The organism is Pseudomonas fluorescens, assembly GCF_003732425.1.
Classification (GTDB): domain Bacteria; phylum Pseudomonadota; class Gammaproteobacteria; order Pseudomonadales; family Pseudomonadaceae; genus Aquipseudomonas; species Aquipseudomonas fluorescens_BE.
In genome coordinates this window covers 1-115,343 of sequence record NZ_MOBX01000003.1, presented here as the reverse complement: position 1 = coordinate 115,343, position 115,343 = coordinate 1, and the positions used below count along the sequence as shown (strand labels likewise).

Sequence of the window (115,343 nt, the reverse complement as noted above, 5' to 3'; positions counted from 1 at the left end):
CCTCTATCCGGAGTTTCGCGGCAATGGCTGAGCATCACCTGGAACGACAAAGCCCGATCGACGCCCACGGCATCATCGGCGACATGCGCAGTGCGGCACTGGTCAATGATCGCGGCAGTGTGGATTTTTTCTGCTGGCCGGAGTTCGACAGCCCGTCGATTTTCTGTTCGTTGCTGGACTCGCCGGACGCCGGGATTTTTCAACTGACGCCGGACTTGCCCGATGCGCGACGCGAGCAGATTTACCTGCCCGACACCAACGTCCTGCAAACCCGCTGGCTCAGTGAATATGCCGTGGTGGAAATCACCGACATGTTGCCCGTGGGCGACAGCGAGGATGATCTGCCGTTGCTGATGCGCCGGGTGCGGGTAGTCAGCGGCGAAGCGACCTTCCACATGCGCTGCGCCGTGCGGCACGACTATGCCCGTGCCGACACCCGCGCGCAGTTGGAGCAAAAGGACGTAGTGTTCAGCGCCAGCGCGCAACCGACGTTGCGCCTGGCCTCGGATCAACCGATGCAGGTTGACGCCCAAGCCGCCGTTGCGCACTTCACGCTGAAACAGAATCAGACCGCAGGCTTCATGCTCGGCGCCACGGACGATCCGCGCTTCGCTGAAGGGGCTGGTGAGTTCTGCATGGAACGCACACTGAAGTTCTGGCGCGACTGGATCGGTCAGTCGATTTACCGCGGGCGCTGGCGCGAAATGGTCAACCGCTCGGCACTGGCGTTAAAACTCCTGACCTCGCGCAAACACGGCGCGATTCTCGCCGCTGCTACTTTCGGCCTGCCGGAAACGCCGGGCGGCGAACGCAACTGGGACTACCGCTACACCTGGATCCGCGATGCCTCGTTCACGGTCTACGCGTTCATGCGCCTGGGTTTTGTCAGCGAAGCCAACGATTACATGCGCTGGCTGCGCGGGCGGGTCAGCGACTGCCACGGGCAACCGATGAAACTGAACATTCTTTATGCCATCGACGGCCGTCAGGAACTGCCGGAAACCGAACTTGCCAACTTATCCGGCCACGGCGGCGCAAAACCGGTGCGCATCGGCAATGGCGCCTACGAGCAGATCCAGCTGGATATCTTCGGCGAACTGATGGACGCGGTGTATCTGGTCAACAAGTATGGTGACGCGATTTCCCACGAAGGCTGGAAACACGTGCGCGAAGTGGTCGATCAAGTCTGTGAGACGTGGCAGACCAAAGACGTAGGCATTTGGGAAATGCGTGGTGAGCAGCACCACTTTCTGCATTCGCGGCTGATGTGCTGGGTCGCGCTGGACCGGGCCATTCGGCTGGCCTCAAAACGCTCGCTGCCCGCGCCATTCGCGCAGTGGGACCAAACCCGCCAGGCGATCTATGCCGACATCTGGGACAACTTCTGGAACGAAGAACGCGGACACTTCGTCCAGTACAAGGGCGGCACCGCGCTGGACGGTTCGATGTTACTGATGCCTCTGGTGCGCTTCGTCAGCGCCAAGGACCCGCGCTGGTTGTCGACCCTTGAGGCCATCGAAAAGACCCTGGTGCGCGACGGCATGGTTTATCGCTATCGCAACGACGACGCCAACATTGATGGTTTGGCCGGCACCGAAGGCGCATTTGCCGCCTGTTCGTTCTGGTACGTCGAATGCCTGGCCCGCGCCGGGCAAGTGGAGAAAGCTCATCTGGAATTCGAACAACTGCTGCGCTACGCCAATCCGCTGGGCCTTTACGCCGAAGAGTTCGACGCCCATGGCCGGCATCTGGGCAACACCCCGCAGGCCTTGACGCATCTGGCGTTGATCAGCGCGGCAAGTTTTCTCGACCGCAAGTTGAGTGGGGAAAAGAGTTACTGGCAGCCGTAATCGTCGCCAAGATCTGTAGGAAATAGTCCGTATCAACAGCCAATTGTAGGACTGATACCTACGCAAAAGCAGGCTCACTCCCACCCCCTGTGGCGAGGGAGCTTGCTCCCGCCGGGTCGCGAAGCGGCCCTGAAACCTGCCTCCCCAATCCCACTGAAGCACCGAGTTGCCTGACTTTGCGTCTGCTGCGCAGCCGAGCGGGAGCAAGCTCCCTCGCCACAGTTCGAACACACCTGCGGACTACAGCGGCTCAACGTCCCCCACCACATCCCTCCCCCGCAACTCGCAGTCACACCCGGAAATACCCTGTTGCCAGCTGTTACATCCGCCCCTACCATCCATCGCAACGGGCACAGCGGAGCTGTCCAACAAAACCCGAATTCAAGGAACCAGAATGAGCCAACGCATCCACCGCCAGATCGACACCCCACTGCGCACGGGCCTCAAGCGCGACGAACTGTGGGAAGCCGCCGACAAAGGCCTGATCAAATGCTGGGAAATCGGCCGCCAGCGCGCCGCCCGCTTCCCCGACCTCGCTCAACGCTGCAGCGCCGATGAACTGCCGGTGCTGGGCTGGAAAGGTGGCGTCAGCCGTAGCCTGAAGAAGAATGAAAAATACGGATCGCTGAAATACCTCGCCCAGTGGCAGGGGTTGCGTGGGGAGGATCTGGATATTGATCTGGGTGCCGAACGGGTCATGACCTGCTCGCGGACGAAAATGGTGGTGACGTTTACGCCGGATCGCAGCAAGTATTTCAATCAGGTGGGCGAAGCGGAAGGTATAGCTTCATAAAGAAAAAGCACGAGAACATAGAAGGTTTTTTCCTGCAATGCACATATGTGCTTTTGCAACTCAATCCATAAATCACAAGGCACAGACATTGAAGCTCACAGAAAAAATACTTGATGAGATTTCAAATCAAGGATCAGAAATCGCTAAAAAATACTCAGTGCCTCTATTGGTTTTTGACGCCGAGAAAACTAAACCGCAGACAGCAACCGGACTACTGCTGGAAACTCAAAGAGGCACCGTTCTTGTTACCTCAGCCCACGTTTTCGAAGGCTACTTAGAACTAAAGGATGCTGGTCGTTTTCAGGCGGGAATGAGAGGCAAAGTCATAAAGAACCTGAAAGATAGAATTCGACTTTCAAAAACTCAGGACGTCGGCTTTGCATTACTGACCGATGACGAGGTTGCAGGCACTGGTTTCCCTGTCTACCCAAAGTCCGGTGTATCGCAAGAGCCACCGCAGAAGCTGGATCTCGTTGCCTATTCCGGCTTTCCCGGTTGCTGGAAAGAAGTGCTGGCCAATATAGGTATGAGACTTACCGCATTAACTTGCCTTGCAGCCGTAGAAACAGTCGAAGATGATCAATTCTCTGTCCGAATGGACGAGGAACGATACGAGCTTGCGCAAAACTCAATCCGTCATTTGGAGGATGCAGGTGGGATAAGCGGCGCGCCCGTATTCAGCCTGTTTGACTTCTGGAAGTCCAAACGTCGTCAGCCACTCTTGATTGGCTTCATTTTTGAAGGTTACGTTTGGTCTGAGACAGACCATAAACATTACGCTGTGCCTTTGAAGGCGCTACAGGAAATAGCTGACTTTGAGTTCTAAACTGTTTATTGCCTTCCGATAGGAGGTCGCTTTGGATCGCTTTTTCCGGCTCGATATCGTTCAAACAAGCAGTCTGCACATAGCCTATGAGCATCACGGCCCTGAAAACGGTGCGCCGGTCATCCTCCTTCACGGTTTCCCCTACTCCCCCCGCGCCTTCGACGAAATCGCCCCGCCCCTCGCCGCCAAGGGTTATCGGGTAATCGTGCCGTATCTGCGTGGTTACGGCCCGACCTGTTTCAACAGCCCGGGCATGCTGCGTTCCGGCCAGCAAGCGGCGCTGGCTCAGGATCTGCTGGAGCTGATGGATGCGCTGGGTATCGAGCAAGCGACGTTGTGCGGTTATGACTGGGGTGGTCGGGCGGCGTGCATTGTGGCGGCGCTGTTTCCTGAGCGGGTGCGCGGGTTGGTGACGGGCGATGGCTACAACCTGCAGGACATTCCGAATTCGATCCACCCGCTGGATCCTGCGAGCGAGCATCGCTACTGGTATCAGTACTACTTCCACACGCCTCGTGGCGTTGAAGGGCTGACGCAGAATCGTCGGGTGCTTTGCGAGTTGCTGTGGCAGTTGTGGTCGCCGACCTGGGCGCGGAACGCCGAGCGTTATCCGTTGAGTGCGCCGGCGTTCGATAACCCGGATTTCGTCGAGGTGGTGATTCACTCTTATCGCCATCGCTTCATGTATGCGCCGGGCGATCCGGCGCTGGAGGGGATGGAGCAGGCGCTCGAGAAACAACCAGCGATCAGCGTTCCGACGATTTCGCTGTGCGGTGCTGATGATGGTGTGGGCCCGGCGTCGGATGACGACGAAGATGCGCACCACTTCACCGGGCCTTATGAGCGGCGAGTTCTGGCGGGCGTCGGGCATAACATTCCCGAGGAAGCTCCTGAACAAACCCTCAAGGCATTACTGGATCTGTTGCAGCGCTGACCGAAAACCGCTCCCGATAAGCCTGCGGCGTCACGCCAATCGCCCGCAGGAAACTGCGCCGCAACGTTTCTTCACTGCCAAACCCGCAATTGGCGGCGATGCGTTTCACCGGCAGGCCAGTATCACTGAGCAAGCGCCGGGCGGTTTCGACGCGGATCAGCTCAATCGCCCGCGCCGGGGTCTGGCCGGTGTCGGCGCGATAATGGCGGACAAAACTGCGTTCGCTCATCCCAGCCTGCTCGGCGAGGGTCGGCACGCCAAGATCGCAGGTCAGGTTTTCGGCGATCCACGCATGCAGTTCATCAAACCGGTTGCCCTGATTCTGCAGTGACAGGGTCACGCTGAATTGCGATTGCCCACCCGGGCGTTTGAGGAACACCACGAGATGGCGGGCGACGTCCAGAGCGATGTCGCTGCCCAGGTCCTCTTCAACCATGGCCAAGGCCAGATCGATGCCGGCCGTAACCCCCGCCGAGGTCCACACCGGGCCGTCATTGATGAAAATCGGATTGGCCTCGACGTGCAAATTCGGATGCTGCTGCGCCAGTTGCTCGCAGCGGGTCCAGTGAGTAACCACGCGCCGGCCGTCGAGCCAGCCACTGGCCGCCAGCAGAAACGCGCCGGTGCAGACCGAGGCCACGCGCCGACATTTGCCGGCATGCTCGCGCACCCAATCCACCAACAGCACATCTTCGGCCGCCGGATAAATGCCCCAGCCGCCAGCGATGATCAATGTATCGCTGGGCGCTTCGGGCAACGGTTCGGCCAACACCGCCAGCCCCGCCGACGACATCACCGCCCCGCCGCCGCTGGCGATCACGCTCGGCGCATAAGGCATCGGCAAACCGCGCTGGCGGGCGATGTCGTTGGCCGAGGCGAACACCTGCAACGGGCCAGTAACGTCGAGGATCTGCATGTTGGCGAACGCGAGTACGTGGATGGCTTTGGGCATTTGGCGTAATTCGTGGGGTGATTGGCGTATGCGCCAGAACCTACGCGCCTACAGTGAAGCCGTCCACCCCTTTTCATGGAGTAAGAACGATGACGTTGCAGATCGGTTTTCTGTTGTTTCCGCAGGTTCAGCAACTCGACCTGACCGGGCCGTACGACGTGCTCGCCTCGTTGCCGGGCGTGCAGGTGCATCTGATCTGGAAGGATCTGATGCCAGTCACCGCCAGCACTGGTCTGTTGTTGAAACCGACTACGACGTTCGAGGATTGCCCGGATCTGGATGTGATCTGCGTGCCCGGCGGTGGTGGCGTCGGGGCGTTGATGGAAGACGAGGTGACGCTGGACTTCATCAAGCGTCAGGCCGCGCAGGCGCGGTATGTGACATCGGTGTGCACCGGCTCGCTGGTGCTCGGCGCAGCGGGTTTGCTGAAGGGCAAACGAGCGACCACGCACTGGTCCTATCACGATCTGTTGCCGACACTGGGAGCGATCGCGGTGAAGGATCGGGTGGTGCGTGACGGCAATCTGTTTACCGGCGGCGGGATCACCGCGGGGATTGATTTTGCCTTGGTGTTGGCTGAAGAGTTGGTGGGTGTCGACGCGGCGCAACTGATCCAGTTGCAATTGGAATATGCCCCGGCGCCGCCATTCAATTCGGGCAGCCCGGAGACTGCGCCGGGTGCGATTGTCGATGAAGCTCGTCTGCGGGCGGCGCCATCGCTGAAGTTGCGCACGGAAATTACCGAGCGCGCGGCAGCGAAACTCAACTTGCACTAGATCCAATCCCTACACAAATCCCCTGTGGGAGCGAGCCTGCTCGCGAAGACGGCGGATCAGTCGACATCAATGTTGTCTGACCGACCGCTTTCGCGAGCAGGCTCGCTCCCACAATGGGTTTTGTGTGAGGCCTCGGGCTTGTGTGCCGTCCCCACATCCCGCCTCACCCTCACTTGTCCCCACGCCCCCACCCGTGTAGAAAGCCCTTCCACAAATTTTGCACAGGGACTTTCAATGAAGGCTTTGCCATGGCTCTATCTGGCACTTCTCACCTTCGGTTACGGATGGGCGCTCAGTTACGGCCAACTCGGCTGGCTCGCGCTGATTTCCGTCGGGCTTTTATTGATCGCCGGTTTCGCCGTACGTCAGCAACAAGTGCCGTTTGCGCGCTATCTGGGTCACGGTCTGTTCATCGTTTTGGCCGTGGCTCTTGCCCTGCACTGGCTGCCGGGTTTCTACAACGGTCGGGGCATTGATCCGCAGCGTTTCACCGACAACGCTGTGCCGTTCTCGATGTACCTGAATCAGGACAAACCCCTGATTGGTTTCTGGCTGTTGCTGATCTGTCCGTGGATCGTCGCGCGGCGTTCGTTACGGCTGACGGTTTACGCCACCGCCATTGCCCTGACCTTGAGCGTGATCCTCGCCCTCGGCGGCGCGATGTTGCTGGGCATGATTGCCTGGGCGCCAAAATGGCCGGATCAGGCATGGCTGTGGGTGCTGAACAATCTGCTGCTGGTGACCTTGGTCGAGGAAGCGCTGTTTCGCGGCTACATACAAGGTGGCCTGAGCCGGCGTTTCAAGCACCTGCCCTATGGCGAAAATCTTGCTCTGCTGCTGGCCTCATCATTGTTTGGGCTGGCGCATCTCGGTGCAGGCTGGACGTGGGTGTTGCTGGCAGGTCTGGCGGGCGTCGGCTATGGTCTGGCCTACCGTTTTGGCGGGCTCGGCGCGGCGATCGCCACGCATTTCGGGCTGAACCTGCTGCATTTCGGCTTGTTCACTTATCCGATGCTCGCCGGCTGAAGCAAGCGCCGTTTTGCGACGCTGTGCTGATTATTGAAAAAAAATTTCAATAAAAAGCTGTCACCGCCGACAACCTTTCAAAGCCTTGCGGATTGAAAAACCATGCGTAACAACCAGCCCATTACACAACGCGAACGGACTTTCCCGGCTCAGCAGCGGTTGATTTCCACAACCGACGCCAAGGGCGTGATCACCTACTGCAACGACGCTTTCGTTGAAATCAGCGGGTTTTCGCGTGAGGAACTGATCCGTGCGCCGCACAACCTGGTCCGTCACCCCGACGTCCCGGCAGCGGTGTTTTCGCACATGTGGGGCACACTGAAACAAGGCTTGCCATGGATGGGCATTGTCAAGAATCGCTGCAAGACCGGTGATCATTACTGGGTTAACGCCTATGTAACACCGGTATTTGAAGGCAATCAGGTAGTCGGTTACGAGTCGGTGCGGATCAAACCCACCGCCGAACAGATCCGCCGTGCCGAAGCGCTCTACCAACGCATCAACCAAGGCAAGTCGGCGATCCCTTCCAGCGATAAATGGCTGCCGGTGTTGCAAGACTGGCTGCCGTTCATTCTGGTGAGCCAGTTGAGCTTCGTGATCGGCGCGACCCTGAACTCACAGTGGGGCTTTGCCCTGGCGGCCGGTTTGTCGGTGCCACTGGGCCTGCTGGGCCTGCAATGGCAGCAACGCGGGCTCAAGCGCCTGCTGCGCCTGGCCGAACAGACCACGTCCGATCCGTTGATCGCGCAGATGTACACCGACAGCCGTGGCGCCCAGGCGCGTCTGGAAATGTCGATCCTCAGCCAGGAAGCACGCCTGAAAACCTGCCTGACCCGTCTGCAGGACACTGCTGAACACTTGACCGATCAGGCCAAGCAGTCCGACCGACTGGCACACAGCAGCTCGACCGGCCTGGAACGTCAGCGGGTGGAAACCGAACAGGTCGCCACCGCCGTCAACCAGATGGCCGCGACCACCCAGGAAGTCGCCAGCCACGTGCAGCGCACCGCCGACGCGACTCAGGAAGCCAATCGCCTGACCGGTCGCGGTCGTGACATCGCTGGGGAAACCCGCGAAGCCATTCAGCGTCTGTCCGTCGTCGTGGGTGAAACCGGCCTGACCGTCACTCAACTGGCCAAGGACAGCGACGAAATCGGCGGCGTGGTTGACGTGATCAAAGGCATCGCCGACCAGACCAACCTGCTCGCTCTGAACGCTGCGATCGAAGCCGCGCGTGCCGGCGAGATGGGCCGTGGCTTTGCCGTGGTGGCTGACGAAGTGCGTCAACTGGCGCAACGCACCAGCGAATCGACCGGGCAGATTCACGCCCTGATCGCCAAGTTGCAGCAGACAGCTTCGAGTGCCGTGCAGACCATGGAAGCCGGGCATCGCCAGGCCGAAGAAGGTGTGGCGCGGGTGCTGGAAGCGGATCAGGCGTTGGTCGGCATCAGTGAAGCGGTGGCCAACATCACCGACATGACCACGCAGATTGCTGCGGCGACGGAAGAGCAAAGTGCGGTGGCTGAAGAGATCAGCCGCAACATCAGCAATATTTCGGAACTGGCGGATCAGACGTCGGAACAGGCGCATAACTCGGCGTTGCTGAGTGAAGAGCTGACCAAGACTGCCAATACACAGTACTCGTTGGTGGAGCGGTTTAACCGCTAAAAGCAAAAGATCGCAGCCTTCGGCAGCTCCTACAGGAACATGCATTCCAATGTAGGAGTTGCCGAAGGCTGCGATCTTTTGATCTTCAAAGCCCGGACGGCGAAAGCTTCCGGGTTTTTTGTTGCTTGTCTGAAAGTGATGGTGCTTGGCAGACCGCTTTCGCGAGCAGGCTCACTCCTACATTGGATCTGTGGTGATCACAGATTATGTGTCCGACGGCAATCCCCTGTGGGAGTGAGCCTGCTCGCGATGAGGACTTCTCTGCCAACGACGATCTCACTCAAGCAATGCAGACACTGCCTACAACTGCGCAAGAATGCGCCGACTGGTGCTTGATGAAGCCAGGCTCTATCGTTTGCCGGTCGCTACTCAACCACGCAGACCGGCCAGCATGAATACAACCCCCGCCCGAAAACCCGCAAAACAGAAAGTTCGTGATGAGCTGACATTCCATGATGTTCGACAAGCTGCGCGTGATGGTCAGAAAGTGTTCGATAAATTTGTGATCACTGGCAGGCTAACCATTACCTAGTAAATCAAAAAGATCGCAGCCTTCGGCAGCTCCTACAGGAACATGCATTCCAATGTAGGAGCTGCCGAAGGCTGCGATCTTTTGATCTTCAAAGCCCGGACGGCGAAAGCTTCCGGGTTTTTTGTTGCTTGTCTGAAGGTGATGGTGCTTGGCAGACCGCTTTCGCGAGCTGGCTCGCTCCTACATTGGATATGCGGTGGTCACAGATTATGTGTCCGACGACAATCCCTTGTGGGAGTGAGCCTGCTCGCGATGAGGCAATAACAGCCAGCGAAATTACTGAGGCAGCTTCAGTTTATCCAGCAACCGATTGACCAACAGTTCGTTGAGCATGATCACCTGTTGCAGCGCCAGCAGCGGTTTGCGCTCCGGGCCGCCGATTGAGTTGGCGATGTTACCGGCCATGGCGTGGGCGTATGAAAGCGACTAGCTCGCCTCGACCAGCAGGGTTTCGTCATCCAGCGTGGGATCAACGAGATAGACCGGGCGAAACTTGGGTGAGTTTGGCGGGGCCGCCAGGTCTTCGGGTTTGAGGTAGTAGTCGAGGGCGCGGTCGGTTGCTTCTTTGATCTTTTGCGGGCTGAGCGCGGGGTCGTGTGGGATTGGATCAGTGGCTGGAGGGTTTGGCGTGATTTTGAACATGGATGAAACTCCTATCGCAGTTTAAGGAGCCATCACTCTCGCTACCAAACGAGTGGGTGGTGGCCATACGCGGGTTGGTAGACCGGCTGCAATAGGAACCCGGCGCTCACGAGTGAGCCCCACGCATGACCACCATAAAGCGGAGCCTCTATAAGAGCCTCTACAAGGTGTTGCCACACAACTATTACAGACGGGCTACCAAACCCGATCACTGATTTGCAGTGACAGGCAAACGATATAGCCCGGCCCATAGCCGCGTAAGCCGGCGGATTCTGGCGTACGCGTAGGTAACGGCGCAAGGTGTTGTAGGTCCGGTGGCGTAACGGGTTGTGTGATTTAAACGTGATCGCGAGAAAGCGTTTACGGGCAGAAAACGCGGGCAGCTACCTTTTGTTTTGATGTTGTTCGTCAGACCGCTTTCGCGAGCAGGCTCACTCCTACATTGGATCTGTGGTGATCACAGATTTATGTGCCCGACCACAGTCCCCTGTAGGAGTGAGCCTGCTCGCGAAGAGGCCATAACAGCCAGCGAAATTACTGAGGCAGCTTCAGTTTATCCAGCAACCGATTGACCAACAGTTCGTTGAGCATGATCACCTGTTGCAGCGCCAGCAGCGGTTTGCGCTCCGGGCCGCCGATTGAGTTGGCGATGTTGCCGGCCATGGCATGGGCGTAAGAAAGCGACTCGCTCGCCTCGACCAGCAGGGTTTCTTCATCCAGCGTGGGGTCGACGAGATAGACCGGGCGAAACTTGGGCGAGTTTGGCGGGGCCGCCAGGTGTTCGGGTTTGAGGTAGTAGTCGAGGGCGCGGTCGGTTGCTTCTTTGACCTTTGTCGGGCTGAGCGCGGGGTCGTGTGGGATTGGGTCTGTGGGTGGTGGATTTGGTGTGATTTTGAACATAGATAAAGCTCCAATTTGAAAAAACGGGAGCCATCACCCTCGCTACCAAACGGCGGGTGGCGGCCATGCGCGGGTTGGTAGACCGGTCAAATTGGGTAACCCGGCGCTCACAGAGGAGCCCCACGCATGCCCACCATACAAAGCCATATCTCAAAAAAGGAGACAGCATCGACGGTGTCGCAACAACGACAATTTAAGGCGGGCTACCAAACCCGATCACTGATTTGCAGTGACAGGTAAACGATATAGCCCGACCTATAGCCGCGTAAGCCGGCGGATTCTGGCGTAGGCGTAGGTAACGGCGCAAGGTGTTGTAGGCTCGATGGCGTAACGGGTTGTGTGATTTAAACGTGCTTGCAGGATTGCGTTTACTGACAGAAAAATCCGCAAATGCCCTGTTCTTTTGATGGTGTCTGTCAGAACGCTTTCGCGAGCAGGCTCGCTCCCACATTTGGACCGGGTGCATCAGTAAGGGATTGGTCGGCTGTCAGGGCGCCATCGCTGGCAGGCCAGCTCCCACAATGGGTTGAGTACATTCTTTTAGGGATTGGTTGGATGTCAGGACGCCATCGCGAGCAGGCTCACTCCTACAGTTGGATCGGGTGCATTCAGTTGGGAATTGGCCGGGTGTCAGGGCGCCATCGCGAGCAGGCTCACTCCTACAGTTGGATCGGGTGCATTCAGTTGGGAATTGGCCGGCTGTCAGGCCGCCATCGCGAGCAGGCTCACTCCTACAGTTGGATTGGGTGCATTCAGTTGGGAATTGGTCGGCTGTCAGGCCGCCATCGCGAGCAGGCTCACTCCTACAGTTGGATCGGGTGCATTCAGTTGGGAATTGGTTGGATGTCAGGACGCCATCGCGAGCAGGCTCACTCCTACAGTTGGGTTGGGTGCATTCAGTTGGGAATTGGTCGGCTGTCAGGGCGCCATCGCGAGCAGGCTCACGCCTACAAGTGGATCGCGTGCGATCTGCAAGAGATTGGTCGGCTGTCAGGCCGCCATCGCTGGCAGGCCAGCTCCCACAGAAAAGCAAAAGCAGGAGCAGCGCCCACCTAACATCGCTTCTGCTCCTCACCACTCAACAGGATGAGCGTTAGCTCGGCTGCAGCTTTTGATCTTGATCCACGGGCGACGTCGGAAGGCTGAGTGGAGGGATTGATCCGGGGGTGGGAGCGCAGCGACCGTTTGGCGCAGCCAAACACAGCGAGAGGAGGTGCAGCGAAGCAAACCGTAGGCGCTGCGCCCGGATCGATACCGGAGCGAAGGGACCCCGAGCCCCAGCGAGCGGGCCGCACGTAGGAGCAAGCCTTTTTGGTTACTTTTTCGGCGTCTGGAAAAAGTGACCCGCCGTAAGGGCGGAACCCTAAGTGGCCGTTACCGCAGCAATGGATATGTACCCAAAACGAAGAACTGCAGCGCATCCAAGATCCATCCCCCTCACCCCAGCCCCCTCCCCCATAGGGGCGAGGGGAAAGGGAGACGATCTTTATGCAGTTCGGAGTCTCGGTGAATCCTTGAGAAACGCGGCCACCTGCTGCGCAGCGCTAGCCAAATGCTGCTCATGCGTAAACCCGGAAACCTTCAACGGCTTCAAATCATGATCCCCGGCCACCAGCCAAAACATCTTGATACTCGGCGATAACGCATACGCCTCAACCGCCTCACGATTACCCAGCGCATCCCGCTCCCCCTGCACAATCAAAGTCCGCGCCTGCAAAGAAGCCAAATGCTCAACCCGCGGCTTCTCCGGCTTCCCCACCGCATAAAACGGATACCCCAGACACACCAACGCATCAGCCCCCAACTCATCAGCCAGCAGACTCGCCATCCGCCCGCCCATCGACTTCCCGCCAATGGCCAAAACCCCAGTGACATGACGCCGCACCTCGGCATACACCTCACGCCAACATTCCTGCAATTTCGCTGCAGGATTCGGCGGACGCTTCACCCCATCCACCCGCCGCTGCGCCATATAAGGAAACTCAAACCGCAACACATTCACCCCAAGCCCGGCAAGGCGCCCAGCCATATCAGTCATCCACTCGCTATCCATCGGCGCACCAGCACCGTGGGCGAGGATCAACGTCGCGGAAGCGTCACCACTGGCGGCGTCCCAAAGCCATCCATGATCGAGCACACACTGCGCCCATTGATCCCCGTCAATACTGGCCTTGTGCTGTTTGTCCATGCTTGCCTCGCTTTTAGTCTGCCTATAACTCCAGACGAAGGATTCGCGGCGTTCTCGCGCGCGCTCACTTCGGCTGAACCGTGGATGGGGAACCATGAACACTTCTATCAGTACCGCCTACAACTACAAGGTGGTCCGCCAATTCGCCATTATGACGGTGGTGTGGGGCATCGTCGGCATGGGCCTCGGGGTTTTTCTCGCGGCTCAATTGGTCTGGCCCGAACTCAACTTCAATTTGCCCTGGACCAGTTTCGGCCGTCTGCGCCCGCTGCACACCAACGCGGTGATCTTCGCGTTTGGTGGCTGTGCGCTGTTCGCCAGTTCGTTCTACTCGGTGCAACGCACCTGCCAGACTCAGCTGTTTGCGCCGAAAATCGCCGCATTCTGCTTCTGGGGCTGGCAACTGGTGATCCTGTTGGCGGCCATCAGCCTGCCACTGGGTTACACCAGTTCCAAGGAATACGCCGAGCTGGAATGGCCGATCGACATCCTGATCACCATCGTCTGGGTCGCGTACGCCATCGTGTTCTTCGGCACGATCATGCAGCGCAAGACCAAGCACATTTATGTCGGTAACTGGTTCTTCGGCGCGTTCATCATCACCGTGGCGATTCTGCACATCGTCAACAACCTTGAGTTGCCGGTGAGTTTCACCAAGTCCTACTCGGTGTATGCCGGTGCGACCGACGCGATGGTGCAATGGTGGTACGGACACAACGCCGTAGGCTTTTTCCTCACCGCCGGTTTCCTCGGGATGATGTACTACTTCGTGCCGAAACAGGCCGAGCGTCCGGTGTATTCGTATCGCTTGTCGATCGTGCACTTCTGGGCCTTGATCACCCTGTACATCTGGGCCGGCCCGCACCACTTGCACTACACCGCGCTGCCGGACTGGGCACAGTCGCTGGGCATGGTGATGTCGCTGATTCTGCTGGCACCGAGCTGGGGCGGCATGATCAACGGCATGATGACCCTCTCGGGCGCGTGGCATAAGTTGCGCAGCGACCCGATCCTGCGTTTCCTCGTGGTGTCGCTGGCGTTCTACGGCATGTCGACCTTCGAAGGTCCGATGATGGCGATCAAGACCGTCAACGCCCTCTCCCACTACACCGACTGGACCATTGGCCACGTACACGCCGGCGCCCTCGGCTGGGTGGCGATGATTTCCATCGGCGCGCTGTACCACATGATCCCGAAAGTCTTCGGCAAAGCGCAGATGCACAGCGTCGGCTTGATCAACGCGCACTTCTGGCTCGCCACCATCGGCACCGTGCTCTACATCGCCTCGATGTGGGTCAACGGCATCGCCCAGGGCCTGATGTGGCGCGCGGTCAACGAGGACGGCACGCTGACCTACTCCTTCGTCGAAACCCTGGTGGCCAGCCACCCAGGCTTCGTCGTGCGGCTGATTGGTGGGGCGATCTTCCTCAGCGGCATGTTCCTGATGGCTTACAACACCTGGCGCACCGTACGGGCCTCGCAGCCTGCTGACGTCGTTGCTGCCGCGCAGATGGCCTGAGGAGTCCGCCATGAAACACGAAACGATTGAAAAGAACGTCGGCCTGTTGATGTTGCTCATGGTGTTCGCCGTGAGCATCGGCGGCCTGACCCAGATCGTCCCGCTGTTCTTCCAGGACGTCACCAACAAACCGGTGGAAGGCATGAAGCCCTACACCGCGCTGCAACTGGAAGGCCGCGACATTTACATCCGCGAAGGCTGCGTCGGTTGCCACTCGCAGATGATCCGGCCGTTCCGTGCCGAAACCGAGCGCTACGGGCACTACTCGGTGGCCGGCGAAAGCGTCTGGGATCACCCGTTCCTGTGGGGTTCGAAGCGTACCGGTCCGGACCTCGCCCGGGTCGGCGCACGCTACTCGGATGACTGGCACCGCGCGCATTTGTACAACCCGCGCAACGTCGTACCGGAGTCGAAAATGCCGGCCTATCCGTGGCTGGTCACGCAAGCGGTCGACAGCAGCCACACCGAAACCAAGCTCAAGACCATGCGCACCCTCGGCGTGCCGTACACCGACGACGACATCAGCGGCGCGGTGGCCAGCCTCAAGGGTAAGACCGAAATGGACGCCCTCGTTTCTTACCTGCAAGTGCTCGGCACTGCGATCAAGAGCAAGAGGTGAGCACGATGATCATTGAAATGAGTGCAGGCCTGATTCGCGGCCTCGGTACGGTCGTGGTGTTCGTCGCCTTCGTCGGTTTGACCTTGTGGGTTTTCAATCGCAAGCGCACCCCGGAGTTTGCCGAAGCGCGTCTGCTGCCGTTCGCCGACGAGCCGCAACCCGACACTACCCCCGCAACTGAAACAAGGAGTACCCGGCCATGACCACCTTCTGGAGTACGTGGATCTGCGTACTGACCATCGGCAGCCTGATCGGCCTGACCTGGCTGCTGATCGGCACGCGTCGGGGCGAGACCAAGGGCAGCGTCGACCAGACCATGGGACACAGCTTCGATGGCATCGAGGAGTACGACAACCCGTTGCCGCAGTGGTGGTTCATGCTGTTCGCCGGCACGCTGGTGTTTTCCGTGGGCTATCTGATCCTGTATCCGGGGCTGGGCAACTGGAAAGGTGTCCTGCCGGGTTACGAGGACGGCTGGACCGGCGTTCACGAGTGGGAAAAGGAGATGAACAAGGCGGATGCCAGGTTCGGGCCGATCTTCGCCAAATTCGCCGCCATGCCGGTGGAAGAAGTGGCGAAGGATCCGCAGGCGCTGAAAATGGGTGGTCGGCTGTTCGCGTCCAACTGCTCGGTGTGCCACGGCTCCGACGCCAAAGGCGCGTTCGGCTTCCCTAACCTGGCCGACAGCGACTGGCGCTGGGGCGGCGACGCCAACACCATCAAGACCACCATCATGGGTGGCCGGATGGCGGCGATGCCGGCGTGGGGCGAAGTGCTTGGTGAAGCCGGGGTGAAGAACGTCGCGGCGTACGTGCGTCACGAACTGGCCGGCCTGCCGCTGCCGGCCGACAGCAAGGCTGACCTGCAAGCAGGACAGCAAGCGTTCAGCACCACTTGCGTAGCCTGTCATGGGGCAACCGGCCACGGCACTGAAGCCATGGGTGCGCCGAATCTGACGCACCCGGCCGGGTTTATCTATGGCACCAGCCTGACTCAGCTTGAACAGACTATCCGCCATGGTCGCCAGGGTCACATGCCGGCGCAGAACGAGCTGTTGGGTAACGATAAAGTGCAATTGCTGGCAGCTTATGTGTACAGCCTGAGCAATGGATTGAATACAGAAAAACTGATTACTGAAGACAACAAAAAGTAATTATTGCGTACACCTCTGCCGCACCATTCTCGGTGCGGCAGATCCCCGCCCCTTTGCGACGCATTGTCGCACCCCTTTACACCCTCTCCTTTCGGTTCCTCGGATTCGGGTCTACGCTTGGTCGATGCGGACTGGCTCGTGCCGGTTCCAGGTCAACGCTAACCGCTGTGTTCTTCGAACCGGCTGACTGACGTGGCCGAAAAGGCCGGTAGATACCGGCTGTCGTGCCATTTGCCGTCCGTCACCCGAACAGGCCGTTTGAACACACCCCGTTACGCACGATCTGAACCCCTCGCTTTTTTCGTCCGCTGCGACATTTTGTCCGAGGCCAATTTTGACCTTACGCGGCGCATGGAAAGGCCGCAGAATCAGCGTTGGAAAGCATTGACCCAGGTCATGGCGCGTTGCAATGACCCCCTGCTCTCTGCATACTTGCGGCCGATTTTAATCCTAATAAAACACCCAAACCGTGGAACCTTAGAATGAGCACAGCAATCAGTCCGACTGCTTATAACTATAAGGTAGTCCGCCAGTTCGCCATCATGACGGTGGTCTGGGGGATCCTTGGCATGGGGCTCGGTGTCTTCATCGCCTCGCAACTGGTTTGGCCGGAGTTGAACTTCGGTCTGCCGTGGACGAGCTTTGGACGCCTGCGCCCGTTGCACACAAACCTGGTGATTTTCGCCTTCGGTGGTTGTGCACTGTTTGCCACTTCCTACTATGTCGTGCAGCGAACCTGCCAGACGCGACTGATTTCCGACAGCCTCGCGGCCTTCACCTTCTGGGGCTGGCAAGCGGTGATCGTCGGCGCGATCATTACCTTGCCGCTGGGTTACACGACCACCAAGGAGTACGCGGAACTGGAATGGCCGATCGCAATTTTGCTGGCCATTGTCTGGGTCACCTACGGTCTGGTGTTCTTCGGCACCATCACCAAGCGCAAAACCAAGCACATCTATGTCGGTAACTGGTTCTACGGCGCGTTCATTGTCGTGACCGCGATGCTGCACATCGTCAACCACATGTCGCTGCCGGTGAACCTGTTCAAGTCTTACTCCGCCTACTCGGGTGCGACCGACGCGATGATCCAGTGGTGGTACGGCCACAACGCCGTGGGCTTCTTCCTGACCACCGGTTTCCTCGGGATGATGTACTACTTCGTGCCGAAACAGGCCGAACGTCCGATCTACTCTTATCGTCTGTCGATCGTGCACTTCTGGGCGCTGATCACCCTGTACATCTGGGCCGGCCCGCACCACCTGCACTACACCGCACTGCCGGATTGGGCACAGTCGCTGGGCATGGCGATGTCGATCATCCTCCTGGCGCCAAGCTGGGGCGGCATGATCAACGGCATGATGACCCTGTCGGGCGCCTGGCATAAGCTGCGCACCGACCCGATCCTGCGTTTCCTCGTGGTTTCGCTGGCGTTCTACGGCATGTCGACCTTCGAAGGTCCGATGATGGCGATCAAGACCGTCAACTCGCTCTCGCACTACACCGACTGGACCATCGGCCACGTACACGCCGGCGCTCTCGGCTGGGTGGCGATGATCTCGATCGGCGCGATCTACCACATGATCCCGAAACTGTTCGGCCGTGCGCAGATGCACAGCGTTGGCCTGATCAACGCGCACTTCTGGCTGGCGACCATCGGCACCGTGCTGTACATCGCTTCGATGTGGGTCAACGGCATCACTCAGGGCCTGATGTGGCGTGCAATCAACGACGACGGCACCCTCACCTACTCGTTCGTTGAAGCGCTGCAGGCCAGCCACCCGGGCTACATCGTCCGTGCGCTGGGCGGTGCTTTCTTCGCCAGCGGCATGTTCCTGATGGCTTACAACGTCTGGCGCACCGTGCGCGCCTCAAACCCGGCTGAAGCCGAAGCCGCTGCCCAGATCGCTGTCGTTGGAGCTCACTGATGAAGCATGAAGCTGTCGAGAAGAATATTGGCCTGCTGGCCTTCTTCATGGTCATCGCCGTCAGCGTTGGCGGCCTGACCCAAATCGTTCCGCTGTTTTTCCAGGACGTCACCAACAAGCCGGTCGAAGGCATGAAGCCGCGTTCGGCGCTGGAACTGGAAGGCCGCGACGTCTACATCGCCAACGGTTGTGTCGGCTGCCACTCGCAGATGATCCGTCCGTTCCGCGCCGAAACCGAACGCTATGGGCACTACTCGGTGGCCGGTGAAAGCGTCTGGGATCACCCGTTCCTGTGGGGCTCCAAACGCACCGGGCCGGACCTGGCCCGTGTCGGCGGTCGTTACTCCGATGACTGGCAACGTGCGCACTTGTACAACCCGCGCAACGTGGTGCCTGAGTCGAAAATGCCGGCTTACCCGTTCCTCGTGGAAAACAAGCTCGACGGCAAGGAAACCGCCAAGAAAATGGAGGTTTTGCGCACCCTCGGCGTCCCTTACACCGACGAAGACATCGCCGGTGCACAGGATGCCGTGAAGGGCAAAACCGAAATGGACGCGCTGGTGGCCTATCTGCAAGGCCTGGGCACCATCATCAAAAGCAAACGGTGATCTAGATGGATATCGGGATGATTCGTGGCCTGGGCACCGTTGTCGTGATGGTGGCCTTCATCGGTCTGGCGCTGTGGGTGTTCAGCCCCAAGCGCAAGTCGGAGTTTGAAGACGCGACCTTGTTGCCTTTTGCGGATGATCCCGAAGCCATCAAGCACGTCGAGCAAGCTTCTAGGAGTAACAAAGAATGACTACATTCTGGAGTCTGTACGTCACAGTCCTCAGTCTCGGTACGATCTTTTCCCTGACCTGGCTGCTGCTGTCGACCCGCAAGGGCCAGCGCAGCGAACAGACGGACGAGACGGTCGGGCACTCCTTCGACGGGATCGAGGAGTACGACAACCCACTGCCGAAATGGTGGTTCATGCTGTTCGTCGGCACCATCGTTTTTGCCTTGGGTTACCTGGTGCTGTACCCGGGCCTGGGCAACTGGAAAGGCCTGCTGCCGGGCTACAACTACCTCGATAACGACAAGCAGACCGCGTTCGCCAACGGCCAGACCGGCTGGACCGGCGTGCACGAGTGGGAAAAGGAAATGGCTCGCTCGGACGCCAGGTTCGGTCCGATCTTCGCCAAGTTCGCCGCGATGCCAATCGAAGAAGTCGCCAAGGATCCGCAAGCACTGAAAATGGGTGGCCGTCTGTTCGCCTCCAACTGCTCGGTGTGCCACGGTTCCGACGCCAAGGGTGCCTACGGCTTCCCGAACCTGACCGACGCCGACTGGCGCTGGGGCGGCGAGCCGGAAACCATCAAGACCACCATCATGGGCGGTCGCCACGCGGTGATGCCAGCGTGGGCTGAAGTGATTGGCGAGCAAGGCGTTGCCGATGTGGCAGCCTTCGTGGTGACCAATCTTGATGGGCGCAAATTGCCCGAAGGCACCAAGGCAGACCCGGCCAACGGCGGCAAACTGTTTGCTGCCAACTGCGTGGCCTGCCACGGTCCGGCCGGCAAAGGCACCCCCGCCATGGGCGCACCTGACCTGACCCACCCGGGTGCTTTCATCTACGGTTCGAGCTTCGCGCAACTGCAGCAGACTATCCGTTACGGCCGTCAGGGCCAGATGCCTGCCCAGGAACAACTGCAAGGCAACGACAAGGTGCACCTGCTGGCGGCGTATGTTTACAGCCTGTCCCACGGTGAAAAAGCACCAGAAGCGAACGCCGAATAAGGCCAACGATTGAAGCACTGAAAAGGCCCCGCCAATGCACATTGGCGGGGCCTTTTTTTCAGGGTTGGCTTGCCCAGATCGACTTCACCGGGATCGTATCGATCAGTGTCCGGTTCTGCCATTGGTTGTTTTTCACCAAATAGATCTGCAACTGTTTGCGGTCCTCGGTAAAACTGGTGATCAGGTAGGTCTGCTGCGAAGTAGCGCCGCTCAGGTACATCGGCACGCTCCCCTTCCAGTATGAATCGCCGCCGTCCTTATGCAGGTGACCGGCGAATATAGCGGTGACCTGATATTTGTCGATCATCTCGATAAAGCGCTTCTGCTGGCGGGCATCGCCCTGCATTTCAAACGGTTTGTGCATGTTGATGATGATGGCATAACCCCCCACCCTCGCCAGCCTGAGATCCCTCTCAAGCCAGTCCAGTGTACTGGTGATATCAAAGGTGGTCGGGTTCAAAAAGTGGGAAATCCTGGTTGCGTAAGTAGGCTCGTTATTGAGTTGCACCATATGCACATCGCCAATGGTCTTGGAATAAGCAAGGCTCCCTGAATAAAGTCTATTCAACGCGCCGCCAGTAATCGTCAGATCGAAACTGTCTACTTTGCCTTCATGATGCTCTTTGAATTCAACAATGCTGCCGGCCGCGCAATTATTACTGAAACAGTCATCAACGTTATTCTCATAATCATGATTACCCAGGCCATACAAGTAATCCGAACCGAAGTGTTTCTTCAATGCCGCCGCCATGTAATCACGCTGCCCGCTGTGGCCGAAGGCAGTGATATCGCCATTGATCATCAAAGGGATCTTTGCCGCCGATCCATTGCGGGCGCGGAAGTCAGCGATACTTGCCAGCTGAGTTTCCACCAGCCATTTCGAACGCTTTGCGAACTCATCATCGGGCTCGGGTATTCTACTGTCGGTCTTGTCTGTCCAGGGGTATTGCGTGTCCGATGCAAACACCATGTACTTCGGTGAATCGAACGCGGCATGGGCCATAAAAGCCGAAAACAACAAACACACACCCACAAACAAGCTTGCAACTTTATCATTAGCCATTACATAACACTTCCATTTAATCAAAAAAATTGACGCGCTTATGCCGTCGACTTTCAAGTTATTCAAAAACATTCAAATACTCAAACATGCAGCGCAAAACAATTAAGTACTTTTATTTCAAAGCACTCAACTACGCTGTTTTAAAAATAACAATACAAGCAACTACCACTGTCCTTTACACAGACGCTCATGAAATGAGACGAATGCCCGCTAGATTTGATTTTCAGCGGTCTGTAATGTTTGCAGGCGCCTGATGAGCCTCGTCCGGCGCCCAATAGAGCGCTGGATTTCAAGGAAGATAGCCATGCGAGAATCCGATCATGATTGTGTTCACCCCCAAGACGATTTCACTTTTGTCATCCCTGATGTCGAATCCTCGAATACGCCGCCCACTGCTAAGGATGACGCCTTAACCACCGGCGTCATGAAAAAGAATCCCGCCAGCGGTCTCGACGGACTCGGCGGCGGAAGGCTGGACGGGCACTCGACCGACTGAATTGCCGACGCAAGACTGTGGCTCGCTCGCCAGAGCGAGTCTCATGTATCGTCTATAGTCAATTGATCTGCATCATGACTTGTTACATCAGCTACACCATTTACACCCTTCCCCCAACGCGACCAAAGGTCGCACCCGTTCATCGGCGTGACAGGCGTATCATTGCGCCACTGCAACGCCCTTTTTGACCTTGGTTGGCACGTATCGACCGAGGCATTTTTCCACTGCCGTGGGATGCAATGATGAGCAACCAGATTCCGGTACACGACGTCACGCCACCGAGCAAAAACGCGAACAACAGCGTTGATCTTTACGCCTCTCGAGAAAAAATCTACACCCGTGCTTTCACCGGCCTGTTCCGCAATCTGCGGATGATGGGCGGCGCTGCCCTGTTCCTGCTGTACTTCGGGACGGTGTGGTTGAACTGGGGCGGCCATCAAGCCGTGTGGTGGAACCTGCCGGAGCGCAAGTTCTTCATCTTCGGCGCGACCTTCTGGCCACAGGACTTCATCCTGCTCTCTGGCCTGTTGATCATTGCCGCGTTCGGGCTGTTCTTCATTACCGTCTACGCCGGGCGCGTCTGGTGCGGTTACACCTGTCCGCAAAGTGTGTGGACGTGGATCTTCATGTGGTGCGAGAAGGTCACAGAAGGCGACCGCAACCAGCGCATCAAGCTCGACAAGGCGCCGATGAGCGGCAACAAGTTTCTGCGCAAATTCGCCAAGCACGCGCTGTGGCTGTTGATCGGTTTCGTCACCGGCATGACCTTCGTCGGCTACTTCTCACCGATCCGCGAACTGGTCTTCGAGTTCTTCACCGGCCAGGCCGATGGCTGGTCGTATTTCTGGGTCGGCTTCTTCACCCTCGCCACCTACGGCAATGCCGGTTGGCTGCGTGAGCAAGTGTGCATTTACATGTGCCCGTACGCACGCTTCCAGAGCGTGATGTTCGACAAAGACACGCTGATCGTTTCCTACGACCCGCGTCGCGGTGAAAGCCGTGGTCCACGCAAGAAAGGCATCGATTACAAGGCCCAGGGCCTGGGCGATTGCATCGATTGCACCATGTGCGTTCAGGTCTGCCCGACCGGCATCGACATCCGCGACGGCCTGCAGATCGAGTGCATTGGCTGCGCGGCCTGCATCGACGCCTGCGACAGCATCATGGACAAGATGGATTACCCGCGCGGGCTGATCAGCTACACCACCGAACACAACCTGTCCGGGCAGAAAACCCATAAACTGCGGCCACGTCTGATCGGCTATGCCGTGGTGTTACTGGCGATGATCAGTCTGTTGGTGACGGCGTTCTTCATGCGCTCGCTGGTCGGCTTCGACGTCAGCAAGGACCGCGTGCTGTACCGCGAGAACGCCGAAGGCAGGATCGAAAACGTCTACAGCCTGAAGATCATGAACAAGGACCAGCGCGACCACACTTACGTGCTGGAAGCCGCCGGTCTGCCGGACCTGCGCCTGCAAGGCAAGCGCGAGATCAAGGTCGCGGCCGGTGACATCGTCAGCATGCCGGTCGAGTTGTCGAGCGCGCCGGAACAACTGCCCTCGAGCACCAACGAGGTGAAATTCATCCTCAAGGATGCCGACGACGACAGCGCCCACGTTGAAGCCAAGAGCCGATTCATCGGCCCACAAATCCGTTGAGAGAACTGAACATGCCCGCAGCAAACGCCGCAAGTCCCTGGTACAAGCACCTCTGGCCATGGATCATCATCGGGATTCTGGCCTGTTCGGTGACCCTGACCCTGTCCATGGTGACCATTGCGGTGAACAACCCGGACAACCTGGTCAACGACAACTACTACGAGGCTGGCAAAGGCATCAACCGTTCGCTGGACCGTGAGCTGTTGGCGCAGAATCTGAAGATGCGTGCGGCTGTGCGTCTGGATGACGTGACCGGTGAAGTTGATCTGCGTTTGAGCGGTGACAGTCAACCGAAAACGCTGGAGTTGAACCTGATTTCGCCGACGCAGCCGGAGAAGGATCGCAAGATTGTCCTGACCCGCAGCGAGACCGAAACCGGGCGTTACATCGGTCAGTTGAACGACAAGGTTGAAGGTCGCCGGTTTGTCGAATTGCTGGGCAGTCAGGATGATCACGTCTGGCGGATGTTCGAGGAAGAGCTGGTCAACCATGACAAGGATCTGTTGCTGGGTGACGAACCCTTGCAAGGCGCCGACGACCTGAAGAAGTAAAAACCTGCGCTTCGCGCATTCGCGAGCAGGCGCGCTCCCACAGTGGAACACCAGTGTCCTCAAAACCTGTGGGAGCGAGCCTGCTCGCGAAGAGGCCCTTGCGGACGATAAAGATTTCCTCTGATGACCACCCCACTCCCCTGCTACCACTGCGCCCTGCCCGTCCCGTCCGGCAGCCGCTTCACAGCTATCGTACTCGGGCAATCCCGCGAATTCTGCTGCCCGGGTTGTCAGGCCGTGGCCGAAGCCATCGTCGCCGGCGGTCTGGAAAGCTATTACCAACATCGCAGCGAAGCCTCGGCCAACCCCGAAGCATTGCCGGTGCAATTGGTCGATGAACTGGCGCTGTACGACCGCGCCGATGTCCAGCAACCCTTCGTTCGTCACGAAGGCGATCTGGCCGAAACCACCCTGTTGATGGAAGGCATCAGTTGTGCCGCCTGCGGCTGGCTGATCGAAAAACACCTGCGCACGCTGCCCGCCGTGGCCGAGGCGCGGCTGAACCTGTCCAACCATCGCCTGCATGTGCGCTGGGCCGACGCGCAATTACCGCTGAGCCAAGTGCTCGCCGAACTGCGCCACATCGGTTACGCCGCCCACCCGTATCAGGCCGATCGCGCCAGCGAACAACTGGCCAGCGAAAACCGCCTGGCCCTGCGCCAGCTCGGCGTGGCCGGGCTGCTGTGGTTTCAGGCAATGATGGCGACCATGGCCACCTGGCCGGAATTCAATATCGACCTCAGCCCCGAACTGCACACGATCCTGCGCTGGGTCGCGCTGTTCCTGACCACGCCGATCGTGTTCTACAGCTGCGCGCCGTTTTTCAAAGGGGCGATGCGCGATCTGCGCACACGCCACCTGACCATGGATGTCTCGGTGTCACTGGCGATCGGCAGTGCGTACGTTGCCGGGATCTGGACCTCGATCACCGGGGTCGGCGAGTTGTATTTCGACGCGGTGGGGATGTTTGCACTGTTCCTGCTCGCCGGCCGCTATCTCGAACGCCGCGCCCGCGAGCGCACCGCTGCCGCCACCGCGCAATTAGTCAATCTGTTGCCTGCCTCTTGCCTGCGCCTTGATGCAGCCGGCCACAGCGAACGCATCCTGCTCAGCGAACTGCGCCTCGGCGAGCGGATTCTGGTGCAACCCGGCTCGATCCTGCCGGCGGACGGCAAGATCATCGACGGCCAATCGAGCATCGACGAATCGCTGCTCACCGGCGAATACCTGCCGCAACCACGCAGCCTCGGCGACAGCGTCACCGCCGGCACGCTCAATGTCGAAGGCGCGTTGACCGTGGAAGTTCAGGCGCTGGGCCAAGACACGCGCCTGTCGGCCATTGTCCGTCTGCTCGACCGCGCCCAGGCGGAAAAACCGCGACTGGCGGAAATCGCTGACCGCGCCGCGCAATGGTTTCTGCTGCTGTCGCTGATTGCCGCAGCAGCGATCGGCTTGCTCTGGTGGGAGCTGGATTCGTCGCGGGCGTTCTGGATTGTCCTCGCCATGCTGGTTGCGACCTGCCCCTGCGCGCTGTCACTGGCAACACCGACCGCGCTCACCGCCGCCACCGGCACCCTGCACAAACTCGGTTTGCTGCTGACGCGCGGGCATGTGCTGGAAGGCTTGAATCAGATCGACACGGTGATCTTCGACAAGACCGGCACCCTCACCGAGGGCCGACTGGTGCTGCGTTCGATTCGCCCACTCGGCACGCGCGACAGCGATGAATGCCTGAGCCTTGCCGCCGCGCTGGAAAACCGTTCGGAACACCCGATCGCCCGCGCTTTCGGCCGTGCGCCGCTGGCCGCTGAAGAAGTCCACAGCACGCCAGGGCTTGGCCTTGAAGGCTTGGTCAATGGACAGCGTTTGCGCATCGGCCAGGCAGAGTTTGTCTGCGCCCTCAGCGCTGCGAACGTGCCCGACATGCCGAACGAGGCCGGCCAATGGTTGCTGCTCGGTGACGCTCAGGGGCCGCTGGCATGGTTCGTTCTCGATGATCGCCTGCGGGACGATGCCCCCGCCCTGCTCGCCGCGTGCAAGGCGCGTGGCTGGCGCACATTGCTGTTGTCGGGCGACAGCTCGCCGATGGTCGCCAGCGTGGCGGCAGAACTCGGCATTGATGAGGCCCGAGGTGGTTTGCGCCCGGACGACAAACTGCAAGTCCTGCAACAGTTGCACAAGGAAGGTCGCAAAGTGCTGATGCTCGGCGACGGCGTCAACGATGTGCCAGTGCTCGCGGCAGCCGACATCAGCGTGGCCATGGGTTCGGCCACCGATCTGGCGAAAACCAGTGCCGATGCGGTGTTGCTGTCCAACCGCCTCGACGCCTTGGTGCAGGCGTTCACCCTCGCACGGCGGACCCGTCGGGTAATCATCGAGAACCTGCTGTGGGCGGCGCTGTACAATGGCCTCATGTTGCCGTTCGCCGCCCTCGGCTGGATCACCCCGGTATGGGCCGCCGTCGGCATGTCGATCAGTTCGTTGACCGTGGTGCTTAATGCCCTGCGCCTGACTCGCCTGCCGAGTCCGCCGCCCGCCAGCACCCGATCGCACACCCGTCCGCTGCCGGCCTGAGCCGCGCGGGCGCCTGGAGTACAGATGCCAGCTCTCTACGTGATGATCCCGGCCGCCCTGCTGATCGTGGCCATCGCCGTTTACATTTTCTTCTGGGCGGTGGACAGCGGTCAGTACGACGACCTCGACGGCCCGGCGCACAGCATCCTCTTCGATGATCAGGATCCTAACCACACCGCGGCGGTCGACGAAGCCAATCCCAAGAAACCGGACGACAAGGCCCCACCCCATGCTTGAACTGGCGCCACTGCTGGTATCGGCATTGATCCTCGGCCTGCTCGGTGGCGGTCATTGCCTGGGCATGTGCGGCGGCTTGATGGGCGCGTTGACCCTGGCGATTCCCAAGGAGCAGCGCAGCCGGCGCTTTCGCTTGTTGCTGGCGTATAACCTTGGGCGAATTCTCAGTTATGCCACGGCGGGCTTGCTGATCGGATTGGCCGGGTGGGCGGTGGCGAACAGTCCGGCCGCGCTGTTCATGCGCGTGCTGGCCGGGTTGTTGCTGATCGCCATGGGTTTGTATCTGGCCGGTTGGTGGAGCGGGCTGACGCGCATTGAGCGCCTTGGACGCGGTCTGTGGCGCTACATTCAACCGCTCGCCAACCGCCTGCTGCCGGTGTCGAGCCTGCCCCGTGCGCTACTGCTTGGCGCGTTGTGGGGCTGGCTGCCCTGTGGACTGGTTTACAGCACATTGCTGTGGTCGGCGAGTCAGGGCAATGCACTGGACAGTGCGTTGTTGATGCTCGCGTTTGGCCTCGGCACCTGGCCGGTGCTGCTCGCCACAGGCCTTGCGGCAGAGCGCGTCACTGCCATTTTGCGCAAACGCAGCGTGCGCATGGCCGGAGGGTTGCTGGTAATCCTGTTCGGGATATGGACATTGCCCGGGCCGCATCAACATTGGCTCATGGGTCACTGATTAACACTGTGGCGAGGGAGCTTGCTCCCGCTGGGGTGCGGAGCGCCCCTCGCATTTGCCCTCAAAAGCATTGGGCCTGCTGCGCAGTCCAGCGGGAGCAAGCTCCCTCGCCACAAAAGCAGTCACTACCAATCCACCGTTGATGCAAATCAAGATGCCCCCGCGCGCCCTCCCATAGACTCGCCACACTGCCAGCCTATCCGGGGGAATGCCCGCATGCTCGACGCCATTCGTTGGGACACCGATTTGATCCGCCGCTACGACCTGGCGGGGCCGCGCTACACCTCTTATCCGACGGCCGTGCAATTTCACAGTCAGGTCGGCACGTTCGACCTGTTCCACGCCCTGCGTGACAGCCGCAAGGCCTTGCGCCCGTTGTCGCTGTACGTGCACGTGCCGTTCTGCGCGAACATCTGCTACTACTGCGCCTGTAACAAGGTCATCACCAAGGATCGTGGTCGTGCCCTGCCCTACCTGCAGCGGCTGGAGCAGGAAATCCAGTTGATCGCCTGCCATCTCGACCCCGCCCAGAAAGTCGAGCAACTGCACTTTGGTGGCGGCACGCCGACTTTTCTCAGTCATGACGAACTGCGCCAGTTGATGGCGCACCTGCGCAAGCATTTCAATCTGCTGGATGACGACTCCGGCGACTACGGCATTGAGATCGACCCGCGCGAAGCCGACTGGTCGACCATGGGCCTGCTGCGCGAACTCGGTTTCAACCGGGTCAGCATCGGCCTGCAAGACCTCGATCCGGCGGTGCAGCGCGCAGTCAATCGCTTGCAAAGTCTGGAAGAAACCCGCGCGGTGATCGATGCCGCGCGCACCCTGCAATTTCGCTCGATCAATATCGACTTGATCTACGGCTTGCCCAAGCAGACCCCGGAAAACTTCGCCCGCACCGTTGAAGAGGTCATCAGCCTGCAACCGGACCGGCTCTCCGTGTTCAACTATGCGCACCTGCCGGAGCGGTTCATGCCGCAGCGGCGGATCAATGGCAATGAATTACCCGCGCCGGCGCAGAAACTGGAGATGCTCGAGCGCACCATCGAACAACTCACTGCCGCCGGCTATCGCTACATCGGCATGGATCATTTCGCCCTGCCCGATGACGAATTGGCGATTGCTCAGGAAGAGCAAACCCTGCAACGCAACTTCCAGGGTTACACCACTCACGGCCATTGCGACTTGATCGGGTTGGGCGTGTCGGCCATCAGCCAGATCGGCGATCTGTACTGCCAGAACAGCAGCGACCTCAACGAGTACCAGAACACCCTCGCCGCCGCGCAACTGGCGACCAGCCGGGGCCTGGTGTGCAACGCCGATGATCGCTTGCGCCGAGCGGTGATCCAGCAGCTGATCTGCAATTTCAGCCTGGTGTTCGCCGACATCGAGCAGCAGTTCAACATCGATTTTCAGGGTTATTTCGGCGCGCTGTGGCCACAGCTGCAAGGCATGGCCAGCGATGGCCTGATTGAACTCGATCGCGAGCGGATCGTCGTGTTACCGGCGGGTCGCCTGCTGGTGCGCTCGGTGTGCATGGTGTTCGATGCGTACCTGGAACAACAGAACCGTCAGCGTTTTTCGCGGGTGATCTAGTTTTTCGTCAGCAACGAACCGACGTTCAGGTTCTGATCCGCGGTCAGCCCGGACTGCCCGATCACTTTGGACAAAGCCAGATTGGCCGTGATCAGACCTGTATTCAACGCGGCGATGGCGCCTCGCAGAGCGGCAGCCTTGATGATCTTTTCTTCGTTGGAAAGGCGCTTGTCGGCCATGACTGCTTCGATGAGTGCCTTTTTCTCGGCAATCTGTTTTTGCAATTTGCGGATCATCTTCAGCAATTGCTGGATGTTCTCGGGGAGGCCGCTGTTCTCGATGTCGCTGTTTTCGCCCCCGGCACTGGCGGATTTTTCGATCGATGCACCGGACAGCGACACCTTGACGCCCTCGACCAAGGTCGGGGTTGCCTCTTCGGTCGAACCTGGATCGCGTGCATTGCCGGACGCAACTCTAAACGCTTCCGGCGTTGCCGCAACATCGCTGCTACCGGGGCCCAGCGTGCCAATGACGGCCATCGAATCGTTCCTTGTATGCACTTTGATACCTGTTTATCGGCTGCTGGCTCTGCGGCTTTACGCCTGTAGGGCAAAGTCGCCCCAGACTGGCCTGAATGTCCTCCCGTGAGTTACCCTTACGGCTTATGTGTGTTTTCCCACAAGGATTAAAGAAATGTCCGAGCCAGTTAAACTGCGCGCTCACAACCAGGCCCATTGCAAGGATTGCAGCCTGGCCCCTCTCTGCCTGCCACTTTCTCTGAATCTGGAAGACATGGATGCGCTGGACGAAATCGTTAAACGCGGCCGCCCGCTGAAAAAGGGCGAGTTCCTGTTCCGCCAGGGCGACACGTTCGATTCCGTTTATGCAGTACGCTCCGGCGCCCTGAAGACCTTCAGCCTGAGCGACGGCGGCGAAGAACAGCTCACCGGTTTCCACCTGCCGAGCGAACTGGTCGGTCTGTCGGGCATGGACACCGAGAAACACCCGGTGTCGGCCCAGGCGCTGGAAACCACCTCGGTCTGCGAAATCCCTTTTGAACGCCTCGACGAACTGGCCCTGCAACTGCCGCAGCTGCGCCGCCAGTTGATGCGCGTGATGAGCCGCGAAATCCGCGACGACCAACAGATGATGTTGCTGCTGTCGAAGAAAACCGCCGATGAGCGCATCGCCACGTTTCTGGTCAACCTGTCCGCACGCTTCCGCGCTCGCGGTTTTTCCGCCAACCAGTTCCGCCTGAGCATGTCGCGCAATGAAATCGGTAACTACCTCGGTCTGGCCGTGGAAACCGTGTCCCGGGTCTTCACCCGTTTCCAGCAGAACGAACTGATCGCCGCCGAGGGCAAGGAGATTCACATCCTCGACCCGATCCAGCTCTGCGCGCTGGCCGGTGGCTCGATCGAAGGCTGATCTCGATCCGCGGTTGAGCGAAGCGTTTCAGCCGCGGGTATACTGCGCCGTTTGCAGCCCTGCCAGGACACCTCGACGATGGTCTTCGACTCCTTCGACATCAAATCGCTTATCCGCCCAGTGATCGACTTCCCGAAACCGGGCGTGATCTTTCGCGACATCACCCCGCTGTTTCAATCGCCGACGGCTCTGCGCCTGGTGATGGACAGCTTCGCCCACCGCTACGTCGAAGCCGACTTCACCCACATCGGCGCAATGGATGCCCGTGGCTTCCTGATCGGCTCGGTGCTGGCTTATCAGTTGAACAAGCCGCTGGTGCTGTTCCGCAAACAAGGCAAACTGCCAGCGGACGTGCTGGCCGAAGGTTACGCGACCGAGTACGGCGAAGCGTTCCTGGAAGTGCACGCCGACAGCCTGTGTGAAGGCGACTCGGTGGTGATGTTCGATGATTTGATTGCCACCGGCGGGACGTTGATTGCAGCGGCCAACCTGATTCGTCGCATGGGCGCGCGGGTGCATGAGGCGGCGGCGATTATCGATTTGCCGGAGTTGGGCGGGTCGCAGCGCTTGGAAGACATGGGTATCCCTACTTTCTGCCTGACGCAGTTTGCGTTGACCGATAAATAATCAAGATCAAAAGATCGCAGCCTTCGGCAGCTCCTACATTGGAATGTGCGTTTCCCTGTAGGAGCTGCCGAAGGCTGCGATCTTTTGCCTTTAAAGCCCCATCTGCTTGCTGATGATCTCGTTCATCACCTCTCGCGTCCCGCCGCCAATCGACAGAATACGGTTATCCCGATACAGCCGCTCCACCAGACTTTCGCGCATATAACCCAGGCCACCAAGAATCTGCACCGCCTCCGTGGTGATCCGGTCCGAGGTGTCCGTGGCAAAATTCTTCGCCATGGAAATTTCCTTGATCACACTCTGCCCCGCCGCCATCTTCGCCGCTTGCCGGTAAGTGAATTCCCGCGAGACCTCCAGCGCGGTCGCCATCTCGGCGAGGCGATGCTTGATCACCTGAAATTTGCCGATCGGCTTGCCAAACGCTTCGCGCTCGCGCGCCCACTTCAGACTCTCTTCCAGCGCAAGTTGTGAGGTCATGTTCGCCATCAGCGCCAACGCCAGCCGTTCGCTCTGAAAGTTGCCCATGATGCAGGCGAAGCCCATATTCTCGGCGCCGATCAGGTTTCCTGCAGGCACGCGGCAATCGTCGAAGAACAACTCAGCCGTGTCCGACGCCCACCAGCCCATTTTTTTCAACTGGCGGCCAACGGTGAAGCCCGGCGTGCCCTTCTCGATCAGCAGCAGACTGATGCCGGCAAACCCCGGCGCACCGGTGCGCACCGCGACGGTGTAGAAATCCGCGCGCACGCCACTGGTGATAAAGGTTTTGCTGCCACTGACGCGATAGACGTCACCTTCGCGCACGGCGCGGGTCTGCAGGTTGGCGACGTCGGAGCCGCCGCCGGGTTCGGTGACCGCCAGCGCGCTGATCTTTTCGCCGCTGAGCACCTGTGGCACGACGCGATCACGCACTTCGGGGCTGGCCCATTTGACGATGGGCGGCAGGCCGATATCCAGCGAGCCAAGCCCTGCTACCACGCCGCCAGAGCCACAGCGCATCAGCTCTTCACTGGCGGCGACCTTCGCGAACAGATCGCCTTCATGGCTGCCTCCCAGCGCTTGCGGGTAACCGATGCCGAGGATGCCTGCCGCGCCAGCCTTCAGATACAGCTCACGGGGAAAGCTTTCGGCTTCTTCCCACTGGTCGATGTCCGGCAGGATCTCGCGCTCGACGAAACGTCTGACGCTGTCGCGGACCAATTGGTGGCTGGGGTCGAAGTTTTCCTGAAAGGCAGGCATGGGCGAGCTCCACGGAAGGGTCCGCCGAACTTAACCGAGCGCTTGCTTGGTTTACAACAAGATTGTGTGAATCAGATATACCGAGGTGCACCATTCGCGAGCAGGCTCGCTCCCACAGGGGATTTGTGAATGACACAAAACCAATGTGGGAGCGAGCCTGCTCGCGAAGGCGCCAGTTCAGACGCCGCAAATTCAGAGGGAAATCGGTTTACGCCCGGCAAACGAATGCGCCAGCGTGCCGCCATCGACCAGTTCCAGCTCACCACCCAACGGCACGCCGTGGGCAATCCGCGAGGCGATCAGGCCTTTGTTGCTCAACAGCTGAGCGATGTAATGCGCCGTCGCCTCACCTTCCACGGTCGGGTTGGTCGCGAGGATGACTTCGGTAAACGTGCCCGCCTCTTCGATCCGCGTCATCAACTGTGGAATGCCGATCGCCTCAGGCCCGAGACCATCGAGCGGCGACAAATGCCCCTTGAGCACAAAGTAGCGGCCACGGAAACCGGTCTGTTCAACCGCATACACATCCATTGGCCCTTCCACCACGCACAGCAACGTATCGTCACGGCGGGTATCAGCGCATTGCGGACAGAGATCGTCTTCAGTCAGCGTGCGGCACTGACGGCAGTGACCGACGCCTTCCATGGCCTGGCTGAGGGCCTGGGCCAGGCGCAAGCCGCCACTGCGGTCACGCTCGAGCATCTGCAACGCCATGCGCTGAGCGGTTTTCTGACCCACGCCCGGCAAAGTGCGCAAGGCGTCGATCAGTTGGCGAATCAAAGGGCTGAAGCTCATGGGTAAAAAGTCCGACAAAACAACGAGACGCGGTTTATACCCGCGCCTCTGGCCAGCGTCAAATACTCAGTCCTGGGCGACCTTCACCACCAGTTTGCCGAAGTTGCGCCCTTCCAGCAGGCCGATAAACGCCTCGGGCGCCTGCTCCAGGCCTTCCACCACGTCTTCGCGGAATTTCACTTTGCCATCGCGCACCCACGGCACCATGTGGCTGATGAATTCCGGCTGACGATCACCGTAATCATCGAACACGATGAAGCCCTGAATGCGCACGCGCTTGGTCAACAGTGTGCGTTGCAGCATTGGCAGGCGATCCGGGCCTTTTGGCGCTTCGGCGGCGTTGTACCCGGCGATCAGACCGCACAACGGAATGCGCGCCTTGGGGTTGAGCAACGGCACCACGGCATCGAACACATGACCACCGACATTCTCGTAATAGATGTCGATGCCATTGGGGCAGGCCTTGGCCAGTTGCTCGGCGAAGTCGGCGGCTTTGTGATCGATGCAGGCATCGAAACCCAGCTCTTCAACCACGTACTTGCACTTCTCGGCACCGCCGGCCACACCGACCGCGCGCAGGCCTTTGATCTTGGCTACTTGCCCGACCACCGAGCCGACCGCGCCGGACGCAGCCGCCACCACCAGCGTTTCGCCTTCTTTCGGCTGACCGATGTCCATCAGCCCCATGTACGCGGTCATGCCGGGCATGCCCAATACACCCAGTGCCATCGACGGACTCGGCAGCCCGGCAGGGATCGGGATGATGTCCCGGCCGTCGCTGATGCTGTGGCTCTGCCAACCGGTCGCGCCGACCACCAGATCGCCTTTATGGAATTTCGGATGACGCGAATCCTCGACACGGCTGACTGCGCCGCCGGTCATCACTTCGCCGATTTGCACCGGTGCGGCGTAGGACGGTGCGTCGCTCATGCGTCCGCGCATGTAGGGATCAAGGGACAGGTACAGGGTTTTCAGCAGCACCTGGCCATCCTGCAGATCCGGCAAGGCTTCGCGTTCGAGGCGGAAGTTCTCCGGGGTCGGCGCGCCAACCGGGCGCGAGGCGAGGACGAAGCGTTGATTGAGCGTAAGAGAGTCGGACATGTCAGCGTCTCCTGTGAGGGTGAATTCAGTGGGTATAGGGAGCAGACCGTTGAGGCTTTTGCGCGTTCGATGTTTCTACTGTGAACCTGTGGCGAGTGAGCTTGCTCCCGCTCGGCTGCGCAGCAGTCGCAAAACCTGTCAGCGCGATATTCCTGAAAGAATGCAGGGGAGCGCTTCGCACTCCAGCGGGAGCAAGCTCCCTCGCCACAGAGATCACGAGATGCACATTCAGGATGCGTCAGAAACAAAAATGCCAGGCGCAATGCCTGGCATTTTGTGTAGCTCATCTGCCGCCGAATGGCGAATCAGAATGGCAGTTTCATACCGGCTGGCAGGTTCATGCCGGCGGTCATGTTGCCCATTTTGTCCTGGCTGTTCTTTTCGATCTTGCGCACAGCGTCGTTGACGGCGGAGGCAATGACCGCTTCCAGCATCTCTTTGTCGTCTTCGCTCATGCCTTCGACCAGGCTTGGGTCGATGCTCACGCTTTTGACGTCGTGACGACCGGTCATCACCACGGTGACCATATCGCCGCCGGCCTTACCGGTGACTTCGGCGTTGGCCAGTTCTTCCTGCATCTTGGCCATTTTTTCCTGCATCTGCTGCGCCTGCTTCATCAGGCCGGCCATGCCACCTTTCATCATGGGAATCACCTCAAAAGTACTTGGATCAAAACAGCGCCCGGCCAGCGAGGCCGGGCACCTTCAGTTATTAGCCTTGGGCGACCAAGGCGTCGACAGGTTCAATAGTATCGTGTCGCACCACCGCGCCGAACTGCTGAACCATTTGCTGGATGAACGGATCGCCGTGGATCGACTCTTCCGCCTCGCGCTGACGGTTGGCGCGTCGGCGGGATGCGGCTTGCGCCGGGGTTTCCTGCTCGGGCTTGATCAGCTCGATGGTCAGGCTCAGCGTGCGACCGTGGAACTGGTTCAACGCATCATTCAAACGGCGCTGCTGCGTGGCATTGAACAGTGCACTGTGCGCCGGGTCGAGGTGCATCAGCCAATGGTCGCCATCGACGGCGATCAGCGTGCAGTTGGCGGCGATACTGCCGGTCATACCGGAGATTGGCAGTTTCGGGAACAGCTCCAGCCATTGCAACGCCAGGCCTGTGGCCGGTGCCGCAGCCGGTTCTGGCTCAGGTTCCGGTGCCGGCTCGGCGGCGTGTTCGCTGGCCAGTTCATCGAGGTAGCTGTAAGCCGAATCCATGTCCGGTTCGATGTAATCCTCGTCCAGCGGCGGCTCGTCGTCCAGGTCCATGCCCGGCGTAGCGGCATCGACATCGGCAACCGACGGCTCGGGGATCGGCGCAGCAGCCCACTCAGGCGCCTCCGGGACGACGCTGTCCGGGGTCGGCAGCGGCATCGGCGGCAACTCGGGTTGCTCGGCGGTGGTTTCCAGCACCGGCTCGACCGCGGGTTGCTGCGCAGGCCCGGCTTCAGCCTCGGGTTCTACCGGGTCATTCCACGGCAGGTCGACGACCTCTTCAGCGACGACCGGCGCGGGTTCAGGTTCTGGCGCGGCAACGGGCGCAACCGGCGCAGGCTCGGGTGCCGGTGCCGGGGTTGCAACAGGCGCCGGCGCTGGAGCCGGCGCGACCGCCGCAGCGACTACCGGCGCAGGTTTAGGCGCGGCAGCCACGGAGTTTGCGGAATCAACTGTGGCCTGGCTGATCCCCACTGGCTTTAGCGGTTGCCTTGGGGCGTCCGCGGTGTCGGCGGGCCGGAAGGCCAGCATCCGCAGCAAGACCATTTCGAAGCCACCGCGCGGATCCGGCGCCAGCGGCAAATCGCGGCGGCCGATCAGGCCCATCTGGTAATAGAACTGCACGTCTTCGGCCGGCAAGGCCTGAGCCAGTGCCAACACGCGATCGCGATCGCCGTGCCCGTTGTCGACACCTTCCGGCAACGCCTGAGCGATGGCCACGCGGTGCAGCACATTAAGAATTTCCGAGAGCACGCCGTTCCAGTCCGGGCCTTGTTCGGCCAGGTGGCGTACAGCTTCGAGCAGCGCCTTGGCGTCGCCTTCGATCAACGAATGCAGGACGTCATAGACCTGACCGTGATCCAGCGTGCCGAGCATCGCCCGCACGTCGGTGGCCAGAACCTTGCCTTCACCGAAAGCAATCGCCTGATCGGTGAGGCTCATGGCGTCCCGCATCGAACCGTCAGCAGCGCGACCAAGCAGCCACAGTGCATCGTCTTCGAACGGCACGTTTTCGGCAGTCAGTACGTGGGTCAAATGCTCGACCACGCGCTCCGGTGTCATGTTCTTCAGGGAGAACTGCAGGCAACGCGACAAAATCGTTGCCGGAAGTTTCTGCGGATCCGTGGTCGCCAGGATGAACTTGACGTACGGCGGCGGCTCTTCGAGGGTTTTCAGCAGCGCATTGAAGGAATGGCTGGAGAGCATGTGCACTTCGTCGATCAGGTAGACCTTGAAGCGCCCACGGCTTGGGGCGTACTGCACGTTGTCGAGCAGTTCGCGGGTGTCTTCGACCTTGGTGCGGCTGGCGGCGTCGATCTCGATCAGGTCGACGAAGCGCCCCTCATCGATCTCACGGCATACCGAGCACTCGCCACACGGGCTGGAGGTGATACCTGTTTCACAGTTCAGGCATTTGGCAATGATCCGCGCAATCGTGGTTTTACCCACCCCGCGCGTACCGGTGAACAGGTACGCGTGGTGCAGCCGCTGGCTGTCCAAGGCATTGATCAGAGCCTTGAGCACATGGGTCTGGCCGACCATTTCGCGGAACGAGCGCGGACGCCATTTACGTGCAAGAACCTGATAACTCATCGAAAACCGTCGCAACGAAGGAAGCTGAAGCGGCTAATGCTAGCGGAGCAAGGGCAAAATTGCATCCGGTGTCCTCGTCTAATATGGCTAAGCTGCATGAGCAGAGGCTTTTATCGGCTCGGGATCGGGAATTACCGGAGCGTTTATGCGGTGGGCCGTGGGGGCGTTGCTGGGAATCAGCCTGAACGTGACGGCAGCGCAAACCCCGCTGCGCTTCGCCATGCCCGACAGCTGGGCGATGCCGATGGCGCAATACGAACGCGGCCGCCCGACCCAAGGCATCCTCTACGACCTGATGCTCAGCCTGGCCACGCAGGTCGGCGTACCGGCCGAATTTAGCGTCCTGCCCCGCACCCGCGTGCAGACGTCTATGGAGCACGGCGAGATTGATGTGCGCTGCTATGCCGCACAGTCGTGGCTGCCGAATCAGTCGGGGGATTACATCTGGAGCCTTCCACTGTTCTTTCAGCGCGATCTATTGATCAGCCGCAAGGATCAGCCGGCCAGCACCGACCCTGCACACCTGCCCCGCCAGTCCATCGGCACTGTTCTTGGCTACACCTACCCCACCCTGCAACCGCTGTTCGATGCAGACCGACTGCAACGCGAAGATGCGCGCAATCAGGAGCAGGTGCTGGAAAAACTGCTGGCCGGGCGTTATCGCTATGCGGTGAGCAATCAGTGGACGCTGGACTGGTTCAATCAGCGCTTGATGCCTGAGCAGCAACTGCAAGGTGTCGCCGTATTGCAGGAGCAGAAGGTGGGTTGCTATGTGAGGAATGATCCGAAGGTGCCGGTGCAACGGATATTACGCACGTTGCTGCGGATGAAAATGTCGGGGGAGATTGATGAGATTATCCGGCTCTATACGGGCAGCTCGGAACCAGGTTCCTAACCCACTAAATGAAAAAAGGGACTCATGAATGAGTCCCTTGTTCAAACCAACCGGCAATTAAAGCAGGGCACAAGAACCAGACATCGGGATCTTCGCTACATCACCCTTACCAACGCACAATAGTGTGACTTTCGCTCCCTTCTTAAGCGAAGCCAGTGAATCGGCATCACTCTTTTCGAAAGAAAACTGCGGCTCCATGAACTGATTCACACCACCACGCAATGTGAGGTATGGATTACCCATGAAGTCAGTGTTGATATCTGTGACAGTGCCCGATACCTTGAATTTTTTACCTTTAAACTTCTGATCGGCAGCGACCGTGTTCTCGTTGTAAGCAACAGCGATATCACGTGCAGTCACAGCCGGTGTGGCAGCCAGTTCCTGCTTTGATTTTTCAAGCTCTGCTTCTGCACGTACTTTTTTCGCGTCGGCGAGCGCCACTGCTTCCGCTTGTTTCTCCTCCGGAGACTTCATCGCATTGCTGATGAAGCCGATAACAAAAAGTACACCTATGACAATGCCGACCCATTTAAACAGTTTTTTCACGCCTTTCTTCCTCTGATAGTTGAGTTTTCCGTTACCGCGTCATACCCGATTGCCGGTGCTGCCTGACGATTTCAAACGAACCGATTCTCTAGAATAGGTTCGCTTGATGCAAGGCCAGTCGCCATCATTGATACCAGGGTTATTGAGCCGGGCTAAGGCTTGGCCAAATCCCACTGGCACCTCTTCAGCCGATCTACATCGGTACCACTCTCTTTTCGCATATCAATGTTGCCGTTCGCGTCAAGATAGATATCCGTGTTAGGCCATTTGGGCGTGATGCTGATGCAATGATTACGTCCTCCTTCTTTACTCCACCACGAAAACTCCATGAAGAATTCGTCGTCTGGAAGGAAGAAACCATTGTCCATCGCCCCGCCACCAGGTCGCATGCCGCCTTTGTAAATACGATCTTGCACATTCCAGATATACCGGAACTCATCTTGTCCTGCTTTAGAGTAATGAACATTCACAGTCGGCAAAGCGATGTCCCAGTGAGCGATAGCCAAATACACAACAGGTATCCACAGCACTCGTATGAACCAAGCCCGACGCTTACTGACAGTTGTGGACACGGATTCCATCTCCCCAACTCTCCGGTGGTACTGCAACAACTTCATCCATGATCATCTTCGCGGTCACTCCGCCTGCGGGATACTGTTCGGCGAGCTTAATCCCGATTTGAATCGATACCCTATCGGCAACGTCATCCCATGATCCCGGCGCATACCATGGGCTTGCCGTAGTGTGTGGGCCGGGATGCACTCTCATCTCTTCAGGCTTGTTCAGCTCGCCAGCTTTGGTGGCTGCGTCGGACAAAAGCTGCGCAACGCCAGCTCCGTCCAATAGCTGGCTCTCGGACATGCCTGCTATGACTCCGACATACCCATAATGGATGTTCGACCAGATATCGTAGAAGTAATCGTAGGCCCCCTGCTTGTGGTAAACACCTACAAATAGCTTGCGAAGCTTAGGCTTATGATCCCAGTCCATTCTCGGGCCGACTTTTTTGGCCCAGATTGCCCACGCCGCGGCGATGTCCATGTAATTGCCAAGGAGCCGGCTAGCTGGCCCGCCCACCCCCTTTAACAGTGAAGGCTTCCTGTCTGGCGAAGCAGGATCATAGCGGTAGAGCTTTTGCATCGATGAAACTTCCGGACTCAGGATATTTAGATTCATCTCACCTGCAATGTAGTCAGCCAGAGGCTCCATTTGGTCAGGATGGTTGCACGCGGCAGGTTGTACTTTATCCGCATTCTGTTCTGCTTTCGGAGTGCCAGGATCTACGAGAGCGTTGGCGGCAACAGCCTTTTCTTTCAGTTGCGGATCAGCAAGAAGCGTGGCCATCTTCTCTTCGTCAACCGTCCCATTGGGGCGAATCGCCCCAAGCGCCATGAAGTTGATGATGATTGCCCCACCAGCATCCCCCATGACAAAACCACCACCAACATCACCTGATCCGCTAATGATCGTTCCTCCATGACTTGTAGGACTTCCTAAATGAGCCATGGGGCGGCCATTGACCAGAATCGAGGGAAAACCCGTGGTGATGACGGCGCCGCATCCGCAGGTGTCACCAACACGGGCAGACCCCATGAAGTTGATATTGGTATCAGAAGAAGCAGATGCAATTGGGGTTACACCATGCCCCGGTAGTGGGCAGACATGCTTGTCTCCCAATCGAGCCGAGGAAATCATTCGTCGTCCTTGTGTCGAGCATAGGCCTCCGTCAATGGAGGCAAAAACGTTATTGCGAATGTTGTGAGAGTAGCGCTTGCCTCGCTGGATGGTCTTTAGGAGGGATCTGGAAATTGAATCAGAAATTTCCTCAAACCACGTCATCAGCAACTGAAGGTCAGTGCAGACCTGTCAAAATCGCAGACACAAAAAAACCGCAGTGGGCGAAACCCATGCAGTTCTGGTTGAAGCGTTCGATTGTTCGTTAAGGTGGTAACCCCACCAGCCACACCCCGGCACACAATGTTCCCGCTGTGGCTGCTGCCTTCCGGCTCTGACCAGGTTCACGGGTAATCGTTGCGGGGGGACCGATGGGGTCACCATAACGACGCTTGCCTGTCGGCGAGCCGCGCCATTGTACCTATCTGAGACGAAGTTACAACCGTTGGTTGCAGATTAAAAATATGAACCGGTTCAAGGACATAAAGAACGCAGCCTGCGCCAGTGCCTACAGGGCCAGAACCTCGTCCGCCCTGCCGCCCGCCTGCTGGATCACCAGATGAATGAAGTGCAGTTTGGCAATCGCCGGCGCAGGCAGCACGAACGGGTAGAAATCCGGCTGGCCCATGCTCCGTGACAACTCATTGAGCATGCCAGCCAGTTCAATCCACGCGTTGACGAATGACAGAAACGCCTCGCCGCCGGGATGCTCCGGGTCGTACAGCGTGCTGGTGGGAAACGGCTGGTAATCAAAATCCATTTCCCGCGCGCTCATGCCGAAGCCCAGCGCAGTGTCCACCGCGTCCATCATGTGCAGGTAGTGCGCCCAGGTTTCCGCCCAGTCTTCCCATGGATGCATGGTTGCGTAAGCGCTGACGTATTGCTGCGGCCAGTCCAGCGGTGCGCCTTGCTGATAATGACGATCGAGCGCCTCGGCGTAACTGGCGCGTTCGTCGCCGAACAGGCTGCGGAATGAATCGAGCCAGGGGCCGTTGGCGATCAGGCGATCCCAGTAGTAGTGCCCGACCTCATGGCGAAAATGCCCGAGCAGTGTGCGATAGGGCTCATGCATCTGCGCCCTCACCTGCTCACGGTGGGCGTCGTCGGCCTCTTTGATGTCGAGGGTGATCAACCCATTGGCGTGGCCGGTCATCGGCGCGTTGCCTTCGAGGTCGACGCCAATGAAGTCGAACGCCAACCCGGTGTCTTCATCGACGGTTTTCGGGATGACTTGCAGGCCGAGGGTGATCAGTTGCGCGACGAGGCGGCGCTTGGCGATTTCGACTTTGCGCCAACGCTCAGGGTTGTCCGGGGCGGACAGGTCGGGGATGGTCCGGTTGAGGCTGCAGGCGACGCACAGGCTGTCGTGATCATTGGCCGGCAGCAGCCAGTTGCACGCGGCGGCTGTGTCGAGGTTGGCGCAGCGGCGGAACAGCCCGGCCTCGGGGTCGGCGTCGAGCGTCCAGGTGCCTTCGTATGGCCCCGGTTGCAGCGAAGTCAGACGACTTTCTTCGGGTTGATAACCGAGCAAGGCGCTGCACGCCAGGCACTGACTGTTGCGAAAGAACAGCGACTGGCCGCAGCGGCACGGCCAGACTTTGCTGTTGCGTGAGGACTCGCCCATGAACGGCGCGATGATGCGAGAACTGAGCTGCTCGAAAAAGCGGTGCATGGCGATCTCTCCCTGGGGCTTGCCAAGACTAGATCATTCCCAAGACAACATCGTTCCCGAATACAGCGCAGCTTCTGAGTGGCATTACCGATGTGGCGAGGGAGCTTGCTCCCGCCGGGTTGCGAAGCAACCCCAAACCCAGGCATATCGAGCACGCTGATTTTGCGACGACTGCGTCGCCGAGCGGGAGCAAACTCCCTCGCCACAAAAGCATCGTATCTGCAAAGAAGGTGTCAGGCGGAAATGCCGTGGGTTTTAAGGAAGGCGATGAAGGTTTCTTCGTCCATCACTTTCACGCCCAGTTCATTGGCCTTGGTCAATTTGGAACCGGCGCCGGGGCCTGCGACCACGCAATGAGTCTTCGCCGACACGGAACCGGCAACCTTGGCACCCAGGCTTTCCAGATGTTCCTTGGCCACGTCACGACTCATCAACTCAACCTTGCCAGTCAGCACCCAGGTCTCGCCGGACAGCGGCAAACCTTCAACGACCTTCTTCTCGCTCTGCCAGTGCATGCCGAAGTCGCGCAATTGCTTCTCGGATTGCTCAGCCAGTTGCCGATGCTCAGGCGCCGCAAAAAACTCGCGAACCGAATTCGCCTGCTTCTCCGGCAAGGCCTGACGCATGTCCAGCCAGTCAGCATTCATCACCGCTTCCAGCGAACCAAACTTGTCCGCGAGTTTCTGCGCGCCGCCCGGGCCGACCGAGGGAATGTGCAGCTTGTCGAGGAAGCCACCCAGCGTGGTGCTGGCGGCAAACTCGGCACCCAGCTCACCCTGATCCTGAATCTGCAGACCATGGCCCAGCAACTCTGCGATGACCTGCCGGTTATGCGCATCTTCGAAGAAGCTGTGAATCTCGTGTGCGACTTCCAGCCCAACATCCGGCAGGTAGGTCAGCACCTGCGGCAACGCCTGCTGCACGCGCTCCAGCGAACCCAGCGAGCGCGCCAGCACCTTGGCCGTCTCCTCGCCGACATCGGGGATGCCCAGTGCATAGATGAAACGCGCCAGTCCCGGTTTCTTGCTGTCTTCGATGGCCGCCAGCAGTTTGTTGCTCGACACCTCGGCAAAGCCTTCCAGATCGACGATGTCGTCGAACTTCAGCGCATATAGATCGGCCGGCGAACTGACCAGACCTTCGTCCACCAGTTGCTCGACACTCTTGTCGCCCAAGCCTTCGATGTCCATCGCCCGACGCGAGACGAAATGAATGATCGCCTGCTTCAGTTGCGCGCCACAGGCCAGTCGACCCACGCAGCGGTACACCGCGCCTTCGCTGACGGTTTCCTTGCCCTTGCTGCGTTTGATCAGTTGCGTGCGCTCGACGTGCGAACCGCACACCGGGCAGCTCTCGGGGATCTGCACCGCGCGCGCGTTTTCCGGGCGGCGATCCATGACCACTTGCACCACTTGCGGAATCACATCACCGGCGCGGCGGATGATTACGGTGTCGCCGATCATCAGGCCCAGACGCGCGACCTCGTCCATGTTGTGCAATGTGGCGTTGGCCACGGTTACACCGGCAACCTTGACCGGCTTCAGACGCGCCACCGGGGTCACGGCGCCGGTGCGGCCGACCTGGAATTCCACATCGAGCAACTCGGTGAGCTCTTCCATCGCCGGGAATTTGTGCGCGATCGCCCAGCGCGGCTCGCGGGCACGGAAACCCAGCTCGCGCTGATCGGCAATGCTGTTGACCTTGAACACCACGCCGTCGATTTCATAAGCCAGCGAGTTACGTCGCTCGCCAATGTCGCGGTAGTAGTCCAGGCATTCGCCGATGCCCTTGGCCAGTTTCAGTTCGTGACTGATTGGCATGCCCCACTTTTGCAACTGCTTGAGGTTGCCGATGTGGGTATCGGAAATATCGTGGGAAACCTGGCCAATGCCGTAGCAGCAGAATTCCAGCGGACGGTTGGCGGTGATCTTTGAATCGAGCTGACGCAAACTGCCGGCGGCAGCGTTGCGCGGATTGGCGAAAGTCTTGCCGCCGACTTCCAGTTGCGAGGCGTTGAGGCGCTCGAAACCGGCCTTGGACATGAACACTTCGCCGCGCACTTCCAGGGTCGCCGGCCAGCCTTCGCCGTGCAGCTTCAGGGGAATGTTGCGCACGGTGCGCACGTTGACGCTGATGTCTTCACCGGTGGTGCCATCGCCGCGTGTAGCACCGCGGACCAGCACGCCATCCTGATACAACAGGCTGACCGCCAGGCCATCGAGTTTCGGCTCGCAGCTGTATTCCACCGCCGCGCCGCCACCGAACAGATCACCGGCCGGCAGATCCAGACCTTCGGTGACGCGGCGATCAAACTCACGCATGTCGGTTTCTTCGAAGGCGTTGCCGAGGCTGAGCATCGGCACTTCGTGGCGCACCTGAGTGAACGCGGTCAGCGCCACGCTGCCGACGCGCTGGGTCGGCGAGTCGCTGGTGATCAGTTCCGGATTGGCCGCTTCCAGCGCCTTGAGCTCGTGGAACAACCGGTCGTACTCGGCGTCCGGAATGCTCGGCTCGTCGAGGACGTGGTAACGGTAGTTGTGCTGATCGAGTTCAGCGCGCAGCTCTAGAATGCGGTTTTTGGCGGCGGTCATGGGTGTTCTCTCATAAAGCAAAAGAGCAGCCGAGGCTGCTCAATCTTCTAAATCACAATAACTCAAGGCTATGGACATTGTGGCGAGGGAGCTTGCTCCCGCTCGGTGGCTAAGCCGCCGTAAATCCTGCAACCGGGTTGTGTCTGATGCAACGCGGTGGATGGTATTAGGGCTGCTGCGCAGCCCAGCGGGAGCAAGCTCCCTCGCCACAACTGCGCTCTGGCCTTAGCGCTTCTGGGTCAGTGCGCGACGCTCGAATTCAACGATGCGCTGACGGTAGTGCTCGATCGTCTGCGCGGTCAGGACGCTGCGCTGGTCATCTTTCAGTTCGCCGTTCAGCTCCTGCGACAGCTTGCGAGCTGCGGCCACCATCACGTCGAAGGCTTGCTTCGGATGACGCGGGCCTGGCAGGCCGAGGAAGAAGCTCACTGCCGGGGTGCTGAAATGGTCGATGTCGTCCAGATCGAAGATGCCCGGCTTGACCGCATTGGCCATGGAGAACAGCACTTCACCATTGCCGGCCATGCTTTCGTGACGGTGGAAAATATCCATCTCGCCGAAACGCAGACCGCTTTCGAGAATGTTCTGCAACAGCGCCGGGCCTTTGAAGCCAGCGGCGTCACGGCAGATCACGCTGATCACCAGGACTTCTTCGGCTTGTGGCTGATCCTTGTCGGCCACTGCCGGCGCAGGCTTGCTGTCTTCGACGAAATCGTCGTCACGGCTGCTGAAGCTCGGGCCGCCGTCCAGATCCAGATCGAGGTTCAGGTCGCCCTGAGCCGGGCCATTGCTGCCACGCTTGCCACGTTTCGAGCCGGATTCGCGAGGCTCGCGTGCTTCGCGGGCCGGCATGCTCACCGACGGCAGATCGTGTTCGTCCAGTTGCGGCTCTTTGTGGGTGTCCAGCACACGGGCCGGGCCCAACAGCTCAGCGCTGGTGTCCTCGTCCGGCAGGTTGGACAGACTTCGGTCAAGACGGAACTTCAGTTTTCCCTTGCCGCCGCGCATACGGCGCCAGCCATCGAAAAGAATACCGGCTATCACAATGATGCCGATGACGATCAGCCACTCGCGCAGACCGATTTCCATGTAATCCCGTGCCTCTATAAAAAATGCTGAAAAATAAGGGGTTTACACTGTGCAAACCGCTTTAAAACGTGGCGCCAACTCTATGTTCTGACAGGCGTTTTGCCCACGTATACGAAAAATTGACATTAAACTAGCACGACCATAGACAACTTTACACCGTCTGTCTCATTGGCTTGCGCGAATATGTCGATTGGCCAGCAAGTCGAACCCGGTAAAAAAGTCCTACAACACCAAATTACCTTTCCGACACCACGCTGACTCAGGCGTCCACCATCGCCATCGCCTCCTCGACATCCACGGCTACCAGTCGCGAACAACCCGGTTCATGCATCGTTACGCCCATCAACTGCTCGGCCATTTCCATGGCGATCTTGTTGTGGGTGATATAGATGAACTGCACGGTCTGCGACATCTCTTTGACCAAGCGTGCGTAGCGTCCAACGTTAGCGTCATCCAGTGGCGCGTCAACCTCATCGAGCATGCAGAACGGCGCCGGGTTCAATTTGAAGATGGCAAAAACCAGTGCCAGCGCGGTCAGGGCTTTCTCCCCGCCGGAGAGCAAATGGATGGTGCTGTTCTTCTTCCCTGGCGGCTGCGCCATGATCGTTACCCCTGTATCGAGTAGATCTTCGCCCGTCAGTTCCAAATACGCGCGCCCGCCACCGAAAACTTTCGGGAAAAGCGACTGTAAACCGCCATTGATCTGATCAAAGGTATCTTTGAAGCGGTTGCGGGTTTCCTTGTCGATCTTGCGAATGACGTTTTCCAGGGTCTCCAGCGCTTCGACCAGATCGGCGTCTTGCGCGTCCAGATAACGTTTACGCTCGGACTGTTGCGTGTATTCGTCGATGGCCGCGAGGTTGATCGCGCCCAGGCGCTGAATCCGCGCGTTGATGCGTTCGAGTTCTTCTTCGGCTTCGCGTTCACTGGCTTGCGCCGTTAATGTCGCGAGCACGCCGTTGAGATCGTAGCCGTCTTCGAGCAATTGATCCTGCAAAGCCTTGCGGCGCACGGTCAGGGCTTGCCATTCCATGCGCTGCTGTTCGAGCTGGCCGCGAATCAGTTGCGACTGCTGTTCGGCCTGAGTCCGGCGCTTTTCCGCGTCACGCAGTTCGCGGTCAGCGTCTTCCAGCGCGATCTGCGCAGTCTTCAGCTCTTCGTCGACGGTCATGCGTTTATCGAGCAGTTCTTCGAGTTTCAGACGCAGCTCTTCCAGCGGCGCCTCGCCCTCCTCCAGATTCAGACTCAACTGTTCGCGCTTTTCGGTCAGGCGCTCGGCCTGCATTTCCAGGCGTTCCAGCGCCTGGCGCGTGGAGTCGTGCTGCGCGCGCAACGAGCCTAGACGCACGGCCAATTGATGCGCATGGTCCTTGTGCTGCCGCGCTTCCTGACGCACGCGGTCGAGGCGTTCGCGCAGGCTGTCGCGCTGGGCCAACAGCAACTCGCGCTGTTCGGTGTCCAGTGCCATGGCATCCAGCGCTTCCTGCAATTGCATGCGCGCTTCGCCGATCTGTTCGTGCTCGAGTTCGCGTTGTTCGCCGAGTTCGACCAGTTCCTCATCGAGACGTGTGCGACGCAAAGTCAGCTGTTCGGCCTTGGCTTTGCCGGCGGACAACTGGGCTTTTAGTTCACCTTGCTGCCGCGCCTCGTCTTGCAGCAAACGGCGCAAATGTTCGCGGCCGTTTTCCTGCTGACGCTGTTGCGCGCGCAAGGTTTGCAGACGGGTTTCCATGGCCTCGACCGTGGCTTCTTTCTCTTCGCGCTCGAGGTGCAGCGCTTCGATTTCCTGGCCACGGGCGAGCATGCCGCTCTCCGCTTCGCTGGCCCGACGCACGCGCAGGAAGTGCCGGCCGACCCAGTAACCGTCACGGCTGATCAGGCTCTCACCGGCGCTCAATTGCCCGCGCAAGGCTAAGGCCTGTTCGAGGCTGTCGACCGGTTTGACTTGACCGAGCCACGGCGACAGATCGATCTGTGCGTCAACCTTGTCCAGCAAGCTGCCGGCGACGCGCACGCCATCGCTGGCCGGGCTGAGCAGGCGCAGATCGCCCTGAGTAAAACCGGACAAATCGAAGCCGCTGAAATCGTCGACCAGCACCGCCTGCAGATCGGCACCGAGCACGGTTTCCACCGCCAGCTCCCAACCGGCCTCGACCTTCAGGCCTTCGGCCAGACGCGGACGCTCGGCGAGGTTGTGTTCCTTCAGCCATTCGGCGGTGCCGGTGCCCGGATCGAGCGCGGCTTGCTGCAAGGCTTCAAGGGACGCCAGGCGACCGTTGAGGCGCTGCAAATCACCCTGCGCCTGTTGCTGCGCGGTCAGCGCTTGCTGCAGTTCCTGGCGCAGTTGTTCAAGCTTTTCGACCTGCGCTTCTTCGCTGGTCTGCAAATCTTCGAGGGTCGCTTCGGACTCGGCGAGCTGCTCATTGAGCTCCATGATCGCCGCATCTTCCGGGTCAGCCGAGAGCAACGCGCGCTCTTCGCCGAGACGCTTTTGCCGATCAGCGAGGCGTTCCATGCTGGTTTCCAGCTGCTGGATGCGCGACTGCTGCACTTCGGCCTGACGACGCGGTTCGGCGGCGGTCAGGTTGAAGGCGTCCCACTGCTCCTGCCAGCCGTGCATGACGCTTTCGGAATCTTCCAGTGCAGCCGCGGCCTCTTCGGCGGCGGCGCTGGTGACTTCCTGCTCGGGGGTGAGCATGTCCAGCTCTTCGCCGAGGGTCAGCAGCAACGTGCGGTCGTGGCCCAGATGCGATTCGGTTTCCAGACGCGCGCGCTCGGCTTCTTTCAAGTCGTCCTGCAACTGCCGCAGACGTTGCTGGCCGTGCTGGATGCTCTGCTCGACCCGGGCGATGTCGCCGCCGACCGAATAGAAGCGCCCTTGCACCAGATTGAAGCGTTCGGACAGGTCATGGTGACCGTCACGCAAGCGTTCGATGGCCGCATCGGCATTACGCTGCTCGGCGACCAGCGCTTCGAAACTGATTTCCTGGGTGCCGATAATCGACTCGCGCTGGCCGACCTGATCGTTGAGATCCTGCCAGCGCAAGGCCGACAGTTGCGCCTTGAGCTGACGTTCCTCGGCTTTGAACTCCTGATACTTCTTCGCCGCTTCGGCCTGGCGGTGCAGACGTTCGAGTTGGCGCTCCAGCTCTTCGCGCAAGTCAGTCAGACGGGCAAGGTTTTCGTGAGTGCGGCGGATACGGTTTTCGGTCTCGCGGCGGCGCTCCTTGTACTTGGAGATGCCCGCCGCTTCTTCGATGAAGTTACGCAGGTCTTCGGGCTTGGACTCGATCAGCTTGGAGATCATCCCCTGCTCGATGATCGAATAACTGCGCGGGCCGAGGCCAGTGCCGAGGAAAATATCGGTGATGTCACGACGACGGCATTTGGTGCCGTTGAGGTAGTACGTGGTCTGGCTGTCGCGGGTGACTTTACGGCGGATGGAAATCTCCGCGTAGGCCGCGTACTCGCCGAGCAAGGTGCCGTCTGAGTTGTCGAACACCAGCTCGATACTGGCCTGACTCACCGGTTTACGGCTGGTCGAGCCGTTGAAGATGACGTCGGTCATCGACTCGCCACGGAGGTTCTTCGCCGAACTTTCGCCCATCACCCAGCGTACGGCGTCGATGATGTTCGACTTGCCGCAACCGTTCGGCCCGACGACCGCCGCCATGTTACTGGGGAAGTTCACCGTGGTCGGGTCGACGAAGGATTTGAATCCCGCCAGTTTGATGCACTTGAGCCGCACGCTTAGGCAACCGTCAGGGCGGAAACCACCAGATCGCTGCTGCGCTGGGCGTAAGCCGTCAGCACGATGCGGATCTGCGGAAAATCACGGGCCAGGACGGCGGCGAGCAAGCGTTCGAACAGTTCAAGGAACTCGCTCATTTCCGCCTTGCGCTGTTCGAGGGCGAGGAAGTAGGCGCGGCTCATGGCCGGCTGCAGGTTCTCGACGGTCTCTTGCAGGTACGGGTTGTTGGCGAACGGATAGGCGGCGCGCATCACGGCAAAGCTGTCATCGACGAAGCTGCGGATGTCCTGACGCTCGTAGCTGGCGGTCAGGCGCTGCTGGATCTGCACGAACGGCGCCATGTCCGACTGCACTTGCCAGCCATTGGCCACTGAATTGCCGAGCAGGATGTACAGCTCGCTCATCAGCGTGCACAGGCTCTGCACCTTGTGCGGCGTCAACTCGGTGACGTGCGCGCCACGGCGCGGCAGGATCGCGATCAGGTGGCGGCGTTCGAGGATCAGCAAGGCTTCGCGGACCGAACCGCGACTGACATTCAGTGCCAGCGTGACCTTCTGTTCCTGGATGCGCTCTCCCGGCTTCATTTCGCCACGAATGATGCGTTCGGCGAGGTGGTGAGCGATTTGCTCGGCGAGGCTGTCCGGCGCCTTGAACGTCATGGTTGTCCTTCAAACTCTATCGATCTGCACAAGCGGCGCAGTGTAGCGCAAATGCACGGTCATGGCGGAGTGCCCACTCAGCGGTTTTTGGCACGAATCCCGCAAAAAAGCGGGGTGACCAATGAGGGTCAATACTGAATAGACACGTTGTTGATCGACGAAATGCACTTTCTTGACCTTTAAGTCAGAAAACCATTGACCGAAAAGTCAGAGCTGCTAAATTCGGTTCACGTCGGTTAACAACAATAATGAGTCTGCGAGGCCTTCCGTGATCCAGTTTTTACTTAACCAGGAACTCCGTAGCGAGCACGCCCTGGACCCGAATCTGACTGTGCTCAATTACCTGCGTGAACACGTCGGTAAATCCGGCACCAAAGAAGGTTGCGCCAGCGGTGACTGCGGCGCCTGCACCGTGGTGGTCGGCGAGTTGCAAACGGATGACGACGGTCGCGAGCACATTCGCTATCGCAGCCTCAATTCGTGCCTGACCTTTGTTTCGTCGCTGCACGGCAAACAACTGATCAGCGTCGAAGACCTCAAACACCAAGGCGAACTGCACAGCGTGCAGAAAGCCATGGTCGAGTGCCACGGCTCGCAGTGCGGCTTTTGCACCCCCGGTTTCGTCATGTCGCTGTTCGCCCTGCAAAAGAACAGCGATGCACCGGATCAGGCCAAGGCCCACGAAGCGCTGGCCGGCAACCTCTGCCGGTGCACCGGCTACCGGCCGATTCTGGCCGCTGCCGAACAATCCTGCTGCGGCAAACAGCCGGATCAGTTCGATGCCCGCGAAGCGGACACCATTGCACGCCTCAAAGCCATCGCCCCGACCGATATCGGCGAACTCAACAGCGGCGACAAGCGCTGCCTGGTGCCGCTGACCGTCGCCGATCTGGCCGACCTCTACGATGCTTATCCACAAGCGCGCCTGCTCGCCGGCGGCACCGACCTGGCCCTGGAAGTCACCCAGTTCCACCGCACCCTGCCGGTGATGATCTACGTCGGCAACGTCGCAGAAATGAAGCGTATCGAAACCTTCGAAGACCGCATCGAAATCGGCGCCGCCACCGCCCTCTCCGACTGCTACGAAGCGTTAAACGCCGAGTACCCCGACTTCGGCGAACTGCTGCACCGCTTCGCCTCGCTGCAAATCCGCAATCAGGGCACCCTCGGTGGCAACATCGGCAACGCCTCGCCGATCGGTGACTCGCCACCGCTGCTGATCGCCCTCGGCGCACAGGTCGTGCTGTGCAAAGGTGAAACCCGTCGCACCCTGAACCTCGAGGATTACTTCATCGATTACAAAGTCACGGCCCGTCAGGAAAGTGAGTTCATCGAGAAGATCATCGTGCCGCGCGCCAGCGCCGAGCAGTTGTTCCGCGCCTACAAAGTCTCCAAGCGTCTGGACGACGACATCTCCGCCGTCTGCGCCGCGTTCAACCTGCGCGTGGAAAACGGTGTGATCAGCGATGCGCGCATGGCCTTCGGCGGTATGGCAGCAATTCCGAAACGCGCTGCCAACTGTGAAGCTGCATTGATCGGTGCGCCGTTCAACAACGCCGTGGTCGAACGCGCCTGCGCCGCGCTGGCCGAAGACTTCACGCCGCTCTCGGACTTCCGCGCCAGCAAGGACTATCGCCTGCTCAGCGCGCAGAACCTGCTGCGCAAATACTTCATCGAACTGCAAACACCGCACATCGAGACTCGGGTGACCGCTTATGTCTAACCATCACGGCGTAGAAAAAACCCAGGCTGAACTGGCTGAACTGTTCGCCAAGGATCTGACCTCTGGCGTCGGCCGCAGCGTCAAGCACGACAGCGCCGCCAAGCACGTGTCCGGTGAAGCGCAGTACATCGATGATCGCCTGGAATTTCCGAATCAGCTGCACCTGTATGCACGCCTGTCGGACCGCGCCCACGCGAAAATCATCAGTATCGACACCTCGCCGTGCTACGCCTTCGAAGGCGTGCGCATCGCGATCACTCACGAAGACGTGCCGGGCCTGAAAGACATCGGCCCGTTGCTGCCGGGCGACCCATTGCTGGCCATCGATGACGTGCAATTCGTCGGTCAGCCAGTGCTCGCCGTTGCCGCGAAAGATCTGGAAACCGCGCGCAAAGCAGCGATGGCGGCGATCATCGAATACGAAGATCTCGAACCTGTACTCGACGTGGTCGAAGCCCTGCGCAAACGCCACTTCGTCCTCGACAGTCACACCCACCAGCGCGGCGATTCGGTTTCCGCTCTGGCGACCGCTGAACACCGCATCCAGGGCACGCTGCACATCGGCGGTCAGGAGCACTTCTATCTGGAGACGCAAATCTCCTCGGTGATGCCGACCGAAGACGGCGGCATGATCGTTTACTGCTCGACGCAAAACCCGACCGAAGTGCAAAAACTGGTTGCGGAAGTGCTCGACGTGTCGATGAACAAAATCGTCGTCGACATGCGCCGCATGGGCGGTGGTTTCGGTGGCAAGGAAACTCAAGCTGCGAGTCCGGCGTGCCTGTGCGCGGTGGTGGCGCACCTCACCGGCCAACCGACCAAGATGCGTCTGCCGCGCGTCGAAGACATGCTGATGACCGGCAAGCGGCACCCGTTCTACGTCGAGTACGACGTCGGCTTCGACAGCACCGGGCGTCTGCACGGGATCAACATGGACCTGGCCGGCAACTGCGGCTGCTCGCCGGACTTGTCCGCGTCGATCGTTGACCGGGCGATGTTCCACTCGGACAACTCGTACTACCTCGGCGATGCGACCATCAACGGTCACCGCTGCAAAACCAACACCGCGTCGAACACCGCTTACCGTGGTTTCGGTGGCCCGCAAGGCATGGTCGCGATCGAAGAAGTGATGGACGCGATTGCCCGTCACCTCAACCTCGATCCACTCGCGGTGCGCAAGGCCAACTACTACGGCAAGACCGAGCGCAACGTCACCCATTACTACCAGACCGTCGAGCACAACATGCTCGAAGAGATGACCGCCGAACTGGAAGAAAGCAGCCAGTACCACGAGCGTCGCGAAGCGATCCGTCGCTACAACGCCAACAGCCCGATCCTGAAAAAAGGCCTGGCGCTGACCCCGGTGAAATTCGGTATTTCCTTCACCGCCAGCTTCTTGAATCAGGCCGGCGCGCTGATCCACATCTATACCGACGGCAGCATTCACCTGAACCATGGCGGCACCGAAATGGGTCAGGGCCTGAACACCAAAGTCGCGCAGGTCGTGGCCGAAGTGTTCCAGGTGGAAATGGATCGCGTACAGATCACTGCGACCAACACCGACAAGGTGCCAAACACCTCGCCAACGGCGGCGTCCAGCGGTGCTGACCTGAACGGTAAAGCGGCGCAGAACGCGGCAGAAATCATCAAGAAACGTCTGGTCGAATTCGCTGCACGTCACTTCAAAGTCACTGAAGAAGACGTCGAATTCCACAACGGCCACGTGCGCGTGCGTGATCACATCCTGACCTTTGAAGCGCTGATCCAGCAGGCGTATTTCAATCAGGTGTCGCTGTCGAGCACCGGGTTCTACAAGACCCCGAAAATCTACTACGACCGCAGCCAGGCCCGTGGCCGTCCGTTCTACTACTTCGCCTTCGGCGCGGCGTGCTGCGAAGTGATCGTCGACACCCTGACCGGCGAGTACAAGATGCTGCGTACCGACATCCTCCACGACGTCGGCGCCTCGCTGAACCCGTCCATCGACATCGGTCAGGTCGAGGGTGGTTTCATCCAGGGCATGGGCTGGCTGACCATGGAAGAGCTGGTCTGGAACAACAAAGGCAAGCTGATGACCAACGGCCCGGCCAGCTACAAGATCCCGGCGGTGGCGGACATGCCTCTGGACCTGCGCGTGAAGCTGGTGGAAAACCGCAAGAACCCGGAAGACACGGTGTTCCATTCCAAGGCTGTCGGTGAACCGCCGTTCATGCTCGGGATTGCTTCGTGGTGCGCGATCAAGGATGCGGTGGCGAGCCTCGGTGATTACAAACATCAGCCGCAGATTGATGCGCCGGCGACGCCGGAGCGGGTGTTGTGGGGTTGCGAGCAGATGCGTCAGTTGAAGGCTGTGAAAGCGGTCGAGGCTGAAACCGAGCTGGCTCCGCTCTAGGACCGAGGCGCGGCCATTCGCGAGCAGGCTCGCTCCCACATTTGGAATGCATTCCCCTGTGGGAGTGAGCCTGCTCGCGAAGAGGCCCGAACAGACAACGAAGATGTCGAGGTGAACATGTACAACTGGATCGACGCCCTCGCCGACCTGCAGAACCAGGGCGAACCCTGTGTGCTGGTGACGATCATCGAAAAACTCGGCTCGACGCCACGCAACGCCGGCTCGAAAATGGTCGTCAGCGCGAAACAGACCTTCGACACCATCGGTGGCGGGCATCTGGAATACAAAGCCATGCAGATCGCCCGCGAGATGCTCGCCAGCGGTAAGCAGGACACCCATCTGGAGCGCTTCAGTCTCGGCGCCAGCCTGGGTCAGTGCTGCGGCGGCGCCACCGTGTTGCTGTTCGAACCGATGGGCCAGGTGCAGGCGCAAATCGCCGTGTTCGGTGCCGGTCACGTTGGCCGCGCCTTGGTGCCGCTGCTCGCCAGCCTGCCCTGCCGGGTGCGCTGGATCGATTCGCGCGAGGCCGAATTCCCCGAACACATCCCCCACGGCGTGCGTAAAATCGTCGCCGAAGAGCCTGTGGATGAAATCGATGAGCTGCCCGCCGGCAGCTACTGCATCGTCATGACCCACAACCATCAGCTCGACCTGGAACTCACTGCCGCGATCCTCAAACGCAACGACTTCGCCTGGTTCGGCCTGATCGGTTCGAAGACCAAACGCGCGAAGTTCGAACATCGCCTGCGTGATCGCGGTTTCGACAGCGGCGTCGTGCAACGCATGCGCTGCCCGATGGGCATTGGCGAAGTCAAAGGCAAACTGCCTGTGGAAATCGCCATCTCCATCGCCGGCGAAATCATCGCCACCTACAACGCCAACTTCGGCCAGCAGACTGCCAGCGCCGAACCGATTGCCAAACTGCTGCCGGTTTCGCGGCGCAGTCAGGCAACCAAACTCAAAGCCTCAAACTGATTAGAGAACCCTCATGCCTCTGACTCGCAAAGCCTACCGCGCCGCCATCCTGCACAGCATCGCCGACCCCGCCGAAGTCGGGATTGAAGCCTCCTACGAATATTTCGAGGACGGCCTGCTGGTGGTCGATGGCGGCAAGATCAGCGCCCTTGGCCACGCCAGTGATTTGCTGCCGACCCTGCCGGCGGACATCGAAATCGAGCACTACCAGGACGCGTTGATCACCCCGGGCTTCATCGACACCCACATTCACTTTCCGCAAACCGGCATGGTCGGCGCCTACGGCGAGCAACTGCTCGACTGGCTGAACACCTACACCTTCCCGTGCGAAAGCCAGTTCGGCGACAAGGCCCACGCCGACGAAGTCGCTGACATTTTCGTCAAGGAACTGCTGCGCAACGGCACCACCACCGCGCTGGTGTTCGGCAGCGTGCACCCGCAGTCGGTGAACTCGTTGTTCGAAGCGGCCGAGAAGCTCGACCTGCGCATGATCGCCGGCAAGGTGATGATGGACCGCAACGCGCCGGACTACCTGACCGACACCGCCGAATCGAGCTACGTCGAAAGCAAGGCGTTGATCGAGCGCTGGCACGGCAAAGGTCGTCTGCATTACGCGGTCACCCCACGCTTCGCCCCGACCAGCACCCCGGAACAACTGACCCTCGCCGGGCAACTGTTGACCGAGTACCCGGATCTGTACATGCAGACCCACATCAGCGAAAACCTCAAGGAAATCGAGTGGGTCAAGGAGCTGTTCCCGGAGCGCAAGGGCTACCTCGACGTTTACGACCACTATCAGTTGCTCGGCGAGCGCTCGGTGTTCGCTCACGGCGTGCACCTGTGCGACGACGAATGCGCGCGCCTGGCGGAAACCGGTTCGGCGATCTCGTTCTGCCCGACCTCGAACTTCTTCCTCGGCAGCGGCCTGTTCAACTTGCCGATGGCCGAGAAGCACAAGCTGAATGTCGGTCTGGGCACTGACGTCGGTGGCGGCACCAGTTTCTCGCTGCTGCAGACGCTGAACGAAGCGTACAAAGTGATGCAGTTGCAAGGTGCACGTCTGAGCCCGTTCAAGTCGCTGTATCTGGCGACATTGGGTGGTGCGCGGGCGCTGCGTCTGGAAGACAAGATCGGCAACCTGCAACCGGGTTCCGACGCCGACTTCCTGGTGCTGGATTACAACGCCACGCCGCTGCTGAGCTACCGCTTGAAGCAGGCCAACAACATTGCCGAGACGTTGTTTGTATTGATGACGCTGGGCGATGACCGGACCGTGCAGCAGACGTATGCGGCGGGGGCTTTGGTGCATCAGCGCTGAGTTTTCCCAAGGCATAAAAAATCCCCCGGTACTTTTCAGTCCGGGGGATTTTTATTGCCTGTCAGATCGCCTTCGCGAGCAGGCTCGCTCCCACAGTTGACCTCATTTCCTCTGACAGAATGCGGTTGAATGTGGGAGCGAGCCTGCTCGCGAAAGGCGCGACTCGGTGCCAGCTCAGAGCTTGGCCGCAGGGCGCCCCGGCTTCTTGGTCTGCAACAAATGCGAGAACACCGCATGCAGATCATCCGACGCGCCTTCCTCGTCGAGGTTGAGCTTGCTGTCGATGTGATCCATGTGATGCATCATCAGATTCACCGCCAGCTCACCGTCGCGTTTCTCGATCGCGTCGATCAACTGGGTGTGTTCGTCATACGAGCAGTGCGAGCGGTTGCCGCTTTCATACTGGGCAATGATCAGCGACGTCTGCGAAACCAGGCTGCGCTGGAAGCTGATCAACGGGGCGTTCATCGCCGCTTCTGCGAGTTTCAGGTGGAATTCGCCCGACAGACGAATACCGGCACCGCGATCGCCACGGGAGAAACTGTCGCGCTCGTCGTTGACCATCTGGCGCAGCTCGGCAATCTGCTCGGCGGTGGCGTGTTGCACCGCCAGTTCAGTGATCGCACGTTCGACCAGGCGGCGAGCGAGAAACACCTGACGGGCTTCTTCAACACTTGGGCTGGCGACCACGGCGCCACGGTTCGGCCGCAACAGCACTACGCCTTCATGGGCCAGACGCGACAGCGCGCGGCGAATGATGGTGCGGCTAACCCCGAAGATTTCCCCCAGCGCTTCTTCGCTCAATTTTGTGCCGGGCGCCAGACGCTGTTCGAGGATGGCCTCAAAGATATGCGCGTAGACAATATCGTCCTGGGTTCCGCTGCGGCCGGCTTTGCCTGCTCGCGGTTGTTTCTTGAGGGGTTGCAACTGTTCGTTCATGGGCACTCGAGTCGGGAGAACTGCGGCGAATAGACCGTGACTGTAATACGGCACAGTAGGTCGCTGGCAAGTATCGCGTAAAAAACAGCGCGATTGTACACAATGGATGGTGGCAACACGACTGTATGGCTGTTTGTGACCTCGGCTGTATTGCAACGATCCGTTACGTTTGAGTTTAGGCTTAAACCCCAAAACCGCTTTCATGCGAACACCTTGTGGCGAGGGAGCTTGCTCCCGCTCGGCTGCGCAGCAGTCGTAAAGCAGCCGACACGGTCTGTCTGGCGCACCGAGGTGCCTGCATTGGGGCCGCTTCGCAGCCCAGCGGGAGCAAGCTCCCTCGCCACAGGTTTGTGACAGACACAAATATTTCGTTGGATTCATCGCTTCTATAAAAAGGAACACCGCCGTCATGAACGACGCCACGCACACTCAATTGCGGCCCTTCTCCGACACTTCGCCTTCGGCCATCGTCGCCGGATTCATCGCGATGATGACCGGCTACACCAGTTCACTGGTGCTGATGTTCCAGGCCGGGCAAGCGGCGGGCCTGACCAGCGGGCAGATTTCTTCGTGGATCTGGGCGATTTCGATCGGCATGGCGGTGTGTTCGATCGGCCTGTCGCTGCGTTATCGCACGCCCATCACCATCGCCTGGTCGACACCCGGCGCAGCGTTGCTGATCACCAGCCTCGGCGGCGTGAGCTATGGCGAGGCCATTGGCGCCTACATCACCTGCGCAGTGCTGGTGACGATCTGCGGCCTGACCGGTAGCTTCGAACGGCTGGTGAGAAAGATCCCCGCTTCACTGGCGGCGGCATTGTTGGCCGGGATTCTGTTCAAGATCGGCAGTGAAATCTTTGTCGCCGCACAGCACCGCACCGGGCTGGTGCTAGGGATGTTCTTCACTTATCTGCTGATCAAACGCCTTTCACCGCGTTATGCCGTGCTCGCCGCGCTGCTGATCGGCACTGCGCTGTCGGGCTTTATGGGCTTGCTGGATTTCAGCGGTTTTCATCTGGAAGTGGCGACGCCGGTATGGACCACGCCGCACTTCTCGCTGGCGGCAACCATCAGCATCGGCATTCCGCTGTTCGTGGTGGCGATGACCTCACAGAACATGCCCGGCATCGCGGTCCTGCGCGCTGACGGCTACAACGTGCCGGCCTCGCCGCTGATCACCACCACCGGCATCGCCTCGCTGTTGCTGGCGCCGTTCGGCTCCCACGGCATCAACCTCGCCGCCATCAGCGCGGCGATCTGCACCGGGCCGCACGCCCATGAAGATCGCAACAAGCGCTACACGGCAGCGGTGTGGTGCGGGATTTTCTACGGGATTGCCGGGGTGTTCGGCGCCACGTTGGCGGCATTGTTTGCCGCGTTACCGAAGGAGCTGGTGCTGTCGATTGCCGCTTTGGCGCTATTTGGCTCGATCATCAATGGCTTGAGCATTGCCATGACCGAGGTGAAGGAACGTGAAGCGGCGTTGATTACCTTTATGGTCACGGCGTCGGGGCTGACACTGTTTTCCATCGGTTCGGCGTTCTGGGGAATTGTCGCGGGGGTTTTGACGTTGGTGATTTTGAATTGGCGTAAAGCTTAAGGTCAAAAGCCCCTCACCCTAGCCCTCTCCCCGAGGGAGAGGGGACTGACCGAGGTGTTTGGAAGACATACGCCGACGTGAGATACCGAGTCGAACTCAAATTTTGACAAGCCCATAAATCGGCTCCCTCTCCAGGGGGAGAGGGCTGGGGTGAGGGGCAGACTCACCACAAATCCCAAACCGAACACCCAAACACCAGACGAAAAAAAACGGCGACCCTCAGGTCGCCGTTTTTTTCAGTATCACTTAGCCGCGTTGATCGGCTTTTCCGGATACCAAACGTCCAGCAGCGGGCTGATTTCAGCCTTGGTCAGCTCGGAACGGTTTTTCAGCCAGGCTTCAACAGCAGCGCGCTGCTCTTCGTTGACCGAGCCACGCTTCTGCAGGCATACCAGACCGAAGTCGTCGCCGCCCACATAACCCAGACCATTGGCTTCCATGGCTTCTTTGATGAAGGCTTCGAGGAAAGCGTCAATGGCTTCTTCGGACAAGTCTTCTTTGAAGTCCAGGTTCAGTTCGAAACCCAGCTCTTGAAATTCATCAACGCACAGTTTTTTGCGCAGACGCTGGGAACGGTTAGTCGCCATTGGAACAATCCTCTTAAGTATTAACGGCCGGCACTTTACCAGTTTAAGCCGCCGATTGCCCGACTCTCTGGCCCCTGAAGCCGACCGCCTGTAAAAAAATAACGTATTGGCCGGCCCCGACAAGGCACAAGCTGTAACACCTTGGGGCATAATGCCGACACTTTCATGACCGCTGAGGGCTTTTTCATCCATGCCCTCGTTATTTTCCCCTCGACTGTAGGGTTTTATTTCATATGATCAAATCGTTGCGTCCTCTATTGCTCGCCGGCCTTCTTTTACCCTTGGCCCTGCCTGTTTCTGCTGCCACCATCAACACCGCCCTGACCCCCAATGTCGAAAAAGCCCTCAAGGCCAGCAAGCTGCAGCCCAGCGCCCTGTCGCTGGTGATGGTGCCGCTGGACGGCCCGGGCACGCCGACCGTGTTCAACGCCGACGTCTCGGTCAACCCGGCCTCGACCATGAAACTGGTGACCACTTACGCGGCGCTGGAAATGCTCGGCCCCAACCATCAGTGGAAGACCGAGTTCTACACCGATGGCGATCTGAACGGCGGCATTCTCAACGGCAACCTCTACCTCAAGGGCGGCGGCGATCCAAAGCTGAACATGGAAAAGCTCTGGCTGTTGATGCGCGACCTGCGCGCCAACGGTGTGACGCAAATCACCGGTGATCTGATCCTCGACCGTAACTTCTTCGTGCAGCCAGTGCTGCCGGAATTCAACGATGACGGTAATGACGAGAACAAGCCGTTCCTGGTCAAACCCGACTCGTTGCTGGTCAACCTCAAGGCCCTGCGCTTTGTCGCCCGTAACGATAACGGCCGGGTACTGATTTCGGTTGAGCCGCCGATTGCCAGCGTGCGTATCGAAAACACTGTCAAAGCGCTGCCTTCCAAACAATGCACCGGCGGCGTGCGCTATAACCCGGTGCCGCAAGCCGATGGCAGCGTAACCGTGACCGTGGCCGGCCAGTTGGGCGAAGGTTGCAGTTCGCAGACTTACCTGTCGCTGCTCGATCACGCGACCTACACCGCCGGCGCCGTGCGCGCGATCTGGAAAGAGCTGGGTGGCAGCATTCAGGGCAAGGATCGTCTGGCCTCGACGCCGAGCAACGCCAAACTGCTCGCTCGTGCCTACTCGCCGGACCTGGCGGAAATCATCCGCGACATCAACAAATACAGTAACAACACCATGGCCCAGCAGCTGTTCCTCAGCCTCGGCCAGCGCTTCCGCAACGACGCCGACGGGGATGACGCCAAGGCAGCGCAGCGCGTAGTGCGTCAGTGGATGGCGAAGAAAGGCATCACCGCACCACATCTGGTGATGGAGAACGGCTCCGGTTTGTCGCGTGCCGAACGGGTCAGCGCCCGCGAGATGGCGAGCATGCTGCAAGCGGCGTGGCACAGCCCGTATGCCGCGGAATACATCAGCTCGCTGCCAATTGCCGGTACCGACGGCACCATGCGTAAACGCCTGAAGACTACCGCGATGCGCGGAGAGGCGCACGTCAAGACCGGCACCCTGAACACCGTGCGCGCGATTGCCGGCTTCAGCCGTGATGTAAACGGTAATACTTGGGCGGTGGTGGCGATCCTCAACGACAAGGCACCGTTTGGCGCGTCGTCGGTGCTGGATCAGGTGCTGCTGGATCTGTACAAGCAGCCGAAACTGCCGCAGACCGCTTCGGTCCTGTAACGCCGTTCAAGCAACACCACAAAAACCTGTGGGAGCGAGCCTGCTCGCGAAGGCGTCAGGTCAGTCAGTAAATGTGCTGACTGATACACCGCCTTCGCGAGCAGGCTCGCTCCCACATTGGTTGGGTACCAAGGCCTAACTCATCTGTTCGACGCGATCGCGCCCGCGCTGCTTTGCCATATACACGCCCGAATCCGCCCGCAACAGCAGCGCATCCGCGCCCTCCCCCGGTCGCCAACTGGCGATACCGAAACTCGCGGTCACCACGCCCACCACATCCACCGGCGCACTGCGCAAACCCTGCCATAGCTCGATCGCCAGCGTGTGCGCATGCTCGCCGTCGATGTCCGGGCACAGCACCATGAACTCTTCGCCGCCCAACCGACAGAACACATCGGTGCGCCGCAAGCGATGGCCGATGCGCTCGCACACCGCTTGCAGCACCCGGTCGCCCACAGCGTGGCCGTACTGATCGTTGATGCGTTTGAAATGATCAATGTCGAGCATGATCACCGACAACTCACCGCCGCCGCGCTCGACCCGGGCCATTTCCGTGCTCAGGCGTTCCTGGAAGTAGCGACGGTTGTGGATGCCGGTCAGCGAGTCGGTCACCGACAGCGCGCGCAGTTCTTCTTCCACGCGCTTCAGGTCGGAAATGTCCGAGATATAGCCGTGCCAGAGCACACCACCGCCCGGCAGTTCTTCCGGCGTCGCCTCGCCGCGCACCCAGCGCAGGCCGCGCTCGGGCAATTGCACACGATATTCCTCGCGCCACGGGCTGAGGCTGTCGGCCGAGGCGCGAATGGAAGAGCGCACACGGGTAATGTCCTGCGGATGAATGCGCGTGAAGATCGCCTCGGCGTTGAACAGCAGCACATCCGGCTCCAGCTCGTAGATCTCGCGGATGCCGTCGCTGGCGTAGATCACACTGAAGCGCCCATCGAATTCCATCTTGAACTGATAGATGCCGCCGGGCACATGCGCGCTGAGCTTCTTCAGCAACACGTCCCGCGCCGCCAGCACCTCGTGCACGCGCTTGCGTTCGGTGATGTCGATGCAGATCGCCAGATGCCCGACCCACAAGCCTTGCTCATCCATGACCGGTGTGGCGAGCATGTTCACCGGCAAATGACTGCCATCGCTGCGCACCAGCGTCCACTCGCGGGCCTCGTGACCGCCGACTTCTCCGCCCTCGACCAGCATCGCGTGGCAGGTCGGGATGGTTTTCCCGTAGCGCGCACTCAGCTCGGCAGCGCGGGTGGTCAGCTCACGGGGCAGGTGCAGGTTTTCCAGGGTCATGTGGCCGACGACATCAGCACTGCTGTAGCCGAGCATTTGTTCGGCGCCGGGGTTGAAGGTATTGATCACGCCGCGCAAGTCGGTGGCGATGATCGCCACCTGCGTCGCCGCGTTCAGCACGCCGCGCAACTGACCGTGGGTGCCGCGCAGTTCCTGTTCGCTGGCATGCAGCTCCTGCGTGCGCAACTCGACCATGCGCAAGGCACGTTGACGCTGGCTGACCAACACGTAGAGCAAAGCGCTGAGCAGCAGACTGAGCACGCCACCCAGAATGATCACGCTGCCGACCGACGAATGGTTGGCCTGAGCGAAAGCGTCGCTCGGCAGAATATCGACCTGATAGTCGTGATCGGCCATGCGCAGTAACCGCGTGGCCGACAGTTCGCTCGGCGCCGGCTCGTTGGTCGACTCGAACAACACTTCGTGCTGATCATGGGTCGACATGTCGAGAATCCGCACCGACAAATAATCATGGAAGGCATCCGGCAAACCGTCGGCCAGCAATTGGCGCATGCTGATCACCGCCATGACGTAGCCAAAGGATTGCTGCTCGCCGCTGTGACTCACGGGCGCCACCAGCAGCACGCCGCGGGCGTAGGAAGGCTCAATGCTGACCAGATGCATCGGTTGCGACACTGCCAGCCCGCCGCGTTGGTCGGCACGTTGCAGGGTGTCCCGGCGCAGCGGTTGCGCCAGCAAGTCATAGCCCAACGGTGAACCGAGCCGACTTTGCGTCTGGCTGTAGAGTACCGGCACGTATTCATCGCGCACGCCAGCCAGTTGCAGCTCGCCTTGTGCATTCAGCTCACGGATTGTGAAGTTGCTCAGGCCTTCGTCACGCACCCGCTGCTCGAATGCGGCGCGCTCGGCTCCATTGACCTTGAGGGCAAACGCATACGCCTGGGTGCGCATCAATAAGGGGTGGGTGTAACCGTCGAACTCGGCGCGGGACACCGATTCGGAGTTGGCAAAGAAGCGGCGCAGGCCGTCGAGACGTTGTTCCTGGTCCTGAAAGCGTTCTTCGATGCGGGTGTAACGTTCATTGGCCAGCAGTTGAAAACGCTGACGGGTTTGTTGCTGGTATTGATTGAGGGTGGCCCAGGCGAGCAACCCCGTGAGAATCCCGCCGGCGAGCAATACCAGCAGCGCGACCAGCCAGGCCGAGACGTCTTCACTGATGAAACCCAGAATCTTTGGGCGCACGGGGTGCAACGACATAAAGACAACTCACTACGCCAGCATTTACGGGAAAACCCCATTGACCGTGTGTGAGTTATAGCTATTAGCCACTAATTTAGCTAGCGCGGGCAGATCCACGGAGCCTTTAAAAATCAAGGCTCTGTGGATCCAATTGCGCAAAGCGTCAACGAGCCGTGATTTTCCAGGCGCGGTGGATCTTGGTGTTACGGGCAAAATCCGGATCGATGGTCTGCGCGCTGATTTCCTCGACCGCGTAACGCTCGGCAAGGTTTTCTTCCAACTGGAACTTGCGGAAGTTGTTGGAGAAATACAGCACGCCGCCCGGCGCCAGACGCGCCATGGCCAGGTCGATCAACTGCACCTGATCACGCTGCACGTCGAAGATGCCCTCCATGCGCTTGGAGTTGGAGAAGGTCGGCGGATCGATGAAGATCAGGTCGTACTCGTCACGGCTGCTTTCCAGCCACGCCATCACGTCGCCCTGCTCCAGACGGTTCTTGTCCGAGTAGCCGTTCAGCGACAGGTTGCGGCGTGCCCAGTCGAGGTAGGTTTTCGACAGGTCGACGCTGGTGGTGCTGCGCGCGCCGCCCTTGGCCGCGTGCACGCTGGCGGTCGCGGTGTAGCAGAACAGATTGAGGAAGCGCTTGCCGGCGGCCTCTTTCTGAATGCGCATGCGCATCGGGCGGTGGTCGAGGAACAGACCGGTGTCGAGGTAGTCGGTGAGGTTGACCAGCAACTTCACGCCGCCTTCGCTGACTTCATTGAACTTGCCTTGCGCAGCCTGACGCTCGTACTGCTTGGTGCCGCTCTGGCGCTCGCGGCGTTTGACCACCACGCGGCTCTTGTCGACGTTCAGCGCCTGCGGAATGGCCGCCAAAGCGTCGAACATGCGCGCCGAGGCTTTTTCCGGGTCGATGGATTTCGGCGCAGCGTATTCCTGGACGTGCACCCAATCGTGGTACAGGTCGATGGCCATTGCATATTCAGGCATGTCGGCATCGTAGACGCGGTAGCAATCGATGCCTTCGCGCTTGACCCACTTGCCCATCGCCTTGAGGTTCTTCTGCAACCGGTTGGCAAACATCTGCCCGCCTTCGCTCAAGCGCGGCTGCTCGATCACCGGCGCCGGGGCTGGCGTTGGTTTGATCGGGTTGCCGTTCTTGTTGAACTTGCGCTCTTGCGGCTCGTCCGGGGTCTGATCGTAAGCTGCTTGCTCACGCTCGGCCTGACGCTGTTCCGGGGTACGCCGCTCGCCGGTGACGAACTGATCCGGCAGCACTTTGATCAACAGCAGTTTGCACGGCAGCGCGCCGTTCCAGAACGAATACTGTTTGTGGCTGCGGATGCCCATGCGCTTGCCCAGATCCGGCGCGCCGGTGAACACCGCCGCTTCCCAGTTCAGGCAGGCCTGACGCAGACGCTCGCCAAGGTTCTGGTAGAGGTAGAGCAGGCTGGCTTCGTCACCGAGACGCTCGCCGTACGGCGGGTTGCAGATGACCAGACCTTTCTGGTTCTGATCAGGACGCGGCTCGAAGGTCGCGACTTCGCCCTGGTAGATCTTGATCCACTCGCTCAGGCCGGCGCGCTCAACGTTGTTGCGGCCCGGCTGAATCAGCCGTGGGTCGGCTTCGTAACCGCGAATCCACAGCGGTGGCTTGGCCAGACCGGCAGCGGCACGCTCGACGGCTTCTTCATGGAGTTTTTTCCACAGCGCCGGCACGTGACCCAACCACGCGGTGAAGCCCCACTGCTCACGGCGCAGGTTCGGCGCCATGTCGGCGGCAATCATCCCCGCTTCAACGAGGAACGTACCAACGCCGCACATCGGGTCAGCCAGCGCCCCGCCTTCAGCGGCAATGCGCGGCCAGCCGGAACGGATCAGGATCGCCGCCGCGAGGTTTTCCTTCAGCGGTGCAGCGCCCTGCTGCAAGCGATAGCCGCGCTGGTGCAGGCTGTGGCCGGACAGGTCGAGGGAGAGAATCGCTTCGCCGCGATCCAGACGCAGGTGAATCCGCAGGTCCGGGTTGAGCTTGTCGATCGACGGACGGTCGCCCTGTGGGGTGCGCAGTTTGTCGACGATGGCATCTTTGACTTTCAAGGCGCCGAAGTGGGTATTGTCGATACCCGAGCCATGGCCACTGAATTCAACAGCCAGGGTGCCATCGCTGAGCATGTGATCCTGCCAGTCGATATCGAGCACGCCGTGATACAGGTCTTCAGCGTCTTTCATCGGGAAACGCTTGAGCACCAGCAACACGCGGTTGGCCAGACGCGACCAGAGGCACAGGCGATAAGCGGTTTCCATGGTCGCCATGCCACGCACGGCGGAAGTGTGCTCGCGCGCTTCTTCAAGGCCAAGCCCGACGGCTTCCTCGATGAGCAGGCCTTCAAGGCCTTTAGGGCAAGTGAGGAAGAGTTCGAAACGGTCGGACATGGTATTTCCAGAGCCTTTGGCTAGTGAATCGGCAACGCATTGCCGATCCGGTTTTCAATCAGGCGCTTTTCTAAAAGAACGCCCGCGTGGCACGAAGGTGTGCCGTTCCATCCCCGCTGCTCGGGTTAAAAGAGCTTAGATGCCGGGACAGATAAAAAAGTTGATGACACAAAAAGTCTTAAAGCGACCCTTCGTCGCTTTATACCCCAGCGCAAACGTGGGTCATTCTCACTAAAGAATTAACCCCATCATCCAGCGCGGGGCCGATCATACCGGGGTTTGCTGAAAAACCGTGCATGAAACCCGTCGTTACTTATGGCTGTAGCACTAATTTCGTTACGTCCTTATGACAAAACGATCATTCCCTCGGTGTGACTCATTGGTTAGAACTGAGCACAGGTTGACGTCGCAACGGCGTCAACACCTTGGCTCGCCACGCCGGCAGCGAGCCGCACCATGGCAGGTTTTTTCTGCCAGACCTCGGTTGAGGTCAACGCGACACAAAACAGTCAACAAGTGAGGGAAACACCCTATGAGAAGACTTAAGCGTGATCCGTTGGAAAGAGCATTTTTACGCGGATATCAATATGGCGTTGGTGGCAAATCCCGTGAGCTTTGCCCATTTACTCTACCGTCGGTACGTCAAGCCTGGATTAACGGCTGGCGAGAAGGACGCGGCGACAACTGGGACGGTATGACCGGCACTGCGGGAATCCACAGACTCAACGAACTTCACGCCGTCGGCTGACACAGGGCATTTATTCCGACACGACAATCTGAATTTGTAACGACTTACCATGCACGTCCTTCCCGGACGGCGGGCTCCGGCCCAGGGGCTCCTTCGAGGAGCCCTTTTTATTGCCTGAAAATGCAAATCCCTGTGGCGAGGGAGCTTGCTCCCGCTCGGCTGCACAGCAGTCGCAAATCCTGAATCCTCGCTATACCTGACAAACTTGGGGCTGCTTCGCAACCCAGCGGGAGCAAGCTCCCTCGCCACAGAAGCACTCAGCAATCCTCAGCGCAGGGCGGCGATCGCGTCTACCGACTCACGAATCAGCGCCGGGCCTTTATAGATGAAGCCCGAATAGATCTGCACCAGGCTCGCACCAGCGGTGATCTTCTCGGCCGCATGCTTGCCTTCGGTAATCCCGCCAGCCGCAATGATCGGCAACCGCCCCGCCAACTCACCGGCCAGCACCTTCACCGTATGGGTGCTCTTATCCCGCACCGGCGCACCGGACAAACCGCCCGCCTCGTCACCATGCTCCATGCCTTCAACGCCAACACGGCTGAGGGTGGTGTTGGTCGCGATCACCGCATCCATGCCGGTTTCGATCAGTGCCTGGGCCACCTGCGCAGTTTCTTCATCGGTCATGTCCGGCGCGATCTTGATCGCCAGCGGCACATGCTTGCCGTGACGCAAGGCCAGTTCAGCGCGGCGTGTGGCCAGATCGGCGAGCAATTGCTTGAGCGAGTCGCCAAACTGCAGGCTGCGCAGGCCCGGGGTGTTCGGCGAGCTGACGTTGACCGTCACGTAGCTGGCGTGGGCGTACACCTTGTCCAGGCAGATCAGGTAATCGTCAACCGCGCGTTCAACCGGTGTATCGAAGTTCTTGCCGATGTTGATGCCCAGCACGCCTTTGTATTTCGCCGCAGCCACCCGCGCCAGCAGGTTATCGACGCCGAGGTTGTTGAAACCCATGCGGTTGATGATCGCCTCGGCTTCCGGCAAGCGGAAGATTCGTGGCTTCGGGTTGCCCGGCTGCGGACGCGGGGTCACGGTGCCGATTTCAACAAAGCCGAAACCCAGTTGCGCAAAACCGTCGATGGCCGCGCCGTTCTTGTCCAGACCGGCCGCCAGACCCACCGGGTTCGGGAATTCAAGGCCCATGACGGTGACTGGCTTCTTCGCCGGTGCCTTGCACAGCAAGCCGTTGAGGCCCAAACGCCCACCCGCGCCGATCAGATCCAGCGACAGATCGTGGGAGGTTTCCGGGGAAAGTTTGAACAACAGCTGACGGGCCAGGGTGTACATGGGCGGCAATGACTCGGGCGGCGAAAAGAGGCGGCGATTATAGCCGGGCATCGACCTGCGGCGCGAGGCGCACGCGCAAATCGCTGTCTCTGGCATATGCCTTGCACCCTCCTGGCTATCAGTGCGTCGGCCAATGACGGCAGGCGGGCAAGGACAATGGCGTCGTCTTCGGGGTTTGCCTGCGCAAAGTCCGGGGCGGCGCTTTTTTTTCGAGGTACGTAGGATGAATGAACCTTCGGTAGGGCCACTGGCCTGGGTCAACGGCAGCGATGCCCCGGAAAAAAGCGCGATCAACCTTGGCTTCATGGCCCTGAGCGATTGCGCGTCGGTGGTGGTCGCAGCCACACAGGGCTTCGCCCAGCCTTACGGATTGACGCTGAACCTCAAGCGCCAGACATCCTGGGCCAACTTGCGCGACAAACTGGTCAGCGGTGAACTGGATGCCGCGCACAGTCTGTACGGCCTGATCTACGCCGTGCACCTGGGTATTGGCGGGGTCGCCCCGACTGATATGGCCGTGTTGATGGGCCTCAACCAGAACGGTCAAAGCCTCAACCTCTCCCACGGCCTGCAAAACCTCGGCGTGAACAGTCCTGAAGCACTGGACCGCCACGTGCACCAAAGCCGCGCAAAACTCACCTTCGCCCAGACCTTTCCCACCGGCACCCATGCGATGTGGCTGTATTACTGGCTGGCGAGTCAGGGCATTCATCCATTGCAGGATGTCGACAGCGTGGTGGTGCCGCCGCCGCAAATGGTCGCGCACCTGCAGGCCGGACGCATCGATGGTTTTTGCGTCGGCGAACCGTGGGCGGCCAGTGCGGTGCAGCAGGATCTGGGTTTTACCCTGGCCACCAGCCAGACTATCTGGCCCGATCACCCGGAAAAAGTCCTCGGCTGCACCCGTGAGTTTGTCGAGCAATACCCCAACACGGCGCGGGCGCTGGTGATGGCGATCCTTGAAGCCAGTCGTTTCATCGAAGAAAGCCCGGAAAACCGCCGTAGCACCGCGCAACTGCTCAGCGCTCCGGAATACCTCGACGCACCGGTTTCCTGCATCGAACCGCGTTTTCTCGGTGACTATGCCGATGGCCTCGGCAATCGCTGGCAAGACCCGCACGCGCTGCGCTTTCACGGTAACGGCGAGGCCAATCTGCCGTATCTGTCGGACGGCATGTGGTTCATGACCCAGTTCCGTCGCTGGGGCTTGCTGCGTGAGGATCCGGATTACCTCGCCGTTGCCCGCCAGGTTCAACGCCTGGACGTCTACCGCGACGCCGCCACCGCTGTCGGCGTCGCCGCATGGGGCACGGACATGCGCAGCAGCCAGTTGCTCGACGGCAAAGTCTGGGACGGCAGCGACCCGGCCGCTTACGCGCGCAGTTTCAAGCTGCACGCGTTGAGCGACGATGCTCCCCTTTTCGCCCGCCGCTGACAGGAGACCGCGAACATGTTGCGCATTCTGTTGATCAACGACACAGCGAAAAAAGTCGGCCGCCTGAAAGCTGCGTTGACCGAGGCCGGTTTCGAAGTGATCGACGAGTCTGGCCTGACCATCGACCTGCCCGCGCGCGTCGAAACGGTGCGCCCGGACGTGATCCTGATCGATACCGAGTCACCGAGCCGCGATGTCATGGAACAAGTGGTGCTGGTCAGCCGCGACCAGCCCCGGCCGATCGTGATGTTTACCGATGAGCATGATCCGGGGGTGATGCGCCAGGCGATCAAGTCTGGCGTCAGTGCCTACATCGTCGAAGGCATTCACGCACAGCGTTTGCAGCCGATTCTGGATGTGGCGATGGCCCGCTTCGAAAGTGATCAGGCCTTGCGGGCGCAGTTGCAGGCGCGCGATCAGCAATTGGCCGAGCGCAAGCGCATCGAATTGGCCAAAGGTTTGTTGATGAAGATGAAGGATTGCAATGAGGAGGAGGCCTACACCCTGATGCGGCGCCAGGCGATGAGCCGGCAGCAGAAGCTGATTCAGGTGGCGGAGCAGATTATTGCCATGAGTGAGTTGCTTGGCTGAGGTGTTATGACCACTGAAAGCCCCTCACCCTAACCCTCTCCCAGAGGGAGAGGGTTAGGGTGAGGGGGATGCTCACGCAGTACGCCGACCTGTAGTTTTCTGCTGTGAATCCATAATCGACTCGGTCTTTCAGGTCGATGTTTGGCGCAAGACACCTCGGTCAGTCCCCTCTCCCTATGGGCGGTCCGACGTTTCGGGAGGGCCAGGGTGAGGGGCTTTTGATTTTCAGGCTGTTGGCACAAATCTCGCTATGTAAAACGCACAGGTAACCAACGGCGGTTGCCCCACCCACGACAAAGACGTCGCTCACCCGTTCGCCCCAACCGGCGCTTCAGGGAGCGGCGTTTTTGCGTTTTGGCCCCACAGACCGGGGCCGGTGGTGCGGCCGCGGCGGCGCCCCACCTGCTGTTGCATGACTCCTTTCGAGACTCTTTTCAGCTGAGGTGCGCGATGAATTCAAGCTTCTGGAAATCCGGCCACACCCCGACCCTGTTCGCGGCCTTCCTGTATTTCGACCTGAGCTTCATGGTCTGGTACCTGCTCGGCCCGCTGGCCGTGCAGATTGCCGCTGATTTGCAGCTGACCACGCAGCAACGCGGCCTCGTGGTCGCCACGCCGATCCTCGCCGGTGCGGTGCTGCGTTTTGTGATGGGCATGCTCGCGGATCGGTTATCGCCGAAAACCGCCGGGCTGATCGGCCAGGTCATTGTGATCTGCGCACTGTTCGGTGCCTGGAAACTCGGCATCCACAGTTACGAACAGGCGCTGATCCTCGGCCTGCTCCTCGGCATGGCCGGCGCATCGTTTGCCGTCGCCCTGCCGCTGGCTTCGCAGTGGTACCCGCCGCAGCATCAGGGCAAAGCCATGGGCATTGCCGGTGCGGGCAACTCCGGCACCGTGTTCGCCGCGCTGCTCGCGCCGGTGCTCGCCGCCGCATTTGGCTGGAGCAATGTGTTCGGTTTCGCCCTGATTCCGCTGATCCTGACCCTGGTGCTGTTCGCCTGGCTGGCGAAAAACGCGCCTGAGCGGCCGAAAGCCAAAGCCATGGCCGACTACTTCAAAGCCTTGGGCGACCGTGATAGTTGGTGGTTCATGTTTTTCTACAGCGTCACCTTTGGCGGCTTCATTGGCCTGGCCAGCGCCCTGCCTGGCTACTTCAACGATCAGTACGGTCTGAGCCCGGTGACTGCCGGTTACTACACCGCCGCCTGCGTGTTTGGCGGCAGTTTGATGCGGCCGTTGGGTGGCGCACTGGCTGATCGCTTCGGCGGCATTCGTACATTGCTGGCGATGTACACCGTCGCCGCCGTCTGCATTGCTGCCGTTGGGTTCAACCTGCCAAGTTCCTACGCGGCGCTGGCGCTTTTCGTCTGCACCATGCTCGGTTTAGGGGCAGGCAACGGCGCCGTTTTCCAATTGGTGCCACAGCGTTTTCGTCTGGAGATCGGCGTCATGACCGGGCTGATCGGCATGGCCGGCGGCATCGGCGGTTTTGCCTTGGCGGCCGGCATGGGCGCGATCAAACAGAGCACCGGCAGCTATCAACTGGCCTTGTGGTTGTTCGCCAGCCTTGGCGTGTTGGCGTGGTTTGGCCTGCACGGCGTCAAGCGTCGCTGGAGAACCACTTGGGGTTCGGCGGCAGTGACGGCGGCGCGGGTCTGAACCTTCGATGGCCCTGCAACTGAGTTTTGCCGAAGCCAGCGCCACCGGCCCGCGTGCGGAGAATCAGGACGCTTTGCGCCTGGTCACGCCCGCTCCGGCGCTGGCGGCGAGCAAGGGTTATCTGTTCGCTATCGCCGATGGCGTCAGCCAATGCGCCGATGGCGGACTGGCTGCGCGCTCGACCTTGCAGGCGCTGGCGCTCGACTACTACGCCACGCCGGAAACCTGGAGCGTGGCGCAGGCGCTGGATCGCCTGCTGCTCGCGCAAAATCGCTGGCTGCAGGCCAATGGCGGTGGCCAGCCGTTGCTCACCACGGTCAGTGCTCTGGTCCTGCGCGGCCGGCGCTTTACCCTCGCCCACGTCGGCGATTGCCGGGTGTATCGCTGGCACGCCGACAGCTTGCGGCGGATTTCTGAAGATCATGTCTGGGATCAGCCGGGCATGCAGCATGTGCTCAAGCGTGCGCTGGGGCTGGATCAGCATCTGGTGCTGGATTTTCTCGACGGCGAACTGCGTGAAGGCGAAAGTTTTGTGCTGCTCAGTGACGGCGTCTGGTCGACGCTGGGCGATACCGCGATTGCGGCGATTCTGCGTGATCAACCGGATCTGCACAGCGCCGCGCAAACACTGGTCAACGCCGCACATCTGGCGGGGAGTCAGGACAATGCCAGTGCATTGCTGGTGCGCGTCGATGCGGTGGGTGAAGCGAATATTGGCGATGCATTGATTCATTTGCAGCAATGGCCCCTGCCGCCCGTGCTCAAACCCGGTCAGTCTTTCGAAGGCTGGCAAGTGCTGGACCTTGTCGCTCAGAGCCAGCAATCGCTGCTGTATCGGATTGTCGATGGACAAGGTCAAACGTGGTTGCTGAAAACCCTGCCATCGCGTAACGCCGATGATCCTCACGCCGGGCAGGCGTTGCTGTCCGAGGAGTGGTTCCTGAAACGCGTGGCCGGCCGCCACTTTCCCGAAGTCCATGGCTGCCCACAGCGTCAGCATTTGTACTACGTGATGCGCGAATATTCAGGGACGACGCTGGCGCAGTGGTTCCAGCAGTCCGGCCCATTGCCGCTGGCGCAGTGGCAGGACATCGCCGAGCGCCTGTTGCGCGCGGTCGGGCTGCTTCATCGGCGGCAGATTCTGCACCGCGACATCAAACCGGAAAATCTGCACCTGGGTGACAACGGCGAATTGCGCCTGCTGGATTTTGGCCTGGCGTATTGCCCGGGACTGTCCGAAGACGCGCCGTCGACGCTGCCGGGAACGCCCAGCTATATAGCCCCGGAAGCGTTTCGCGGGGATCCGCCAAGTGCGCAGCAGGATTTGTACGCGGTCGGTGTGACTCTGTATTTCCTGCTCACGGGACATTTCCCCTATGGCGAAATCGAAGCGTTTCAGCGGCCGCGCTTTGGCGTGCCGGTAAGCGCCAGTCGTTATCGGCCGGATCTGCCGGAGTGGCTGGCGCAGAGTCTGGAGCGCGGCGTTGCGGCGGATCCTCAACAGCGCTTCGAAACGGCGGAAGAGTGGTTGCTGGTATTGGAACAAGGTGAACGGCGCAGTCTGAGCGTACGACCCAAGCCGTTGCTGGAGCGTGAGCCGTTGAAGGTCTGGCGGACGATGGCGTTGCTGGCTCTGCTCGGGAATCTGGTGCTGCTGGTTTTGTTGTTTCACGGCTGAGACCGCGTCGCGTCATTCGCGAGCAGGCTCGCTCACACAGGGGTTTTGTGAACGACTCCGATCCACTGTGGGAGCGAGCCTGCTCGCGAAGCGGCCAGCCCAATCACAACAATTCTGTCTGCCTGAATGCCCCACGAACGAGCAACCCGCGTCGATTCGGTGCAAAAAATCCCCGTCAATAACCGCTCCCGCCTAATAAACACGCCATTCCCCCACTTGGCACAACCACTGCATTACCCCAACCAACAAACACATAAAGCCCAACCTTCAACGACGAAGGCTGCGCTTCCCGAGAGAACGGGACCAGGACAAAGGCGTCCTCGCTAGGCAACTAGCGGGACGCCTTTTTTTGTTTGCGCAAAATTTGTCGAGCAAGGCCTGACTGCCCATAAGAGGCCAGCCGCAGCTCCCGGAGAACCTGATGAAAAAACTCAAACTGGTGATGATCGGCAATGGCATGGCCGGGGTCCGCACCCTGGAAGAACTGCTCAAGCTGAGCAACGAACTGTACGACATCACAGTCTTCGGCGCCGAACCGCACACCAACTACAACCGCATCCTGCTCTCGCCGGTGCTGGCCGGTGAACAGACCTTCGAAGAAATCGTCCTCAACGACCTCGACTGGTACCTGGAAAACAACATCAAGCTGTTGCTCAACCGCAAGGTGGTGCAGATCGACCGGGTCAAACGCCGGGTGATCGCCGAGGATGGCACCGAAGCCGAATACGATCGCCTGCTGATCGCCACCGGTTCGACGCCGTTTATTCTGCCGATACCCGGCAACACCCTGCACGGCGTGATCGGCTATCGCGACATCGCCGACACCCAGGCGATGATCGACACCGCGAAAAACCACAAATACGCGGTGGTCATCGGCGGTGGCCTGCTCGGTCTCGAAGCGGCGAACGGCCTGATGCTGCGCGGCATGCACGTCACCGTGGTGCATCTCGGTGAGTGGTTACTGGAACGCCAACTCGACAAAACCAGCGGCCAACTGCTGCAGAGCGCCCTCGAATCCCGTGGCCTGCACTTCCGTCTGTGCGAACAGACCCAAGCCCTTCACGATGCGGGCAATGGCCGGGTCGGCTCGGTGCAATTCAAGAACGGCGACATCATCCCGGCTGATCTGGTGGTAATGGCAGCCGGTATCCGTCCCAACACCGAATTGGCGGAAAAGGCCGGCATCCCCTGCAATCGCGGGATTCTGGTCAACGACACCCTGCAAACCTACGACCCGCGCATCTATGCCATCGGCGAGTGCGCCAACCACCGCGGCATTGCCTACGGCCTGGTCGCGCCGCTGTTCGAACAGGCCAAGGTCTGCGCCAACCACCTCGCCCAACTGGGTTTCGCCCGTTATCAGGGTTCGGTGACCTCGACCAAATTGAAAGTCACCGGCATCGATCTGTTTTCTGCCGGCGATTTCATGGGCGGCGAAGGCACGGAAACCATCACCCTCTCCGACCCGATCGGCGGCGTGTACAAAAAACTGGTGATCAAGGATGACGTGTTGGTCGGCGCCTGTCTGTACGGTGATACGGCAGATGGCGGTTGGTATTTCCGGCAAATCCGTGAGAATCACGCCATCGGCGAGATCCGCGATCACCTGATGTTTGGCGAAAACGCTTTAGGCGACGTAGGACATCAGGGCCAGGACAAAGCCATGGTCATGGCCGACAGCGCCGAAGTCTGCGGCTGCAACGGCGTGTGCAAAGGCACCATCGTCAAAGCCATTCAAGAACACGGACTGTTCAGCGTCGACGAGGTGAAAAAACACACCAAGGCCGCCAGTTCCTGCGGTTCGTGTGCCGGGCTGGTCGAGCAGATCCTGATCAACACCGTCGGCGGCGCAGCTGACGTCAAACCGAAGAGCGAAAAAGCCATCTGCGGTTGCAGCGACCTCAACCACGGCCAGATCCGCCAGGCCATTCGCGAGCAACACCTGCTGACCATCGCCGGGACCATGAGCTACCTCAACTGGCGTACGCCGAACGGCTGCGCAACGTGCCGCCCTGCCCTCAACTATTACCTGATTTCCACCTGGCCCGGCGAAGCCAAGGACGATCCGCAATCACGCCTGATCAACGAACGTGCCCACGCCAACATCCAGAAGGACGGCACCTATTCGGTGGTGCCACGCATGTGGGGCGGCGTGACCAATCCTTCAGAACTGCGGCGAATTGCCGACGTGGCCGACAAGTACAACGTGCCGATGGTCAAGGTCACCGGCGGTCAGCGCATCGACTTGCTCGGCATCAAGAAGCAAGACTTGCCCGGCGTCTGGAAAGATCTCGACATGCCCTCCGGCCATGCCTACGGCAAATCCATCCGCACCGTTAAAACCTGCGTCGGCAGCGAGTTCTGCCGCTTCGGCACGCAGAATTCGACCCAGTTGGGCATCGAGCTTGAGCACGACCTGTTCAACATGTGGTCGCCGCACAAAGTGAAACTGGCCGTCTCCGGATGCCCACGCAACTGCTCGGAAGCGGGGATCAAGGACGTAGGCATCATCGGCGTCGACTCCGGCTGGGAGATGTACATCGGCGGCAACGGCGGGATCAAAACCGAAGTTGCCGAGTTCTTCGTCAAGCTGAAAACCGCCGAGGAAGTCCGCGAATACAACGGTGCGTTCCTGCAGCTCTACCGCGAAGAAGCGTTCTACCTCGAACGCACCGTGCACTATCTGCAACGGGTCGGCATGGAGCACATCAAGAAAGCCGTGCTGGAAGACCCCGAGCGCCGCAAAGCCTTGAACGAACGCCTGCAATTCTCCCTGTCGTTCGAGCAAGACCCGTGGAAAGAACGCCTGGCGCAGCCGCAACTGAAAAAAGAATTCGACGTAATCCCGGTTAAAAATCTGGAGGTGCCAGCATGAACTGGCTGGATATCTGTGCCCTCGACGAGATCAATGCCCTCGGTTCGCGAATCATTGCCGGGCCGAAAGGTGACATCGCGATTTTTCGTACAAGCGACGATGAGGTTTTCGCTCTCGACGACCGCTGCCCGCACAAGGGCGGGCCATTGTCGCAAGGTTTGATCTACGGCAAACGTGTGGCCTGCCCGTTGCACAACTGGCAGATCGACCTGCAAACCGGCGAAGCCCAGGCCCCGGACATCGGTTGCGCGCACCATCACCCGGCCCGGGTCGAGAACGGTCGGGTGCAGTTGTCTCTGCGGGACACCATCTGATGAACCGCCAGACGACCGCCTCGACCTGCTGTTATTGCGGGGTCGGCTGCGGCGTGCTGATCGAGCATGACGGCGAGCACATCCTCGGCGTCAGCGGCGATCCGGCGCATCCGGCCAACTTCGGCAAACTGTGCAGCAAAGGTTCGACCCTGCACCTGACCGGCGACCTTGCGGCCCGCGCGCTGTACCCGGAACTGCGTCTGGGTAAAGGCCTGGCGCGCAGCCGCACCGATTGGGACACCGCGCTGGAACACGCCGCCAACGTGTTCGCCGAGACCCTCGCCGAGCACGGCCCGGACAGCGTGGCGTTTTATATCTCGGGACAGTTGCTGACCGAAGACTATTACGCCTTCAACAAGCTGGCACGGGCGCTGGTCGGTACCAACAACATCGACAGCAATTCACGCCTGTGCATGTCTTCAGCCGTGGTCGGCTACAAGCGCAGCCTCGGCGCCGACGCCCCGCCGTGCAGTTATGAGGATCTGGAACTCAGCGATTGCGTAATGATCGTCGGCAGTAACATGGCCTACGCCCACCCGGTACTTTTCCGTCGACTGGAAGAAGCGAAATCCCGCCGCCCACAGATGAAAGTCATCGTCATTGATCCACGGCGCACCGACACCTGCGACCTCGCCGACCTGCATCTGGCGATTCTGCCCGGCACCGATGTCGCTTTATTCCATGGGATTTTGCATCTGTTGTTGTGGGAAGACTGGATCGACCGCGATTTCGTCAAGGCGCACACCGATGGCCTCGCCGAACTGAAGAGTCTGGTGCGCGATTACACCCCGCAGATGGTTTCGCAGTTATGCGGCATCAGCGTCGAGCAATTGCAGCAATGCGCCGAATGGGTGGGCACTTCGCCGAGTTTTCTGTCGCTGTGGTGCATGGGCCTGAACCAGTCCACGGCCGGCAGCGCGAAAAACAGCGCTTTGATCAATCTGCACCTGGCCACTGGGCAAATCGGTCGTCCGGGTGCAGGACCTTTCTCCCTCACCGGTCAGCCAAATGCGATGGGCGGGCGCGAAACCGGCAGTTTGTCGAACCTGTTGCCGGGCCATCGAGACGCAGCCAACCCTGAACACCGCGCTGAAGTGGCGTCTTATTGGGGCGTTGATCGGTTGCCGGACAGTACCGGTCTCAGTGCCATCGAACTGTTCGAGCAAGTGCGCAGCGGCAAGATCAAGGCGTTGTGGATTGCCTGTACCAACCCTGCGCAATCAATGCCGGATCAACATGCTGTGCGAGCAGCGTTGCAGTCCTGCCCGTTTGTGGTGTTGCAGGAAGCCTTTCGCACCACTGAAACCGCAGCATTCGCCGACCTGCTGCTGCCCGCCGCCAGTTGGGGCGAGAAGGAAGGCTCGGTAACCAATTCCGAGCGACGCATTTCCCACGTGCGCAAAGCCATTCTTCCACCGGGTGAAGCGCGGCCCGACTGGGCGATCACCGTGGATTTCGCACAACGTCTGGAGAAACGTCTGCGCCCCGCTGAATCGAGCCTGTTTACGTTCACGCAACCTGCGCAGTTGTTCGATGAATTCAAAGGCCTGACGCGTGGGCGCGATCTGGATATGTCCGGGATCAGTCACGCGCTGATCGACAAGATCGGACCGCAGCAATGGCCTTTCCCTGTCGGCGCTCGCGAAGGCACGCCGCGACTGTACGAGGACGGTATTTTTCCGACCGCCAACGGGCGCGCGCAATTCATTGCCGACCCGTATCGCGCTGCCAAGGAACAACGTGACGCCCGCTTTCCATTGACGTTGATCACCGGCCGCCTGCGCGATCAATGGCACGGTATGAGCCGCACCGGCACGGCGGCGCAACTGTTTGGGCATGTCAGCGAAGCGGCGTTGAGTCTGCACCCGGACGAACTGCGCCGGCATCGCTTGCAGCCGGGCGATCTGGTCAACCTGAAAAGCCGTCGCGGCGCGGTGATCGTCGCAGTCGCCAGCGATGACAGCGTGCGTCCAGGGCAAGCATTTTTGCCGATGCACTGGGGCGACCGTTTTCTCAAGGGCGGTGTGAACAGCCTGACCCTGCCGGCCTTTGATCCGCTGTCGAAACAACCGGAACTCAAACACAGCGGTGTGCGCCTGGAGCCGGTCAATCTGCCGTGGCAGCTCTTCGCCCTGATCGAGGGTGATGTTCAACGGCATTTCGAGACGCTACGACCGCTCTGCGAGGCATTTTCCTACGTCAGTCTCAGCCTTGTCGGACGTGAACGATCGGCATTGCTGATACGCGCAGCCAGCAGCGAGGCACCCAATGCGCAATTGCTCGGCGAAATCGACCAATGCCTGTCTCTGATCGACGGCCCGGTATTGGCCTATGACGATCCTCGCCGCGCCATTGGCAAACGCGTGCGCATTGAAAACGGCCGGATCACTGCGATCCGATTGGCCGGTGAAACCCTCGCCCAGCATTGGCTGCAAGGGTTGTGGCTGGAAGGCCGCGCGGATGAACAACTGCGGCGCTGGCTATTGGCGCCAATGAGTGCGCCGCCGGGCAGTGCCGGGACGCAGATGGCTGTGGATAAAACCCTGTGCAACTGCAAGAACGTCAGCCTCAACGCGGTCTGCGCCGGCATTCGCCAAGGCCTGGATCTGCAAGGGTTGAAAAGCAATTTGGGGTGCGGCACGCAATGCGGCTCGTGTGTCCCGGAAATAAAACGCTTGCTGGCTGCCGATGTGCAGTCAGTTGCCGTCATCTGATGAGGAAAACACCATGAATGCAAAAGTCTGGCTGGTGGGTGCAGGTCCTGGTGATCCCGAACTGCTGACCCTCAAAGCGGTGCGTGCCCTGCGCGAAGCCGATGTGGTGCTGATCGATGATCTGGTTAACGACGCGGTGCTGGAACACTGCCCTGGCGCGCGAATCATTGCCGTGGGTAAACGCGGTGGTTGCCGCTCGACACCGCAGGCGTTCATTCATCGACTAATGCTGCGCTATGCCCGCCACGGCAAGTGCGTGGTGCGGCTCAAGGGCGGCGACCCGTGCATTTTCGGCCGTGGTGGCGAAGAGGCGCAGTGGCTACGTGAGCGTGGGGTCGAGGTGGAGTTGGTCAATGGCATCACCGCCGGGCTGGCCGGGGCGACGCAGTGTGATATTCCGCTGACGTTACGCGGTGTGGCGCGCGGGGTCACACTGGTGACTGCACATACTCAGGACGACAGCCAGTTGAACTGGCAGGCACTGGCGCAGGGTGGCACGACGCTGGTGGTTTATATGGGTGTGGCCAAGCTGGGGGAGATTCGCGATCAACTGCTGGCGGGCGGGATGGCGGCGGATACGCCGGTGGCGATGATCGAAAATGCCTCGCTGCCGGAGCAGCGCGAATGCCGGAGTGATCTGGCGAGCATGAGTGATGATGCGTGTGCGTTTGGATTGAAAAGCCCGGCGATTCTGGTGATCGGGGCGGTGGCGGCTGTTGTTGAAGAGCAAAAGATTGCAACCTGCGGCAGCTCCTACATGGGATCTGCGTGCCCCCTGTAAAGCCAAATCGCAGGCAAAGAAAAGCCCGGCCTAAGCCGGGCTTTTCTCGGAGCGGCAGCTAATTACTTAGCTTGAGCTTCAACCTGCGCTTCTACGCGACGGTTTACAGCGCGGCCAGCTTCAGTTTTGTTGTCAGCAACTGGGCGGGATTCGCCGTAGCCAACAGACTGAACGCGGGACGATTCAACACCGTACTGGTTGGTCAGAACTTGCTTAACGGCGTTTGCACGACGCTCGGACAGTTTCTGGTTGTAAGCGTCAGGACCGACGGAGTCAGTGTGACCTTCAACAGTAGTGGTGGTGGATGGGTACTGCTTCATGAAGTCAGCCAGGTTCTTGATGTCGCCGTAGCTGTTAGGCTTGACTACCGACTTGTCGAAGTCGAACTTAACGTCCAGCTCAACACGAACAACTTCAGCAACTGCTGGGCAGCCGTCAGCGTCAACAGTTACGTTGGCTGGGGTGTCCGGGCACTTGTCAACGTTGTCGCAAACGCCATCGTTGTCGCTGTCGGAGCAGACTTCAGCTGGTGCTGGAACTGGAGCAGCAGCAGGCTTGGAGCCGCCACCGAAGTTCACACCGATACCGACGCTAGGAGCCCACTCGGTGTCGCCCTGGTCGATGTTGTACTGAGCTTCAACGCCAGCACGGGCGTAGAAGTTGTCGGTGAAGTACAGCTTGGCACCAGCGCCCAGGTTGGCGAAGGTGGAGCGGTCACGACCGCCCGAACCGTTCTGACCGATGCTCTGATCGGAGAAACCAGCCGATACGTATGGACGCAGCATGTCGCCTGGGTTGTTGAAGTGGTACAGAGCGTCCAGAGCGGTGTTAGCGCCCTTGATGTTACGACCGTCGTCGGAACGCACGTTGTGCACTTCGTCGTAGCCCAGACGCAGTTCAACGTCGTCGGTCAGGAAGTAACCGATCGAACCGCCGAACAGGTTGCCGTTGTTCTTGAAGTTACGAGCGCTGTCGAATTGTTCTTTCTTTGCGAAGCCTTCGATTTCAACTGCGCCTTGGCCTTGTGCCAGAGCGCCGAACGAAGTGGCGGCAATCAGAGAACCAATGGCCAAGCCCAAGGTGTTTTTCAGTTTCATCCGTTAAATCCCCATCTGGTGATTGTGAAGCAGTCCCGCAAACCGGGGGACAACTCGGCGGCAAGTCTATCAGAACTTGCCTACACGTAAGAGATATTTGCGCTGAACTAAGTTTCAGCAATGCCTGCAAATTTCTCACGCAATTTGTCTAGAGCACGTTTGTAACGCATTTTTGTCGCACTCAAACCCATGTGCATGATGTCTGCGATCTCCTGAAATTCCAGCTCTGCGACAAATCGAAGCACCAGAATTTCGCGGTCAATCGGGTTCACATACACCAGCCAGCGATCAAGCCCGCCCTTCTCCTCGGGTTTTGGCGCCTTTTCTTCGGACGCTTCCTCGAGGGGGTCAAGACTTAATGCGTCCATCAAGCGACGCTTTCGCCGTTCCTTCCGATACTGCGTAATACATTCGTTGTACGTGATGCTGTACAGCCACGTTTTGAACTTCGATTTCCCCTCGAAGTTCTTCAGGCCATACAGCACCTTCAACATGACTTCCTGACAGACATCGTCTGCGTCGCGATCGTTCCCAAGATATCTCGCACAAACGTTAAATAATGTTCGCTGGTAACGCCGCATCAGTTCTTCATAGGCGCGCGTTACGTGAAAAAGCTCGGTATGCGAGCGCGCGACCAACTCCTCATCAGAGAGCTCGCGGGGGTCGTAGCGCGTGGAGAGCGTTTGGGCTTTATTCAAAACAAGTCGTGCCGACAGTCAGGTCAATGTCCACCGCAACCAGCATCAGCTGGCATTTTGCGGCGGCATACATTAGCAGGGTTTGCCGGATTAGCGGCTACTCACATGCTGTTCCAGCAGGATCCGATTGGAAAGTGAGACTAGCTCACCCTCATCGGTCAGCAATGTGGTTTTAACCGTGCCGATCTCTTCGATCTGGCCTTCGACCTCGCCAACACGCACTTGTTGCCCAACCTGATACAACTCACGCACATAGATTCCCGCAAGAATCTGACCGGCAATTTCCCGGCTTCCCAACCCCATGGCCAGCGCAACGGCCAGACCAACGGTAATCAAAACGATGACGATCACATGGTTCAGCAGGTCAGTCTTGACCTCAAGCTGACTGATTGCGACCGAGATACTGATGATGATCACCAGCCCTTGCGCAATTCGCCCCAGCCCCGAAGCGTAGTCCAGGCCCACGCCTTCTGCCGCCCCGCGCACCAGCCCGTTGGCCAGTTGCGCGAGCAAAACACCTACCAGCAACACCAGCGCCGCGCCGAATACTTTCGGCAAATAGAGCGCCAACATATCCAGCGTAGCCGAAACTCGCTCAAGGCCAAGAGATTCTGCTGCAGAAACCAGAAAAATCAGCAGGACGAACCAGTAAACGATCTTGCCGATCAGGGTCGAGATCGGAACCTGCAACCCGGCGCGCGACATCAACTTGGTCAGTCCGGTGCCGCCCATCAGGCGATCAAGGCCCAGTTTGGCGAGCAGCTTGGACAGCAAGGTATCCAGCAGCTTGGCCACGACGAAACCCAACAACAGCACCACCAGTGCGCCGAACAGGTTCGGGATGAAGTTGGCGACTTTGGTCCACAACGCAGTCATTGCAGTGACGAGGCTCTGAGTCCAGAGATCAAGTTCCATATTCAATCAGCCTTATCAGCAGTGCGAGCGGTAGGTTTACGAAGACGGGAAACCGGCGCGACGTGCGCCGATCCATTATTCAGGGCGATCATCAGCGCGGGCAGCCAGCGGCCCAGCAGGCTGAACAGATCACCGGCGCCGACCTGGCGGTTGGCGGTTTTGAGTACGCGGCCCAGGCACGCATCGTCGTCGCGGCTGGACGGCGAAGCGTTGAGCATGTCGCGCAAAGACTGTTCAAACGGATCGTGCATAGGCACCTCTCGTGATGTCTGTGAAAGACGCGGGCAGATTTGGTCGGGTCACATGCGCCATCTTCATACCCAGCGCAAACGACGGAATAACCACCACTGACCGAAGGCCAGGGCTAGCACCGTCAAACAGGCAATCAGGAAACCATAAGGGCTGCTGGAGAACGGAATTCCGCCGACATTGATGCCCAGCAGACCGGTGATAAAACTCATCGGCAAAAAGATGCAGGTGATGATCCCGAAGCGGTACATGGTGCGATTCATGCGCTCGCTCAAACGCCGGTCTTCAGCCTCCAGCACAAGCCCTACGCGCTCTCGGGTCAATTCGAGCTCTTCAAGATAGCGGGTCAGGCTGTTGTTCAGTTCGTTCCAGTAATCGGCATCGTCATCGACAAACCACGGCAGTTTTATCCGCGTGAGCTGTCCGAAAATATCCCGCTGCGGTGCCAGAAAACGCTTTAGCCCGGCTGCCCGGCGACGGATGTGCAAAATGGCGCCATGCTCGGGGGTATACCGTTCGTCGGCATCCATCTTTTCTTCTTCCTCATCGGCGATTTCCGAGAGGCAAGTGACCAGATCCTGCACCTTGTGGGTAAGGAACTGCGCCAGATAAAGGATGAGTTCAGAGGAGGTTTTCGGGCCATTGCCGTCCGCCAATTGCGCCAGCAGCTCATCGGTGGCACGCAATGGGCGCAAACGCAGGGAGATCACTCGCTGGGCCGAAGCAAAAATCCGTACCGAGACCATGTCTTCCGGCTCGGCGCCCGGGTTGAGATTGACCCCGCGCAGAAACAGCAGCAGCTCGGCATCCGGCAGCGGCAAAAGACGCGGTCGGGTGTTCTCTTCCAGCAGCAGATCGCAGGTGAATTCATTGAGCCCGCTGGATTTGCGCAGCCAGGTCTGGGTCTGCGGATGGCTGCGATCCCAATGCAACCACAGGCTCTCATGAGCCTGCAGCTGCAAATCGTCGAGCTCAGTCCGGGTTATCGAACGCGCACCGCCTTTTCCGTCCAGCACCAGGGCATGCACCAGCCCCCACTGCGCGTTTTCTTCCTCGAACATCCGCATCCCTTTGTCGAAAGCTTATTCAGGCATCTGCAGCGGACTCGGCGAGACGATCACGCCGTTGTTGTCCGCATAAATGTAGTGGCCCGGATGGAACGTCACGCCGGCAAACGTCACTGCAACGTTGAGGTCACCAATGCCGCGTTTTTCGGTTTTCATCGGGTGGCTGGCCAGCGCCTGCACGCCCAGATCGGTCTGCGCGATAACGTCGACGTCACGGATGCAGCCGTAGATCACCAGCCCTTCCCAACCGTTTTTAGCGGCCTTCTCGGCGATCAGATCACCCAGCAATGCACGACGCAGCGAGCCGCCACCATCGACGACCAGCACCTTGCCGTTTCCCTTGAGTTCAGCCTGTTCCTTGACCAGCGAGTTGTCTTCGAAGCATTTGATGGTCACGATTTCGCCGCCGAACGAATCACGGCCGCCGAAATTGCTGAACATCGGTTCCAGCACCTGCACCAGCTCCGGATAGGCGTCGCACAGGTCAGGCGTAAGGTAATGGTTCATCGAAAAACTCCTGTAACAAGGAAGACGATCAAGGATGACGCATTCTTTTGAGACGATCTCCGGCGGTCGCTGTTTACCTTAGTCCATCCCATGGTCGCTGAATGAACCTGAACAAACCCTGAAACGTAATAGCTAAACAGCCACCAAAAATGACCAGAACCGCACAATGCGTCATATCTTAGCCGCAAGCCAACCCGAACGAAATGCCCTTTTCAGGGCTTCCCTCTCAGACCGCAGCAGCCAAATCCGGCTTCTCGCCCAGCAATGGCGTGTGCTGATCATTCAACCAGCGCGCCACCAATGGCCACACCTCAGTCTGCGCCGCTTTGCTCACCAACATCTCGACATGGCCGAAATTATCGCTGAAGCCCTGCTCGCGCCCCAGATTGATGAACTGCTTGTGTTCCGAGCCGATCTGCTCGAACAACTTGCGACAGGCCCAGGCCGGATCCTGATGATCCCCTGCTGCAGTCACTGCCAGCACTGGCACTTGAACATCGGCCAGACCCGCCCACCAATCCTTGTCCTTGTCGCCAAAACGGCCGAACAAGCCGTACCAGCGCATGCTTTCCAGCGCCAGACCGATCGGCTCATCTTCCGGGCCACGCTTGAGGCGCGACCCCGACAATTGCGCAAAGCGCTTGAGAATGAAGCGCCCGCTCCACTCCACCGGCGGAATTTTCAGCGGCCAGTAAGTACGGCTGACCTGGGTGCCAAAAAACGCTGCCGACGCCACGGCAGGCTCGCCGAGGTATTCGCCACCGAGCGCCGCCGCCAGGGTGATGCCGCCCAGCGAATGGCCGATCCAGTGCGGCACCTGCCCGCTCTGCTCACGCACGAACGCGGCAATCGCCGGCAGATCGTAACGGGCATAGTCGGCGACACGGTTGCGCCGGTAATCCTCATTGCGCTGCGACAAGCCGTGGCCGCGCATCTCCGGAATCCACACATCGAACCCCAGCCGCGTCAGATACGCGCCCAGGCCCAGGCCTTTGGGTGAAAACCAGAAGCGCCGATTGGAAAAACTGCCGTGCAGCAGAATCACCGGCACACCGCGAGGCGTCGAGTCATCGGCCATGCCCAAACGGGTCACAGCGATTTCCACGGACCAGTCGGGGCTGTTGCCGGGTTTCAATCGATACACGTCTTCGCTCAGATCACCACGCCGTTCGGCGCTGATCAGGGCGACAGGAAACAGGTTGCTGCTGCTTTGCATAATGCTCTTGCACAAAAAAGGGCGGCATCTACAGGAGCCCGCCCTACTTGAATCTCAAAACCCTGCCTTTTGTGGGAGAGAGCTTGCTCGCGAAAGCGGTACATCCGTCGACATCAATGTTAAATGTCAGTCCGTCTTCGTCGGAACGCCGCCCGGAGCAGGCTCGCTCCCACAGGGGAAGCGGGCCGTTCACATACTCTTTAAGCCGGTGTCTGGCCTTCGGCGAGGAAGAACCAGGTTTCCAGCACGGTGTCCGGGTTCAGCGACACGCTTTCGATGCCCTGCTCCATCAGCCACTTGGCCAGATCCGGGTGGTCCGAAGGACCCTGACCGCAGATACCGATGTACTTGCCGGCCTTGTTGCACGCGGCAATCGCGTTGGCCAACAACTTCTTGACCGCCGGATTACGCTCGTCGAACAGGTGCGCGATGATACCGGAATCGCGGTCCAGGCCCAGCGTCAACTGAGTCAGGTCGTTGGAACCGATCGAGAAACCGTCGAAGAATTCGAGGAATTCATCAGCGAGAATCGCGTTGGATGGCAGTTCGCACATCATGATCACGCGCAGACCGTTCTCGCCGCGCTTCAAGCCGTTTTCGGCCAGCAAATCGACGACTTGGCTGGCTTCGCCCAGAGTACGGACGAACGGCACCATGATTTCGACGTTGGTCAGGCCCATCTCGTTGCGCACACGCTTCAGCGCGCGGCATTCGAGTTCGAAGCAGTCACGGAACGATTCGCTGATGTAACGCGAAGCGCCACGGAAGCCCAGCATCGGGTTTTCTTCTTCCGGCTCGTAGAGCTTGCCGCCGATCAGGTTGGCGTATTCGTTGGACTTGAAGTCCGACAGACGCACGATGACCTTCTTCGGCGCAAACGCGGCCGCGAGGGTGCTGATGCCTTCAACCAGTTTCTCGACATAGAAACCGACCGGATCGTCGTAACCGGCGATGCGCTTGTCGACGCTTTCCTTGATTTCCTGCGGCAGACCGTCGTAGTTCAACAGCGCTTTCGGGTGGACGCCGATCATGCGGTTGATGATGAATTCCAGACGGGCCAGGCCCACACCGGCGTTCGGCAGTTGTGCGAAGTCGAAGGCGCGGTCCGGGTTGCCGACGTTCATCATGATCTTGAACGGCAACTCCGGCATGGCGTCGACGGAGTTCTTCTTGATGTCGAAGCCCAGTTCGCCTTCGAAGATGTAACCGGTGTCGCCTTCGGCGCAGGAGACGGTCACGCCCTGGCCATCCTTCAGCAATTGGGTGGCGTTGCCGCAACCGACCACTGCCGGGATGCCCAGCTCACGGGCGATGATCGCCGCGTGGCAAGTACGGCCGCCACGGTTGGTGACGATGGCGCTGGCGCGCTTCATCACCGGCTCCCAGTCCGGATCGGTCATGTCGGAAACGAGGACGTCGCCCGGCTGGACTTTGTCCATCTCGGACACGTCTTTGATGATGCGCACTTTACCGGCGCCGATGCGCTGGCCAATGGCGCGACCTTCAACCAGCACGGTGCCGGTTTCTTTCAACAGGTAACGTTCCATGACGTTGGCCTGGGTGCGGCTTTTCACGGTTTCCGGACGGGCCTGTACGATGTACAGCTTGCCGTCGTCACCGTCCTTGGCCCACTCGATGTCCATCGGGCAGCCGTAGTGCTTCTCGATGATCATCGCCTGCTTGGCCAGTTCGCTGACTTCAGCGTCGGTCAGGCAGAAACGCGCGCGGTCAGCCTTGTCGACATCGACAGTCTTGACCGAACGACCGGCTTTGGCCTCGTCGCCGTAGATCATCTTGATGGCTTTGCTGCCCAGGTTGCGACGCAGGATCGCCGGACGACCGGCCTCCAGCGTGCCCTTGTGCACGTAGAACTCATCAGGGTTCACCGCGCCTTGTACGACGGTTTCGCCCAGGCCGTAGGCGCCGGTGATGAACACGACGTCACGGAAACCGGATTCGGTATCGAGGGTGAACATCACCCCGGCGGTACCGGTTTCCGAACGCACCATGCGCTGCACGCCAGCCGACAGGGCGACCAGTTTGTGGTCAAAGCCCTGGTGCACGCGGTAGGAAATCGCACGGTCGTTGAACAGCGAAGCGAACACCTCTTTGGCGGCGCGGATAACGTTTTCCACACCACGGATGTTCAGGAAGGTTTCCTGCTGACCGGCGAACGAGGCGTCCGGCAAGTCTTCGGCGGTGGCGGAAGAGCGCACGGCCACGGCCACGTCAGGGTTGCCGGCCGACAGCGCGGCGAACGCGGTGCGGATCTCGGCATTCAGTTTTTCGGGGAATTCGGCTTCCATGATCCATTGACGGATCTGGGCGCCGGTCTTGGCCAGGGCGTTGACATCATCAACGTCGAGCGCGTCGAGGGCCTGGTGGATCTGGTCGTTGAGGCCGCTCAGTTCGAGGAAATCACGATAGGCCTGAGCCGTCGTGGCGAAGCCGCCGGGGACCGAAACACCGGCGCCTGCCAGGTTACTGATCATCTCGCCCAGGGATGCGTTCTTGCCCCCCACATGCTCAACATCGTGTTTGCCGAGCTTATCGAGGGAAACTACGTACTCTACCAAGGTGATCTCTCCACTAACTGTGTTGGAAAAGCTCAGAAACCGGCGGCCCGGGGGAGCCTTGGCCGGTTGTATGGCCTGGACCTGGAAAATAAGTGAGAATGCGGGCCAATGGCGGCCGGCAAATCGCGCCTATCATATCCAAGATTGATGACTAGCTTAAGGCCTAAGGTGCAAATGAAACGATCTGCTTTCTTCATCTCCGATGGCACCGGCATCACTGCCGAAACCCTGGGTCAAAGCCTGCTGGCGCAGTTCGAAAACATTACCTTCAGCAAATTCACGCGGCCGTACATCGACAGCGCGGAAAAAGCACGGGCGATGGTACAACAAATCAACAAAGCCGCTGAAACCGACGGCTTTCGCCCGATCATCTTCGACACCATCGTCAATCAGGACATCCGTGAGATTCTCGCAACGTCCAATGGTTTCATGATCGACATTTTCTCGACCTTCCTCGCCCCGCTCGAGCAGGAACTGACCGAGCATTCTTCCTACACCGTCGGCAAGTCCCACTCGATCGGCCACAACTCCAATTACATGGAGCGCATCGAGGCGGTGAACTTCGCTCTCGATAACGATGACGGCGCGCGTACGCACTATTACGACAAAGCCGACCTGATACTAGTGGGCGTGTCGCGATGCGGCAAAACGCCGACGTGTCTGTACATGGCCATGCAGTTCGGCATCCGCGCGGCCAACTATCCGCTGACCGAAGACGACATGGAACGCCTGACCCTGCCGACGGCCCTGCGCGCCCATCAGCACAAACTGTTCGGCCTGACCATCGACCCGGACCGCCTCACCGCTATCCGCAACGAGCGCAAGCCCAACAGTCGTTATTCGAGCTACGCCCAGTGCGAGTTCGAAGTGCGCGAAGTGGAAAACCTGTTTCGTCGCGAGAACATCCCGCACATCAACTCCACGCATTTTTCGGTGGAAGAGATTTCGGCGAAGATTCTGGTGGAGAAAGGTGTGGAGCGGCGCTTCAAATAGATTTGTGGTGTCTGATCTGACACCTTCGCGAGCAGGCTCGCTCCCACACTGGTATGCGTTTCAATGTGGGAGCGAGCCTGCTCGCGAAGAACGATTACGCAGCTTCAGCTAATGCTCGCGCCAAGGCTTCGAAGCCTCTAAGCAGCAACCCATCATCCCCCACCGCATTACACACACTCACCCGAATAAACTGCGGCACCGCTGCATGCCCGACCGCAAACGCTTCAGCGGTGGCCACCAGATAGTTATTCTCTTTCAACTCCGCCGCAATCTGCGACGCCCGCCACAGCTCGGGCACTTCCACCCAGAAATGCGGGCTGTAAGGGTGAGTCTTGCAGTTCAAACCTTGCAGCACGGGTGCCACCAAGGCCTTGCGCCGAGCGATCTCGCTGATCTGCTCGTCCAGCAAGCGCTCGGCCATGCCGCTTTCTATCCACAGGCTCGCGACCTCCATCGATAACGGATTGGCCATCCAGCAGGTCGCACGGATGGCAGCACTCAAACGCCCGACCAACGCTTGCGGCGCGTGCAGATAACCGACGCGCAATCCCGCCGAAACAGCCTTGCTCAGGCTGCCGATCAACACCGAACGCTCCGGCGCAAAATAGCTCAGCGGCAATGGACGCTGGCGATCCAGAACGGCATGGGCCTCGTCTTCGATGATCAGCAGATTGTGTTGACGACAGAGGTCGGCAATCGCCTCGCGCCGTGGGATCGACATCACGGCGGCCGTAGGATTCTGGATCGTCGGCGTGCAATACAGCGCCGAAACACGATACTGACGACAAATGTCCTCCAGCGCCGAGGGTAAAAGTCCTTCGTCATCCATTGCCGCGCCAATGAGTTTTATCCCGAGCTGGCGTGCGACGCCGATCAATCCCGGGTAGGACAGATGCTCGGTCACAACGGTGTCGCCGGCCTTGAGCAAGCCCATCAATGTGCACAACAGACCATGCTGGCCACCGTTGACGCACAACACCTGATCGGCGTGCGGGACATACGCCGCATGCTGCAACCACACCGCCCCCGCCAATCGATGCCGGGCCAAACCACCCTCAGCGGTGTACCCGGTCAATTGCTGCAACACCCGAGGATCGCTGGCCAGTTCCTGCAGGCTCTGGCTCATGAACGCCGCTTCCTGCGCCGGGATCGGCTGGTTGCGGCTCATGTCGAAACAGGCCGACGGCTCATCGCTGACATTACGAAAGCCTTTGTCCTGCGGCCGTTCCATCCCGCGCTGACATACATAAGTGCCATCTCCGACGCGGGCGACGACCAATCCCACGCGTTCCAATTCACCGTAGGCACGGCTGATCGTGCCGATGGTCACCCCGAGGCTGTCGGCCAGCAGCCGGTGCGGCGGCAACTTGCAGCCAGCCTCAATCACACCTTCGTCGATGGCCTGCGTGACAGCGTCCGCCAGGCGTTTGTACTTCACGCCAACGCCATTGGCGAGACCATCGCGGAGGATTGACACCATGGCAATACTTACTTTGACAGTCATTATCGTCCCGAATAGCGTGCTGAAAACAGGTTCAATCAGAAATAGACCGTTTCTGCGATCAGGTCAATTCCACCGTTCGGAGTACGCCACATGTCGACCGCTGTCAGCACACCGATGAATATCAGCAAACCCTGGCTCGCCGGATTAATCACCAGCACGCTGTTTCTGATCGTCTGTCTGAGTTGGGGCACGACGTGGCTGGGGATCAAGATTGCAGTGGAAAGCGTGCCGCCGCTGACGGCCGCCGGGTTGCGCTTTCTGATCGCTTTTCCGCTGTTCCTCAGCTTCGCGCTGTTACGCAAGGAACCGCTGTTGTTTCCTCGACAAAGCCGCTGGTTCTTCGTGTTCGTCACGCTGTCGTATTTCAGTCTGCCCTACTACCTGCTCAACTACGGTGAAATGCACGTGTCGTCCGGCCTGACAGCGCTGCTGTTCAGTTGCATGCCGGTGTTTATCCTGTTGTTTTGCGCACTGTTTCTGCGCGAGAAAATCTACCCGTCGCAGATGCTCGGCATCGCCATTGGTTTCGGCAGTCTGTTCATGATTATTCGCAGTCAGGGTCTGCATCTGGATCAGGCGGAATGGCTTGGGGTGTTGACGATTCTGTGTGCCGCGGTGATGCACGCGCTGTGTTACGTGGTGACGAAAAAACATGGCAGCGCCATCAGCGTGATCACCTACAACACGCTGCCGATCGGTATCGCCGGGCTGATGTTATTTATTGTCGGTTTGAACGTTGAGACGCCGGTGTTCAGCGACGTCAGCGCACGCTCTTGGGCTGCGCTGTTTTACCTTGGGCTGGTGGCGTCGGTCGGCGGATTCATCGTTTACTTTTTACTGCTTAAACGCTTGAGCCCGATCATCCTGTCGTTCGTGTTTATCATTTTCCCGGTGTTCGCCGTGATCATCGGCGCCTGGTACGAGGGGCAAACCCTGTCTCGGGAGCTGATGATCTATTCGGCGATTTTGTTGAGCGGTTTTGCGATTACCAAATTGCCTGTGGAAAAGTGGTTCAGATAACAAACATATCCACAAAGCGGTTCACGGGAGTGGCTTCAAGAAGCGTCTGATCCTTGCACAATGCCAGGATCTCACCGCTACGCTGAGCGGTGAAACGTGTCGCCAGATTGGCCTTGAACTTGTCCTCCAGCAATGGAATACCCTCGGCACGACGTCGGCGATGGCCGATCGGGTACTCCACCACGACGTTGTCGGTGCTGCTGCCGTCCTTGAAAGACACCTGCACGGCGTTGGCAATCGAGCGCTTGTCAGGCTCCAGATATTCACGGGTGAAACGCGGTTCCTCGACGATGACCATTTTTTCGCGCAACACATCGATGACTGGATGCGCCCGATGGAAATCGTCTTCGTACTGCTCGGCGACCAGGTTGCCGAACGCCAGCGGCACGGCAGTCATGTACTGGATGCAATGGTCACGGTCGGCGGCGTTGGCCAACGGTCCGACCTTGGAAATGATGCGGATAGCCGATTCGTGGGTGGTGATAACGATCTTGTCGATCTCGTGCAGGCGATTGCGCACTTGCGGATGCAACGTCACCGCCGCTTCACAGGCCGTTTGCGCGTGGAATTCGGCGGGGAAACTGATTTTGAACAGGACGTTTTCCATCACGTAACTGCCGAATGGCCGCGAAAAACTGAATGCGCGTTTATCTTCCGGTTTCAGCGCCAGATCGTTATTGGTGTGGCTGAACAGCACGTCATAAAAGCCCCATTGCCTGGCAGTGAGAACGCCGGGAATGCCCATCTCACCACGCATGGCGATGTCGGCCAGACGCACACCACGACTCGTAGCGTCCCCCGCCGCCCAGGATTTTCGCGAGCCGGCGTTCGGTGCATGCCGATAGGTACGCAACGCCTGACCATCAGCAAACGCGTGGGACAACGCGGATAACAGTTGCTCACGACTGGCACCCATCAGTTTGGCGGTAACGGCAGTCGAGGCGACTTTCACCAGAATGACGTGATCAAGTCCTACGCGGTTGAAGGAGTTTTCCAGAGCGATCACGCCTTGAATTTCGTGAGCCATGATCATCGCTTCGAGCACATCGCGAATCGTCAACGGTGCTTCACCGTTGGCCAGACGTTTTTGCGAGAGGTGATCGGCCACCGCAAGAATCCCGCCGAGATTGTCCGAAGGATGGCCCCACTCGGCGGCGAGCCAGGTGTCGTTGTAGTCGAGCCAGCGGACGATGCAGCCGATGTCCCACGCGGCTTTGACCGGGTCGAGGCGATAACTGGTGCCGGGGACCCGCGCACCGTAAGGAACCACTGTCCCTTCGACAATCGGGCCCAGATGCTTGGTGCATTCGGGGAAGCGCAGGGCCAGCAGGCCGCAGCCCAGCGTGTCCATCAGGCAATTGCGGGCGGTGTCGAGGGCTTCGGCAGAGGTGACTTTGAAGGTTAGGACGTAATCGGCGATGTCCTGCAGGACACGGTCGTAGTCGGGGCGGTTGTTCAGGTCGACGTTGGCGCTCATGTTCGATTCACTCTTGAAGTGTTCGTTGATGGGACCTCGGTTCAGGGCTAACTTTTTTCTTATAGGTTAAATGCGATCCACTGTAGGACCTGCCGAAGGCTGCGATCTTTTGATCTTGTTTTTGAAGATCAAGATCAAAAGATCGGAGCCTTCGGCAGCGCCTACGAGGGGGATATGTACTGGGTCAGAAGGAATCTCCGGGGATGCGTACGTAGCCTTCCATCAGGACACGCGCGCTACGGCTCATGATGGCTTTTTTGACGATCCATTCGCCGTTTTCAAGGCTGGCTTCGGCACCCACGCGCAAGGTGCCGGACGGATGCCCGAAGCGCACGGCGTTGCGCTCGACACCACCGGCCGCGAGGTTGACCAAGGTGCCGGAAATGGCCGCCGCCGTACCAATCGCCACCGCCGCCGTGCCCATCATCGCGTGGTGCAACTTGCCCATCGACAACGCCCGCACCAGCAAATCCACATCACCCGCGCCAATCGCTTTGCCACTGGACGCCACATACGCCGCAGGCTTGGCGACAAACGCGACCTTCGGCGTGTGCTGCCGTTTCGCCGCTTCATCCAGATTCGATATCAGGCCCATGCGCAGCGCGCCATAAGCACGAATGGTCTCGAACATCTGCAGCGCTTTCGTATCGCTGTTGATCGCACTTTGCAGTTCAGTGCCGGTGTAACCGATGTCTTCGGCATTGACGAAAATGGTTGGGATGCCGGCGTTGATCATGGTCGCCTTGAACGTGCCAACACCCGGCACTTCCAGCTCATCGATGAGGTTGCCGGTGGGGAACATCGAACCGCCGCCGCCCTCTTCTTCCGCTGCCGGATCCATGAATTCAACCTGCACTTCAGCCGCCGGAAAGGTCACACCGTCGAGTTCAAAATCGCCGGTTTCCTGCACTTCGCCGTTGGTGATCGGCACATGGGCAATGATGGTTTTGCCGATGTTGGCCTGCCACACACGCACCACCGCCACGCCGTTGTGTGGAATGCGGCTGGCATCGACCAGCCCGTTGCTGATGGCGAACGAACCGACCGCTGCCGAGAGGTTGCCGCAGTTGCCGCTCCAGTCCACGAATGGTTTGTCGATGGAGACCTGGCCGAACAGGTAATCGACGTCGTGATCAGCCTTGATGCTTTTCGACAGGATCACGGTTTTGCTGGTGCTCGAGGTGGCGCCGCCCATGCCGTCGATTTGCTTGTCGTACGGGTCGGGGCTGCCGATCACGCGCAGTAATAAAGCGTCGCGAGCCGGACCGGGAATCTGTGCAGCTTCGGGCAGATCCTTGAGGCTGAAAAACACGCCTTTGCTGGTGCCGCCGCGCATGTAGGTGGCGGGGATTTTTATTTGTGGTGCGTGAGCCATGGTTGCTCCTCAAAGGACCAAGGGACTCATCATCCCTTGGTCACTTAACTTGTTTTAAACGGCAACCGCCGACTCTTCGAGGAAGTCCTGAGCGAAGCGCTGCAACACGCCGCCGGCCTCGTAGATCGACACTTCCTCAGCGGTATCCAGACGGCAGGTCACCGGTACTTCAACACGCTCGCCATTCTTGCGATGGATCACCAGCGTCAAGTCCGCGCGCGGTTTGCGCTCGCCAACCACGTCATAGGTTTCGCTGCCATCGATGGCGAGGGTGTGACGGTCGGTGCCCGGCTTGAACTCCAGCGGCAACACGCCCATGCCCACCAGGTTGGTGCGGTGAATGCGCTCGAAACCTTCAGCGGCAATCGCTTCGACACCGGCCAGACGCACGCCTTTCGCCGCCCAGTCACGGGACGAACCCTGACCGTAATCGGCGCCGGCAATGATGATCAGCGGCTGCTTGCGTTCCATGTAGGTTTCAATGGCTTCCCACATGCGCATCACTTTGCCTTCCGGCTCGACACGCGCCAGCGAACCCTGTTTGACTTTGCCGTTTTCCACAACCATTTCATTGAACAGTTTCGGGTTAGCGAAGGTCGCGCGCTGTGCGGTCAAGTGGTCGCCACGGTGGGTTGCATAAGAGTTGAAGTCCTCTTCCGGCAGGCCCATTTTCGCCAGGTATTCGCCAGCAGCGCTGTCGAGCATGATTGCGTTGGATGGCGACAGGTGATCGGTGGTGATGTTGTCCGGCAGCACCGCCAGCGGGCGCATGCCCTTCAGCGGACGCGCGCCGGCCAGCGCACCTTCCCAGTACGGCGGACGGCGGATGTAGGTGCTCATCTCGCGCCAGTCGTACAGCGGCGTGACTTTCGGGCCGGTGTCTTCATGGACGGCGAACATCGGAATGTAGACCTGACGGAACTGCTCAGGCTTGACCGAAGATTTCACCACCGCGTCGATTTCTTCGTCGCTCGGCCAGATGTCCTTGAGGCGGATTTCCTTGCCGTCGACCACGCCCAAGACATCCTTCTCGATGTCGAAACGGATGGTCCCGGCAATCGCGTAAGCGACCACCAGCGGCGGCGATGCGAGGAACGCTTGCTTGGCGTACGGGTGGATGCGGCCGTCGAAGTTGCGGTTGCCCGAGAGCACAGCGGTCGCATACAGATCGCGGTCGATAATCTCTTGCTGGATCACCGGATCGAGCGCGCCGGACATGCCGTTGCACGTGGTGCAAGCGAAGGCGACGACGCCGAAACCGAGCTGCTCCAGCTCCGTGGTCAGCCCCGCTTCGTCGAGGTACAGCGCCACGGTTTTCGAACCCGGCGCCAGCGAGGATTTCACCCACGGCTTGCGGGTCAGGCCAAGCTTGTTGGCATTACGCGCCAGCAGCCCGGCGGCAATCACGTTGCGCGGGTTGCTGGTGTTGGTGCAACTGGTGATGGCGGCGATGATCACCGCGCCGTCGGGCATTTGCCCCGGCACGTCATCCCACTGCCCGGAGATACCTTTGGCGGCCAGATCCGACACCGCAACGCGAGCGTGCGGGTTGCTTGGGCCGGCCATGTTGCGCACCACCGACGACAGATCGAAGGTCAGACCGCGCTCGTATTGCGCGCCTTTCAGGCTGTCCGCCCACAGGCCGGTGAGCTTGGCGTACTGCTCGACGAGCTGCACTTGCTGGTCTTCGCGGCCAGTGAGTTTCAGGTAATCGATGGTCTGCTGGTCGATGTAGAACATCGCCGCCGTAGCCCCGTATTCCGGGGCCATGTTGGAGATGGTCGCGCGGTCGCCGAGGGTCAGCGCCGCCGCGCCTTCGCCGAAGAACTCCAGCCACGCGCCAACCACTTTCTGTTTGCGCAGGTATTCGGTCAGCGCCAGCACCATGTCGGTGGCGGTGATGCCCGGTTGCAGCTTACCGGTCAGTTCGACGCCGACGCTTTCCGGGAGGCGCATCCACGACGCGCGGCCGAGCATCACGCTCTCGGCTTCAAGACCGCCAACGCCAATGGCGATCACGCCCAGCGCATCGACGTGCGGGGTGTGGCTGTCGGTTCCGACGCAAGTGTCCGGGAACGCCACGCCGTCGCGCACCTGGATCACCGGAGACATTTTCTCCAGGTTGATCTGGTGCATGATGCCGTTGCCCGGCGGGATTACATCAACGTTCTTGAAGGCTTTTTTGGTCCAGTTGATGAAGTGGAAACGGTCTTCGTTGCGACGGTCTTCGATGGCGCGGTTCTTCTCGAACGCCTGCTTGTCGAAACCGCCCGCTTCCACCGCCAGCGAGTGGTCGACGATCAATTGCGTCGGCACCACCGGGTTGACCTGTGCCGGGTCACCGCCCTGCTGGGCGATCGCGTCGCGCAGGCCGGCGAGGTCGACCAGTGCAGTCTGGCCGAGAATGTCGTGGCACACCACGCGCGCGGGGAACCACGGGAAGTCGAGGTCGCGTTTGCGCTCGATCAGTTGCTTGAGGGAGTCAGTGAGCGTGGCCGGGTCGCAGCGACGCACGAGGTTTTCCGCCAGCACGCGGGAGGTGTACGGCAGGGTGTCGTAACTGCAGGGCTGGATTGCTTCGACAGCCGCGCGGGCGTCGAAATAATCCAGAGGACTGCCGGGCAGGGTTTTGCGGAATTCAGTGTTCATCGGGTCAGGACTCGGGTCACGGTAGTTTCAAAGGGTGGGCACGACACCGACCTCGAAAATCACCCACCCGCTGTAGGAGCTGCGGTGTTTTCCGGGATCGGGTCAGCTCACCATTCAGCGACGTTCGATTGGCACGAACTTGCGCTGTTCAACGCCGACATACTCGGCGCTTGGACGGATGATGCGGTTGTTGGCGCGCTGTTCGAACACGTGCGCGGCCCAGCCGGTCAGGCGCGAGCAGACGAAGATCGGCGTGAACAGCTTGGTCGGGATGCCCATGAAGTGGTACGCCGAGGCATGGTAGAAATCGGCGTTCGGGAACAGTTTCTTCTGCTCCCACATGGTCTTGTCGATGGCTTCGGAGACCGGGAACAACACCTTGTCGCCGACCTCGTCCGCGAGTTTTTTCGACCAACCCTTGATCACCTCGTTGCGCGGATCGCTGTCCTTATAGATCGCGTGGCCGAAGCCCATGATCTTGTCCTTGCGCTCAAGCATGCCGAGGGTGCCTTTGATCGCCTCTTCCGGCGACGAGAAGCGCTCGATCATTTCCATCGCCGCTTCGTTAGCGCCGCCGTGCAACGGGCCGCGCAGCGAACCGATGGCAGCGGTGACGCAGGAATACAGATCGGACAGCGTCGAGGCGCAAACCCGTGCGGTGAAGGTCGAGGCGTTGAATTCGTGTTCGGCGTAAAGGATCAGCGAAACGTTCATCACTTTGACGTGCAGTTCGCTTGGCTTCTTGTCGTGCAGCAGGTGCAGGAAGTGGCCGCCGATGGTTGGCTCGTCGCTGACGCAGTTGATGCGCTTGCCGTCGTGGCTGAAGCGATACCAGTAGCACATGATCGCCGGGAACGCGGCCAGCAGACGGTCAGTCTTGTCGCGCTGCTCGGAGAAGTCTTTCTCCGGCTCGAGGTTGCCGAGGAACGAGCAACCGGTGCGCATCACGTCCATCGGGTGGGCGTCGGCCGGGATGCGCTCGAGCACTTCCTTCAGCGCTTGCGGCAGGTCGCGCAGCTTGCTCAGCTTGCCTTGGTATCCGTCGAGTTGCGCTTTCGTTGGCAACTCGCCGTACAGCAGCAGATACGCGACTTCTTCAAATTGTGCATCGGCTGCCAGTTCACGCACGTCGTAGCCGCGATAGGTCAGCCCGGCACCGGCCTGGCCCACGGTGGACAGTGCGGTTTGCCCGGCGACCTGGCCACGGAGCCCGGCGCCACTGAGTACTTTTGCTTCGGCCATTGCTGTCTCCAATTTTTGAATTTGTTAGGGAATCTGCAATTACGGTGTTGTTCGCAAAAGATCGCAGCCTTCGGCAGCTCCTACATCGACCGCGTTCCTGTAGGAGCTGTCGAGTGAAACGAGGCTGCGATCTTTTGATCTTTCAATCATTTTTTCGCGGCAAACAACGCATCGAGCTTCTGCTCGAAGGTGTGGTAGTCGATGCGATCGTAAAGCTCCATGCGAGTCTGCATGGTGTCGATGACATTCTGTTGCGTGCCGTCGCGGCGGATCGCGGTGTAGACGTTTTCTGCAGCCTTGTTCATCGCGCGGAACGCCGACAGCGGATACAGCACCAGCGACACGTCGGCGCCGGCCAGTTGCTCGGTGGTGTACAGCGGCGTCGCGCCGAACTCGGTGATGTTGGCCAGAATCGGCGCTTTCACGCGGTTGGCGAACAGCTTGTACATCTCCAGTTCAGTGATGGCTTCCGGGAAGATCATGTCGGCGCCGGCCTCGATGCACGCCGCTGCGCGATCGAGTGCCGATTCCAGACCTTCAACCGCCAGCGCATCGGTACGCGCCATGATCACGAAGCTGTCATCGGTACGCGCATCGACCGCAGCTTTGATGCGGTCGACCATTTCCTGCTGGCTGACGATCTCTTTGTTCGGACGGTGGCCGCAACGCTTGGCGCCAACCTGATCCTCGATGTGAATCGCCGCCGCGCCAAATTTGATCATCGACTTGACCGTACGCGCGACGTTGAACGCCGACGAGCCGAAACCGGTATCCACGTCGACCAGCAGCGGCAGATCGCATACATCGGTAATCCGTCGAACGTCAGTCAACACGTCATCCAGACCAGTGATCCCCAGATCCGGCACGCCAAGAGAACCTGCGGCCACCCCGCCACCGGACAGGTAGATCGCCTTGAAACCGGCACGCTTGGCCAGCAGCGCGTGGTTGGCGTTGATCGCGCCGACCACTTGCAAGGGGTGCTCGCTGGCGACCGCATCGCGGAAACGCTGGCCTGGAGTGTTCAGGTTGGAACTCATGACTCACCTCGTTCAGTGGCTGTCTTATTGTGGGCGCCGTCCTGGTAATGACGGGCGATGTTGCGTTTCGAGGCGCCGATGTGCCGGCGCATCAACAATTCCGCGAGTTCGCCGTCACGGTCGGCGATGGCATCGAGAATCCGGTGGTGTTCGGCAAAGGCCTGGCGCGGGCGGTTCGGCGTGGTGGAAAACTGGATGCGGTACATGCGCACCAATTGATACAGCTCGCCGCAGAGCATTTGCGTCAGCGTGCGGTTGCCGCTGCCCTGGATGATCCGGTAGTGGAAGTCAAAATCGCCTTCCTGCTGGTAATAGCCGACACCGGCCTGAAACGCCGCATCGCGCTCGTGGGTTTCCAGCACCCGGCGCAGTTCGTCGATTTCTTCGACGCTCATCCGTTCGGCCGCCAGACGGCAGGCCATGCCTTCAAGGGATTCGCGGATTTCGTAGAGTTCGAGCAGCTCGGCGTGGCTGAGTGAGACCACCCGCGCGCCGACGTGCGGTACGCGCACCAACAGGCGCTGGCCTTCGAGCCGATGAATCGCCTCACGCAACGGCCCGCGGCTGATGCCGTAGGTGCGCGCCAGCTCGGGCTCGGAGATCTTGCTGCCCGGGGCGATCTCGCCTTTGACGATGGCCGCCTGAATACGCCGGAAGACGTTTTCCGAGAGTGTCTCGGAATCGTCGCCGCTGATGACCGGGGGATCGAGTTGATCCAGCATGATTGTCGACACCTTTAAATCCAATGCGGCAAAAACTAGCCAATTCACTGGCATCAGTCAAAGGATAAATAGGTATTGTCGACAATCGTCTAATAACCTTAAAAGATCGCAGCCTTCGGCAGCGCCTACAGGGCGCACGCAAATCCAAGGCAGGAGCTGCCGCAGGCTGCGATCTTTTGATCTTCTATAGACCCGCCCCAGCGCTGGCGCCATAAAACCACCGTGCTAGAATGCCGCCCGCATTTGCTGGCCATTTGTACGGCTTGTCATAAAAAGCTGATAGGCACACGAAGGGCCTTGCGCAAGTTTTGCCAAGGACCTGAACCGAAAACGGAACGCTGCGCACCAGGATTTATGAGACTCAAGCCTTTTCCCACATTTTTCGCCCTGTTTTGCCTGCCCGGCCTCGCCGCCGCGGGGGAAAAAACCGTGTACGGCCTCAACGAATATGCTTCGCTTGACGGCATCAATCTGGAAGTTGCGGCCAAACTCGACACCGGCGCGAAAACCGCCTCGCTGAGTGCCCGCGACATCAAACGCTTTAAACGCAACGGTGAATCCTGGGTACGTTTCTACCTGGCCATCGACGCCGCGCATTCGCACCCGATCGAACGGCCGCTGGCGCGGGTCAGCAAGATCAAGCGTCGCGCCGGCGACTACGACCCGGAGGAAGGCAAGAAGTACACCGCCCGTCCGGTGATCGAGCTGGATATCTGCATGGGCACGGCGCTGCGCAGCATCGAAGTGAACCTGACCGACCGAAGTGCGTTCCAATATCCGCTTTTGATCGGCTCCGAAGCGCTGAAACGCTTCGACGCGCTGGTCGACCCCAGTCTTAAATACGCTGCCGGCAAACCCGCCTGCACCATCGCCGCTCATACCGCCGAGTAATTTCCATGCGTTCTCTAACCTTCCACCTGAAAATCCTGATCACCATTCTGGTGCTCCTGGGCGTTTCGGTTACGGCCTATCAGATTTTCGTGCTCGGCATCCCGGTGACCGAAGACGCCACCGACGACTTGTGGAACATCGACGCCAAAGTCGAGTTCGTCGCCAGCACCAAGGATCCAGTGAAGATCCAGATGTTCGTGCCACCGTTGAGCCGCGACTACGTCAGCCTCAACGAGAGTTTTATCTCCAATAACTATGGCGTCGCCGTGAACCGCGTCGACGGCAACCGTAAGGTGACCTGGTCGGCGCGTCGGGCCAAGGGCAACCAGACCCTTTATTACCGTCTGGTGCTGACCAAGCGTTACACCGCCGAAAAATCCAAGATCAAAGGCCCGACCTTCCGCGACAGCATGGCCATCGAAGGCCCTGAGAAAATCGCCGCCGAAGCCCTGCTCGCGCCGATCCGCCAGCACTCCGCCGATGTCGAAACCTTTATTGGCGAGGCGATCAAACGCGTCAACAACGTCAACGACGACAACGTGAAACTGCTGCTGGCCGGCGATCCGTCGACGCCGCACAAAGCCAAAATCGTCGAACTGCTGCTGTCCATTGCCCACGTGCCGGTGGAAAAAGTCCACACCATCCGCCTCGTCGCCGACCAGCCGCAAACGCCGGAACTGTGGCTGCGCAGCTTCAACGGTAATGACTGGCTGTACTTCAACCCGGAAACCGGTGAGCAAGGCCTGCCGACCGATCGGCTGCTGTGGTGGACCGGCGATGAAAACCTGATCACCGTCGACGGCGGCAAGAAAGCCAACGTGACCTTCAGCCTGAATAACAGCGAGATGAACGCGATTCGTCTGGCCAAGCTGACCGACGAAAACACCGACGCCAACTTCCTCGAATACTCGCTGTACGGCTTGCCGCTGCAGACTCAGCAGACGTTCATGATCATGGTGATGATCCCGATCGGCGTGCTGGTGATCCTGATTCTGCGCAACCTGATCGGCCTGCAGACCCTCGGCACGTTCACCCCGGTGCTGATCGCCCTCGCCTTCCGCGAAACGCAGCTGGGCTTCGGCATTCTGCTGTTTACCGTGATCACCGCGCTGGGCCTGTCATTACGTTCGTATCTGGAACACTTGAAGCTGCAAATGCTGCCGCGACTCTCGGTGGTGCTGACCTTCGTCGTGGTGTTGATCGCGGCGATCAGTCTGTTCAGCCATAAGCTCGGCCTGGAGCGCGGTCTCTCGGTGGCGCTGTTCCCGATGGTGATTCTGACCATGACCATCGAACGCCTGTCGATCACCTGGGAAGAGCGCGGTGCCAGCCATGCGATGAAAGTCGCGATCGGCACGCTGTTCGCGGCGTCCCTGGCACACCTGATCATGACCGTGCCTGAGTTGGTCTACTTCGTGTTCACCTTCCCGGCGATCCTGCTGATTCTGGTCGGTTTCATGCTGGCGATGGGGCGTTATCGCGGCTACCGCCTGACTGAACTGGTGCGTTTCAAGGCGTTCCTGAACAAGGCTGATCACTGATGTTCGGTTTCTGGAAGACCTGGAAGGCCTTGGAAGCACGGGGCATCATGGGCATCAATCGGCGTAATGCCGACTACGTGCTCAAGTACAACAAGCGCAGCCTGTACCCGATCGTCGATGACAAGATCATCACCAAGGAGCGCGCCATCAAGGCCGGCATTCACGTGCCGGAGCTGTATGGCGTGATCTCCACCGAGAAGGAAATCGACAAGCTCGACGAGATCATCGGCGGGCGCAACGATTTCGTGATCAAACCGGCCCAAGGCGCTGGCGGTGACGGCATCATTGTCATCGCCGACCGTTTCGAGGGTCGCTATCGCACGGTGTCGGGCAAGATCCTTGCTCATGAGGAGCTGGAGCATCACATCTCGAGCATCCTCACTGGTTTGTATTCGCTGGGCGGCCACCGTGACCGCGCGCTGATCGAATACCGCGTGACTCCGGATCAAATCTTCAAGAGCATCAGCTACGAGGGCGTGCCGGACATTCGCATCATCGTGCTGATGGGCTACCCGGTAATGGCCATGTTGCGCTTGCCGACCCGGCAATCCGGCGGCAAGGCCAACCTGCACCAGGGCGCCATCGGCGTCGGAGTCGACCTGGCCACGGGCCTGACGTTGCGCGGCACCTGGCTGAACAACATCATCGCCAAACACCCTGACACCACCAACGCGGTGGACGGCGTGCAACTGCCCTACTGGGACGGTTTCATGAAACTCGCGGCGGGCTGCTATGAACTGTGCGGGTTGGGGTATATCGGCGTGGACATGGTGCTGGATCAGGAGAAAGGCCCGCTGATTCTGGAGCTGAATGCGCGGCCGGGGCTGAATATTCAGATTGCTAACGACTGTGGGCTGACGTTGCGTACGCACGCGGTTGAAGCGCGGCTGGAAGAGCTAAAGGCGCGTGGGGTGACGGAAACGGTTGAAGAGCGCGTGGCGTTTACTCAGGAGATGTTTGGGCATATTCCTGCTGTGGAAGGCTGAGTATTTTTGTGGCGAGGGAGCTTGCTCCCGCTCGGCTGCGCAGCAGTCGCAAACAAGTTGACCCGGTGTTTCTGAAAAACCGATTTAGCTGGATTTGGGCCTGCTTTGCAGTCCAGCGGGAGCAAGCCCCCTCGCCACAGACAACTAGTCAGCCGCTGCTGATGTGCCACATCCCGACATCCCCTCTAGGAGCGATTCCCTGAGAGGACTACAATCCCCACCCCGCCTCAACGGCCGATCTGCCCCGCCCATGTTGACCTGTTCCGTACACCCACTGCCCTACCGCGCCAATCCCGCCGACTATTTCTCGGCTATCCGCAATGCCCCCGGCGCCGTGCTGCTCGACAGCGGCCGGCCGAGTGCCGATCGTGGCCGTTATGACCTGCTCAGCGCCTGGCCGCTGGAACAACTGGCGGTGTTGCCCGACGAAAGCGGCAGCGTATTCCTACAACGCCTGCGGGATAATCTGACCCGTCTTGGCGAGGCAGATTTGCCAATGGGTTGCGAGCTGCCCTTCGCCGGCGGTTTGATCGGCTACCTGAGCTACGACTTTGGCCGCCATCTGGAAAACCTGCCAAGCCAGGCGCTGGATGATCTGCAGTTGCCGGACGCCCGTTTTGGCCTGTACGACTGGGCGCTGATCAGCGATCACCAGGCGGCCAGCAGCCAACTGGTGTTTCATCCATCCGTAATCGATAGCGAGAAACAGCGCCTGATCGCGCTGTTCAGTCAGCCGGTTGTTGAATCGATGGTGCCGTTCAAACTGGACCAGCCGATGACCGCCGATCTCTCGGCCGACAATTATCGTCAGGCGTTCGAACGCATTCAGCATTACATTCAGGCTGGCGACTGCTATCAGGTCAACTTCGCCCAGCGTTTCCGCGCGCCGTGTCAGGGCGACCCATGGCTGGCCTATTGCGCGTTGCGGAAGGCCTGCCCAACGCCGTTTTCCGGTTTCCAGAGCTTGCCTGACGGCGGTGCCGTGTTGAGCCTGTCGCCAGAGCGCTTCGTCAAAGTCAGCGAACGTCAGGTGGAGACCCGGCCGATCAAAGGCACCCGCCCGCGCGGCCTGACCCCGGCCGAAGATGCGGCCAACGCCGCCGAACTGCTGGCCAGCCCCAAGGATCGCGCAGAAAACCTGATGATCGTCGACCTGCTGCGCAACGACCTCGGGCGCACCTGCCGCATCGGTTCGGTGCGGGTGCCGGAGCTGTTCAGTCTGGAAAGCTATCCGAATGTGCATCACCTGGTCAGCAGCGTCACCGGTGAGCTAGCGGATGATCGCGATGCACTGGACCTGATTGCCGGCAGCTTTCCCGGTGGCTCGATCACTGGCGCACCGAAAATCCGCGCAATGCAGATCATTGATGAGCTGGAGCCGACGAGACGCGGTTTGTATTGCGGCTCATTGCTGTATCTGGACGTGCGTGGCGAGATGGACAGCTCCATCGCGATTCGCAGTCTGCTGGTCAAGGATGGGCAGGTGTGCTGCTGGGGCGGAGGCGGGATTGTCGCGGATTCGGATTGGCAGGCGGAGTATCAGGAGTCGATTACCAAAGTGAAGATCCTCCTGGAAACCCTGAAAAACCTCTAGCTTTTCTGTGGCGAGGGAGCTTGCTCCCGCTGGAGTGCGAAGCGCTCCCAAGATCTTTGCGGCTGCTGCGCAGCCGAGCGGGAGCAAGCTCCCTCGCCACAGGGATTGGTTACAGGCTCAGGTCGCGGTTTGAGGCTTTGAGGAATTCCTGCTTCAGCTCGGCAAAGGTGTGCACCGCAGGAAATTGCGGGAACTCACGAATCACATTCTCCGGTGCATGGAAAAGAATCCCGGCGTCGGCCTCGCCCAGCATGCTCGTGTCGTTATACGAATCCCCCGCCGCAATCACCCGGTAATACAGGCTCTTGAACGCCAGCACCGACTGACGCTTGGGATCTTTCTGACGCAACTGATAGCTGGTCACTCGCCCGCTGTCATCGGTAATCAGACGATGGCAAAGCAACGTCGGGAAACCCAGTTGGCGCATCAGCGGCTGCGAGAACTCATAGAACGTGTCCGACAGAATCACCACCTGGAAGCGCTCGCGCAGCCAGTTGACGAACTCCACTGCGCCGTCCAGCGGCTTCAATGTAGCGATCACTTCCTGGATATCCGACAGCTTCAAGCCGTGCTCATCGAGGATGCGCAGACGTTGCTTCATCAGCACGTCGTAATCGGGAATGTCCCGGGTGGTGGCCTTGAGGGATTCGATTCCGGTTTTTTCGGCGAAGGCGATCCAGATTTCCGGCACCAACACCCCTTCAAGATCCAGGCAAGCAATTTCCACAAGACACTCCCGTTTGTACTGATTATTTGAGTCGAGCGAGGCCGAACTCTAGCGACTCGCATCCACACGCGCAACGCACAGCACGCCCCGAGTCGCGCAGCTTTTTGTTACCATCAGGCCCATATAGAGCGCCCAGCGCCACCGACCTGTAGGAAGCCGCCCTGATGAGTGCAACGTTCGACGTCGTGGAACTCGCCACGACCTATGCCAACAAATCCGCCCAGGACATCCTCAAACTCGCGTTTGCCGAGTTCGGCGATGACTTGTGGATATCTTTCAGCGGCGCCGAGGATGTAGTGCTGGTGGACATGGCCTGGAAGCTCAACAAGAACGTCAAGGTGTTCAGCCTCGACACCGGCCGTCTGCACCCGGAGACCTACCGCTTCATCGATCAGGTGCGCGAGCACTACAAGATCGACATCGAACTGGTGTCGCCGGACTACACCAGGCTTGAACCGTTCGTGAAGGAAAAAGGCTTGTTCAGCTTCTACAAGGACGGCCACGGCGAATGCTGCGGTATCCGCAAGATCGAACCGCTGCGCCGCAAACTGTCCGGCGTCAAAGCCTGGGCCACCGGCCAGCGCCGCGACCAGAGCCCGGGCACTCGTAGTGCCGTGGCAGTGCTGGAAATCGATACCGCGTTCTCCACCCCGGAGCGCACCCTGTACAAGTTCAACCCGTTGGCACAGATGACCAGCGAAGAGATCTGGGGCTACATCCGCATGCTCGAACTGCCGTACAACAGCCTGCATGAGCGCGGTTTTATCAGCATCGGCTGCGAGCCGTGCACCCGTCCGGTTCTGCCCAACCAGCACGAGCGCGAAGGCCGCTGGTGGTGGGAAGAGGCGACGCAGAAAGAATGCGGGTTGCATGCCGGGAATATCATCAGCAAGGCCTGATCTCCAATTCCAGCGACATCTCCTGTGGGAGCGAGCCTGCTCGCGAAGGCGTAGTCTCAGTCGACATCTTCATTGACTGATCCAACGCATACGCAAGCAGGCTTGCTCCCACATTTTGCACCTGCACGACCTTAAAAATGTGTACACACGAATGTCACCATCGGTGCCATTTATGTGTGCACTTTTTTGTTTGCACGCCCTGAAAAGTTACATCCTGCCAGAAAAAACCTCGCCCTCGCCTGCCGCCAAATCCACCCGCCAAAAATAAATAGCTGTTCGAACGGTCAATTTTTAACCACTTATTTTCAAAGAGTTAATGTTCATCGATAACTTTTCGAAATGAGTAACACCGCCTATAGATTCGCGATTGGCACAAATCTGGCTTTAGTGCATACATGTTTTGCATACAAAACTGCTGAACATAAAACCACTTTCGATCCGCAAGCCTGAAGCGCCCTATCCCGTACAGGCTGCAGATGCCCCGTAACCAGTGATGGTTTCACTGCCGCGACGAAGATTTGTCGAGCCTGACGGCTCATGCACAGTCATCGCGGCCCTGAACATCAGGAGCCTGCCGGAATGCGTACAAGTCTCTCCAATAACATCGCGCTGAATCTGCCCGCCTCTGCTCTCGATCAACCGTCGCCCCATGACGGCCTGACCGAGCCGCTGCAACTGAGTCCGCGTCTGCACAATAGTGATCTGGCGCCGACCAAGGCCGAAGGCCGACGCTGGGGCAAATACAGCATCTTTGCCCTGTGGACCAACGATGTGCACAACATCGCCAACTATTCGTTCGCCATCGGTCTGTACGCGCTGGGCCTGGGGGGCTGGCAGATTCTGCTGTCGTTGGGGATCGGCGCGGCGCTGGTGTATTTCTTCATGAACCTGTCCGGTTACATGGGGCAGAAAACCGGAGTGCCGTTTCCGGTGATCAGCCGGATCAGTTTCGGCATCCACGGTGCGCAAATTCCTGCACTGATCCGGGCGGTTATCGCCATTGCCTGGTTCGGCATTCAGACGTACCTGGCGTCAGTGGTGTTTCGCGTATTGCTTACTGCAGTCCATCCCGGATTCGCCGAATACGACCACGACTCGATTCTTGGTCTGTCGTCGCTGGGTTGGGTGTGCTTCGTGGCGATCTGGTTCGTGCAACTGGCGATCCTCGCCTACGGCATGGAAATGGTCCGCCGTTATGAAGCGTTTGCCGGGCCAGTGATTCTGCTGACCGTCGCCGCCCTCGCCGCGTGGATGTACTTCCAGGCCAACGCGACCATCGCCTGGTCGATCCGCGAGCCGCTAACCGGTGGCGAGATGTGGCGCAACATCTTTGCCGGCGGCGCACTGTGGCTGGCGATCTACGGCACGTTGATTCTGAATTTCTGCGATTTCGCCCGCTCTTCGCCGTGCCGCAAGACCATCAAGGTCGGAAACTTCTGGGGTTTGCCAGTGAATATTCTGGTGTTCGCCGCGATTACCGTACTGCTCTGCGGCGCGCAATTTCAGATCAACGGCCGGATCATTGAGAGCCCGACCGAGATCATTGCCTCGATTCCCAACACCTTTTTCCTGGTGCTCGGTTGCCTGGCATTCCTGATCGTCACCGTCGCGGTGAACATCATGGCCAACTTCGTCGCCCCGGCCTTCGTGCTCAGTAACCTGGCGCCGAAGTACCTGACCTTCCGCCGCGCCGGGCTGATCAGCGCGACCATCGCCGTGTTGATCCTGCCGTGGAATCTCTACAACAGCCCACTGGTGATCGTGTACTTCCTGTCGGGTCTGGGTGCCCTGCTCGGCCCGTTGTACGGGGTGATCATGGTCGACTACTGGCTGATCCGCAAAGGCCGGATCGATGTCCCACAGCTCTACAGCGAAGATCCCGACGGCGCTTATTACTACAGCCGCGGGGTGAATTTCCGTGCGGTGGCGGCATTTATTCCTGCGGCGCTGATCGCCATCGTCCTGGCGCTGGTGCCGGGTTTCCACAGTGTCTCGCCGTTCTCTTGGCTGATCGGCGCCGGGATCGCCGGAATGCTCTACCTGATCATTGCCAAACGCCAACCGCACTACGCCGACATCAGCGGCGAATCGATCGCTGTCGACAACGTCTGCCATTAATTCCCTCGCGGCCCGGACTTCGGGCCGCAGAACTGCCCGCTATAAGGATTCCCCCATGCGTATTCTCGTGGTCAACGTCAACACCACCGAATCCATCACCGAGGCCATTGCCCGCTCGGCGCAGGCTGTCGCCTCGCCCGGTACCGAAATCGTCGGTTTGACGCCGTACTTCGGCGCCGATTCGATCGAAGGCAACTTCGAAAGCTACCTGGCCGCTATCGCGGTCATGGATCGGGTGATGGCCTACGATCAACCGTTCGATGCGGTCATTCAGGCCGGTTACGGCGAGCATGGTCGCGAAGGCCTGCAGGAATTGCTCAACGTGCCGGTGGTGGATATCACTGATGCGGCGGCGAGCACGGCGATGTTTCTCGGCCACGCTTATTCGGTGGTGACTACGCTGGATCGCACAGTGCCGCTGATCGAGGATCGGCTGAAACTCTCTGGTCTGTGGGATCGTTGTGCATCGGTGCGGGCCAGTGGTCTGGCCGTTCTGGAATTGGAGCATGAGCCGCAGCGCGCCCTGGAAGCCATCGTGCACCAGGCAGAACTGGCGGTGACGCAGGATAAAGCCGAGGTGATCTGCCTGGGCTGCGGCGGCATGGCCGGGCTGGATGAGCAGATTCGTCGACGTACCGGCGTGCCGGTGGTGGATGGCGTGACGGCGGCGGTGACGATTGCGGAATCGCTGGTGCGCTTGCGCTTGTCGACGTCGAAGGTGCGGACTTATGCAACGCCGCGACCGAAGAACATCATTGGCTGGCCGGGGCGGTTTGCCCGCTGAGATCATCAGCGAAAACCGAGTCGACCCATTCGCGAGCAGGCTCGCTCCCACAGGGGAAATGCATTCCAAATGTGGGAGCGAGCCTGCTCGCGAAGGACGCAACTCGCTATTAAGCCATGCTCAAATCGCACTAAACCGCCGCGCCAACCCCTGCTCCGCAAACTGCTCAATCAGAAAATCAACAAACGCCCGCGTCTTGCCCGGCAGCAATTTGTGCTCGGCGTAATAGATCGAGATATTGCCGTCATCGACAAACCAGTCCGGCAACACCCGCTGCAACCTCCCCGCCTGCAGATACCCGACCGCAAACGGCATGCTCACCAGCGCAATCCCCAACCCTTGCGCCGCCGTGGCACATGCGGCCTCGGAATCACTCAAGGTCATCCGCGCCTTGAGCATCAACGGGCGACAGTTCTGCGGATTGCGTCCGACCAGTTGCCAGGAACGCACACGCCCGGTTTGCGGTGAGCGAATCAAAATGCCGTCGTGATGGTTGAGGTCGTCCGGATCAAGGACCTCGGGATGGGCCTGTAAATAATCGGTGGAGGCCACCAATACCCGGTGCGCCGGACTCAACTTGCGCGCAATCACGCCTGGCGGAAGCTCGAATCCGCCACCGATGGCCGCATCAAAGCCCTGCCCGATCAGATCGACCTGTCGGTTATCGAAATGCCAGTCCGGACTAATCGCGGGATATCGCCGCAGAAACTCACCGAGCATCGGCACGATGTGCAAACAGCCAAACGCGGCGCCCATGCTGACTTTCAGCGTCCCGGCCGGAAGCCCTTCAACACTGGACAGATTGGCCACGGCATTCTGAATCGTCGTCAGACTGCCACTGACCTGATCCAGGAAAAGCTGCCCCGCCTCGGTCAGCGTCAGGCTGCGTGTACTACGCTGGAACAGCCGTACGCCTAGCCGCCCCTCCAGTTTGGCCACACTTTTGCCAACGGCCGCCGGGGTCAGACTCAAGCGTCGTGCCGCTTCGGCGAAGCTGCCGACTTCGGCACTGCGCACGAAGCATTCGATACTGCTGAAGGTTTCCATGATCGTCACTATAAACTTTTGGTTTACACAGACTATAGCAATCATGGTCTACACAGTTGTCGATACCACGCCGATAATCGGCGCCAACACCAAGGCATTCCGCCTTGAACCATCTGGAGATCGAACATGACCACTCAACACCTCGGCGGCAAAGTCGCTCTGATTCAAGGCGGTTCCCGTGGTATCGGCGCCGCCATCGTCAAACGCCTGGCCGCTGAAGGCGCTGCAGTAGCCTTCACTTATGTCAGCTCAACCGCGAAAGCCGAAGAGTTGCAGAACAGCATCACCGCAAGCGGCGGCAAAGCCCTGGCGATCAAGGCCGACAGCGCCGATGCCGCCGCCATTCGCCACGCGGTCAGCGCCACGGTTGAAGCCTTTGGCCGCCTCGACATTCTGGTCAACAACGCGGGCGTGCTCGCTGTCGCACCGCTGGAAGATTTCACCCTGGAAGATTTCGACCAGACCCTGGCCATCAACGTGCGCAGCGTGTTCATCGCCTCGCAAGAAGCCGCCAAGCACATGGGCGAAGGTTCACGCATCATCAACATCGGCAGCACCAACGCCGACCGCATGCCCTTCGCCGGTGGCGGTGTGTATGCCATGAGCAAATCGGCGCTGGTCGGTTTGACCAAAGGTCTGGCCCGCGACCTCGGCCCGCGCGGCATCACCATCAACAACGTCCAGCCTGGCCCGGTCGATACCGACATGAACCCGGCGCACGGTGACTTCGCCGAAAGCCTGATCCCGCTGATGGCGGTCGGTCGCTACGGTAAAGCCGAAGAAATCGCCAGTTTCGTCGCCTACCTGGCAGGCCCGGAAGCCGGTTACATCACCGGTGCCAGCCTGACCATCGACGGTGGTTTCGGCGCCTGATATCCCGCGCTGCCTGAACGAAAAACGCCGCCCCTCTTTTCACAGAGGGGCGGCGTTTTTTGTTTCAGGGGTTCAGGCCCATTCCAGCGCCGGCAAACCACAGGCACTCGGGGTGAACGCTTTTAGCGTGCGAAGAATCCCGTCAGCGTGTGCGTATTTTTCATCAGCCATGGCAGCGTCGGGGATGGCAATGGCCGTCATGCCCGCCGCTTTTGCTGCGGTCACGCCAAACGGCGAATCCTCGAACACCAGGCAATCCTCAGGTGCCACACCCAGACGGCGGGCAGCGGTCAGGAAGATATCCGGTGCCGGTTTCGCCGCGCCGACTTCCGGATCGTCTGCCGTGACGATGAAGTCGAACAGCGCGAACCAGTCGCGGTGCAGGGTGGTTTTCTGCCCGAACGATTGCCGCGACGAACTGGTGCCCACGGCAATGGGAATATTGTGCGCCTTGAGGTGGCGTATCAGTTCCTCGGCGCCCGGCATCGCCTGCGCCTTGGGGAAACGCTCACGCATCAGCGGCTCGCGGATCACCAGAAACTCTTCGGCGGTGATCGGCAGATCCAGCGCCTGCACCACGTAGCTCGCCAGGTCGTTGGCCCCGCGACCAATGATGTTCTGCTTGACGCTCCAGTCGAAGGTGCGCCCGTAACGCTGGGCAATCAGCGAAGTGACTTCGGTGTAAATGCCCTCGGTGTCCAGCAACAAACCGTCCATATCGAAAATCACGGCCTTGATCGGGCCGAACGCCTTCAGCGGTGCATTCATCATCGGATCCGTTAACAAAGACATCCCAGGCGGCAGGTGAACCGCTGCTCGGATCTGATTAAAGGGTTCAGCAGCATAACGAGCGCGACAGACATTGAGCAACGGCCAATGTTTCTTGGGCGATGAACTACTCGCAGGCATTTAGCGAAACATCCTACAGATAACGCCTACTCGCCCGACTTCTTTCCTCTCTGATCCCCAGCAAAGTCCGCGCACCTCTTTCCTCACGTGCGCGAGTGCTTGCCCATGCTTCAACCCGATCGGCTTCTGGCTCTGAACAACAGCATTGGCCTACTCATTGTTGCCGCCCTGAATCCCGACGAGCCGGATTTTGAAAACCTGATTCGCGAGTTCCGCCTGTGCCTGAACAACTACGACGCCTGGGCCGAGCAGTTCTGGACAGGAACCGCGCTGGATGTCGAGCAGGTCTTCACCGTCGGCAACGACGTGCGCCTCAGCGCGCCGATCAAGTCGCGCCAGCCGCTCAGTTCATCGGTGGTCATGTGCTCGGCCAGTGGGACGTTGACGCTGGTGCACATGTTCGACGCCGCGCGGTTTGTGCCGATTGGCGACACTCCCGTTACGCTTGAGCCGGTGATAGCCGATGTCGGCGGTGTGCTGACCTTCGGCGAACCGCTGCACCACACCATCGGCCCAAGCGGCATTCTGCAAGTGACCGATTGCGATCGGGGCCAGCGTTATCGCATCACCTTTTTTCCCGATGTATCCACCGACCATGTGCGTGCTCTTTATACCTCTTATGAAGGTGTCATTGCGGGCCTGGAGGGCTGGTTGCGCGCTGAATGGGCCGGATTTCAGCCGCGGTGGACGGAGTTTTCCAACTCCGGGTTTCTTGACCGTTACGGTCAGTTGCAACAAGCCGATTGGCGCGGGTTCGAGAAAGCCCTGAATGGCGTCTGGGACGACATCAAACAGATATTCGCCCTGCTCGCCGACTTGCAGGCTAACAGCGAAAAACTGCTGGCGTACCTGAGCGACGTCGAACTCGAAGCGCTGCTGCAAGCCTCCAGCGAGGCTATTGCCAATGGCCTGCTGATCCTCAGTGACGAACCGCTGCTGTTTATTCATCTGGCCGCGTTCACCAGTTGGCTGAAGATGCTGCCGCCGCAATACCTGGCTGAAGTGGTGGCCGAGGTTCGTGTCGAACTGCTGATCAGTTTTCTGCTGATGCGCGTGTCGGGTGGCGTCGGCGTGCCGCTGCGTTTGAGCAGCAAGGTGCTGGCGAAGATCAAGTCGCCGCGGGCGCGGGAATGGCTGGCGGCGTCAGCGTTGCGCCTGGCGGAGTTGACGTCGACACCGGAACTGAGCAAACACGCGAGCGCTTTGCGGCCGCTGATGCTTCACGCCCGTGAAGTTGAGTTGAAACCCACGCCGTCGATTCCGCTGAACATCCGTCAGGCCGATTCACTGGTGTTGACGGTGCCGAATCCGGTGCCTGTTGTGCGGGACAAGCCTGGCGGTTCGAGCCGGATGGAACGGCATGAGCCCCACGACGACTCGCCGGATCAGGCGAAAAACCCCAACGGCGACAGCGCCGATTGCGTACCCCGCACCTGCACCAACGGCTGCCCGGTGTCGATGGTCACTGGCGAAGAATTGCTGACCCTGACCGATGCCGTGCTCGACGGCGTGTTGCCGTTCGAGTTCGCGCGGTTGTATCGCAGCAGCGCGGCGGAGATCGATGTCGGCCTGGGCTTCGGCTGGAGCCATTCGCTGGCGCATCGGCTGGCGTTTGAGGGTGACTTCGTTGTCTGGATCGACCACGAAAACCGCCGCACCCGCTTTCCATTACCGAGTAGCGAGCGGCCGGCGATTCACAACAGCCTGTCGCGGGCGGCGATCTTTCTTGGCGATGAACCGGAAGAGCTGATCCTAGCGCTGGCTGGGGACACAGCGCGCTTTTATCACTTTCGCGCAGGACGGCTGACGGCGATCAGCGATGCCTATGGCAATCGTCTGACGGTGCAACGCGATCGGTCTGACCGGGTGCAGCGACTGGACAACGGCGCCGGGCGTTCACTGCTGTTGCGCTATGAGCGGGCGCAGTTGGTCGGGGTCGATTACCAGGTGTTTCGCGACGGTGCCTGGGACAGCGAACAGACGCTGGTCAGTTACCGCTACGACGCCTACCCGCACCTGATCGAAGCGACCAACGCCGTCGGCGACAGCGAGCGCTACGACTACGACGACGCCCACGTGATTCTGCAGCGGCAACTCGCTGGGGGCGCGAGTTTTTTCTGGGAGTGGGAAAGGTCGGGAAAAGCGGCGCGTTGCGTGCGCCATTGGGCGTCGTTCTCGCAGATGGACACGCGTTACGTCTGGAACGACGACGGCAGTGTGGCGGTGCATTACGTTGATGGCACCGAAGAGACTTACGTTCACGACGAGCGTGCGCGGTTGGTGCGCAAGGTTGAGGCGGATGGTGGTGAACAGCTCAAGGCGTATGACTCTTCGGGGCGGTTGATCGCCGAGCAGGATGCCTTGGGTGCGGTCACCGAATACCGCTACGACGAAGTCGGACGGCTGATCGTGCTGATTCCGCCGGATGAGGCGCCCACGTCCTACGAGTATCGCAACGGTTTCCTGTACCGGCGTTCGCGCGGCGACGCGGTGTGGATCTACCGGCGCAATGCCGAAGGCGATGTCACCGAAGCGGTCGACCCCGACGGCCAGGTCACCCATTACTACTACGACACCCGTGGGCAATTGCTGTCGATCCGTTACCCGGACAGCAGTCGGCATCGGTTGGTCTGGAGCAA

93 protein-coding genes, 1 other RNA gene and 1 pseudogene (1 of these 95 running past the window's edge) are annotated in these 115,343 nt (G+C 59.7%); 52 read left to right on the top strand and 43 right to left on the bottom strand.

Features of this window, described 5'->3' with window-relative positions; all coding sequences use genetic code 11:
- The 5 genes from BK670_RS03325 to BK670_RS03305 form a co-directional block, all read left to right on the top strand.
- On the top strand, positions 1 to 31 hold the final stretch of the coding sequence (locus BK670_RS03325) for a glucose 1-dehydrogenase (protein ID WP_123448593.1). The gene continues 770 nt to the left of window position 1, outside the view; the window shows 31 of its 801 coding nt (coding positions 771-801); the start codon falls outside the window, past its left edge; it ends in the stop codon at positions 29 to 31.
- Positions 24 to 1,850 (top strand): glycoside hydrolase family 15 protein, encoded by a 1,827-nt coding sequence (locus BK670_RS03320; RefSeq protein WP_123448592.1) that lies wholly within the window; start codon positions 24 to 26, stop codon positions 1,848 to 1,850. The genes BK670_RS03325 and BK670_RS03320 overlap by 8 nt, the downstream gene beginning before the upstream one ends.
- Before the next feature lie 394 nt (positions 1,851 to 2,244).
- A complete protein-coding gene (locus BK670_RS03315; RefSeq protein ID WP_123448591.1) occupies positions 2,245 to 2,643 on the top strand; it encodes a hypothetical protein in 399 nt (132 codons plus the stop codon).
- A gap of 88 nt (positions 2,644 to 2,731) precedes the next feature.
- Complete coding sequence (locus tag BK670_RS03310) at positions 2,732 to 3,469, top strand: hypothetical protein (RefSeq protein WP_148047001.1); 738 nt, start codon at positions 2,732 to 2,734, stop codon at positions 3,467 to 3,469.
- Between the two features lie 31 nt (positions 3,470 to 3,500).
- Entirely contained in the window at positions 3,501 to 4,403 is a 903-nt protein-coding gene (locus BK670_RS03305; protein WP_123448589.1) for an alpha/beta fold hydrolase, read from the top strand.
- Here the strand turns inward: BK670_RS03305 and BK670_RS03300 are convergent.
- Positions 4,372 to 5,355, bottom strand: a complete 984-nt coding sequence (locus BK670_RS03300; protein WP_123448588.1) for a GlxA family transcriptional regulator — start codon at positions 5,353 to 5,355, stop codon at positions 4,372 to 4,374. The genes BK670_RS03305 and BK670_RS03300 overlap by 32 nt on opposite strands.
- Positions 5,356 to 5,444: 89 nt before the next feature.
- Between BK670_RS03300 and inhA the strand changes: the two genes are divergently transcribed.
- The 3 genes from inhA (at position 5,445) to BK670_RS03285 (ending at position 8,825) form a co-directional block, all read left to right on the top strand.
- Positions 5,445 to 6,131, top strand: coding sequence for an isonitrile hydratase (inhA, locus tag BK670_RS03295; RefSeq protein WP_123448587.1), 687 nt, complete (start codon positions 5,445 to 5,447; stop codon positions 6,129 to 6,131).
- A gap of 234 nt (positions 6,132 to 6,365) precedes the next feature.
- Positions 6,366 to 7,157, top strand: a complete 792-nt coding sequence (locus BK670_RS03290) for a CPBP family intramembrane glutamic endopeptidase (RefSeq protein WP_123448586.1) — start codon at positions 6,366 to 6,368, stop codon at positions 7,155 to 7,157.
- 102 nt (positions 7,158 to 7,259) lie between these two features.
- Positions 7,260 to 8,825, top strand: coding sequence for a methyl-accepting chemotaxis protein (locus tag BK670_RS03285; protein ID WP_123448585.1), 1,566 nt, complete (start codon positions 7,260 to 7,262; stop codon positions 8,823 to 8,825).
- 808 nt (positions 8,826 to 9,633) lie between these two features.
- Here the strand turns inward: BK670_RS03285 and BK670_RS03275 are convergent.
- The 3 genes and pseudogenes from BK670_RS03275 to BK670_RS03265 form a co-directional block, all read right to left on the bottom strand.
- A pseudogene (locus BK670_RS03275) lies at positions 9,634 to 9,999 on the bottom strand (DUF6124 family protein).
- Between the two features lie 534 nt (positions 10,000 to 10,533).
- Positions 10,534 to 10,899 (bottom strand): DUF6124 family protein, encoded by a 366-nt coding sequence (locus BK670_RS03270; RefSeq protein ID WP_123448584.1) that lies wholly within the window; start codon positions 10,897 to 10,899, stop codon positions 10,534 to 10,536.
- Between the two features lie 1,486 nt (positions 10,900 to 12,385).
- Positions 12,386 to 13,087 (bottom strand): alpha/beta family hydrolase, encoded by a 702-nt coding sequence (locus BK670_RS03265; RefSeq protein ID WP_123448583.1) that lies wholly within the window; start codon positions 13,085 to 13,087, stop codon positions 12,386 to 12,388.
- Positions 13,088 to 13,181: 94 nt separating this feature from the next.
- Here BK670_RS03265 and ccoN (BK670_RS03260) point away from each other — a divergent pair, with 94 nt between their 5' ends.
- From ccoN (BK670_RS03260) to ccoP (BK670_RS03225), 8 genes are all read left to right on the top strand, one after another.
- A complete protein-coding gene (ccoN, locus tag BK670_RS03260; protein ID WP_123448582.1) occupies positions 13,182 to 14,606 on the top strand; it encodes a cytochrome-c oxidase, cbb3-type subunit I in 1,425 nt (474 codons plus the stop codon).
- A 10-nt stretch (positions 14,607 to 14,616) separates the two neighbouring features.
- Positions 14,617 to 15,225 carry a cytochrome-c oxidase, cbb3-type subunit II gene (gene ccoO, locus BK670_RS03255; RefSeq protein WP_003223389.1) on the top strand — a complete coding sequence of 203 codons (609 nt, stop codon included), beginning with the start codon at positions 14,617 to 14,619 and terminating at the stop codon, positions 15,223 to 15,225.
- A 5-nt stretch (positions 15,226 to 15,230) separates the two neighbouring features.
- Entirely contained in the window at positions 15,231 to 15,428 is a 198-nt protein-coding gene (locus BK670_RS03250) for a cbb3-type cytochrome oxidase subunit 3 (RefSeq protein WP_123449182.1), read from the top strand.
- Positions 15,425 to 16,378, top strand: coding sequence for a cytochrome-c oxidase, cbb3-type subunit III (gene ccoP, locus BK670_RS03245; protein WP_123448581.1), 954 nt, complete (start codon positions 15,425 to 15,427; stop codon positions 16,376 to 16,378). Before BK670_RS03250 ends, ccoP (BK670_RS03245) begins: the two co-directional genes overlap by 4 nt.
- Before the next feature lie 482 nt (positions 16,379 to 16,860).
- Entirely contained in the window at positions 16,861 to 18,303 is a 1,443-nt protein-coding gene (gene ccoN, locus BK670_RS03240) for a cytochrome-c oxidase, cbb3-type subunit I (RefSeq protein ID WP_122607306.1), read from the top strand.
- Positions 18,303 to 18,911, top strand: coding sequence for a cytochrome-c oxidase, cbb3-type subunit II (ccoO, locus tag BK670_RS03235; protein ID WP_007917161.1), 609 nt, complete (start codon positions 18,303 to 18,305; stop codon positions 18,909 to 18,911). Before ccoN (BK670_RS03240) ends, ccoO (BK670_RS03235) begins: the two co-directional genes overlap by 1 nt.
- Before the next feature lie 5 nt (positions 18,912 to 18,916).
- Positions 18,917 to 19,102, top strand: a complete 186-nt coding sequence (locus tag BK670_RS03230) for a CcoQ/FixQ family Cbb3-type cytochrome c oxidase assembly chaperone (RefSeq protein WP_003175465.1) — start codon at positions 18,917 to 18,919, stop codon at positions 19,100 to 19,102.
- Positions 19,099 to 20,082: a cytochrome-c oxidase, cbb3-type subunit III gene (gene ccoP / locus BK670_RS03225; protein ID WP_123448580.1), complete on the top strand. Its 984-nt coding sequence runs from the start codon at positions 19,099 to 19,101 to the stop codon at positions 20,080 to 20,082. The genes BK670_RS03230 and ccoP (BK670_RS03225) overlap by 4 nt, the downstream gene beginning before the upstream one ends.
- 58 nt (positions 20,083 to 20,140) lie before the next feature.
- Here ccoP (BK670_RS03225) and BK670_RS03220 read toward each other — a convergent pair whose 3' ends face one another.
- A complete protein-coding gene (locus tag BK670_RS03220; protein ID WP_123449181.1) occupies positions 20,141 to 21,145 on the bottom strand; it encodes a metallophosphoesterase family protein in 1,005 nt (334 codons plus the stop codon).
- A 304-nt stretch (positions 21,146 to 21,449) separates the two neighbouring features.
- On the opposite strand from BK670_RS03220, the gene BK670_RS03215 reads away from it, so the two are divergent.
- From BK670_RS03215 to hemN, 7 genes are all read left to right on the top strand, one after another.
- Entirely contained in the window at positions 21,450 to 21,641 is a 192-nt protein-coding gene (locus BK670_RS03215) for a hypothetical protein (protein ID WP_123448579.1), read from the top strand.
- Between the two features lie 242 nt (positions 21,642 to 21,883).
- Entirely contained in the window at positions 21,884 to 23,299 is a 1,416-nt protein-coding gene (gene ccoG, locus BK670_RS03210) for a cytochrome c oxidase accessory protein CcoG (protein WP_123448578.1), read from the top strand.
- An 11-nt stretch (positions 23,300 to 23,310) separates the two neighbouring features.
- A complete protein-coding gene (locus BK670_RS03205; RefSeq protein WP_123448577.1) occupies positions 23,311 to 23,850 on the top strand; it encodes a FixH family protein in 540 nt (179 codons plus the stop codon).
- Positions 23,851 to 23,973: 123 nt separating this feature from the next.
- Positions 23,974 to 26,424: a heavy metal translocating P-type ATPase gene (locus BK670_RS03200; RefSeq protein ID WP_123448576.1), complete on the top strand. Its 2,451-nt coding sequence runs from the start codon at positions 23,974 to 23,976 to the stop codon at positions 26,422 to 26,424.
- A gap of 24 nt (positions 26,425 to 26,448) precedes the next feature.
- On the top strand, positions 26,449 to 26,661 hold the full coding sequence (gene ccoS, locus BK670_RS03195) for a cbb3-type cytochrome oxidase assembly protein CcoS (RefSeq protein ID WP_123448575.1): 213 nt from the start codon (positions 26,449 to 26,451) through the stop codon (positions 26,659 to 26,661).
- Positions 26,654 to 27,337, top strand: coding sequence for a sulfite exporter TauE/SafE family protein (locus BK670_RS03190; RefSeq protein WP_123448574.1), 684 nt, complete (start codon positions 26,654 to 26,656; stop codon positions 27,335 to 27,337). Before ccoS ends, BK670_RS03190 begins: the two co-directional genes overlap by 8 nt.
- A 216-nt stretch (positions 27,338 to 27,553) precedes the next feature.
- On the top strand, positions 27,554 to 28,936 hold the full coding sequence (gene hemN / locus BK670_RS03185; RefSeq protein ID WP_123448573.1) for an oxygen-independent coproporphyrinogen III oxidase: 1,383 nt from the start codon (positions 27,554 to 27,556) through the stop codon (positions 28,934 to 28,936).
- On the opposite strand, the gene BK670_RS03180 is transcribed toward hemN, so the two are convergent.
- A complete protein-coding gene (locus BK670_RS03180; protein ID WP_123448572.1) occupies positions 28,933 to 29,415 on the bottom strand; it encodes a hypothetical protein in 483 nt (160 codons plus the stop codon). The genes hemN and BK670_RS03180 overlap by 4 nt on opposite strands.
- Before the next feature lie 154 nt (positions 29,416 to 29,569).
- Between BK670_RS03180 and fnr the strand changes: the two genes are divergently transcribed.
- Entirely contained in the window at positions 29,570 to 30,304 is a 735-nt protein-coding gene (gene fnr, locus BK670_RS03175; RefSeq protein WP_123448571.1) for a fumarate/nitrate reduction transcriptional regulator Fnr, read from the top strand.
- A gap of 78 nt (positions 30,305 to 30,382) precedes the next feature.
- The gene (locus BK670_RS03170) at positions 30,383 to 30,931 is read left to right on the top strand and encodes an adenine phosphoribosyltransferase (RefSeq protein ID WP_027921719.1); all 549 of its coding nucleotides are present in this window, start codon (positions 30,383 to 30,385) and stop codon (positions 30,929 to 30,931) included.
- Positions 30,932 to 31,021: 90 nt separating this feature from the next.
- Here the strand turns inward: BK670_RS03170 and BK670_RS03165 are convergent, their stop codons facing one another.
- The 5 genes from BK670_RS03165 to dnaX form a co-directional block, all read right to left on the bottom strand.
- A complete protein-coding gene (locus tag BK670_RS03165; protein ID WP_123448570.1) occupies positions 31,022 to 32,170 on the bottom strand; it encodes an acyl-CoA dehydrogenase family protein in 1,149 nt (382 codons plus the stop codon).
- A gap of 192 nt (positions 32,171 to 32,362) precedes the next feature.
- A complete protein-coding gene (recR, locus tag BK670_RS03160) occupies positions 32,363 to 32,965 on the bottom strand; it encodes a recombination mediator RecR (protein WP_007918335.1) in 603 nt (200 codons plus the stop codon).
- A gap of 66 nt (positions 32,966 to 33,031) precedes the next feature.
- Positions 33,032 to 34,066, bottom strand: coding sequence for an NADP-dependent oxidoreductase (locus BK670_RS03155; protein WP_123448569.1), 1,035 nt, complete (start codon positions 34,064 to 34,066; stop codon positions 33,032 to 33,034).
- 305 nt (positions 34,067 to 34,371) lie between these two features.
- Complete coding sequence (locus BK670_RS03150; protein WP_016984747.1) at positions 34,372 to 34,710, bottom strand: YbaB/EbfC family nucleoid-associated protein; 339 nt, start codon at positions 34,708 to 34,710, stop codon at positions 34,372 to 34,374.
- Positions 34,711 to 34,777: 67 nt separating this feature from the next.
- A complete protein-coding gene (gene dnaX, locus BK670_RS03145; RefSeq protein WP_123448568.1) occupies positions 34,778 to 36,868 on the bottom strand; it encodes a DNA polymerase III subunit gamma/tau in 2,091 nt (696 codons plus the stop codon).
- A gap of 145 nt (positions 36,869 to 37,013) precedes the next feature.
- Here dnaX and BK670_RS03140 point away from each other — a divergent pair, with 145 nt between their 5' ends.
- A complete protein-coding gene (locus BK670_RS03140) occupies positions 37,014 to 37,763 on the top strand; it encodes a substrate-binding periplasmic protein (protein WP_123448567.1) in 750 nt (249 codons plus the stop codon).
- A gap of 57 nt (positions 37,764 to 37,820) precedes the next feature.
- On the opposite strand, the gene BK670_RS03135 is transcribed toward BK670_RS03140, so the two are convergent.
- From BK670_RS03135 to BK670_RS03095, 9 genes are all read right to left on the bottom strand, one after another.
- Entirely contained in the window at positions 37,821 to 38,309 is a 489-nt protein-coding gene (locus BK670_RS03135) for an OB-fold protein (protein ID WP_123448566.1), read from the bottom strand.
- 152 nt (positions 38,310 to 38,461) lie between these two features.
- A complete protein-coding gene (locus BK670_RS03130; RefSeq protein WP_259697517.1) occupies positions 38,462 to 38,881 on the bottom strand; it encodes a hypothetical protein in 420 nt (139 codons plus the stop codon).
- A complete protein-coding gene (locus tag BK670_RS03125; protein WP_123448564.1) occupies positions 38,862 to 40,004 on the bottom strand; it encodes a polymorphic toxin type 44 domain-containing protein in 1,143 nt (380 codons plus the stop codon). Before BK670_RS03125 ends, BK670_RS03130 begins: the two co-directional genes overlap by 20 nt.
- A 256-nt stretch (positions 40,005 to 40,260) precedes the next feature.
- An RNA gene (gene ffs, locus BK670_RS03120) (signal recognition particle sRNA small type) lies at positions 40,261 to 40,357 on the bottom strand.
- Between the two features lie 134 nt (positions 40,358 to 40,491).
- A complete protein-coding gene (locus BK670_RS03115; protein WP_123448563.1) occupies positions 40,492 to 41,655 on the bottom strand; it encodes a zinc-binding metallopeptidase family protein in 1,164 nt (387 codons plus the stop codon).
- 233 nt (positions 41,656 to 41,888) lie between these two features.
- Positions 41,889 to 44,246, bottom strand: coding sequence for an NAD-dependent DNA ligase LigA (gene ligA / locus BK670_RS03110; RefSeq protein ID WP_123448562.1), 2,358 nt, complete (start codon positions 44,244 to 44,246; stop codon positions 41,889 to 41,891).
- A gap of 225 nt (positions 44,247 to 44,471) precedes the next feature.
- Positions 44,472 to 45,335 (bottom strand): cell division protein ZipA, encoded by an 864-nt coding sequence (gene zipA, locus BK670_RS03105; protein ID WP_047293036.1) that lies wholly within the window; start codon positions 45,333 to 45,335, stop codon positions 44,472 to 44,474.
- 259 nt (positions 45,336 to 45,594) lie between these two features.
- Positions 45,595 to 49,083, bottom strand: coding sequence for a chromosome segregation protein SMC (smc, locus tag BK670_RS03100; RefSeq protein WP_123448561.1), 3,489 nt, complete (start codon positions 49,081 to 49,083; stop codon positions 45,595 to 45,597).
- Between the two features lie 2 nt (positions 49,084 to 49,085).
- Positions 49,086 to 49,745, bottom strand: coding sequence for a GntR family transcriptional regulator (locus BK670_RS03095; protein WP_123448560.1), 660 nt, complete (start codon positions 49,743 to 49,745; stop codon positions 49,086 to 49,088).
- A 268-nt stretch (positions 49,746 to 50,013) separates the two neighbouring features.
- Here BK670_RS03095 and xdhA point away from each other — a divergent pair, with 268 nt between their 5' ends.
- From xdhA to guaD, 4 genes are all read left to right on the top strand, one after another.
- Positions 50,014 to 51,468, top strand: coding sequence for a xanthine dehydrogenase small subunit (xdhA, locus tag BK670_RS03090; protein ID WP_123448559.1), 1,455 nt, complete (start codon positions 50,014 to 50,016; stop codon positions 51,466 to 51,468).
- Positions 51,461 to 53,860 carry a xanthine dehydrogenase molybdopterin binding subunit gene (gene xdhB / locus BK670_RS03085; RefSeq protein ID WP_123448558.1) on the top strand — a complete coding sequence of 800 codons (2,400 nt, stop codon included), beginning with the start codon at positions 51,461 to 51,463 and terminating at the stop codon, positions 53,858 to 53,860. Before xdhA ends, xdhB begins: the two co-directional genes overlap by 8 nt.
- A gap of 117 nt (positions 53,861 to 53,977) precedes the next feature.
- Positions 53,978 to 54,835 (top strand): xanthine dehydrogenase accessory protein XdhC, encoded by an 858-nt coding sequence (xdhC, locus tag BK670_RS03080; RefSeq protein WP_123448557.1) that lies wholly within the window; start codon positions 53,978 to 53,980, stop codon positions 54,833 to 54,835.
- A 13-nt stretch (positions 54,836 to 54,848) separates the two neighbouring features.
- The gene (gene guaD, locus BK670_RS03075; RefSeq protein WP_123448556.1) at positions 54,849 to 56,153 is read left to right on the top strand and encodes a guanine deaminase; all 1,305 of its coding nucleotides are present in this window, start codon (positions 54,849 to 54,851) and stop codon (positions 56,151 to 56,153) included.
- A 174-nt stretch (positions 56,154 to 56,327) separates the two neighbouring features.
- Here the strand turns inward: guaD and BK670_RS03070 are convergent, their stop codons facing one another.
- Positions 56,328 to 57,092 (bottom strand): GntR family transcriptional regulator, encoded by a 765-nt coding sequence (locus BK670_RS03070; protein WP_007918375.1) that lies wholly within the window; start codon positions 57,090 to 57,092, stop codon positions 56,328 to 56,330.
- A 409-nt stretch (positions 57,093 to 57,501) separates the two neighbouring features.
- Between BK670_RS03070 and BK670_RS03065 the strand changes: the two genes are divergently transcribed.
- Positions 57,502 to 58,692, top strand: a complete 1,191-nt coding sequence (locus BK670_RS03065) for a benzoate/H(+) symporter BenE family transporter (RefSeq protein WP_123449180.1) — start codon at positions 57,502 to 57,504, stop codon at positions 58,690 to 58,692.
- Positions 58,693 to 58,934: 242 nt separating this feature from the next.
- On the opposite strand, the gene BK670_RS03060 is transcribed toward BK670_RS03065, so the two are convergent.
- Positions 58,935 to 59,279, bottom strand: a complete 345-nt coding sequence (locus BK670_RS03060; protein WP_095189455.1) for a YggL family protein — start codon at positions 59,277 to 59,279, stop codon at positions 58,935 to 58,937.
- A gap of 233 nt (positions 59,280 to 59,512) precedes the next feature.
- Here BK670_RS03060 and dacB point away from each other — a divergent pair, with 233 nt between their 5' ends.
- Positions 59,513 to 60,973, top strand: coding sequence for a D-alanyl-D-alanine carboxypeptidase/D-alanyl-D-alanine endopeptidase (dacB, locus tag BK670_RS03055; RefSeq protein ID WP_123448555.1), 1,461 nt, complete (start codon positions 59,513 to 59,515; stop codon positions 60,971 to 60,973).
- 135 nt (positions 60,974 to 61,108) lie between these two features.
- Here the strand turns inward: dacB and BK670_RS03045 are convergent, their stop codons facing one another.
- Together BK670_RS03045 and rlmKL are read right to left on the bottom strand one after the other, a co-directional pair.
- The gene (locus BK670_RS03045; protein WP_123448554.1) at positions 61,109 to 63,490 is read right to left on the bottom strand and encodes a sensor domain-containing diguanylate cyclase; all 2,382 of its coding nucleotides are present in this window, start codon (positions 63,488 to 63,490) and stop codon (positions 61,109 to 61,111) included.
- Between the two features lie 145 nt (positions 63,491 to 63,635).
- Positions 63,636 to 65,906, bottom strand: coding sequence for a bifunctional 23S rRNA (guanine(2069)-N(7))-methyltransferase RlmK/23S rRNA (guanine(2445)-N(2))-methyltransferase RlmL (gene rlmKL / locus BK670_RS03040; RefSeq protein WP_123448553.1), 2,271 nt, complete (start codon positions 65,904 to 65,906; stop codon positions 63,636 to 63,638).
- 532 nt (positions 65,907 to 66,438) lie between these two features.
- On the opposite strand from rlmKL, the gene rmf reads away from it, so the two are divergent.
- Positions 66,439 to 66,654, top strand: coding sequence for a ribosome modulation factor (gene rmf, locus BK670_RS03035; protein ID WP_003223300.1), 216 nt, complete (start codon positions 66,439 to 66,441; stop codon positions 66,652 to 66,654).
- Positions 66,655 to 66,921: 267 nt separating this feature from the next.
- Here the strand turns inward: rmf and BK670_RS03030 are convergent, their stop codons facing one another.
- Entirely contained in the window at positions 66,922 to 67,941 is a 1,020-nt protein-coding gene (locus BK670_RS03030; RefSeq protein ID WP_123448552.1) for a quinone-dependent dihydroorotate dehydrogenase, read from the bottom strand.
- 223 nt (positions 67,942 to 68,164) lie between these two features.
- Here BK670_RS03030 and BK670_RS03025 point away from each other — a divergent pair, with 223 nt between their 5' ends.
- From BK670_RS03025 to cobA, 8 genes are all read left to right on the top strand, one after another.
- Positions 68,165 to 69,376 carry a CmpA/NrtA family ABC transporter substrate-binding protein gene (locus BK670_RS03025; RefSeq protein WP_123448551.1) on the top strand — a complete coding sequence of 404 codons (1,212 nt, stop codon included), beginning with the start codon at positions 68,165 to 68,167 and terminating at the stop codon, positions 69,374 to 69,376.
- A gap of 15 nt (positions 69,377 to 69,391) precedes the next feature.
- Positions 69,392 to 69,967: an ANTAR domain-containing response regulator gene (locus tag BK670_RS03020; protein ID WP_007916390.1), complete on the top strand. Its 576-nt coding sequence runs from the start codon at positions 69,392 to 69,394 to the stop codon at positions 69,965 to 69,967.
- Positions 69,968 to 70,417: 450 nt separating this feature from the next.
- The gene (locus BK670_RS03015) at positions 70,418 to 71,629 is read left to right on the top strand and encodes a nitrate/nitrite transporter (protein WP_123448550.1); all 1,212 of its coding nucleotides are present in this window, start codon (positions 70,418 to 70,420) and stop codon (positions 71,627 to 71,629) included.
- Between the two features lie 7 nt (positions 71,630 to 71,636).
- The gene (locus BK670_RS03010; protein WP_123448549.1) at positions 71,637 to 73,307 is read left to right on the top strand and encodes a bifunctional protein-serine/threonine kinase/phosphatase; all 1,671 of its coding nucleotides are present in this window, start codon (positions 71,637 to 71,639) and stop codon (positions 73,305 to 73,307) included.
- A gap of 421 nt (positions 73,308 to 73,728) precedes the next feature.
- The gene (gene nirB, locus BK670_RS03005; protein ID WP_123448548.1) at positions 73,729 to 76,182 is read left to right on the top strand and encodes a nitrite reductase large subunit NirB; all 2,454 of its coding nucleotides are present in this window, start codon (positions 73,729 to 73,731) and stop codon (positions 76,180 to 76,182) included.
- Positions 76,179 to 76,496, top strand: a complete 318-nt coding sequence (gene nirD, locus BK670_RS03000; RefSeq protein ID WP_123448547.1) for a nitrite reductase small subunit NirD — start codon at positions 76,179 to 76,181, stop codon at positions 76,494 to 76,496. The genes nirB and nirD overlap by 4 nt, the downstream gene beginning before the upstream one ends.
- Positions 76,496 to 79,210, top strand: coding sequence for a nitrate reductase (locus BK670_RS02995; RefSeq protein ID WP_123448546.1), 2,715 nt, complete (start codon positions 76,496 to 76,498; stop codon positions 79,208 to 79,210). The genes nirD and BK670_RS02995 overlap by 1 nt, the downstream gene beginning before the upstream one ends.
- A 13-nt stretch (positions 79,211 to 79,223) precedes the next feature.
- Complete coding sequence (cobA, locus tag BK670_RS02990) at positions 79,224 to 79,991, top strand: uroporphyrinogen-III C-methyltransferase (protein ID WP_123448545.1); 768 nt, start codon at positions 79,224 to 79,226, stop codon at positions 79,989 to 79,991.
- Between the two features lie 62 nt (positions 79,992 to 80,053).
- Here cobA and BK670_RS02985 read toward each other — a convergent pair whose 3' ends face one another.
- The 8 genes from BK670_RS02985 to ppsA form a co-directional block, all read right to left on the bottom strand.
- Positions 80,054 to 81,088 carry an OmpA family protein gene (locus tag BK670_RS02985; RefSeq protein WP_123448544.1) on the bottom strand — a complete coding sequence of 345 codons (1,035 nt, stop codon included), beginning with the start codon at positions 81,086 to 81,088 and terminating at the stop codon, positions 80,054 to 80,056.
- 107 nt (positions 81,089 to 81,195) lie between these two features.
- On the bottom strand, positions 81,196 to 81,786 hold the full coding sequence (gene sigX, locus BK670_RS02980) for an RNA polymerase sigma factor SigX (protein WP_011333251.1): 591 nt from the start codon (positions 81,784 to 81,786) through the stop codon (positions 81,196 to 81,198).
- Between the two features lie 90 nt (positions 81,787 to 81,876).
- Positions 81,877 to 82,701: a mechanosensitive ion channel family protein gene (locus tag BK670_RS02975; protein WP_007916401.1), complete on the bottom strand. Its 825-nt coding sequence runs from the start codon at positions 82,699 to 82,701 to the stop codon at positions 81,877 to 81,879.
- A 2-nt stretch (positions 82,702 to 82,703) separates the two neighbouring features.
- Complete coding sequence (locus tag BK670_RS02970; RefSeq protein ID WP_007951986.1) at positions 82,704 to 82,952, bottom strand: hypothetical protein; 249 nt, start codon at positions 82,950 to 82,952, stop codon at positions 82,704 to 82,706.
- 63 nt (positions 82,953 to 83,015) lie between these two features.
- Positions 83,016 to 84,011: a zinc transporter ZntB gene (locus BK670_RS02965; protein WP_123448543.1), complete on the bottom strand. Its 996-nt coding sequence runs from the start codon at positions 84,009 to 84,011 to the stop codon at positions 83,016 to 83,018.
- A gap of 21 nt (positions 84,012 to 84,032) precedes the next feature.
- Positions 84,033 to 84,524 carry a ribonuclease E activity regulator RraA gene (gene rraA, locus BK670_RS02960; protein WP_123448542.1) on the bottom strand — a complete coding sequence of 164 codons (492 nt, stop codon included), beginning with the start codon at positions 84,522 to 84,524 and terminating at the stop codon, positions 84,033 to 84,035.
- 226 nt (positions 84,525 to 84,750) lie between these two features.
- Complete coding sequence (locus BK670_RS02955; protein ID WP_123448541.1) at positions 84,751 to 85,740, bottom strand: alpha/beta fold hydrolase; 990 nt, start codon at positions 85,738 to 85,740, stop codon at positions 84,751 to 84,753.
- A 200-nt stretch (positions 85,741 to 85,940) separates the two neighbouring features.
- Positions 85,941 to 88,316 (bottom strand): phosphoenolpyruvate synthase, encoded by a 2,376-nt coding sequence (gene ppsA, locus BK670_RS02950; RefSeq protein WP_123448540.1) that lies wholly within the window; start codon positions 88,314 to 88,316, stop codon positions 85,941 to 85,943.
- A 174-nt stretch (positions 88,317 to 88,490) separates the two neighbouring features.
- Between ppsA and ppsR the strand changes: the two genes are divergently transcribed.
- Positions 88,491 to 89,309 carry a posphoenolpyruvate synthetase regulatory kinase/phosphorylase PpsR gene (gene ppsR / locus BK670_RS02945; RefSeq protein WP_123448539.1) on the top strand — a complete coding sequence of 273 codons (819 nt, stop codon included), beginning with the start codon at positions 88,491 to 88,493 and terminating at the stop codon, positions 89,307 to 89,309.
- Between the two features lie 94 nt (positions 89,310 to 89,403).
- Here ppsR and BK670_RS02940 read toward each other — a convergent pair whose 3' ends face one another.
- A complete protein-coding gene (locus tag BK670_RS02940; protein ID WP_123448538.1) occupies positions 89,404 to 90,813 on the bottom strand; it encodes an aminotransferase-like domain-containing protein in 1,410 nt (469 codons plus the stop codon).
- Positions 90,814 to 90,927: 114 nt separating this feature from the next.
- Between BK670_RS02940 and BK670_RS02935 the strand changes: the two genes are divergently transcribed.
- Positions 90,928 to 91,833 (top strand): DMT family transporter, encoded by a 906-nt coding sequence (locus tag BK670_RS02935; protein ID WP_185036733.1) that lies wholly within the window; start codon positions 90,928 to 90,930, stop codon positions 91,831 to 91,833.
- Here the strand turns inward: BK670_RS02935 and prpD are convergent.
- The 6 genes from prpD to BK670_RS02905 all read right to left on the bottom strand — a co-directional run bounded on the left by prpD (position 91,826) and on the right by BK670_RS02905 (position 100,332).
- Positions 91,826 to 93,310 (bottom strand): 2-methylcitrate dehydratase, encoded by a 1,485-nt coding sequence (prpD, locus tag BK670_RS02930; RefSeq protein ID WP_123448536.1) that lies wholly within the window; start codon positions 93,308 to 93,310, stop codon positions 91,826 to 91,828. The genes BK670_RS02935 and prpD overlap by 8 nt on opposite strands.
- Before the next feature lie 184 nt (positions 93,311 to 93,494).
- Positions 93,495 to 94,685, bottom strand: coding sequence for a 2-methylaconitate cis-trans isomerase PrpF (gene prpF, locus BK670_RS02925; RefSeq protein WP_123448535.1), 1,191 nt, complete (start codon positions 94,683 to 94,685; stop codon positions 93,495 to 93,497).
- A gap of 54 nt (positions 94,686 to 94,739) precedes the next feature.
- Positions 94,740 to 97,334, bottom strand: a complete 2,595-nt coding sequence (gene acnD, locus BK670_RS02920; RefSeq protein WP_123448534.1) for a Fe/S-dependent 2-methylisocitrate dehydratase AcnD — start codon at positions 97,332 to 97,334, stop codon at positions 94,740 to 94,742.
- A 114-nt stretch (positions 97,335 to 97,448) separates the two neighbouring features.
- Positions 97,449 to 98,576, bottom strand: coding sequence for a bifunctional 2-methylcitrate synthase/citrate synthase (prpC, locus tag BK670_RS02915; RefSeq protein WP_123448533.1), 1,128 nt, complete (start codon positions 98,574 to 98,576; stop codon positions 97,449 to 97,451).
- Between the two features lie 146 nt (positions 98,577 to 98,722).
- Complete coding sequence (prpB, locus tag BK670_RS02910) at positions 98,723 to 99,613, bottom strand: methylisocitrate lyase (RefSeq protein ID WP_095047757.1); 891 nt, start codon at positions 99,611 to 99,613, stop codon at positions 98,723 to 98,725.
- Positions 99,610 to 100,332 (bottom strand): GntR family transcriptional regulator, encoded by a 723-nt coding sequence (locus BK670_RS02905; RefSeq protein WP_172828118.1) that lies wholly within the window; start codon positions 100,330 to 100,332, stop codon positions 99,610 to 99,612. Before BK670_RS02905 ends, prpB begins: the two co-directional genes overlap by 4 nt.
- 357 nt (positions 100,333 to 100,689) lie before the next feature.
- Between BK670_RS02905 and rloA the strand changes: the two genes are divergently transcribed.
- The 4 genes from rloA (at position 100,690) to pabB (ending at position 105,347) form a co-directional block, all read left to right on the top strand.
- On the top strand, positions 100,690 to 101,226 hold the full coding sequence (gene rloA / locus BK670_RS02900) for a retropepsin-like aspartic peptidase RloA (protein ID WP_008081000.1): 537 nt from the start codon (positions 100,690 to 100,692) through the stop codon (positions 101,224 to 101,226).
- Between the two features lie 5 nt (positions 101,227 to 101,231).
- Positions 101,232 to 102,767 carry an osmotic stress tolerance membrane protein RloB gene (rloB, locus tag BK670_RS02895; protein WP_123448532.1) on the top strand — a complete coding sequence of 512 codons (1,536 nt, stop codon included), beginning with the start codon at positions 101,232 to 101,234 and terminating at the stop codon, positions 102,765 to 102,767.
- Complete coding sequence (locus BK670_RS02890; protein ID WP_123448531.1) at positions 102,767 to 103,753, top strand: alpha-L-glutamate ligase-like protein; 987 nt, start codon at positions 102,767 to 102,769, stop codon at positions 103,751 to 103,753. The genes rloB and BK670_RS02890 overlap by 1 nt, the downstream gene beginning before the upstream one ends.
- A gap of 250 nt (positions 103,754 to 104,003) precedes the next feature.
- Positions 104,004 to 105,347 (top strand): aminodeoxychorismate synthase component I, encoded by a 1,344-nt coding sequence (gene pabB / locus BK670_RS02880; protein WP_123448530.1) that lies wholly within the window; start codon positions 104,004 to 104,006, stop codon positions 105,345 to 105,347.
- Positions 105,348 to 105,456: 109 nt separating this feature from the next.
- On the opposite strand, the gene thrH is transcribed toward pabB, so the two are convergent.
- Complete coding sequence (gene thrH / locus BK670_RS02875; RefSeq protein WP_123448529.1) at positions 105,457 to 106,074, bottom strand: bifunctional phosphoserine phosphatase/homoserine phosphotransferase ThrH; 618 nt, start codon at positions 106,072 to 106,074, stop codon at positions 105,457 to 105,459.
- 164 nt (positions 106,075 to 106,238) lie between these two features.
- Between thrH and BK670_RS02870 the strand changes: the two genes are divergently transcribed.
- From BK670_RS02870 to BK670_RS02860, 3 genes are all read left to right on the top strand, one after another.
- Positions 106,239 to 106,973, top strand: a complete 735-nt coding sequence (locus BK670_RS02870) for a phosphoadenylyl-sulfate reductase (protein WP_123448528.1) — start codon at positions 106,239 to 106,241, stop codon at positions 106,971 to 106,973.
- Between the two features lie 579 nt (positions 106,974 to 107,552).
- Entirely contained in the window at positions 107,553 to 109,091 is a 1,539-nt protein-coding gene (locus BK670_RS02865; RefSeq protein ID WP_123448527.1) for an NCS1 family nucleobase:cation symporter-1, read from the top strand.
- 55 nt (positions 109,092 to 109,146) lie between these two features.
- Complete coding sequence (locus BK670_RS02860; protein WP_095047763.1) at positions 109,147 to 109,875, top strand: aspartate/glutamate racemase family protein; 729 nt, start codon at positions 109,147 to 109,149, stop codon at positions 109,873 to 109,875.
- Positions 109,876 to 109,995: 120 nt separating this feature from the next.
- Here BK670_RS02860 and BK670_RS02855 read toward each other — a convergent pair whose 3' ends face one another.
- Positions 109,996 to 110,922 (bottom strand): LysR family transcriptional regulator, encoded by a 927-nt coding sequence (locus BK670_RS02855; protein ID WP_123448526.1) that lies wholly within the window; start codon positions 110,920 to 110,922, stop codon positions 109,996 to 109,998.
- Between the two features lie 126 nt (positions 110,923 to 111,048).
- Between BK670_RS02855 and BK670_RS02850 the strand changes: the two genes are divergently transcribed.
- The gene (locus BK670_RS02850; protein WP_093431727.1) at positions 111,049 to 111,795 is read left to right on the top strand and encodes a 3-oxoacyl-ACP reductase family protein; all 747 of its coding nucleotides are present in this window, start codon (positions 111,049 to 111,051) and stop codon (positions 111,793 to 111,795) included.
- Between the two features lie 72 nt (positions 111,796 to 111,867).
- Here BK670_RS02850 and BK670_RS02845 read toward each other — a convergent pair whose 3' ends face one another.
- Positions 111,868 to 112,563, bottom strand: coding sequence for an HAD-IA family hydrolase (locus BK670_RS02845; protein ID WP_123448525.1), 696 nt, complete (start codon positions 112,561 to 112,563; stop codon positions 111,868 to 111,870).
- A 246-nt stretch (positions 112,564 to 112,809) separates the two neighbouring features.
- Here BK670_RS02845 and BK670_RS02840 point away from each other — a divergent pair.
- A partial coding sequence (locus BK670_RS02840) for a DUF6531 domain-containing protein (RefSeq protein ID WP_148046999.1) occupies positions 112,810 to 115,343 on the top strand: 2,534 nt, incomplete at its 3' end.

Bases quoted from the DNA above. Each gene is read 5' to 3' on its own strand.
- BK670_RS03320 (WP_123448592.1), top strand. From the start codon at position 24: ATGGCTGAGCATCACCTGGAACGACAAAGCCCGATCGACGCCCACGGC.
- BK670_RS03315 (WP_123448591.1), top strand. From the start codon at position 2,245: ATGAGCCAACGCATCCACCGCCAGATCGACACCCCACTGCGCACGGGC.
- BK670_RS03300 (WP_123448588.1), bottom strand. From the start codon at position 5,355: ATGCCCAAAGCCATCCACGTACTCGCGTTCGCCAACATGCAGATCCTC.
- inhA (WP_123448587.1), top strand. From the start codon at position 5,445: ATGACGTTGCAGATCGGTTTTCTGTTGTTTCCGCAGGTTCAGCAACTC.
- BK670_RS03290 (WP_123448586.1), top strand. From the start codon at position 6,366: ATGAAGGCTTTGCCATGGCTCTATCTGGCACTTCTCACCTTCGGTTAC.
- BK670_RS03285 (WP_123448585.1), top strand. From the start codon at position 7,260: ATGCGTAACAACCAGCCCATTACACAACGCGAACGGACTTTCCCGGCT.
- BK670_RS03270 (WP_123448584.1), bottom strand. From the start codon at position 10,899: ATGTTCAAAATCACACCAAATCCACCACCCACAGACCCAATCCCACAC.
- BK670_RS03265 (WP_123448583.1), bottom strand. From the start codon at position 13,087: ATGGACAAACAGCACAAGGCCAGTATTGACGGGGATCAATGGGCGCAG.
- ccoN (WP_123448582.1), top strand. From the start codon at position 13,182: ATGAACACTTCTATCAGTACCGCCTACAACTACAAGGTGGTCCGCCAA.
- ccoO (WP_003223389.1), top strand. From the start codon at position 14,617: ATGAAACACGAAACGATTGAAAAGAACGTCGGCCTGTTGATGTTGCTC.
- BK670_RS03250 (WP_123449182.1), top strand. From the start codon at position 15,231: ATGATCATTGAAATGAGTGCAGGCCTGATTCGCGGCCTCGGTACGGTC.
- ccoP (WP_123448581.1), top strand. From the start codon at position 15,425: ATGACCACCTTCTGGAGTACGTGGATCTGCGTACTGACCATCGGCAGC.
- ccoN (WP_122607306.1), top strand. From the start codon at position 16,861: ATGAGCACAGCAATCAGTCCGACTGCTTATAACTATAAGGTAGTCCGC.
- ccoO (WP_007917161.1), top strand. From the start codon at position 18,303: ATGAAGCATGAAGCTGTCGAGAAGAATATTGGCCTGCTGGCCTTCTTC.
- BK670_RS03230 (WP_003175465.1), top strand. From the start codon at position 18,917: ATGGATATCGGGATGATTCGTGGCCTGGGCACCGTTGTCGTGATGGTG.
- ccoP (WP_123448580.1), top strand. From the start codon at position 19,099: ATGACTACATTCTGGAGTCTGTACGTCACAGTCCTCAGTCTCGGTACG.
- BK670_RS03220 (WP_123449181.1), bottom strand. From the start codon at position 21,145: ATGGCTAATGATAAAGTTGCAAGCTTGTTTGTGGGTGTGTGTTTGTTG.
- BK670_RS03215 (WP_123448579.1), top strand. From the start codon at position 21,450: ATGCGAGAATCCGATCATGATTGTGTTCACCCCCAAGACGATTTCACT.
- ccoG (WP_123448578.1), top strand. From the start codon at position 21,884: ATGAGCAACCAGATTCCGGTACACGACGTCACGCCACCGAGCAAAAAC.
- BK670_RS03205 (WP_123448577.1), top strand. From the start codon at position 23,311: ATGCCCGCAGCAAACGCCGCAAGTCCCTGGTACAAGCACCTCTGGCCA.
- BK670_RS03200 (WP_123448576.1), top strand. From the start codon at position 23,974: ATGACCACCCCACTCCCCTGCTACCACTGCGCCCTGCCCGTCCCGTCC.
- ccoS (WP_123448575.1), top strand. From the start codon at position 26,449: ATGCCAGCTCTCTACGTGATGATCCCGGCCGCCCTGCTGATCGTGGCC.
- BK670_RS03190 (WP_123448574.1), top strand. From the start codon at position 26,654: ATGCTTGAACTGGCGCCACTGCTGGTATCGGCATTGATCCTCGGCCTG.
- hemN (WP_123448573.1), top strand. From the start codon at position 27,554: ATGCTCGACGCCATTCGTTGGGACACCGATTTGATCCGCCGCTACGAC.
- BK670_RS03180 (WP_123448572.1), bottom strand. From the start codon at position 29,415: ATGGCCGTCATTGGCACGCTGGGCCCCGGTAGCAGCGATGTTGCGGCA.
- fnr (WP_123448571.1), top strand. From the start codon at position 29,570: ATGTCCGAGCCAGTTAAACTGCGCGCTCACAACCAGGCCCATTGCAAG.
- BK670_RS03170 (WP_027921719.1), top strand. From the start codon at position 30,383: ATGGTCTTCGACTCCTTCGACATCAAATCGCTTATCCGCCCAGTGATC.
- BK670_RS03165 (WP_123448570.1), bottom strand. From the start codon at position 32,170: ATGCCTGCCTTTCAGGAAAACTTCGACCCCAGCCACCAATTGGTCCGC.
- recR (WP_007918335.1), bottom strand. From the start codon at position 32,965: ATGAGCTTCAGCCCTTTGATTCGCCAACTGATCGACGCCTTGCGCACT.
- BK670_RS03155 (WP_123448569.1), bottom strand. From the start codon at position 34,066: ATGTCCGACTCTCTTACGCTCAATCAACGCTTCGTCCTCGCCTCGCGC.
- BK670_RS03150 (WP_016984747.1), bottom strand. From the start codon at position 34,710: ATGATGAAAGGTGGCATGGCCGGCCTGATGAAGCAGGCGCAGCAGATG.
- dnaX (WP_123448568.1), bottom strand. From the start codon at position 36,868: ATGAGTTATCAGGTTCTTGCACGTAAATGGCGTCCGCGCTCGTTCCGC.
- BK670_RS03140 (WP_123448567.1), top strand. From the start codon at position 37,014: ATGCGGTGGGCCGTGGGGGCGTTGCTGGGAATCAGCCTGAACGTGACG.
- BK670_RS03125 (WP_123448564.1), bottom strand. From the start codon at position 40,004: ATGATTTCCTCGGCTCGATTGGGAGACAAGCATGTCTGCCCACTACCG.
- BK670_RS03115 (WP_123448563.1), bottom strand. From the start codon at position 41,655: ATGCACCGCTTTTTCGAGCAGCTCAGTTCTCGCATCATCGCGCCGTTC.
- ligA (WP_123448562.1), bottom strand. From the start codon at position 44,246: ATGACCGCCGCCAAAAACCGCATTCTAGAGCTGCGCGCTGAACTCGAT.
- zipA (WP_047293036.1), bottom strand. From the start codon at position 45,335: ATGGAAATCGGTCTGCGCGAGTGGCTGATCGTCATCGGCATCATTGTG.
- BK670_RS03095 (WP_123448560.1), bottom strand. From the start codon at position 49,745: ATGACGTTCAAGGCGCCGGACAGCCTCGCCGAGCAAATCGCTCACCAC.
- xdhB (WP_123448558.1), top strand. From the start codon at position 51,461: ATGTCTAACCATCACGGCGTAGAAAAAACCCAGGCTGAACTGGCTGAA.
- xdhC (WP_123448557.1), top strand. From the start codon at position 53,978: ATGTACAACTGGATCGACGCCCTCGCCGACCTGCAGAACCAGGGCGAA.
- guaD (WP_123448556.1), top strand. From the start codon at position 54,849: ATGCCTCTGACTCGCAAAGCCTACCGCGCCGCCATCCTGCACAGCATC.
- BK670_RS03070 (WP_007918375.1), bottom strand. From the start codon at position 57,092: ATGAACGAACAGTTGCAACCCCTCAAGAAACAACCGCGAGCAGGCAAA.
- BK670_RS03065 (WP_123449180.1), top strand. From the start codon at position 57,502: ATGAACGACGCCACGCACACTCAATTGCGGCCCTTCTCCGACACTTCG.
- BK670_RS03060 (WP_095189455.1), bottom strand. From the start codon at position 59,279: ATGGCGACTAACCGTTCCCAGCGTCTGCGCAAAAAACTGTGCGTTGAT.
- dacB (WP_123448555.1), top strand. From the start codon at position 59,513: ATGATCAAATCGTTGCGTCCTCTATTGCTCGCCGGCCTTCTTTTACCC.
- BK670_RS03045 (WP_123448554.1), bottom strand. From the start codon at position 63,490: ATGTCGTTGCACCCCGTGCGCCCAAAGATTCTGGGTTTCATCAGTGAA.
- rlmKL (WP_123448553.1), bottom strand. From the start codon at position 65,906: ATGTCCGACCGTTTCGAACTCTTCCTCACTTGCCCTAAAGGCCTTGAA.
- rmf (WP_003223300.1), top strand. From the start codon at position 66,439: ATGAGAAGACTTAAGCGTGATCCGTTGGAAAGAGCATTTTTACGCGGA.
- BK670_RS03030 (WP_123448552.1), bottom strand. From the start codon at position 67,941: ATGTACACCCTGGCCCGTCAGCTGTTGTTCAAACTTTCCCCGGAAACC.
- BK670_RS03025 (WP_123448551.1), top strand. From the start codon at position 68,165: ATGAATGAACCTTCGGTAGGGCCACTGGCCTGGGTCAACGGCAGCGAT.
- BK670_RS03020 (WP_007916390.1), top strand. From the start codon at position 69,392: ATGTTGCGCATTCTGTTGATCAACGACACAGCGAAAAAAGTCGGCCGC.
- BK670_RS03015 (WP_123448550.1), top strand. From the start codon at position 70,418: ATGAATTCAAGCTTCTGGAAATCCGGCCACACCCCGACCCTGTTCGCG.
- BK670_RS03010 (WP_123448549.1), top strand. From the start codon at position 71,637: ATGGCCCTGCAACTGAGTTTTGCCGAAGCCAGCGCCACCGGCCCGCGT.
- nirB (WP_123448548.1), top strand. From the start codon at position 73,729: ATGAAAAAACTCAAACTGGTGATGATCGGCAATGGCATGGCCGGGGTC.
- nirD (WP_123448547.1), top strand. From the start codon at position 76,179: ATGAACTGGCTGGATATCTGTGCCCTCGACGAGATCAATGCCCTCGGT.
- BK670_RS02995 (WP_123448546.1), top strand. From the start codon at position 76,496: ATGAACCGCCAGACGACCGCCTCGACCTGCTGTTATTGCGGGGTCGGC.
- cobA (WP_123448545.1), top strand. From the start codon at position 79,224: ATGAATGCAAAAGTCTGGCTGGTGGGTGCAGGTCCTGGTGATCCCGAA.
- BK670_RS02985 (WP_123448544.1), bottom strand. From the start codon at position 81,088: ATGAAACTGAAAAACACCTTGGGCTTGGCCATTGGTTCTCTGATTGCC.
- BK670_RS02975 (WP_007916401.1), bottom strand. From the start codon at position 82,701: ATGGAACTTGATCTCTGGACTCAGAGCCTCGTCACTGCAATGACTGCG.
- BK670_RS02970 (WP_007951986.1), bottom strand. From the start codon at position 82,952: ATGCACGATCCGTTTGAACAGTCTTTGCGCGACATGCTCAACGCTTCG.
- BK670_RS02965 (WP_123448543.1), bottom strand. From the start codon at position 84,011: ATGTTCGAGGAAGAAAACGCGCAGTGGGGGCTGGTGCATGCCCTGGTG.
- rraA (WP_123448542.1), bottom strand. From the start codon at position 84,524: ATGAACCATTACCTTACGCCTGACCTGTGCGACGCCTATCCGGAGCTG.
- BK670_RS02955 (WP_123448541.1), bottom strand. From the start codon at position 85,740: ATGCAAAGCAGCAGCAACCTGTTTCCTGTCGCCCTGATCAGCGCCGAA.
- ppsR (WP_123448539.1), top strand. From the start codon at position 88,491: ATGAAACGATCTGCTTTCTTCATCTCCGATGGCACCGGCATCACTGCC.
- BK670_RS02940 (WP_123448538.1), bottom strand. From the start codon at position 90,813: ATGACTGTCAAAGTAAGTATTGCCATGGTGTCAATCCTCCGCGATGGT.
- BK670_RS02935 (WP_185036733.1), top strand. From the start codon at position 90,928: ATGAATATCAGCAAACCCTGGCTCGCCGGATTAATCACCAGCACGCTG.
- prpD (WP_123448536.1), bottom strand. From the start codon at position 93,310: ATGAGCGCCAACGTCGACCTGAACAACCGCCCCGACTACGACCGTGTC.
- prpF (WP_123448535.1), bottom strand. From the start codon at position 94,685: ATGGCTCACGCACCACAAATAAAAATCCCCGCCACCTACATGCGCGGC.
- acnD (WP_123448534.1), bottom strand. From the start codon at position 97,334: ATGAACACTGAATTCCGCAAAACCCTGCCCGGCAGTCCTCTGGATTAT.
- prpC (WP_123448533.1), bottom strand. From the start codon at position 98,576: ATGGCCGAAGCAAAAGTACTCAGTGGCGCCGGGCTCCGTGGCCAGGTC.
- prpB (WP_095047757.1), bottom strand. From the start codon at position 99,613: ATGAGTTCCAACCTGAACACTCCAGGCCAGCGTTTCCGCGATGCGGTC.
- rloA (WP_008081000.1), top strand. From the start codon at position 100,690: ATGAGACTCAAGCCTTTTCCCACATTTTTCGCCCTGTTTTGCCTGCCC.
- rloB (WP_123448532.1), top strand. From the start codon at position 101,232: ATGCGTTCTCTAACCTTCCACCTGAAAATCCTGATCACCATTCTGGTG.
- BK670_RS02890 (WP_123448531.1), top strand. From the start codon at position 102,767: ATGTTCGGTTTCTGGAAGACCTGGAAGGCCTTGGAAGCACGGGGCATC.
- pabB (WP_123448530.1), top strand. From the start codon at position 104,004: ATGTTGACCTGTTCCGTACACCCACTGCCCTACCGCGCCAATCCCGCC.
- BK670_RS02870 (WP_123448528.1), top strand. From the start codon at position 106,239: ATGAGTGCAACGTTCGACGTCGTGGAACTCGCCACGACCTATGCCAAC.
- BK670_RS02865 (WP_123448527.1), top strand. From the start codon at position 107,553: ATGCGTACAAGTCTCTCCAATAACATCGCGCTGAATCTGCCCGCCTCT.
- BK670_RS02860 (WP_095047763.1), top strand. From the start codon at position 109,147: ATGCGTATTCTCGTGGTCAACGTCAACACCACCGAATCCATCACCGAG.
- BK670_RS02855 (WP_123448526.1), bottom strand. From the start codon at position 110,922: ATGGAAACCTTCAGCAGTATCGAATGCTTCGTGCGCAGTGCCGAAGTC.
- BK670_RS02850 (WP_093431727.1), top strand. From the start codon at position 111,049: ATGACCACTCAACACCTCGGCGGCAAAGTCGCTCTGATTCAAGGCGGT.
- BK670_RS02845 (WP_123448525.1), bottom strand. From the start codon at position 112,563: ATGAATGCACCGCTGAAGGCGTTCGGCCCGATCAAGGCCGTGATTTTC.